Annotated in this window: 108 protein-coding genes and 1 pseudogene (1 of these 109 running past the window's edge); 45 read left to right on the top strand and 64 right to left on the bottom strand. The window is 35.0% G+C overall.

Features of this window, described 5'->3' with window-relative positions; all coding sequences use genetic code 11:
* The 6 genes from QLS31_RS00545 to QLS31_RS00520 form a co-directional block, all read right to left on the bottom strand.
* Positions 1-675: the 5' portion of an enoyl-CoA hydratase-related protein gene (locus QLS31_RS00545; RefSeq protein ID WP_282713248.1), read on the bottom strand. 108 nt of this gene lie to the left of the window's left edge; the window shows 675 of its 783 coding nt (coding positions 1-675); the start codon lies at positions 673-675; the stop codon falls past the left edge of the window.
* A 10-nt stretch (positions 676-685) separates the two neighbouring features.
* The gene (locus tag QLS31_RS00540) at positions 686-2,101 is read right to left on the bottom strand and encodes an ATP-binding protein (RefSeq protein WP_282742149.1); all 1,416 of its coding nucleotides are present in this window, start codon (positions 2,099-2,101) and stop codon (positions 686-688) included.
* A gap of 58 nt (positions 2,102-2,159) precedes the next feature.
* Positions 2,160-2,714 carry a CopD family protein gene (locus tag QLS31_RS00535; RefSeq protein ID WP_282713249.1) on the bottom strand — a complete coding sequence of 185 codons (555 nt, stop codon included), beginning with the start codon at positions 2,712-2,714 and terminating at the stop codon, positions 2,160-2,162.
* Positions 2,701-4,056, bottom strand: coding sequence for an MATE family efflux transporter (locus tag QLS31_RS00530; protein ID WP_099713908.1), 1,356 nt, complete (start codon positions 4,054-4,056; stop codon positions 2,701-2,703). Before QLS31_RS00530 ends, QLS31_RS00535 begins: the two co-directional genes overlap by 14 nt.
* Positions 4,057-5,112: a ferrochelatase gene (hemH, locus tag QLS31_RS00525; RefSeq protein WP_282741746.1), complete on the bottom strand. Its 1,056-nt coding sequence runs from the start codon at positions 5,110-5,112 to the stop codon at positions 4,057-4,059.
* 99 nt (positions 5,113-5,211) lie between these two features.
* Positions 5,212-6,087: an AraC family transcriptional regulator gene (locus tag QLS31_RS00520; RefSeq protein ID WP_282741744.1), complete on the bottom strand. Its 876-nt coding sequence runs from the start codon at positions 6,085-6,087 to the stop codon at positions 5,212-5,214.
* A 228-nt stretch (positions 6,088-6,315) separates the two neighbouring features.
* Here QLS31_RS00520 and hemA point away from each other — a divergent pair, with 228 nt between their 5' ends.
* From hemA to QLS31_RS00460, 12 genes are all read left to right on the top strand, one after another.
* Positions 6,316-7,572: a glutamyl-tRNA reductase gene (gene hemA / locus QLS31_RS00515; RefSeq protein WP_282741742.1), complete on the top strand. Its 1,257-nt coding sequence runs from the start codon at positions 6,316-6,318 to the stop codon at positions 7,570-7,572.
* Entirely contained in the window at positions 7,572-8,489 is a 918-nt protein-coding gene (hemC, locus tag QLS31_RS00510; protein WP_282741740.1) for a hydroxymethylbilane synthase, read from the top strand. Before hemA ends, hemC begins: the two co-directional genes overlap by 1 nt.
* Complete coding sequence (locus tag QLS31_RS00505; RefSeq protein ID WP_131914539.1) at positions 8,489-9,172, top strand: uroporphyrinogen-III synthase; 684 nt, start codon at positions 8,489-8,491, stop codon at positions 9,170-9,172. Before hemC ends, QLS31_RS00505 begins: the two co-directional genes overlap by 1 nt.
* A gap of 22 nt (positions 9,173-9,194) precedes the next feature.
* The gene (gene hemE, locus QLS31_RS00500) at positions 9,195-10,220 is read left to right on the top strand and encodes a uroporphyrinogen decarboxylase (protein ID WP_282741738.1); all 1,026 of its coding nucleotides are present in this window, start codon (positions 9,195-9,197) and stop codon (positions 10,218-10,220) included.
* Between the two features lie 144 nt (positions 10,221-10,364).
* Complete coding sequence (locus QLS31_RS00495) at positions 10,365-12,026, top strand: ATP-binding protein (protein WP_282741736.1); 1,662 nt, start codon at positions 10,365-10,367, stop codon at positions 12,024-12,026.
* 57 nt (positions 12,027-12,083) lie between these two features.
* The gene (gene hemF, locus QLS31_RS00490) at positions 12,084-12,992 is read left to right on the top strand and encodes an oxygen-dependent coproporphyrinogen oxidase (protein ID WP_282741733.1); all 909 of its coding nucleotides are present in this window, start codon (positions 12,084-12,086) and stop codon (positions 12,990-12,992) included.
* A gap of 91 nt (positions 12,993-13,083) precedes the next feature.
* Positions 13,084-14,076: a porphobilinogen synthase gene (hemB, locus tag QLS31_RS00485; protein WP_282741731.1), complete on the top strand. Its 993-nt coding sequence runs from the start codon at positions 13,084-13,086 to the stop codon at positions 14,074-14,076.
* 2 nt (positions 14,077-14,078) lie between these two features.
* A complete protein-coding gene (locus QLS31_RS00480) occupies positions 14,079-14,588 on the top strand; it encodes a DinB family protein (protein ID WP_282741729.1) in 510 nt (169 codons plus the stop codon).
* Between the two features lie 37 nt (positions 14,589-14,625).
* Positions 14,626-15,012, top strand: a complete 387-nt coding sequence (locus tag QLS31_RS00475; protein ID WP_282741704.1) for a c-type cytochrome — start codon at positions 14,626-14,628, stop codon at positions 15,010-15,012.
* A 238-nt stretch (positions 15,013-15,250) separates the two neighbouring features.
* Positions 15,251-15,721, top strand: a complete 471-nt coding sequence (locus QLS31_RS00470; protein WP_282741702.1) for a methylated-DNA--[protein]-cysteine S-methyltransferase — start codon at positions 15,251-15,253, stop codon at positions 15,719-15,721.
* A gap of 164 nt (positions 15,722-15,885) precedes the next feature.
* Positions 15,886-16,599: a 3'-5' exonuclease gene (locus tag QLS31_RS00465; protein WP_099713896.1), complete on the top strand. Its 714-nt coding sequence runs from the start codon at positions 15,886-15,888 to the stop codon at positions 16,597-16,599.
* A gap of 74 nt (positions 16,600-16,673) precedes the next feature.
* Positions 16,674-18,113 (top strand): nucleoside recognition domain-containing protein, encoded by a 1,440-nt coding sequence (locus QLS31_RS00460; RefSeq protein WP_282741700.1) that lies wholly within the window; start codon positions 16,674-16,676, stop codon positions 18,111-18,113.
* Between the two features lie 86 nt (positions 18,114-18,199).
* Here the strand turns inward: QLS31_RS00460 and QLS31_RS00455 are convergent, their stop codons facing one another.
* The 14 genes from QLS31_RS00455 to QLS31_RS00390 form a co-directional block, all read right to left on the bottom strand.
* Positions 18,200-20,242: a M4 family metallopeptidase gene (locus tag QLS31_RS00455; RefSeq protein WP_282741698.1), complete on the bottom strand. Its 2,043-nt coding sequence runs from the start codon at positions 20,240-20,242 to the stop codon at positions 18,200-18,202.
* Between the two features lie 222 nt (positions 20,243-20,464).
* Positions 20,465-21,124 carry a CoA transferase subunit B gene (locus QLS31_RS00450; RefSeq protein ID WP_282741696.1) on the bottom strand — a complete coding sequence of 220 codons (660 nt, stop codon included), beginning with the start codon at positions 21,122-21,124 and terminating at the stop codon, positions 20,465-20,467.
* Between the two features lie 51 nt (positions 21,125-21,175).
* Positions 21,176-21,523 carry a four helix bundle protein gene (locus QLS31_RS00445; protein ID WP_282741694.1) on the bottom strand — a complete coding sequence of 116 codons (348 nt, stop codon included), beginning with the start codon at positions 21,521-21,523 and terminating at the stop codon, positions 21,176-21,178.
* A gap of 38 nt (positions 21,524-21,561) precedes the next feature.
* The gene (locus QLS31_RS00440) at positions 21,562-22,263 is read right to left on the bottom strand and encodes a CoA transferase subunit A (protein ID WP_282741692.1); all 702 of its coding nucleotides are present in this window, start codon (positions 22,261-22,263) and stop codon (positions 21,562-21,564) included.
* A 191-nt stretch (positions 22,264-22,454) separates the two neighbouring features.
* Positions 22,455-24,764: a transglycosylase domain-containing protein gene (locus tag QLS31_RS00435; protein WP_282741690.1), complete on the bottom strand. Its 2,310-nt coding sequence runs from the start codon at positions 24,762-24,764 to the stop codon at positions 22,455-22,457.
* 9 nt (positions 24,765-24,773) lie between these two features.
* Positions 24,774-25,253: a gliding motility lipoprotein GldH gene (locus tag QLS31_RS00430; protein ID WP_282741688.1), complete on the bottom strand. Its 480-nt coding sequence runs from the start codon at positions 25,251-25,253 to the stop codon at positions 24,774-24,776.
* Entirely contained in the window at positions 25,237-26,499 is a 1,263-nt protein-coding gene (gene ricT, locus QLS31_RS00425) for a regulatory iron-sulfur-containing complex subunit RicT (protein ID WP_282741686.1), read from the bottom strand. The genes QLS31_RS00430 and ricT overlap by 17 nt, the downstream gene beginning before the upstream one ends.
* 186 nt (positions 26,500-26,685) lie before the next feature.
* Positions 26,686-28,053: a rhodanese-related sulfurtransferase gene (locus QLS31_RS00420; RefSeq protein ID WP_282741684.1), complete on the bottom strand. Its 1,368-nt coding sequence runs from the start codon at positions 28,051-28,053 to the stop codon at positions 26,686-26,688.
* A gap of 304 nt (positions 28,054-28,357) precedes the next feature.
* Positions 28,358-29,440 carry a DNA adenine methylase gene (locus tag QLS31_RS00415; protein ID WP_282741682.1) on the bottom strand — a complete coding sequence of 361 codons (1,083 nt, stop codon included), beginning with the start codon at positions 29,438-29,440 and terminating at the stop codon, positions 28,358-28,360.
* Complete coding sequence (locus tag QLS31_RS00410) at positions 29,427-30,293, bottom strand: type II restriction endonuclease (RefSeq protein WP_282741680.1); 867 nt, start codon at positions 30,291-30,293, stop codon at positions 29,427-29,429. Before QLS31_RS00410 ends, QLS31_RS00415 begins: the two co-directional genes overlap by 14 nt.
* Positions 30,294-30,614: 321 nt before the next feature.
* Entirely contained in the window at positions 30,615-31,025 is a 411-nt protein-coding gene (locus QLS31_RS00405) for a BrxA/BrxB family bacilliredoxin (RefSeq protein WP_282741677.1), read from the bottom strand.
* 101 nt (positions 31,026-31,126) lie between these two features.
* Positions 31,127-32,293: a lycopene cyclase family protein gene (locus QLS31_RS00400; RefSeq protein ID WP_282741675.1), complete on the bottom strand. Its 1,167-nt coding sequence runs from the start codon at positions 32,291-32,293 to the stop codon at positions 31,127-31,129.
* Between the two features lie 20 nt (positions 32,294-32,313).
* On the bottom strand, positions 32,314-32,676 hold the full coding sequence (locus tag QLS31_RS00395) for a thioredoxin family protein (protein ID WP_282741673.1): 363 nt from the start codon (positions 32,674-32,676) through the stop codon (positions 32,314-32,316).
* 105 nt (positions 32,677-32,781) lie between these two features.
* On the bottom strand, positions 32,782-35,025 hold the full coding sequence (locus tag QLS31_RS00390) for a TonB-dependent receptor (RefSeq protein ID WP_282742147.1): 2,244 nt from the start codon (positions 35,023-35,025) through the stop codon (positions 32,782-32,784).
* A 120-nt stretch (positions 35,026-35,145) separates the two neighbouring features.
* On the opposite strand from QLS31_RS00390, the gene QLS31_RS00385 reads away from it, so the two are divergent.
* The 3 genes from QLS31_RS00385 (at position 35,146) to QLS31_RS00375 (ending at position 38,286) form a co-directional block, all read left to right on the top strand.
* Positions 35,146-37,017, top strand: coding sequence for an Nramp family divalent metal transporter (locus tag QLS31_RS00385; protein WP_282741671.1), 1,872 nt, complete (start codon positions 35,146-35,148; stop codon positions 37,015-37,017).
* 155 nt (positions 37,018-37,172) lie between these two features.
* On the top strand, positions 37,173-37,826 hold the full coding sequence (locus tag QLS31_RS00380) for a metal-dependent transcriptional regulator (protein ID WP_099713885.1): 654 nt from the start codon (positions 37,173-37,175) through the stop codon (positions 37,824-37,826).
* 43 nt (positions 37,827-37,869) lie between these two features.
* A complete protein-coding gene (locus QLS31_RS00375; protein ID WP_282741669.1) occupies positions 37,870-38,286 on the top strand; it encodes a hypothetical protein in 417 nt (138 codons plus the stop codon).
* Between the two features lie 135 nt (positions 38,287-38,421).
* Here the strand turns inward: QLS31_RS00375 and QLS31_RS00370 are convergent, their stop codons facing one another.
* The 7 genes from QLS31_RS00370 to QLS31_RS00340 all read right to left on the bottom strand — a co-directional run bounded on the left by QLS31_RS00370 (position 38,422) and on the right by QLS31_RS00340 (position 48,119).
* Positions 38,422-40,881: a PAS domain S-box protein gene (locus QLS31_RS00370; RefSeq protein ID WP_282741667.1), complete on the bottom strand. Its 2,460-nt coding sequence runs from the start codon at positions 40,879-40,881 to the stop codon at positions 38,422-38,424.
* A gap of 99 nt (positions 40,882-40,980) precedes the next feature.
* Positions 40,981-41,502: a YfiR family protein gene (locus QLS31_RS00365; RefSeq protein ID WP_282741665.1), complete on the bottom strand. Its 522-nt coding sequence runs from the start codon at positions 41,500-41,502 to the stop codon at positions 40,981-40,983.
* 48 nt (positions 41,503-41,550) lie between these two features.
* A complete protein-coding gene (locus tag QLS31_RS00360) occupies positions 41,551-44,235 on the bottom strand; it encodes a TonB-dependent receptor (protein ID WP_282741663.1) in 2,685 nt (894 codons plus the stop codon).
* A gap of 573 nt (positions 44,236-44,808) precedes the next feature.
* Positions 44,809-44,940, bottom strand: coding sequence for a FeoB-associated Cys-rich membrane protein (locus tag QLS31_RS00355; RefSeq protein WP_121343192.1), 132 nt, complete (start codon positions 44,938-44,940; stop codon positions 44,809-44,811).
* Positions 44,941-44,946: 6 nt separating this feature from the next.
* On the bottom strand, positions 44,947-47,046 hold the full coding sequence (feoB, locus tag QLS31_RS00350; protein WP_121343193.1) for a ferrous iron transport protein B: 2,100 nt from the start codon (positions 47,044-47,046) through the stop codon (positions 44,947-44,949).
* On the bottom strand, positions 47,046-47,285 hold the full coding sequence (locus QLS31_RS00345) for a FeoA family protein (RefSeq protein ID WP_121343194.1): 240 nt from the start codon (positions 47,283-47,285) through the stop codon (positions 47,046-47,048). Before QLS31_RS00345 ends, feoB begins: the two co-directional genes overlap by 1 nt.
* A 168-nt stretch (positions 47,286-47,453) precedes the next feature.
* Positions 47,454-48,119 (bottom strand): SCO family protein, encoded by a 666-nt coding sequence (locus tag QLS31_RS00340; protein WP_282741661.1) that lies wholly within the window; start codon positions 48,117-48,119, stop codon positions 47,454-47,456.
* Positions 48,120-48,343: 224 nt separating this feature from the next.
* Between QLS31_RS00340 and QLS31_RS00335 the strand changes: the two genes are divergently transcribed.
* A complete protein-coding gene (locus QLS31_RS00335; RefSeq protein ID WP_282741659.1) occupies positions 48,344-50,407 on the top strand; it encodes a M13 family metallopeptidase in 2,064 nt (687 codons plus the stop codon).
* Positions 50,408-50,520: 113 nt separating this feature from the next.
* Here the strand turns inward: QLS31_RS00335 and QLS31_RS00330 are convergent, their stop codons facing one another.
* The 11 genes from QLS31_RS00330 to QLS31_RS00280 form a co-directional block, all read right to left on the bottom strand.
* Complete coding sequence (locus tag QLS31_RS00330; RefSeq protein ID WP_282741657.1) at positions 50,521-50,952, bottom strand: hypothetical protein; 432 nt, start codon at positions 50,950-50,952, stop codon at positions 50,521-50,523.
* A gap of 9 nt (positions 50,953-50,961) precedes the next feature.
* Positions 50,962-51,180 (bottom strand): hypothetical protein, encoded by a 219-nt coding sequence (locus tag QLS31_RS00325; protein WP_282741655.1) that lies wholly within the window; start codon positions 51,178-51,180, stop codon positions 50,962-50,964.
* Positions 51,181-51,187: 7 nt separating this feature from the next.
* On the bottom strand, positions 51,188-51,673 hold the full coding sequence (locus tag QLS31_RS00320) for a hypothetical protein (RefSeq protein WP_282741653.1): 486 nt from the start codon (positions 51,671-51,673) through the stop codon (positions 51,188-51,190).
* Complete coding sequence (locus QLS31_RS00315; RefSeq protein WP_282741651.1) at positions 51,658-52,317, bottom strand: T6SS effector amidase Tae4 family protein; 660 nt, start codon at positions 52,315-52,317, stop codon at positions 51,658-51,660. Before QLS31_RS00315 ends, QLS31_RS00320 begins: the two co-directional genes overlap by 16 nt.
* Positions 52,283-52,660 carry a hypothetical protein gene (locus QLS31_RS00310; protein WP_282741649.1) on the bottom strand — a complete coding sequence of 126 codons (378 nt, stop codon included), beginning with the start codon at positions 52,658-52,660 and terminating at the stop codon, positions 52,283-52,285. The genes QLS31_RS00315 and QLS31_RS00310 overlap by 35 nt, the downstream gene beginning before the upstream one ends.
* A 12-nt stretch (positions 52,661-52,672) precedes the next feature.
* A complete protein-coding gene (locus QLS31_RS00305; RefSeq protein ID WP_282741647.1) occupies positions 52,673-54,244 on the bottom strand; it encodes a T6SS effector amidase Tae4 family protein in 1,572 nt (523 codons plus the stop codon).
* Positions 54,245-54,441: 197 nt separating this feature from the next.
* Positions 54,442-55,371 (bottom strand): EamA family transporter, encoded by a 930-nt coding sequence (locus tag QLS31_RS00300; RefSeq protein ID WP_282741645.1) that lies wholly within the window; start codon positions 55,369-55,371, stop codon positions 54,442-54,444.
* Position 55,372: 1 nt separating this feature from the next.
* The gene (locus tag QLS31_RS00295; protein ID WP_282741643.1) at positions 55,373-56,176 is read right to left on the bottom strand and encodes an NAD(P)H-binding protein; all 804 of its coding nucleotides are present in this window, start codon (positions 56,174-56,176) and stop codon (positions 55,373-55,375) included.
* Positions 56,177-56,188: 12 nt separating this feature from the next.
* Positions 56,189-58,507 (bottom strand): M28 family peptidase, encoded by a 2,319-nt coding sequence (locus QLS31_RS00290; protein ID WP_282742145.1) that lies wholly within the window; start codon positions 58,505-58,507, stop codon positions 56,189-56,191.
* 103 nt (positions 58,508-58,610) lie between these two features.
* On the bottom strand, positions 58,611-58,958 hold the full coding sequence (locus QLS31_RS00285; protein ID WP_282741641.1) for a hypothetical protein: 348 nt from the start codon (positions 58,956-58,958) through the stop codon (positions 58,611-58,613).
* On the bottom strand, positions 58,955-60,484 hold the full coding sequence (locus QLS31_RS00280) for a bifunctional GNAT family N-acetyltransferase/carbon-nitrogen hydrolase family protein (protein ID WP_282741638.1): 1,530 nt from the start codon (positions 60,482-60,484) through the stop codon (positions 58,955-58,957). Before QLS31_RS00280 ends, QLS31_RS00285 begins: the two co-directional genes overlap by 4 nt.
* Positions 60,485-60,664: 180 nt before the next feature.
* Between QLS31_RS00280 and ssb the strand changes: the two genes are divergently transcribed.
* Positions 60,665-60,997, top strand: coding sequence for a single-stranded DNA-binding protein (gene ssb, locus QLS31_RS00275; RefSeq protein ID WP_099713873.1), 333 nt, complete (start codon positions 60,665-60,667; stop codon positions 60,995-60,997).
* Positions 60,998-61,331: 334 nt separating this feature from the next.
* Here ssb and QLS31_RS00270 read toward each other — a convergent pair whose 3' ends face one another.
* From QLS31_RS00270 to QLS31_RS00235, 8 genes are all read right to left on the bottom strand, one after another.
* A complete protein-coding gene (locus tag QLS31_RS00270; protein WP_282741635.1) occupies positions 61,332-61,838 on the bottom strand; it encodes a ferritin in 507 nt (168 codons plus the stop codon).
* A 130-nt stretch (positions 61,839-61,968) separates the two neighbouring features.
* Positions 61,969-63,360, bottom strand: coding sequence for a hypothetical protein (locus QLS31_RS00265; RefSeq protein WP_282741634.1), 1,392 nt, complete (start codon positions 63,358-63,360; stop codon positions 61,969-61,971).
* Between the two features lie 66 nt (positions 63,361-63,426).
* Positions 63,427-64,062 (bottom strand): chloramphenicol acetyltransferase, encoded by a 636-nt coding sequence (locus QLS31_RS00260; protein WP_282741631.1) that lies wholly within the window; start codon positions 64,060-64,062, stop codon positions 63,427-63,429.
* 211 nt (positions 64,063-64,273) lie between these two features.
* Complete coding sequence (locus QLS31_RS00255; protein WP_282741628.1) at positions 64,274-65,536, bottom strand: OmpA family protein; 1,263 nt, start codon at positions 65,534-65,536, stop codon at positions 64,274-64,276.
* A 233-nt stretch (positions 65,537-65,769) separates the two neighbouring features.
* Entirely contained in the window at positions 65,770-66,459 is a 690-nt protein-coding gene (locus QLS31_RS00250; RefSeq protein ID WP_282741625.1) for an HAD family hydrolase, read from the bottom strand.
* Between the two features lie 62 nt (positions 66,460-66,521).
* Positions 66,522-67,109: a transposase gene (locus QLS31_RS00245; RefSeq protein WP_282741623.1), complete on the bottom strand. Its 588-nt coding sequence runs from the start codon at positions 67,107-67,109 to the stop codon at positions 66,522-66,524.
* 176 nt (positions 67,110-67,285) lie between these two features.
* The gene (gene metG, locus QLS31_RS00240; protein ID WP_282741621.1) at positions 67,286-69,346 is read right to left on the bottom strand and encodes a methionine--tRNA ligase; all 2,061 of its coding nucleotides are present in this window, start codon (positions 69,344-69,346) and stop codon (positions 67,286-67,288) included.
* Between the two features lie 396 nt (positions 69,347-69,742).
* The gene (locus QLS31_RS00235; RefSeq protein ID WP_282741619.1) at positions 69,743-69,970 is read right to left on the bottom strand and encodes a helix-turn-helix transcriptional regulator; all 228 of its coding nucleotides are present in this window, start codon (positions 69,968-69,970) and stop codon (positions 69,743-69,745) included.
* Between the two features lie 248 nt (positions 69,971-70,218).
* Here QLS31_RS00235 and QLS31_RS00230 point away from each other — a divergent pair, with 248 nt between their 5' ends.
* The 5 genes from QLS31_RS00230 to QLS31_RS00210 are packed head-to-tail and all read left to right on the top strand — an operon-like array spanning position 70,219 to position 72,096.
* Entirely contained in the window at positions 70,219-70,389 is a 171-nt protein-coding gene (locus tag QLS31_RS00230; protein WP_282741617.1) for a hypothetical protein, read from the top strand.
* 17 nt (positions 70,390-70,406) lie between these two features.
* Positions 70,407-70,802 (top strand): hypothetical protein, encoded by a 396-nt coding sequence (locus QLS31_RS00225; protein WP_282741615.1) that lies wholly within the window; start codon positions 70,407-70,409, stop codon positions 70,800-70,802.
* A 9-nt stretch (positions 70,803-70,811) separates the two neighbouring features.
* A complete protein-coding gene (locus tag QLS31_RS00220; RefSeq protein WP_282741613.1) occupies positions 70,812-71,222 on the top strand; it encodes a J domain-containing protein in 411 nt (136 codons plus the stop codon).
* Between the two features lie 12 nt (positions 71,223-71,234).
* On the top strand, positions 71,235-71,429 hold the full coding sequence (locus tag QLS31_RS00215; RefSeq protein ID WP_282741611.1) for a hypothetical protein: 195 nt from the start codon (positions 71,235-71,237) through the stop codon (positions 71,427-71,429).
* Complete coding sequence (locus QLS31_RS00210) at positions 71,416-72,096, top strand: hypothetical protein (protein WP_282741609.1); 681 nt, start codon at positions 71,416-71,418, stop codon at positions 72,094-72,096. The genes QLS31_RS00215 and QLS31_RS00210 overlap by 14 nt, the downstream gene beginning before the upstream one ends.
* Before the next feature lie 144 nt (positions 72,097-72,240).
* On the opposite strand, the gene QLS31_RS00205 is transcribed toward QLS31_RS00210, so the two are convergent.
* Together QLS31_RS00205 and QLS31_RS00200 are read right to left on the bottom strand one after the other, a co-directional pair.
* Positions 72,241-72,573 (bottom strand): HepT-like ribonuclease domain-containing protein, encoded by a 333-nt coding sequence (locus QLS31_RS00205; protein ID WP_282741607.1) that lies wholly within the window; start codon positions 72,571-72,573, stop codon positions 72,241-72,243.
* Positions 72,542-72,877 carry a nucleotidyltransferase domain-containing protein gene (locus QLS31_RS00200; RefSeq protein ID WP_282741605.1) on the bottom strand — a complete coding sequence of 112 codons (336 nt, stop codon included), beginning with the start codon at positions 72,875-72,877 and terminating at the stop codon, positions 72,542-72,544. The genes QLS31_RS00205 and QLS31_RS00200 overlap by 32 nt, the downstream gene beginning before the upstream one ends.
* 114 nt (positions 72,878-72,991) lie before the next feature.
* Between QLS31_RS00200 and QLS31_RS00195 the strand changes: the two genes are divergently transcribed.
* The 10 genes from QLS31_RS00195 (at position 72,992) to QLS31_RS00150 (ending at position 81,894) form a co-directional block, all read left to right on the top strand.
* Positions 72,992-73,162 (top strand): hypothetical protein, encoded by a 171-nt coding sequence (locus tag QLS31_RS00195; protein ID WP_282715589.1) that lies wholly within the window; start codon positions 72,992-72,994, stop codon positions 73,160-73,162.
* A 68-nt stretch (positions 73,163-73,230) separates the two neighbouring features.
* Entirely contained in the window at positions 73,231-73,770 is a 540-nt protein-coding gene (locus QLS31_RS00190; RefSeq protein WP_282741602.1) for a hypothetical protein, read from the top strand.
* Between the two features lie 225 nt (positions 73,771-73,995).
* Positions 73,996-75,267, top strand: coding sequence for a serine--tRNA ligase (serS, locus tag QLS31_RS00185; RefSeq protein ID WP_282729705.1), 1,272 nt, complete (start codon positions 73,996-73,998; stop codon positions 75,265-75,267).
* Positions 75,268-75,360: 93 nt separating this feature from the next.
* Positions 75,361-77,136, top strand: coding sequence for a tetratricopeptide repeat protein (locus tag QLS31_RS00180; protein WP_282741600.1), 1,776 nt, complete (start codon positions 75,361-75,363; stop codon positions 77,134-77,136).
* A gap of 67 nt (positions 77,137-77,203) precedes the next feature.
* On the top strand, positions 77,204-77,515 hold the full coding sequence (locus QLS31_RS00175; RefSeq protein WP_099713863.1) for a DUF4286 family protein: 312 nt from the start codon (positions 77,204-77,206) through the stop codon (positions 77,513-77,515).
* Positions 77,516-77,679: 164 nt separating this feature from the next.
* On the top strand, positions 77,680-78,459 hold the full coding sequence (gene rsmA, locus QLS31_RS00170; RefSeq protein WP_282741598.1) for a 16S rRNA (adenine(1518)-N(6)/adenine(1519)-N(6))-dimethyltransferase RsmA: 780 nt from the start codon (positions 77,680-77,682) through the stop codon (positions 78,457-78,459).
* Entirely contained in the window at positions 78,449-79,801 is a 1,353-nt protein-coding gene (gene mgtE / locus QLS31_RS00165) for a magnesium transporter (RefSeq protein ID WP_099713861.1), read from the top strand. The genes rsmA and mgtE overlap by 11 nt, the downstream gene beginning before the upstream one ends.
* A 145-nt stretch (positions 79,802-79,946) precedes the next feature.
* Complete coding sequence (gene proC, locus QLS31_RS00160; protein ID WP_099713860.1) at positions 79,947-80,723, top strand: pyrroline-5-carboxylate reductase; 777 nt, start codon at positions 79,947-79,949, stop codon at positions 80,721-80,723.
* Positions 80,724-80,861: 138 nt separating this feature from the next.
* Positions 80,862-81,242, top strand: a complete 381-nt coding sequence (locus tag QLS31_RS00155; RefSeq protein ID WP_282741596.1) for a Dabb family protein — start codon at positions 80,862-80,864, stop codon at positions 81,240-81,242.
* Positions 81,243-81,297: 55 nt separating this feature from the next.
* Entirely contained in the window at positions 81,298-81,894 is a 597-nt protein-coding gene (locus QLS31_RS00150) for a hypothetical protein (RefSeq protein WP_282741594.1), read from the top strand.
* Between the two features lie 303 nt (positions 81,895-82,197).
* Here the strand turns inward: QLS31_RS00150 and nhaA are convergent, their stop codons facing one another.
* Positions 82,198-83,349 (bottom strand): Na+/H+ antiporter NhaA, encoded by a 1,152-nt coding sequence (nhaA, locus tag QLS31_RS00145; protein WP_282741592.1) that lies wholly within the window; start codon positions 83,347-83,349, stop codon positions 82,198-82,200.
* A 144-nt stretch (positions 83,350-83,493) separates the two neighbouring features.
* Here nhaA and QLS31_RS00140 point away from each other — a divergent pair, with 144 nt between their 5' ends.
* From QLS31_RS00140 to QLS31_RS00130, 3 genes are read left to right on the top strand one after another with little or no spacing between them, the layout of a single operon-like run.
* Positions 83,494-84,843: a D-2-hydroxyacid dehydrogenase family protein gene (locus QLS31_RS00140; RefSeq protein ID WP_349238925.1), complete on the top strand. Its 1,350-nt coding sequence runs from the start codon at positions 83,494-83,496 to the stop codon at positions 84,841-84,843.
* Positions 84,844-84,894: 51 nt separating this feature from the next.
* On the top strand, positions 84,895-85,278 hold the full coding sequence (locus QLS31_RS00135; RefSeq protein WP_282741590.1) for a DUF4234 domain-containing protein: 384 nt from the start codon (positions 84,895-84,897) through the stop codon (positions 85,276-85,278).
* Positions 85,253-85,717, top strand: coding sequence for a DUF2752 domain-containing protein (locus QLS31_RS00130; protein WP_282741588.1), 465 nt, complete (start codon positions 85,253-85,255; stop codon positions 85,715-85,717). Before QLS31_RS00135 ends, QLS31_RS00130 begins: the two co-directional genes overlap by 26 nt.
* Positions 85,718-85,784: 67 nt before the next feature.
* Here QLS31_RS00130 and QLS31_RS00125 read toward each other — a convergent pair whose 3' ends face one another.
* Entirely contained in the window at positions 85,785-87,587 is a 1,803-nt protein-coding gene (locus QLS31_RS00125; RefSeq protein ID WP_282741586.1) for a lysophospholipid acyltransferase family protein, read from the bottom strand.
* A gap of 204 nt (positions 87,588-87,791) precedes the next feature.
* Here QLS31_RS00125 and QLS31_RS00120 point away from each other — a divergent pair, with 204 nt between their 5' ends.
* From QLS31_RS00120 to QLS31_RS00110, 3 genes are all read left to right on the top strand, one after another.
* Positions 87,792-88,553: an exodeoxyribonuclease III gene (locus QLS31_RS00120; RefSeq protein WP_282741583.1), complete on the top strand. Its 762-nt coding sequence runs from the start codon at positions 87,792-87,794 to the stop codon at positions 88,551-88,553.
* Between the two features lie 162 nt (positions 88,554-88,715).
* Positions 88,716-89,657, top strand: coding sequence for an OmpA family protein (locus QLS31_RS00115; RefSeq protein ID WP_282713305.1), 942 nt, complete (start codon positions 88,716-88,718; stop codon positions 89,655-89,657).
* A 367-nt stretch (positions 89,658-90,024) separates the two neighbouring features.
* Positions 90,025-91,062 (top strand): aldo/keto reductase, encoded by a 1,038-nt coding sequence (locus QLS31_RS00110; protein ID WP_282741580.1) that lies wholly within the window; start codon positions 90,025-90,027, stop codon positions 91,060-91,062.
* Positions 91,063-91,110: 48 nt separating this feature from the next.
* Here the strand turns inward: QLS31_RS00110 and QLS31_RS00105 are convergent, their stop codons facing one another.
* The 8 genes from QLS31_RS00105 to panC all read right to left on the bottom strand — a co-directional run bounded on the left by QLS31_RS00105 (position 91,111) and on the right by panC (position 98,851).
* Positions 91,111-93,078 (bottom strand): biosynthetic peptidoglycan transglycosylase, encoded by a 1,968-nt coding sequence (locus QLS31_RS00105; RefSeq protein WP_282741578.1) that lies wholly within the window; start codon positions 93,076-93,078, stop codon positions 91,111-91,113.
* A gap of 199 nt (positions 93,079-93,277) precedes the next feature.
* A complete protein-coding gene (locus QLS31_RS00100; protein ID WP_091172364.1) occupies positions 93,278-93,712 on the bottom strand; it encodes a hypothetical protein in 435 nt (144 codons plus the stop codon).
* Positions 93,713-93,755: 43 nt separating this feature from the next.
* Complete coding sequence (locus tag QLS31_RS00095) at positions 93,756-94,160, bottom strand: hypothetical protein (protein ID WP_282741577.1); 405 nt, start codon at positions 94,158-94,160, stop codon at positions 93,756-93,758.
* Between the two features lie 121 nt (positions 94,161-94,281).
* The gene (locus tag QLS31_RS00090) at positions 94,282-94,806 is read right to left on the bottom strand and encodes a hypothetical protein (protein WP_282741575.1); all 525 of its coding nucleotides are present in this window, start codon (positions 94,804-94,806) and stop codon (positions 94,282-94,284) included.
* Positions 94,807-94,826: 20 nt separating this feature from the next.
* Positions 94,827-96,188 (bottom strand): DNA repair protein RadA, encoded by a 1,362-nt coding sequence (gene radA, locus QLS31_RS00085; protein ID WP_282741573.1) that lies wholly within the window; start codon positions 96,186-96,188, stop codon positions 94,827-94,829.
* Positions 96,188-97,336, bottom strand: a complete 1,149-nt coding sequence (locus tag QLS31_RS00080) for an alpha/beta hydrolase-fold protein (RefSeq protein ID WP_282741572.1) — start codon at positions 97,334-97,336, stop codon at positions 96,188-96,190. The genes radA and QLS31_RS00080 overlap by 1 nt, the downstream gene beginning before the upstream one ends.
* A 301-nt stretch (positions 97,337-97,637) precedes the next feature.
* The gene (panD, locus tag QLS31_RS00075; RefSeq protein ID WP_121343221.1) at positions 97,638-97,988 is read right to left on the bottom strand and encodes an aspartate 1-decarboxylase; all 351 of its coding nucleotides are present in this window, start codon (positions 97,986-97,988) and stop codon (positions 97,638-97,640) included.
* Positions 97,989-98,002: 14 nt separating this feature from the next.
* Complete coding sequence (gene panC / locus QLS31_RS00070) at positions 98,003-98,851, bottom strand: pantoate--beta-alanine ligase (protein WP_282741570.1); 849 nt, start codon at positions 98,849-98,851, stop codon at positions 98,003-98,005.
* A gap of 108 nt (positions 98,852-98,959) precedes the next feature.
* On the opposite strand from panC, the gene QLS31_RS00065 reads away from it, so the two are divergent.
* From QLS31_RS00065 to QLS31_RS00035, 7 genes are all read left to right on the top strand, one after another.
* The gene (locus QLS31_RS00065; RefSeq protein ID WP_121343223.1) at positions 98,960-99,766 is read left to right on the top strand and encodes a glycogen/starch synthase; all 807 of its coding nucleotides are present in this window, start codon (positions 98,960-98,962) and stop codon (positions 99,764-99,766) included.
* A gap of 20 nt (positions 99,767-99,786) precedes the next feature.
* Entirely contained in the window at positions 99,787-101,388 is a 1,602-nt protein-coding gene (locus QLS31_RS00060) for a DUF4270 domain-containing protein (protein ID WP_282741567.1), read from the top strand.
* A gap of 6 nt (positions 101,389-101,394) precedes the next feature.
* The gene (gene glmS / locus QLS31_RS00055; protein ID WP_282741565.1) at positions 101,395-103,242 is read left to right on the top strand and encodes a glutamine--fructose-6-phosphate transaminase (isomerizing); all 1,848 of its coding nucleotides are present in this window, start codon (positions 101,395-101,397) and stop codon (positions 103,240-103,242) included.
* Between the two features lie 390 nt (positions 103,243-103,632).
* Positions 103,633-106,458, top strand: a complete 2,826-nt coding sequence (locus QLS31_RS00050) for a carboxypeptidase-like regulatory domain-containing protein (protein ID WP_282741563.1) — start codon at positions 103,633-103,635, stop codon at positions 106,456-106,458.
* Between the two features lie 33 nt (positions 106,459-106,491).
* Positions 106,492-108,030 carry a G-D-S-L family lipolytic protein gene (locus QLS31_RS00045; protein ID WP_282741561.1) on the top strand — a complete coding sequence of 513 codons (1,539 nt, stop codon included), beginning with the start codon at positions 106,492-106,494 and terminating at the stop codon, positions 108,028-108,030.
* Between the two features lie 255 nt (positions 108,031-108,285).
* Positions 108,286-109,797 (top strand): F0F1 ATP synthase subunit beta, encoded by a 1,512-nt coding sequence (atpD, locus tag QLS31_RS00040; protein ID WP_035668832.1) that lies wholly within the window; start codon positions 108,286-108,288, stop codon positions 109,795-109,797.
* Positions 109,798-109,876: 79 nt separating this feature from the next.
* Entirely contained in the window at positions 109,877-110,158 is a 282-nt protein-coding gene (locus QLS31_RS00035) for a F0F1 ATP synthase subunit epsilon (protein WP_099713839.1), read from the top strand.
* 49 nt (positions 110,159-110,207) lie between these two features.
* Here the strand turns inward: QLS31_RS00035 and QLS31_RS00030 are convergent, their stop codons facing one another.
* From QLS31_RS00030 to QLS31_RS00005, 6 genes and pseudogenes are all read right to left on the bottom strand, one after another.
* Entirely contained in the window at positions 110,208-110,750 is a 543-nt protein-coding gene (locus QLS31_RS00030; RefSeq protein ID WP_282741559.1) for a GNAT family N-acetyltransferase, read from the bottom strand.
* A gap of 93 nt (positions 110,751-110,843) precedes the next feature.
* Complete coding sequence (locus tag QLS31_RS00025) at positions 110,844-111,311, bottom strand: hypothetical protein (protein ID WP_282741557.1); 468 nt, start codon at positions 111,309-111,311, stop codon at positions 110,844-110,846.
* 183 nt (positions 111,312-111,494) lie between these two features.
* Complete coding sequence (locus tag QLS31_RS00020; protein WP_282741555.1) at positions 111,495-113,051, bottom strand: vanadium-dependent haloperoxidase; 1,557 nt, start codon at positions 113,049-113,051, stop codon at positions 111,495-111,497.
* A complete protein-coding gene (locus QLS31_RS00015) occupies positions 113,041-113,964 on the bottom strand; it encodes a hypothetical protein (protein ID WP_282715633.1) in 924 nt (307 codons plus the stop codon). The genes QLS31_RS00020 and QLS31_RS00015 overlap by 11 nt, the downstream gene beginning before the upstream one ends.
* Positions 113,965-114,490: 526 nt before the next feature.
* A complete protein-coding gene (locus QLS31_RS00010) occupies positions 114,491-115,030 on the bottom strand; it encodes a hypothetical protein (RefSeq protein ID WP_282715635.1) in 540 nt (179 codons plus the stop codon).
* 188 nt (positions 115,031-115,218) lie between these two features.
* Positions 115,219-115,343: pseudogene (locus QLS31_RS00005) on the bottom strand (IS1595 family transposase); the annotation flags it as partial.

Genomic DNA, 115,343 nt, shown 5'->3' with positions numbered 1-115,343 from the left:
GCCATTTTTTCCTTCTTTGAAATTAGCATTGACTGCTTTTATGGCTTTGCCAATGGCGTAAGGAGAATTCTTGATTATTTTGTTTGCAAGGTTCACGCAGTAGTCTAAAAGTTCAGCTTCAGGAACAACGTGATTTACTAATCCAGTTCTATACGCATCTTGTGCAGTTACCATTCCTGCGGTCATAATCATTTCCATCGCACGTCCTTTTCCTATTAATTGTGGCAAACGTTGTGTTCCTCCGTAACCCGGAATTACACCTAGTGAAACTTCAGGCAATCCCATTTTTGCATTTTCCGAAGCGATTCTAAAATGACACGCCATCGCCAGTTCTAATCCGCCACCCAATGCAAAACCATTGACAGCTGCAATTACCGGAGTTTTTAAATTCTCTATAAAATCAAATAATTTCTCTTGTCCTTCTGCCGCCAATTGCGTTCCTTCTTCAATCGAAAAATTAGCAAATTCAGAAATATCAGCTCCGGCCACAAACGCTTTTTCACCACTTCCAGTTAGAATAATAGCACGAATTTCATCATTTTTCCCTAATGTTTTGAAGGCTTTGTTCAAATCAGAAATGGTTGCAACATTCAAAGCGTTTAGTTTTGTAGGACGATTAATAGTAATCGTTGCGATGTTGTTTTCAGTTGCAATTAAAATGTTTTCGTAATTCATAATTGTAATTTTAAGAGTTAATTATTGGGAGTGAGACAATAAAAGTAGTTCCTTTTCCAAATTCAGTTTCAAAGGTAATCGTTCCTTTATAATTTTCGATAATGTTTTTTATAATACCGAGACCAAGACCCATTCCGCTGCTTTTGGTGGTGAATTTTGGTTCGAATATACGGTCGATGTCCTTGGGCTGAATGCCAATTCCGTTATCGGCAACGGTAATTAAAACGTTGTTTAGTTCTTTTTTTACCGATACGACAATAGACTTATTTTCCTGCTGTTCCGGAATGGACTGAATGGCATTCTTTGCTAAATTTGTGATGATTCGAATGAGTTGTGTTCGGTCAATTTTCGAAATAATTTCGGGAGAATCACTTTGGAATTCAATGTATTCTTCGTTGAAAATATCCATGGCAAGTTCTACTACTTCCACCACGTTTAAGGTTTCATTTTGCTGTGCCGGCATCGATGCAAAATTCGAAAAAGCCGAAGCCACCGCGCTCATTGTATCAATTTGCTGGATTAAAGTTTCGGAGTAGTCATTCATTTTCTGCTTTACATTGGGATCAGTCGGGTCAAATTTTCGCTGAAAACTCTGCACTGTTAATCGCATTGGCGTAAGCGGATTCTTGATTTCATGCGCCACCTGTTTCGCCATTTCGCGCCAAGCTTCTTCACGTTCGCTTTGCGCTAGTTTGATGGCACTTTTCTCTAGTTCATCCACCATTCCGTTGTACGCTTTTATCAAAAGATTAATCTCTTTGCTGCTGGCTTCCAAAACAATTTTCTCATTTTTTTGATTCAAACTCGTTTCGCTTAACTTATCTGAGATCGTTTTCAACGATTTAGTGATGTACGAAGAAAGGAAATAGGCCAATGCAAATGCGACGATAAGCATAAAGGAATACACTTGTCCCAGGCGAATTAGAAAGCTTTTTAATTCGTTTTCATAGTATCCGTCGTCTTCAACGTATGGAAGATTTAAGATTCCCAACGGTTTGAATTTATCGTCTTTGATTTGACTGAAAGCAGAACGATTCTTTTTGCCATCAATAGTTTTAATGTCCACGTATCTTTTTTCAATCGAAGAGCGAACCAGTTTTAAAATGTATTTGGGAATTGGCGGAGCGACTTTATCTACAGAAAATGATTCTTTGGAGGATTTTAGCAATTTTCCGTCTAAACTGTAAATGTTAATTTCAATACTGTGAATTTGTGCCAGTTCGTGAATTTTATCTTTAAAAATCAAACCTAAATTCTCCGTTGTCAAAGGATATGTAGTAGTCGAAAGCACATAATTTATATGTTCTTTTATTGCATCTTCTTTTCGTTCTAAGCGCTCTTGGTGGTATTCTTTGGCTTCGTTTTTAAACTGAATAATAGAAATAGAAGCTAACAAAACGGACGCCATGATTATCAATACAATCATCGAAAGGAAAATCCTGATTCGTAACGAAAGCATTGATATTTTGAAGCTTTTAAACATATTAAGATTGATTTCTTTCTCTTATTTTTTTATAAAATTTAAACCCAAGCATGATTAAAACAGAAAACAAAATTATTCCTATTACGCCATAAATCCAGTTGAAAGCATTTTTTAAAATAACTAAAAAAACGACTGCAAAAAGGATTATTGTTGCACCTTCGTTCCATAAGCGCATGAAATTAGAGGTGTAGTTGACTTGATTATGTTGCAATTGCTTGAATATTTGATGGCATTTTGCATGGTATAAATACAACACAAATACAAAGCCAAGTTTTACATGCATCCAAGGCATTTTTAACCAAGCTTGTCCTAAATCTGTAAAAAAAAGCATCCAAAAAGCAAAAATACTTGCTAAAATAGCCGAAGGCCAGGTGATAATGTACCACATGCGGTAGGTCATTATTTTAAATTGTTTTTGTAAAATTTCTTTTTCAGGCGAGGGTTTATCTGCCGCTTCTATTTGGTAAACAAATAGTCGAACAATATTAAATAGACCTACAAACCATGTGATTACAAAGATGAGGTGCAGCGATTTAAGGTAATTATAGTATTCCATCGTTAGTTTGAATCAGTTTTGTGTTCATTTCTTTTTTTAGAAAATAGCCAGTTAGTAGCGTTGATAAAATATCAGCAATCGGGAATGCAATCCACACTCCAAAAATACCTAAAAAATTTGGTAGAATCAGCACTAACGGAATCAGGAAAAACCCTTGTTTGCTTAAGGTCAAAAGCAATGCTTTTTTTGCCTTTCCCGCCGCTTGAAAATAAGCCGCACCAATAAGTTGTACCGCTATGATTGGCGAAGCCGCAAAAACCCAGCGCAACGCTTCCGGAGTTTGAGCAATCACGAGTGGATCTGTAGTAAAAATAGCGACTATAGGTTTGGCAAAAATTAGGATAACCACAAAAATAACGGTGGCTAAAAAAGCAGCGTATTTTATTGAAAGCAGCACACTTTCTTTGACTCTTTCATAATTTCCCGCACCGTAATTAAAACCGGCGATGGGCAGAAATCCTTGTGTGATTCCCAGAATTGGAAATAAGGCAAACATCAACATTCGGCTGATAATTCCATAAATAGCAACGGAATGTTCGCCGCCATAAGTATATAATGTATGATTCAGGATTATGGCTAAAATACTCACGACTCCTTGTCTCGAGAAAGTCACAAAACTCAATTCGGTTATTTCCTTTACAATAGGAATATTGAATTTGAAATGTCTGGCTTTTAGTTGTAGTTCACTTTTAAAATAAAAAAACCAAAACACAAATAGAAAGCACGTGAAATAGGATATGGCTGTAGCCAAAGCAGCGCCAAACATTCCTAAATTCAGGTATTTTATAAAAATAATGTCTAGTAAAATGTTTATAAATGCAGGGATTATCATGGCGACCATGGCAAACTTTGCTTTGCCTTCGGCCCGAATCACGTTGTTCCCCATCATGCAAAGTGCCAAGAACGGAACGCTTATAATTATAGGTATAAAAAATTCTTTGGCGGGTTCCATTATGGCTCCTTTCGCGCCAAAAAGCATCAGCATTTCGTCGCTGAAAAAAAGACCAAATAGCACAAAAACAGATGCCAATAAAAAAGTCATCATGATTTGATTGCCAAAGGTATGCAATGCTTTTTCCTTGTGATTGGCTCCTAATGCTCTGGAAAGTACAGAGCCTCCGCCCACACCAATCGCCATTCCCAAAGAAGAAATCAAAAACGTGATAGGCAAAACTACGGTTACCGCCGCAATGGCCAAAGAACCAATCCATTGCCCAACAAATATAGTATCAATTAGAATATTAACCGACATGAATAAAATTCCAATAGAAGACGGAACGGCTTGTTTTATCAAGAGTTTTTTGATGTCCTGAGTTCCTAACTCATCGGCGGTAACAGCCATTTAAGCGTTAATTTTTTCAGAGCCAGCTTTGACGGATGAAGAAGCGTTGGACCAATTTGAAATCCAATTGCTTACTGTTTTGCACCAATCGTCGCTGTCGTTCAAACATGGAATGGCTAAAAATTCTTCACCACCATGAGCTTTGAATTCATGATTGGCTTCCATGGCAATTTCTTCTAAAGTCTCCAAGCAATCGGATACGAACGCAGGTGTTACAACGGCAAGTTTTTTAATTCCTTTTTCGGGCATTTTGTTTACTTCAACATCCGTGTACGGTGTCAACCATTTGTCCCCCGCTAAGCGCGATTGAAAGGTCTGGCTGTATTTTCCTTCTGGGATTCCCAATAATTTTACCACTTGTTTTGTGGTTTCGTAACATTGGTGACGGTAGCAAAATTCATGTGCCGGCGAAGGCGTGTTGCAACAAGAACCGTCTATTTTACAATGTGATTTGGTGATGTCTGTCTTGCGAATGTGACGCTCTGGAATTCCGTGATACGAGAATAATAAATGATCGTAATCAAAACCTTCTAAATGGCCTTTGATAGAATCGGCTAGGTTTTTTATATAATCAGGTTTGTTATAAAATGCAGGAACAATGGTAAATTTCATTTCCGGAAAGTGCTTTTTTCGCAATTCTTCGGCTAGTTCTAATATTGTAGTTGTAGATGCCATTGCATGTTGTGGATACAATGGAAAAAGCAGTACTTCATTCACACCTTTATCATGCAATTCTTGTAAACCAGACAATAAAGATGGATTTCCATAACGCATGGCTAAGGAAACAGGAACATCAACTAATTGCTTTACTTTGGCGTGCATTCTTTTGGAAATAACGACAAGCGGAGAACCTTCGTCCCACCATATTTTTGCGTAAGCAGCAGCCGATTTTTTAGGTCTTGTTTGTAAAATTATCCCACGAACTAATAATGCTCGCAACAAAAACGGAACGTCAATTACGTATTTGTCCATTAAAAATTCATCTAAATATGGTTTTACATCTTTTGGAGTTGGACTTTCCGGAGAACCTAAATTAACTAATAATACACCTTTCATGTTATCTTTTTTTGTTGGCACAAAAGTAAATAAACTTACTTTTTTATAAATTGCGATTAACTATTTTTTATTTATTGTTTAATATAAGAAATCAATTGGTTACTGCATATTTGGGTTGATTGACATTAAATATTTCTTTGGCGTGGTGGCAAATTTCTTTTTGAATGCCGCTATGAAATGACTTCCGGTGCTGTATCCAATTTTCAATCCTACTTCGTTTACATTATAAGAGCCGCTGTCCAGTAATTTTCGGGCAAAATCCATTTTGTAGTCAAATAGAAATCCATAAACCGTATCGCCATAAATTTGTTTGAAACCCATTTTTAGTTTCTTTAAATTCAAGCCTATTTCATCGGCTAATTCCTGTAATCCTGGCGGTTCGGCCATGTTGGCAATGATGATTTCTTTGGCTCTTCTAATCTTCATTACATTGTCCTCATCAATTAAAAACGGACATTGTTCTGCATTTGGATCTTCGGTTCGATTGAAATACAAACTCAATAATTCGTATCCTTTCCCTTTGTAATACAGGTTTTTTATCGAGGGATGTAAGCTGTAATGGAACAATTGCGACAAAACAATTGCCATCGATGGACTGATATTTCCTTCGTTATAATATTTTTTGTCTTTATTATCAGCACTCAAAAAAGTAATATAATCCGCTTCTGTAGAAAACAAAGCATGAAATTTTTTGATGGAAATAATCACGGAAATCACCCAAGAATTTGGTGCTAATTCCAAATTTAAAGGCAACTCTTTTTGTGGATTGTACAAAAGCAATGATTTTTCTTCTTTCAGTTCCAAAGCATAGTTGCCTTGGTTGAAAATGAATTTGGCTTTTCCTTTGATTCCAAAGTGAAACTGAATCAGTCCGCTATCTACTTCGCGTTGTGCATTAAAGGCATCAACACTGTCATTTTGAAAGCGAATGAGCGTAAAATCATCCTCAATTTTTATAATTTCCTGAGAACCCATAGCGATATTTTTTTAATATGAAAATGATATTTATCAGACTCTTTTATTTAGAACAGCTCTAAATAGGATGATTCAAACAACTTGATTTCACTACAAAAATAGAATTTTTTACAATAAAATAAGCAATTGGAACTAAAAAATCACTTAGCGATACAAAAAGAACTTCTAGCGTTACTTTTATAAATACTATAGTGATAATTTTGTTCCACTTTCTGGAAAAGTGCAAATATGGAAAACAATAACACATCAAAGCATCACTATTTTTACGCAGTTGGATTAAGCTATAAAAAAGCAGATGCTGAGATTAGAGGTATGTTTAGTTTAGACGCTGCTGCAAAAACGCGTTTGCTGGAACAAGCTAAGAATGAAGGAATAGAGAGTTTAATAGTCACTTCTACCTGCAACCGTACTGAAATTTACGGTTATGCGGAACATCCGTTTCAATTAATCAAATTAATTTGTGAGAATAGTCAAGGCTCTGTTGAATCATTTCAAAAGGTAGGTTTTGTCTATAAAAATCAAGAAGCGATTAGTCACTTGTTTCGTGTAGGAACAGGTTTAGATAGTCAAATTCTGGGTGATTTTGAAATTATCGCACAAATAAGAAATTCTTTTTCCCAATCAAAATCATTGGGTTTAGCCAATGCTTTTATGGAGCGATTGGTGAATGCCGTTATCCAAGCCAGTAAAAAAATAAAAACCGATACAGAGATTAGCTCAGGCGCTACTTCGGTTTCTTTTGCCGCGGTTCAATATATTTTCAAGAATGTAGAAGACATTGGAAACAAAAATATTCTATTGTTTGGTACTGGAAAAATTGGTAGAAATACCTGTGAAAATTTAGTAAAGCATACCAAAAACGAACATATTACCTTAATCAACAGAACCAAAGAGAAGGCAGAGAAATTAGCCGGAAAATTGAACCTAATCGTAAAAGATTACTCTGAACTGCATTTGGAGCTGCAAAAAGCAGATGTTGTTGTGGTAGCAACCGGCGCGCAAAATCCTACTATTGACAAAGCAATTCTGAATTTGAAAAAACCAATGTTGATTTTGGATTTATCGATTCCGAAAAATGTGCATGAAAATGTGGAAGAAATTGAAGGTGTTACGCTGATTCACATGGATTATTTGTCACAACTTACTGACGAAACTTTAGAAAACAGGAAAAAACACATTCCTGCTGCTGAAGCCATCATCGAAGAAATAAAAGAGGAATTTATTACTTGGACCAAAGGCAGAAAATTTGCACCAACAATCAATGCTTTAAAAGCAAAATTGAATGCGATAAAAACATCTGAATTGGATTTTCAAAGTAAGAAAATTTCAAATTTCAATGAAGAGCAAGCTGAAATAATCAGCAACAGAATTATCCAAAAAATAACGACTCACTTTGCCAATCATTTGAAAGACGACGATACTATGGTAGACGAAAGTATAGAATGGATTGAGAAAGTTTTCAAAATAGGAGCTATTACAAAATAATGAGCAAAACGATACGCATAGGAACCCGCGATAGTGAACTCGCGCTTTGGCAAGCCCACACCGTCGAAAAAAAACTAAATGATTTAGGTCATAAAACCGAAATTATAGCGGTAAAATCACAAGGAGATATCATTCTCGACAAACCACTTTACGAATTAGGAATCACAGGAATTTTTACTAAAACGCTCGATATTGCCATGATTAATGGTCAGGTCGATGTTGCGGTGCATTCCATGAAAGATGTTCCTACAGCTTTGCCAGTAGGAATTGTTCAGGCAGCTGTTCTGGAAAGAGCCAATACGTTGGATATTTTGGTACACAAAGGCAACCTTGATTTTCTTAACGGAGCAGGTACAATTGCCACAGGAAGTTTGCGTCGTCAGGCACAATGGCTCAATAAATATCCCAATCACAACGTAGTTGATTTGCGTGGAAACGTCAATACCAGAATGCAGAAATTGCAGGAAAGCGATTGGAACGGAGCTGTTTTTGCGGCAGCAGGATTAGAAAGAATCAACTTGAAACCTTCCAATTATATTGATTTGGATTGGATGATTCCGGCGCCGGCTCAAGGTGCAATGGTCGTTGTTGCGATGGCTGATGATGAATTCTCCAGACAAGCGCTAAACGAACTTAACGATATTGATACCGAAGTTTGTACCCATATCGAAAGACAGTTTCTAAAAACACTGGAAGGTGGTTGTACGGCACCAATTGGCGCTTTAGCAGTTTTTGTAGAAGATGATATTTTGTTTAAAGGAGTTTTATTTTCAATCGATGGGAAGCAAAAAATCGAAATAGAAAAAACCGTTCCGATGCAAGAATGGAAGAAATTAGGCTTTTATTGTGCCAAAGAAATTTTAGAAAATGGCGGAGCAGAATTGATGACAGCAATTAAAATTAATTTGAAGAAATAATGAGCCAAACAAGCATTTTATCCACTAAAACATTGTCGGCAGAACAGAGGCAAGTATTTCTTGACGCTAATTTTGATCTTTTAGAACAAGATTTCATCGAAATTAAAAATAACCTTTTTGAACTGAAGACCATCAACAACAACTTAATTTTTAGCAGCCAAAATGCTGTTTTAAGTTTGATTGAACAAAACGGTTGGGAAGTTTTAAAGACTAAACCTGTTTTTTGTGTTGGTATTAAAACCAAGGAATTACTCGAATCGCATGGCTTTACAGTAGACGTTTATTTGGATTACGCCTCTGAATTAGCCGAAATAATCACTTTAATTTACAATAAGGAAAGCTATACTTTTTTGAGCGGAAATTTGCGTAAAGAAACGTTGCCTGAAGCATTAAAAAGTGCAGGAATAACTTTTAATGAAATCGAAGTGTATCAAACAACACTTGCGCCTTTTAAAATATCAGACCAAGAAAATTTTGACGGAATTCTATTTTTTAGCCCATCTGGCGTTGAAAGTTATTTGACAAATAATAAAATCAAGAATGAAGTTTGTTTTTGCATAGGCACAACTACAGCATCAGCATTAGAAACGAAGAAAATTAAAAACATAGTAATTGCCGAAACACCAACTATCGAAGAGGTGATTGAGGAAGTTATTGAATATTATAAAACGGAGAGCATCTAGCTATCTGCTAAAATTTAAATACATGATTAAGAACGACCTATTTTTAAGAGCACTAAAAGGAGAAACAGTACAACGTCCACCAGTTTGGATGATGCGTCAAGCCGGAAGATATTTGCCTGAATTCATCGCATTGCGTGATAAATATGATTTTTTCATGCGTTGCCAAACGCCAGAATTGGCTGCTGAAATCACCGTACAACCAATACGAAGAATTGCTCCGGATGCTGCAATTTTGTTTTCGGATATATTAGTAATTCCACAGGCCATGGGAATTGAGGTGTTGATGAAAGAAAATTTTGGTCCGTTTTTACCAAATCCTATTCGTACGATTCAAGATGTAGAAAAAGTAATTGTTCCAGATGTTAATGAAACATTAGGATACGTTTTTGACGCTATCAAATTGACCAAAGAAATGCTGAATGATGAGGTGCCATTAATTGGTTTCGCAGGTTCTCCTTGGACAATTATGTGTTATGCAGTGGAGGGGAAAGGTTCTAAAAGTTTTGATATGGCCAAAGGATTTTGTTTCCAACATCCAGAAGCAGCTCATGTTTTATTGCAAAAAATCACCGATACCACTATTTTATATTTGAAAGAAAAAGTAAAAGCGGGAGTAAACGCCGTGCAAATTTTTGATTCTTGGGGTGGAATGCTTTCTCCGGTTGATTATCAAGAATTCTCTTGGAAATACATCAACCAAATCATTGAAGCATTGGCTGATGATGCTCCGGTAATTGTTTTCGGAAAAGGATGTTGGTTTGCATTAAATGAAATGGGAAAAAGTAGAGCATCAGCATTAGGAGTTGACTGGACGTGTTCTCCAAGAAATGCACGATACTTGTCAGGTGGAAATATTACATTACAAGGGAATTTTGACCCATCAAGATTATTGTCTCCAATTCCGGTGATTAAGAAAATGGTGCACGAAATGATTGATGAATTCGGAAAAGACAAATACATCGTGAATTTAGGTCACGGAATTTTACCAAATATTCCTGTGGATCACGCGAAAGCGTTTATTGATGCTGTGAAGGAATACAATCAGTAGTATTTAGATACTCATTTTTCATTTTGGGAAGAAAAGCTAATTATAATGAAAGAATAATTCAATTATTACTTCACCTTCTTAAAATAACATAGATTTGTTAATGTCTAATCCCCGTTTTAGAAACTTATTGATAAATTATTTAAAATGACAGAAAATGAATTACAGAATTACCTAAAAACTAAATACCCACAAGAAAATGAAAAATGTGAGTGGAAAGAATTTAAGTCTTTAAAAAGTGCTATTTCAGGAAGAGCAGGTGACGATGTCATCTCTTATGTTTCTGCGATTGCAAATATGCAAGGAGGTAATTTGGTAATTGGTATTCAAGACAAAACACATGCTATTGTTGGTATTCAAGAATTTGCGGACTATACTATTGAAAACATTAAATATAGAGTTATTGGAAACTGTTCTAATCTAAATTCGGATCTTTTTCAGGTTGAACAATTTATTTCTTCAGATACAAATAAAGTAGTTTGGATTTTCCATATTCCAAAACATCAGTTCAGGTTACCGGTTTATGCTCATAAAAAAACTTGGCAACGTATTGATGATAATTTGGTCGAAATGACCAAAGCAAGATTGGATGCAATTCTTGAACAGGTTCAAGTTAACGAAGATTGGTCTAAAGGTATTATTCCAGAAGCATCTATAGAAGATTTAGATTCAGAGGCTATGAAAAAAGCTAGAGTTGAATTTAAAAAAAGAAATCCTAAATATTCTGATGAAGTTGACAATTGGAATGATGTAGATTTTTTAAACAAAGCAAAACTTACCATTAAAGGAAAGATAACTAGAACAGCTCTAATTCTTTTAGGAAAAGATGAATCAGAACATTATTTAGGTTCTTCTGTAAAAATTAGGTGGAATCTAAAAACGATTGATAATCAAGATAAAGATTTTGAAATATTTTCTATTCCATTCATATTATCAGTTGATGAAGTTTATAAAAAAATTAGAAATTTAAAATACCGCTATTTACGAGATGGGACGTTATTTCCAGATGAAGTATTGCGATACGAGCCATTTATTATAAGAGAATCTTTAAATAATGCTATTGCGCATCAGGATTATTCTAAAGGGGCAAGAATTAACGTTGTCGAATTTGAAGATGATCATTTAGTGTTTTCTAATTATGGCTCATTTTTACCAAAGTCAGTTGAGGATGTGGTTTTGAATGATACACCCGAAGAAGTTTATAGAAATCCATTTTTGGTTGAAGCAATGAAAAATCTGGATATGATAGAAACACAAGGAGGAGGCATTCGAAAAATATTTAACTTTCAAAAACAACGTTTTTTTCCTTTACCAGATTATAATTTTGAAGATAATAAGGTGAAAGTGACTATAACAGGTAAAATTTTAGATGATAACTTTGCTAAAATTATTATCAAAAACTCAAATTTAGGTTTAGACGAAATCATTTTGTTAGATAAAGTTCAAAAACAAAAAGAAATTTCAGAAAATGAATTTAAACATCTAAAAAAATTAAAGTGTGTTGAAGGTAGAAGACCTAATATTTATTTATCATATAAAATTATTGAATCTACGAATGACGAAGATTTAAAAGTTGAATATCTGGCTAATCGTAGTTTTGATGATTCGCATTTCAAAGGTATGATATTAGAATATCTTAAAAAATGGGGAAAAACAAAACGAGATAAAATTGACAACTTAATTATTCCTAAATTATCAACTGCTCTCTCGAAAGAAAAGAAGAAGAACAAGGTTACTAATTATCTTTCTGCATTAAGAATGGAAGGTAAGATTATCAATACTCCAGGGTATTTTTGGGAAATTGTTTAAATACTTTTTAAACGCTTTTTTAAACACTTTTTAAACACTTTTATATTGTTTTCGAAAATGAAAGAACAATTTTATTCTTACATACAAAACCTTCAAGACCAAATCTGTAAAGGATTAGAGGCAGTTGAAGGTCAAGCTAAATTCCGTGAGGACCTTTGGGAGCGTCCGGAAGGTGGAGGAGGAAGAACCCGCGTAATTGAAAACGGACAAGTTTTCGAAAAAGGCGGAGTTAATATTTCGGCAGTACACGGGAAATTACCCGAAGCCATGCAAAAGATGTTCAATGTAGGTGAAGCTGATTTTTTTGCCTGCGGACTGAGTCTGGTATTGCACCCAAAAAACCCAATGGTGGCAACCGTTCACGCGAACTGGCGTTATTTCGAAATGTACGATGATAACGGAAATGTGATTCAGCAATGGTTTGGTGGCGGACAGGATTTAACCCCATATTATCTGTTTGAAGAAGATGCAATTCATTTTCATCAAACGTGTAAAACCGCTTGCGACAAACATAATCCGGAGTTTTATCCAAAATACAAGAAACAATGCGATGCCTATTTTTGGAACGCTCACAGAAATGAAGCCCGTGGAATTGGCGGATTATTTTTCGATTATTGCAAAGCAACAGATACAATGTCAATGCAAGATTGGTACAACTTTGTAACCGAAGTTGGAAATAGTTTCCTGAAAGCGTATGTTCCCATCGTAGAAAAAAGAAAAGATTTACCGTATACTTCAGAGCAAAGAACGTGGCAGGAAATCCGTCGTGGTCGTTATGTGGAGTTTAATTTGGTGCACGACAAAGGCACTTTATTTGGACTAAAAACCAACGGAAGAATCGAAAGCATTCTGATGAGTTTACCGCCGCATGTGCAATGGGTTTACGATCATCACGCAGAAGCTGGAAGCGAAGAAGAAAAATTAATAAACGTATTAGAGAATCCAAGAAATTGGATTGCAGATTGATGATTAACGATTTTTGATTTCAGATTTTCTGTTATCACCAATTCGTTTTAAATCATAAATCAGCAATCGCTAATCTAAAATCATAAATCATATGTTCCCATTACACAGAGGCAGAAGATTAAGAACGAACGAATCCATTAGAAGTTTAGTTCGTGAGACCAGTTTAAGTCCATCGGATTTTATGTTTCCTATGTTTATTGCTGAAGGTGAAAACTACAAAGTAGAAATTCCTTCCATGCCTGGGATATTTCGTCGTTCGATTGATTTAACGGTAAAAGAAGTCAAAGAAATATTTGCATTAGGGATTCGTGCTGTGAATATTTATGTAAAAGTCAGTGAAAATTTAAAAGACAATACAGGATTGGAAGCGTGGAATCCAAACGGATTGATGCAAAATGCCATTCGTGCAATTAAAACGGCTTGTCCGGAAATGATTGTAATGCCTGATGTGGCTTTGGACCCTTATTCTATTTATGGTCATGACGGAATTATTGCAAACGGTGATGTAGAAAATGATTCGACGAATGCAGCTTTGGTGAAAATGGCTGTTTCTCATGCACAAGCGGGTGCCGATTTTGTAGCGCCATCGGACATGATGGACGGACGTGTGTTACGTTTGCGTGAAGGTCTTGATGCTGCCGGTTTTCATAATGTAGGCATCATGAGTTATTCTGCAAAATACGCTTCTGCATTTTACGGACCGTTCCGTGATGCGTTAGACAGCGCTCCTGTCGATGCAAATGAAATTCCTAAAGACAAGAAAACCTATCAAATGGATTATGCCAATCGAATCGAAGCCGTCAAAGAAGCGTTGTGGGACGTGGAAGAAGGTGCCGATATGGTTATGGTAAAACCCGGTATTGCGTATTTAGACATCGTTCGTGAAGTCAAAAATGCGGTAAATGTTCCGGTAACAGTATACCATGTTTCGGGAGAATATGCGATGATCAAGGCCGCAGCCGAAAGAGGCTGGCTGGATCACGATAAAATTATGATGGAACAATTAATGTGTATCAAACGGGCTGGAGCCAGTTTAATTTCGACTTATTTTGCTAAAGAAGCTGCAATACTTTTAAATAAATAGAAATGAAAAAATATTTAATAATAGCGGTTTTATTGCTTTCCAATAACATTTTTGCACAAGTTGAGGTAGTTTCCACTTTCATCGAGAAATGGGATAATTCCAAAGATTATTTAGTAGCCGTTGCAGAAGCTATGCCGGAGGATAAATATGATTACAAGCCTGCTGAACGTGAAATGTCGTTTAGAGAACAATTATTTCACATACAAGACAACATGAATTGGTTGGGCACAACGCATTTTTCGGGCGAGAAATATGTGAAAAAAAAAGCGGTAAAAGGACTTTCAAAAGCGCAAATGATCCAAGAAATAAAGGCCTCTTTTGATAAAGCAAAGGCATTTGTACAAAAAACCAATGATGCTGAATTATCCCAAAAAGTAGATTTTTTTGCTGGCCCAAAATCAAAATTACAAATACTCAACTTGATGCAAGATCATGTTACCCATCACAGAGCGCAAATTTTAGTATATTTGAACCTGAATGGAATTCAACCACCCAAGTATGTTGGTTGGTAATTTTGCAATTTAGATACTTATAATTAAAGAAATTAACATGAGAAAGACGTTGTTTTTATTTGCCGTTTTAGCCCTTGCTTCTTGTAAAAAAGAAGAAGTCAAAAAAGAACCTTTATACCCAACCACTACCGAAGAAGTTGCGCAAACTCCAGAGGAATTAGGAGAAGAAATTTTCAAAGGAAAAGGAAATTGTGTTGCCTGTCATCAAGTAGACAAGAAAGTGATAGGACCAAGTCTGCAGGATATTGCTAAGATTTATAAAGATAAAAACGCAAGCATCGTAACGTTTTTAAAAGGTGAAGGTGAGCCTATTGTTGACCCAAGCCAGTATGAAGTTATGAAAACAAACTTCGCCGTTACCAAAGCGATGTCTGATGACGAATTGAAAGCCTTAGAAGCTTACGTATATTCAAATTTGAAATAATTTATACTGAACTTGCTTCAGTATTTGGAGCTAATCCCGCTCTACGCTGTATCTTTATGTTTTTAAAAGAAAAACATAAGGGATTTCTCCCGAAGCTTCGGGACTATCGGGGCTAAAATACAAGAACCATTCGTCTTTGCGAATGGTTTTTTTATGCCTAAAACTGTTTGAGCGTATTTATTTCTGAACTTTCTTGCTTCTTTAGAAACAATGTGGTTAATTTTTTTATCTTTAAAATATGGAAACAGCATACATCAAAACGCCTTTAGGAATCGCTACAATCATTGGTGATGAAAATGGAATATCTGTGATTTCAGTTTCGGATGAAGGAGAAATTTCAACTACAATTTCTGCTGTTGTGCAAGAAGCCGTTACGCAACTCAATGATTATTTTGAGGGGAAACGAACTGATTTTGACTTTGCACTGAATCCAAAAGGTACTGAATTCCAACAAAAAGTCTGGAAAGGATTGCTCGAAATTCCATTTGGGAAAACCTGCAGCTATATGGATTTATCCAAAAAACTGGGCGATGTCAAAGCCATTCGAGCTGTGGCTTCTGCTAATGGGAAAAACCCGCTTTGGATTGTCGTTCCGTGTCACAGGGTCATTGGTACAGATGGTTCCTTAACAGGATATGCGGGTGGTTTATGGCGAAAAAAATGGTTGTTGGAACATGAGAATCCAACGACACAACAAAGTTTGTTTTAAAAACAGACTTCTTAGATTTTTAGAAGGTTAGACACATTAGATTTCTTTGATTTTTAGAAATTTAGATTGTCTCAGATTCAAAAAAATCGATCAAGTTTACTAATTTAGGTTTTTGTATTTAATCTAAAAATCTAAGAAGTCAAAAAATCTAACAAATCTAGCTGATGATAGAAAAAATAAATCTCAATAACATTTTGTTCCTCGACATAGAAACCGTTCCGGAAGCCGAAGATTTCAATGCATTAGATGCTGAAATGAAAGACCTTTGGGAGCACAAAACCCAATACCAGCGCAAAGACGAATACACGCCGGAGGATTTTTATGACCGAGCGGGAATTTGGGCCGAGTTTGGTAAAATCGTTTGTATTTCCGTTGGTTATTTTACCATCAAAGGTGATATTCGGAATTTTAGAGTGACTTCTTTTTTTGGAGAAGAAAAGAAAATATTGTTGGATTTTAATAATCTGCTGAACAATCATTTCAATCAGCCACAACATGTTTTGTGTGGGCACAATGCCAAGGAATTCGATATTCCGTTCCTTGCCCGACGCATGATTATCAATCAAATTGCCATTCCTAACAAGTTGAATTTATTTGGAAAAAAACCATGGGAAATTCCGCATTTGGACACTTTGGAATTATGGAAATTTGGCGATTACAAACATTTTACTTCTTTAAAATTGATGTGTAAAGTCCTTGGAATCCCTTCTCCAAAAGGCGACATCGACGGCAGTCAAGTAGGGCATGTGTTTTATGTAGATAAGGATATTGATAGAATCGTAACCTATTGTGAAAAAGATACCATTGCCGTGGCACAGATTTTCCTGAGATTACGCAGGGAAGAATTGTTAATTGAGGACGAGATTATTCATGTGTAAGCATTCTGTCATTGTCATTGCAATTGATATTTGCAATTGATATTGATTTATTACATTTACAAAAATTATAGATTATGGTATTGAGTAGATTTTGGTTGGTCATTTTTATTTCAGCAATTGTATTTGTAGTGTTTAGTTTGTTTTCTGGAGACAGTTATACCATTGACCACGTTTTGAACGGAAAGAAAGATGATCCAATTCTGGTTTCGGAGAAATTCGCAGAGCAACTTCCTACTTTTATTAAAGACAGCATCAAGAAAGCACCTGAACAAACTATGATTATCAATCGTGATACGCTAAATGCGGATACGACTTATGTCTATAAAAATAAAACCGTAAAAATATATAGCGGTGTTCAAAAATCAGATGGTTTATTGCCAACGTGTAAAAGTACTTTACTGGAATTAATCCTTCCGCTGATGGCTTATTTGGCTTTTTTCTGTGGATTGATGGAGCTTTTAATCATTTCCGGAGCCTCTGGAAAATTAGCTAAAGCATTGAGTCCCGTTTTTGTAAAAGTGTTTCCAAGTATACCCAAAAACCATCCTTCCATTTCGTATATGACTTTAAATTTCGCTGCAAATTTCTTAGGATTAGATTCTGCTGCAACTCCTTTTGGTCTAAAAGCCATGGAGAGTTTACAAGAAATAAATCCAGAAAAAGACAAGGCAAGCGATGCGCAAATTATGTTCATGTGTTTGCATGCTTCGGGACTTACTTTGATCGCTACTTCTATTATAGGATATCGTGCTGCTGCAAATGCGAGTAATCCTGCTGATGTGATGTTGCCTTGTATTATTACTTCTTTTATCGGCACGATTGCTGCTTTTTTAATTGTTGGAATCAAACAAAAAATCAATTTCAAAAGTGCTTCTTTGGTGATTGTATTGATGACATTAATAGCTGCCATTGTAGGTTTGTTGATGTATGTAAATCATTTGGATTTAATTGGAAAAAACTATTTCACCTCTAATCTTTCTGCTTTAATATTAATCGGAATAATTGCCTTTACCTTGATCTTTTCGTTTATTCATGAGAAAAAATTTACTGAAGCATCTACTACAGTTTTTGAAAGTTTTGTAGTGGGAGCTAATAATGGTGTGAAAACCGGAGTGACTATTTTTCCTTATGTTTTGGGAATGCTGGTAGCTATTTCTTTATTCAGAAACAGTGGTTTGTTTGAAATTATTAGCGATTGGATTGCTTTCATTTTTTCAAATATGGGAGTAAGTAAGGAAATTACAGACGCTTTACCGGTTGCGTTGCTTCGTCCTTTTAGTTCTGCCGGATCAAGAGGATTTTTGATTGATTCTATGAATACTTTTGGAGCGGATTCTTTAACGGCTAGATTGGCAAGTATTTTTCAATGCAGTGCCGAGAGTACTTTTTATGTGATAGCCGTTTATTTTGGCTCTGTAAACATTAAAAACACACGCTATGCACTAGGAACGATGCTTATAGTAGATGTAATTTGTGTGATTACAGCAATTTTTGTGGCGACTTGGTTTTTTTAAAAAGAAAAATACCCCCAAATAGTGTCTAACTTTTTGGGGGTAGTCTAAAATTGTGAGGCTTTTTTTTTAGACTTAATCTGGTAGGATTACTTCTTGATGAATGTTTTTACGATCGTTTCTTGACCATTATTCAATTCGAAGAAATAAATTCCTTTAGTTAGTGTGCTTACATTAATCTCTCCACCTGATGTTTTTCCGTTTTGAAGTTCAAATCCAAAAGAGTTATAGATTTTATAAGAACCACTTTTGTTTTCTTTGATTGAAATGCTTAAAACGTCAGTTGCCGGATTTGGATACAATACAAACGCTTCATTCGTAGTTTCGGTACTCGTTACTTTAGCAGCGCTGGTTCTCGCAGTTGATCCTGAATAAGCGGTTCCAACACCTACAGCATAAAATGCATTTGTAGTCGCTATCACCTCAGGAGAACCTGCTCCATAAAGGTCAGTTGCAGCTTGTATTCCGAATGTTCGTGCATTTGCATAGGTTGAGTTAGCAGACAAATAAACGCTTTCTAAACGATACGTAATTTTAGCCGCTTTATCAATTCCAATGCCCGTAACGCTATACGAACTTCCTTTGTCGTTTGTTCCGGTTTTACCTTCAGTCAGGATATAAAACCAATGGTTTAAAACTCCGCTGTTTGTATGAACGCCACAATAGTCATTTCTAGAACTTGGTCTACATTTTGTTTGGCTGATCCAATTTGTTCCGCCATAAGTATCCGGTTGCCCTTCACTTTTAGGATTGCTCATAGAACGTAAAGCTAAATGTCCTGATCTTCTTTCGATGTCTTCTCCTATTAACCAAAGTTGTTTATTTGGTGCAGCATAATATTCGATACAAGCTCCCCAAATATCAGAGAAAGCTTCATTCATTGCACCAGATTCTTGTTGGTATGCCAAGTTTGCAGTGTTCGTACAAACAGCATGTCCTATTTCGTGTCCGGCTACATCTATTGAGGTTAAGATGTCAAATCCACCTGTTCCAGAACCGTCACCATACGTCATCACACTTCCGTTCCAATAAGCATTGTTATAATTGCTGCTGTAATGAACATAGCTTTTTATGGCTGCTCCAGCATTATTATAACTGTTTCTTCCGTGAACAGCCGAAAAATAGTCGTAGGTCTTTTCAGCTCCCCAATGTGCGTCTAACGCTCCATTGTCTTTGTTTACATTATTGAATTCAGCTGCCGTCCAGTTATTGTCTACATCTGTAAAATTTACGGCTGCGGTATAGCTAGTTCCTTTTTTCATATTGTAGGTCATAACTCCATTACCACGCGTGGCATCAGCTAATATGTATGATGCTCCGCTCAATGTTGTTTGGATTGATTGGGAACCACTATAGCGAGTGTCAGCATTGGCAATTACAAATGACGTTGCGGCATTGTTTTCAGATTTTTTATTTACGGAATTATGCTTTCCACCATTGCTAAATTCATCCAGATGTTTGATGGTTGCATTGTAAAACAACGTAGTACCAGTTATTGCATCAATATAGACGTCACCGCGGCTTACCGGATTTGTGGCATAAATGTCAAATTTGTAAGCTAAGCGAATTTGTTCTATTTTTTTACCTTTAGAATCTTCATCCAAAAGAGGAAGTAAGACTAATTCGCCAGTAGGTTTTTGATAGTCATTAATCTTTGCTTCTGCTGGAGATTCCCAAAGGTAGGTAGCTGCTCCAATTTGTTTTAAAGCGCTGTTTAAAGCTTGTTGTTTTGATAAAACCGGACGCGTGTTTACGTTTTCTAATTGATAAAACTCACCGCTCATGGATTCTAATTTTCCTGATTTTGAGTGCAAGGTGTACGTAGAGAATTCAACTTTTATTCCTTGGTGAAACAATTGGAATTTTTCATGAGAAAACCCTAGTTTGTCAGTTTCTGATTTAGTTTTTGCGAAACTGGAATTGTCTTTTAATTCTAATTGCTCTCTGAATGCCTTTTCAGAATCGGTGTTTTTGTACGTTGACTTTTCGTTAAAAACAATTAGTGAAGGTTTTCCTCTTTCGTCAGTAAATTTTTCTTTTACATTTTTAGTTGCGTCTTGTGCATTTGTTTCTAAAGCAAAAAAAGAAACGGAGGCAAAAAGCGCAATTTTTCCGAGTAATTTTGTTTTCATTTAATAGGGTGTTTTGGTTAGTTAAATAATGAATCAAATTTAACAAAAAAATAATATAATGTTAGTTTTATGTTAAATTAATTGATTTTTATTTGTTGTGAAATATAAAACCTGTCAAAATAGATGTTTTTATAATGGGGAAGAAAATGTAAAATTAATGTCAAAAAAAAATGCACCCCTTTATAGGATGCATTTTCTATAGTCGATTTTGAACCGAAAATGTTAGTCGATAATCATCTCTGGAATTTCACCTTCAATAATTAAATCAGCTTCAGTAGAAGCGATAATATGTTCTACGGTTACACCCGGTGCGCGCTCCAATAGTTTGAAACCTTGCGATGTTATTTCCATAACGGCTAGCTCTGTAACCACTTTTTTAACACAGCCTACACCCGTTAATGGCAAGGTACATTTTTTAAGTATTTTAGATTCTCCAGCTTTGTTTACGTGCATCATGGCTACAATAATATTCTCGGCAGAAGCCACTAAATCCATTGCACCACCCATTCCTTTGACCATTTTACCTGGGATTTTCCAGTTGGCAATATCACCGTTTTCGGCAACTTCCATAGCGCCAAGGATTGTTAAGTCAACATGCTGTCCACGAATCATTCCAAAACTGAATGCTGAGTCAAAGAAACTTGCTCCGGGCAAAGTAGTGATGGTTTGTTTTCCTGCGTTGATTAAATCAGCATCTTCATCGCCTTCAAAAGGAAATGGACCCATACCTAGAATTCCGTTTTCACTTTGAAATTCAACGTCAATTCCTTCGGGGATATAATTAGCCACTAATGTTGGAATTCCGATTCCCAGATTCACGTAATAGTTGTGTTTTAATTCTTTTGCAATGCGTTTTGCAATTTGATTTTTATCTAAAGCCATTTCTTAATGTATCAATTTATGAATGTAACAATATATCAATTTTGACAATTGTTACTTGTTATTTTTACTGGTGCTTAGGATTTTGTAAACTATTAATCCTAATTCATTAATTTGAATTTTTAGGCTCTCATCAAAAGGATATGAGGATGCTTTCTCACAAAGCAAAAGCCAGTATTTTGTTTCCTCTAGTTCTTTGGCAGCAATTTTAATTTTATGAATAAAATCCGCTTTGCTTTCTGCATTTTGTGCTTCATGAATATTTGCGCCTATACTTGTTCCTGACTTTAATAGTTGATTAGCAATAATAAATTTGCGTTTATTTTCTAATATTTCACAAAAAGCTATAATACCTAATGCAAAATCAATGGATTTAGTAACAACAATATTCTCTTTATCCATTTTTTATTAATTGTTATATTGAAAAATTGCTAAATTGTTTAATTTTTTGCACGGACCGTTCTTTGTTCAATTCTTTTTTCATATTTCCCACCTTGAAAAATTCTATTTACAAGTATACCTGGAATATGAATTTCATTTGGATCTAAACTTCCTGCAGGTACTAATTCTTCTACTTCGGCGATAGTGATTTTTGCCGCTCCAGCCATACAAGGATTAAAGTTTCTTGCGGTTCCTTTGAAAATTAAGTTTCCGGCTTCGTCACCTTTCCATGCTTTTACGATGGCATAATCAGCGTTGAAAGCGTGTTCCATAACATGCATTTTCCCATTGAATTCGCGAACTTCTTTGCCTTCGGCTACTTCAGTTCCATATCCGGCCGGTGTAAAAAAAGCGGGAATTCCTGCTTGTGCCGCACGACAACGCTCTGCTAAAGTTCCTTGAGGAATAAGATCCACTTCAAGTTCTCCGGAAAGCATTTGGCGCTCAAATTCGGCATTTTCACCTACGTAGGAAGAAATCATTTTTTTGATTTGACGCTTTTGCAAAAGCAATCCAAGACCAAAATCATCAACACCTGCATTGTTTGAAATACATGTTAAATCCGTAGTTTCTTTTTTTACTAATTCGGCGATGGAATTTTCTGGAATACCACATAATCCAAAACCGCCAAGCATAATAGTCATCCCGTTTTCAATTCCTTGAAGGGCGTCCTGAACGTTGTTTACTTTTTTGTTAATCATAAAAATGAGTTGCTATTTGTCGAATTTTATTTAATGAAGAAGTAAGTCTGCTTGTAATACTAAGGGCAACAGAATTTCATTTTGAGAACCAAAGCCCTAGCCCAGATAAAAGCGACATCCTTTCTGGTCCTGATTTTTTTTCAGGACCAGAAAGATATAGCGGTTAGCTGGATTAGCTACAGATGAAAATTTTACAATTCAAATTCTTCGGTATCTTGTTCTACGGCCGTCGTGTCTATTACCTTTTTAGGAACGTAACAGTCTACTTTTATAGAAAGATTTGCAGGTCTTTCAAAGCCTTCCTTAGAAACTTTAAGAGCAGGATCAGCATAACAAAGTTTCATGAAATAACCCCAAACCGGCAATGCGGCTGTGGCTCCCTGACCATAAGTGATGCTTTTGAAACGTGCCGAACGATCCTCACAACCTACCCAAACTCCAGTTACAAGATTAGGAACCATTCCCATGAACCAACCATCAGACTGGTTTTGAGTAGTACCTGTTTTTCCAGCAATAGGGTTTTTAAATGAATAAGGATAACCCGTCCAGCGGTTGTCTCCGTTACCACCGCCAGTGGTGCGCAAACGGTCTCCAGAACCACCTTCGGTTACACCTTCCAGTAATTTGATAACTGCATAAGCGATGTCTTTGTTTAAAACATCATGCGATTCAGGTATTGGTTCGTAGATGATAACGCCACTTTTATCTTCAATTTTAGATATAAATTGAGGTTTCATATAAACGCCTTGATTGGCAAAAGTGCTGTAAGCGGCAACCATGTCTTCAACTGTAATTTCAACTGCTCCTAAGGCGATGGAAGGTTGGTTTACAATTTCGGATTTCACCCCTAATTTATGGGTTAAATCGATTACTGCTTCCGGACCAACTTTGTCAATTAATTTTGCGGATATCGTATTTATGGAATTAGCCAAACCTCTTTTTAAGGTAACCATTCCGCGGTATTTGTTGTCAGAATTTCTAGGTTCCCAATCTTCGGTAACATGATGGCGTCCTTTTCTGATTACGAATGGTCCATCAACAATCGAGTCACACGGAGACATGTTCAATTGCTCGATAGCAGTGGCATAAACAAATGGTTTGAAAGTAGAACCTACTTGTCTGGCGCCTTGTCCTACGTGATCGTATTGGAAATATTTGTAGTTGATACCACCAACCCAAGCTTTTATATTACCGGTTTGTGGTTCCATTGCCATCAACCCGGATTGTAAAAAGTGTTTGTAATAACGGATAGAATCCAATGGCGTCATGATCGTATCTTTTTCTCCTTTCCAAGAAAAGACAGTCATTTTTGCTTTTTCGCTGAACGATTTTATAATTTCTTCATCGCTTTTATCCATTGATTTCATCACAGCCCATCGGTTAGATGATTTCATTGCCTGATTCAGAATTCGTTGTGTTTCTACCGAAGAAATGTTAACAAAAGGAGCGTTTTTATCATCCTTGGACTGATTAAAAAACTCTTCTTGAAGGTTTGCCATGTGAGCAGTAACTGCTTCTTCAGCATGCAATTGCATTCTGGAATCAATCGTGGTGTAAATTTTTAGACCGTCTTTATAAATATCATAATCAGAACCATCCGGTTTTTTATTTTCCTCGGCCCATTTTTTCATGTAATCACGCAGGTATTCTCTAAAATAAGTTGCCGTTCCGTCTTTATGTGTTTCTAATTTGAAATTTAATTTGATCGGTAAACTTTGCAGTCTTTCTTTTTCTTCTTTTGAAATGATTTTTCCTTTTTCCATTTGCAAAAGCACCACATTTCTTCGGTTTTTTACCCCTTGCGGGTTTCTGATAGGATTGTATAAACCGGAATTTTTAAACATTCCCACTAATATTGCCGACTCACTGATGGTTAAATCCTTTGGCTCTTTAGAAAAATAGGTTTTTGCCGCTGAACTTACTCCGACAGAATTATTTCCAAAATCATACACATTACAATACATGGCAATGATTTCATTTTTAGTGTATTGTCTTTCTAATCGAATAGCGATAATCCATTCTTTTATTTTTTGTACAATTCTAAAAGGCAGGAATTTAGATCCTTCTCCGTGAAATAATTGTTTGGCTAATTGCTGTGTCAACGTACTTGCACCACCGCTTGTTCCTAAACTGGAAATAGCTCTTAAAGTTCCTCTACCATCAATACCGGAATGCTCATAAAAACGGGCGTCTTCAGTGGCGATTAATGCTTGTACGAGGTTTTTTGGTAAGTCTGAATAGCGTAATTGAGACCTGTTTTTTTCAAAATATTTACCCAAAACCACTCCGTCAGCCGATATGATTTCGGTAGCTAAGTTAGAATCTGGATTTTCTAAATCTTCAAAAGAAGGCATCGAGCCGAAAAGTCCCCATGAAGCAAATAAGAAAAACAAACCGACAGCACCCATTCCATAAAAGAAGATTTTCCAAAATTTCTTTTTGTAGTAAGTGACGTCCTTATCAATGTTTTTTGTCTGATTGTTATTTTTTTTGATAGCCATAATACTATTTTATTCTTTTTTTTCTATTCTAAAACCTACCTCAGTAATTCCGTCTAAAGCCGTTACGCCGGGAACTTTGCCGTTTTCTCTAACAGCTTGTTTGATGTAGACTTTGTATTTTGATTTGAACCGCACATTTTCCTTGTAAAAGAGTTTGCTTTCTTTTATATCAGAAAATCCATCGCCTAAAAGTGTTCCGTCCAGATCCGCCATTTGGTATTCAAGTGTATCTACTTTTGTGAAACCATTTGGTAATTCCAATGCCACAATTAAAAACAAATTGTTGAATTGATAATTGTTATTAGCTCTCAAATTCACAAATAGATTGTATCGTTTTGTAGAATCTAATTCCGGTAAATTGAACGTTACAATGCTGTCTTTGTGCCAAGCACTACCCACAGATTTATAGTCATCAAAAACTCTTTTTTTATCACATGAAGAAAAGAGAATCACCACCAAAAGAAGTAAAGCGCTATTTTTTATCCACATTTTTAGTAATAATTATAGGTTTTCTTGGTTCCGCTGGCTTTTTGTTATTTGGATTCTGACGGTTATTGTTATTGTTTGCAGGCTTATTGTTGTTTGCTACAATTACATTTTCACCAGCTGGTTTGCGTTTTTTATGCTGTTTTTTCTTTGGTTTTGGCTGATCAAAACGAGTCAAACTTTCTTGACCCATTGCATTATTGAAGTTTTTCTCCGGTTCAGCAACAATCTCGATAGCATAATCTTCTAACGAAGAAACTTTGTTTTTTAGTTTGTTTTCGGCAACTATTTCTTTGACTTGCTCAATTTTCAGTACATGCCAATTAGCAAAGTTATTGGTGTAGGCAAACCACATCAATCCTTTGAAAATATCTTGTTTCTGGCAAATGGCATCTCCTTTTTCAGTCACCAATTTTGTTTCGAAATCCGGAAAATCTTTCAATGCATCCATGTAAGTATCTAGCTCATAGTTCAAGCAGCATTTTAATTTTCCGCATTGTCCTGCCAGTTTTTGTGGATTCAAAGACAGTTGTTGGTAACGTGCCGCTGAGGTGTTTACACTTCTAAAATCCGTCAACCAAGTAGAACAACACAATTCTCTTCCGCAAGAACCTATCCCGCCTAAACGAGCGGCTTCCTGACGGAAACCTACTTGTTTCATCTCGATACGCGTACTGAATTCTTTGGCAAAATCTTTTATTAAAGCACGAAAGTCAATACGATCATTTGCGGTGTAATAAAACGTAGCTTTTGATCCGTCTCCTTGAAATTCAATATCCGAAATTTTCATTTCTAGTTTTTGAGCAATCGCCAGTTCCCGTGCGCGAACCTTCATCGGCTCTTCACGATCTCTTGCAGTGGACCAAATATCAATGTCTTTTTGGGAGGCTTTTCTATAAATTTTTGGAATTTCATTACCCAAGTAATTCGCTCCTTTTTTTTTCATTTGGATTTTAACTAATTCACCAGTCAAAGTAACAATTCCTATATCATGACCCGGAGAAGCAACAGTAGCAACAATATCGCCCATGCTTAACGTTAGTTTTTCAATATTGCGGTAAAATTCTTTTCTTCCGTTTTTGAAACGTACTTCAACGCAATCAAAAGGGGCGTCACCATTAGGTAAACTCATATTAGAAAGCCAATCGAAAACCGTTAATTTATTGCAGCTATCGGTGCCGCAAGTCCCATTATTTTTACAACCCTTTGGTGCGCCACCATCAGAAGTTGAACAACTTGTACATGCCATAATCTTATATGTAGTGTTGCGACCAGCACAACTTAAGTTCTTAAAACGTTTAATGTGTAAAGATAGTATTTTTTAATTTTATGGAACAATGCCTATTTGCGCCAATAAATCATAAATTTATACTAAAAAAACCCATTACAAATCAGATTGTAATGGGCTTTTTTCATAGGATTTTATCCTGAATATTTACGCTATAATTTTATATAGTTTATCAGATAATCGGATTCTGAATGGTAGTTTAAACGTGCAAGTATCTCCAGAAACTGCTTTTTCTTGTGGGGAATCGTTCACTAGCATTTCTTCGATTACTACTTTTTGTTCTCCGGTTGTGGAACCTTTGATTAGAATGGTATCACCAATTTTTATTTCATTTTCTTCAATTAAAAACTGACCAATACTTGGTTTTGGAAAAAAATGGGTCCCTTTTCCAATATAAATTTTCTTGATTTTTGGTTCTTTCTTAACAACAGTCCCGACGCTTAGGGATGGCTTATCGGCAACAAAAACACCATGTGTTTCTTCGTTGTTTTTAAAAGTCAAAACGTCTGATTTTCCTTTTTTGAAAATCTTATTTCCGTTTTTAATGCCTCTGCGAATGGCTTTTTGCTCTTCTTCCGGCATGTGAATTACAGTTACACATTCAGTAGAACAGCAACCTTCCATTTTTTCCTTGCATGAGTCACATTGTATAAAAAGTAAATGACAACCTTCGTTCACGCAATTCGTATGTACGTCACAAGGCGCGCCACATTGATGGCATTGAGAAACGATATCGTCCGTAATTCTTTCGCCCAAGCGATGATCAAACACGAAGTTTTTTCCAATGAATTTACTTTCTAAACCTTCAGCTTTTACTTGGCGTGTGTATTCTATAATTCCGCCTTCGAGTTGGTACACGTTTTCAAAACCTTTGTGTTTGAAATATGCGCTGGCTTTCTCACAACGAATTCCTCCGGTGCAATACATCAATAGTTTTTTGTCTTGTTTGTGTTCTGCAAGCTGCTCTTCGATAATGGGTAAACTTTCACGAAAAGTATCCACATCTGGTTTTATAGCTTTGGTAAAATGTCCAATTTCACTTTCGTAATGATTTCGCATATCGACCACAATCGTGTTTGGATCTTCTAGAAGTTCATTGAATTCAGCCGCTTTTAAGTGAATTCCAATATTCGTCACATCAAAAGTTTCATCCACCAAACCGTCAGCCACAATCTTATCACGCACTTTTATAGTCAGTTTCAGGAACGAATGGTCGTCTTGTTCTACGGCAATATTCAATCGGATTCCTTTCATGAAATCATAGATTTCTATCGAATCTTTGAACGCATAGAAATTATCGGCAGGCAATGATAATTGGGCGTTGATTCCCTCACTGGCTACATAAATTCTGCCCAAAACTTCAAGAGAGTTCCACGCCAGAAATAATTCGTTACGAAATTGTGTTGGATTTGAGATTTGCGCATAAGCATAGAAAGACAGCGTAAGACGTTGTTTTCCGGCATCATCAATCATGATGGCTCTTTCCTCTGCGCTTAATGTGTTATACAGTTGCATGCTATAAACAGTTTTAAGTTGAGAAATATATTTTTTGCAAAAGTAAATAATTTAACCGCAAAGTTTACAAAATTCCTTAATGGTTTTATTTTTTAAGGAGCTATTCCAGATGTTCACTATATCTGTTGTGGCGAACCCCGCCACAACAGGATGCCGTTTCCATCTGGGCTAGGGGAGTTGTGGTGAATAGAAGGTTTAGTTTTCAAAATCGTAATTACGGTTTTAAACTACATGAAAGGAATGACTACGTTGAGTTTTATTTCGTGTGGGAGCGTGACAAAAATAATTTTATACAGGAAAAAACTTATTCAGCTATAATTAAAATTTCAGAAGATTTTTTTGTGCTTAAAGCATATTTCATTTCATTACTTTCGTGAATAGTTATTTTTTTACCATTGAGAATTAAAATATCTTTAATTTTTTCAATTGAAGGAATTCCATCTGAACGATAAGATATAACAAGTATACTATCTCTGAATTGTTCAATTAAAGACTCAAAGGCAGATTCAATTTTGTCTTTTTTACTCCAATCAGACTTTTCTAACTTTAATCTTTTATGTTTTGATTTAGGATCAATCATATCTGCCCAATCATCATAATTCATTATTCCTTCTAAAAAATGATAAAAATCTAAATAATCTAACCCAATACCATTTTCTGAAATATATGGACTATCAATGTAAACAAGGTCAAAATTATTTTTTATTGATGAAATGTTTTTATTGATAGAAATGTTTTCTTGACTATTTGAAAAAACTGCATTATTAGCTTCTTGAATGAAATTTTTGAAATGTACTTCAAAAGGTGTATCCCAAGTGACTTTATTTCCAAAGCTTCTTTTAACTTCTTGGAATCGTATGTATAGATTTTTTCTATGGAATAAGTTGTATGGTCTTTTTATAATGCAAGATTGAAATAATGCAAAAAAAGCTATAGCTTTTTTGTATTCATTTGGAATCAATCTTATATTAGTAATAACCATATCTAACCATTTATTTTCGTCGTCGGTAAAATAAACATCATCAAATGTTGTTTCGATAAAATTTGGATAGTCAATGTTTTTGTGTTTTGTTAAAATGAAATCCAAATCTTCACTATCAACCTTTTCATTGTCATTTTCAATTAGTGCTTTACCAATAATATGATTAAAAAATAAAATATCGTTATAAGTAACAATTTTTTCATTTTTTTTCATTTTATATGCCACTGTCGAAGTACCCCCAAAAGCATCTAATACTGTATTGAATTTTAAATCTTTAATACAATTCCATATCCAATCAACATATTTCAATTTACTTCCTTGATACCTTGTTGTTGGAAATTTTGAAACTGTAGGGACAGAAAATAGTTTTGTTTGCAAAGTATTTATACTATTATTCAGTGTCATTATCTTCTTCTTCTAAATCAGTTTCTTCTTCATCGAGTTTATTTATCTCATCTTGATGTTCTTTAAGAATGTCAATTCCTCGTTGTTTGTATTCTAAATAAGTTTTCAAGTTAATATAAGGTCGTTCAATTTCTAATGCTTTGGCCATATCTTTGGTTAGATAATACTTCCAGAAATCACGATAAATATCTTCTCCGAGTTCTGAAAATATCCCCTTTCCATTAATTAATTCATCTATTTTGATTGTTGCTCCAATATTTTTGGTGTTTCCACTTCCTGGAGATGCAGATGCAATCTTATATTTAGGCTGAACAAAGAATTGAAAGTCTTTTATGACGGATTCAATATTTTCAATGTCATCTAATTTATAAATATTTTTTTCGTTTTGCTCTTCTTTGTTTTGTTTGTAAATAACACCTAAAACAAGATGAGCTTCATATGATTCGTATGGATAAGCAATATTTTTTGTACTAGTTGCATTTCTGAAATAACCAGTAAATGCTCCAAGTGTCATACTTTTAATTTTATTGCCAGAATCAATAAAAGTACTTTTAATGTCAACTGCAAATTTTGCCCCAGTTGTTTTACATATAAAAGTTAAATCTGGATAATGATTTTGTTGAGCGGGAAGCTCTAACCTTAAATTATGCTTGTTTGCAAAGTTTTCGAAAGCTGGTATTAATAGTAGTTCAATGACTTTTGAAACCACTTTTGTATCTATTGAAATGGTATAAATATTTTTGTAAATATCAATAAATCCTTTAACAATCCAATCTCCTTTTTTGGTAGCAATTATCTCGTTAAATCCTTTTATTTCCTCTTGAAGTGCCTGTAAAATTTGTTCTTTATTCATAAACACAAATGTAATAATTCGGTTTGTTTTTACATTATAGATTTGAAGAAACATTTAAGTACAAATCTTTTAGGTGTTGTTAATCGAACTGTTGATTTGAGGCTTCCTATAATTATTTCAGTAACATCAAATATACATCTTTTTCTACTCTAAATTCTTTTTAGCCCAGATAGTCCCGAAGTTTCGGGAGAAATCCTTTTTAAAGCTTCCAGCCTTCAAAAGGCTGGAAGCTATAAAAAGATTGAAACGAATAGCTGGAAGTAGCTCCAGATAAAAAAACCACGCCGAAACGTGGTTTTAAATTTTATTCATTGTCAGGTATTAGCAATACTCGTTGAAAGCGTCTTTCAAGTTTTCAGCAATTAATTCCGCTGGGCGACCTTCAATGTGGTGACGCTCAAGCATGTGCACTAATTCTCCGTTTTTGAACAAAGCCATACTTGGCGATGATGGAGGAAAAGGAAACATGTGTTGTCTTGCAGCGTCAACTGCATCTTTATCAACTCCTGCAAAAACAGTGATTAAATGGTCTGGTTTTTTACCACCTTCTAAACTCATTTTTGCTCCTGGGCGTGCATTACGTGCAGCACAACCACAAACCGAATTTACAACTACAAGCGTTGTTCCTTCTAGTTTCATTGCGTTTTCTACTGCTTCGGCACTATGTAAATCTTGAAAACCTGCAGCGGTTAATTCCGCTTGCATTGGTTTTACCATTTCTTCTGGATACATATCTTTTTATTTTAAATCATTATTAATTTTGTCCTGCAAAGTTACAAAGTTTACAAACAAGAATAGGAGTTGAATTATAAAGTTTTGTTATAGTTTGATTGTTATTTTATTGCTTTAAAAGCCACATGAAAAATAGCTTTAATAAATAGCATTTTAGGACATTTTAAAATCACTTGAATGTCTTCAATAAAAGAGGTTTCCTCGTCTAGAAATTTGAAAATAACCACAGGATTTCCTTTCTTAAACATCAAAGAAAAAATGTGGGAACCCAATTCGTTTTTTCGGTGTAAAATGTCAAGTAACAGCAAATCATAAAACCAGAATTTTGTCTTTCTATGAAATTTCGTGAAGTCGGTTTCCCTTTGTAGAAACGCCACCAATTCACTTGATTTTTTGTCCGAATTTTTGAAAGTGTAACCCGTACTGGCTTTTGTCCAACCTCCGGAAGTTCCTATATTGATTGCATTTTTAGTATTCGCTTTCCAAAAAGGATAACACGTCATCGGGATGCTGCCTTGCTCTTTTTCGACGATTTCATAGTTCGTAATCCCCAATTTTTCGATGTATTGGCGGATTTCGTTTTCGTATTCCTCCGTCTTTAAATGGTGGTGCGAAAACAAAGTGTATTCCAGTAAAGCTTCGGTTTTTGAGATAGGCAACACGTACATAAAACGGGTATTTCCTTTTTGTTCTACCGAAAAATCCATGAACGTGGCTTGCTCCATATTGAATACAGCTTGCTCACTTTTGATAAACCAACCTATAAAATGCTGTTGTAAAACAGGATATTTAGTTTGGTTTTCTGCTTTTTGTTTGTTGTAAATGCTGTTGAATAATTTAGAGCACGAAAAGGATTCATTTTCGGTTTGTACCAGAATTATAGTTTCGGATTCTTCGATTTCCGATACTTTGTGGGGAAGGAAAGTGATATTTTCTTGTTTCGAAAGCAAATCAAATACTTGGTTATAAAAATCCAGTCCTTTCACCATATTGTAGTGATACGGTTGCAAGTTTAAATCCCTGCGAAAGTTTTCATTGGCAAACAAAGCCGAGTCCCATTTCTTTGAAATGGATTTTTCCCAAACCGAATTGTTTGTTTTCCAAAAACACCAGGTTCTGTCGTTGGTTTTTTTAGTGTTTTCATCCAATAACAAAATACTTGTATTCTTAAATGTACCGGATTGTACCATTTTATACACGGTCATCAAAGCCGATAATCCTGCGCCAGTAAAAATATAATCGTAGTGTTTCATTTGAGAATTTGACATTTCCCCAAAAATAGACAATTTTATTCTTTTAGTTTGGCTAAAATCAGCTTTAATTCTTTTGGTTTTAAGTACCCGCTGTGCTGAAAAATAATTTCGTTTTCACTGTTCAAAACACACAAAACAGGAAAATTCAGTTGCTTATTTATTGTTCCTAATGCGATGGCCAGTTCGTGCGTTCCAGAGTTGTTTCCTGTGGGTTTGAATTGAAAAGTGGTTTTATTGAAAACTACCGCTCGTTTTTCTTCGGCATTGAAATCAACAAAATAAAAAGTGTTGTTGAGTTCCTTGATGATTTCCTCGTTTTTGAAAGTGGTGTTTTTCATCGCATGGCAAAATTGGCACCAATCGGTTTGAATGAAAACAATCGTTTTTTTTCTTTTCAATACGTTGTAAATTGTCGATTTCTTCGAATGAAACTGAATGCAATTGCGCGAATCCAGCCGGAATTGCACAGCATAAAAGCAACAGTAAATAAAGATTCTTTTTCATTATTTTAAGATATAGCGAAGTCCGAAAAAGCTTCTGATTCCTTGGTTCGGGCCATAGACATAAGTCGTATCAAACGTTAATCCATACGGATTTTCAGGTGTTGCTAACACTTGTCCGTTCGTATCATAAGTTACATTTTTATCAAAAGGATCATTGGTTCTTGCAATTAAAAACGGATTGTTTTGTTTGGGTAAAAAGTTCAATAGGTTTTTAATTCCGGCATAGAATTCAAAGTGTTGCAAACCAGAATACGTGAATTGAATGTTTTGCAAACTGTACCAAGGCGATTCTGGAGCACGAGGATCTAAAGCGCTTAAAAGAGGCAATTGCATCGGGCTATACACATTTCCGGTATAATCTACATTCAAATCGATAGTTTGAATTTTATACGAAACACTCCAAGTTGCAGTAAATTTTTCGGTTAGAAAAGGCGTTTCTTTTCGGCCATTCTCCACGTTTTTATTGTCCAGCAAAGAAGCGCCAGTGATAATTTTTACTCCATTTGGAAAATTGAAATCGATATTCGTACTGATCCCTTGGCTTATCGCATAACCGTTGATGTTGTCATAAATAATTTGATTTGGATCAGTGTCATAATCCGAAACAATTTTATTACTGAATCGTGTATGGAAAAAGGAAGTTTCAATTCCGATAAAAGTTCCGTTATCGAAATTTATTTTCTTGATATAATTCAAATTGGCATTTATGGATTGTTCCGGTTTCAGGTTATTGGCGATTACAATTTCACGGGCGCCGGTTAAAGCAGCGTGATCTTCGGTAAATAAATTCACGACTCTAAAACCCGTTCCCGCATTCAAACGAATGATGTTGTTATCGTCCAATTTCCATTTGTAAGCAATTCTGGGTGTTAAGATACTTCCGTGAAACGGGTTGTAATCGTAACGTATTCCCAGTAACAGCTTGTGTTTTTCAGTAAACGTGATTTCATCTTGAACAAAAATTCCCGGTAACCACGTTTTTTCGGGGTTGTTATTTCCCAGTTTTGAAGTTGCTGGCGTATTATCATCGTAATAATTGTATCGGGTGGCAATTCCGGTAAGCAAATCATTTTTTCCTATTTTTTTATCCCAAGTTAATTGTAGAAAACCAATTTTTTGGTTGGCAATATAACTCGTTGTGCCATAGCGACTATCTTGAAAATGTACATTTCCTGAAAAGGAAAGCATCAGTTTTTCCTGAAACGGCAGTTGGTAACTTCCAATCAATTCTGCTCGTTTGGTATAAATGCTTTCCCCGTAAATTTCGTCACCGCCACGATTTTTTTTCTCCCAACGCACATCGCCACCAAAACGGTCTTCATAAACGCCACGCGCCGCAATGGTGAACAATCGATTTTCTTTCCTGTCGAAAGTCCATTTTTGAAAAAGGGAAATTCGGTCAGAAAGGGTGACATCAGTAAATCCGTCGTTATCGTTATCTATTTTTTGATTGTAGCTGAAATAATTTAAACCTAAAAGTGCGGTTGCTTTCTTACCAACATTGAGTTTTACTCCTAAATCAACATTGGTTTCCAACCAAGAAGTAGAAAACACATCAGCGGAAAATAGGGGAGCGTTTGTTGGATTTTTGGTAATTATATTGATTAAACCGCCCACGGCTTCACTGCCATATAATGAGGAAGCGGGACCTTTTACGATTTCAATTCGTTCTACCAATGAATTCGGAATTCCGGATAATCCATACACTGTGGATAAACTACTCACGATGGGCATTCCGTCTATTAGAACCAAAGTATACGGACCTTCCAGTCCGTTGATGTGGATGTCGCCTGTATTACAAACACCACAATTAAGTTGCGGTCGTACGCCATTTACATTCTGTAAGGCTTCATAAATACTGGCTGTTGGGTTTTTTTTGAAAAATATTGGAGAATAAACCTCGACAGGAACAGCACTTTCTAATCTTTTTACTGCTTTTAAAGTTCCCGAAACAACGACTTCATTGAGTTGGTTTTCGGTACTTGAAAGATCAAAATCCAAAATGTTGTTCTCATTAATTTTGACCGTTATATTCTTTTTTAAAGTTTGAAAACCGCTTGCCGTAATCTGAATTCTATAATTTCCTTCAGCAATATTTTCGATGCTGTAGTTTCCTAAACTATCCGTTTGGGTGGCGTATTTTGTTCCAATTAAAAAAATACGGGCATCCGAAACCCCTTTTTTCTCTGACGAAACAAATCCCGAAAGGCTTTTTTTTTCTTGGCTGTAGCCAAAGTTAAACATCAGAATAATGGACAATATATATAAATTTTTCACTGTGCTTAAATTAAATTTAGGCAAAGCTAAAAATTATATTTTGCAAAACAAATTTTTTAATTACATTTGTATCAATAACTTAATATCATGGCTAAATCTTTAGAAGAAGTAAACCAATCGGTTTCCACACAAAATAAGAAATCAGTATTCCGAAAAATCCTTGCTTTTTTTGGTCCGGCTTATTTAATTAGTGTTGGTTATATGGATCCGGGAAACTGGGCGACAGATATTGCGGGCGGTAGCCAGTTTGGATATGCCTTACTTTGGGTTTTATTGATGAGTAATATTATGGCTTTGTTGTTGCAAAGCTTGAGTGCCCGACTAGGGATTGTTACCCAACGTGATTTGGCGCAAGCCTCCAGAGAAACCTATTCGCCATTTATCAATTATATATTGTACTTCCTTGCCGAAATAGCTATTGCTGCCTGTGATCTCGCCGAGGTTTTGGGAATGGCAATCGGTATCAATTTATTGTTTGACATTCCGTTGATTGAAGGGGTGTTAATCACAGTTTTAGACACCTTTTTGTTGTTGTTCTTAATCAATAAAGGCATCCGTAAAATGGAAGCTTTTATCATTGTATTGGTGGCTATCATTGGGTTTTCCTTTATTTTTGAAATGATATTTGCCCAGCCGGAACTGGATAAAGTATTGTTCGGGTTAATTCCTTCGATGCCTAATGAAGCGGCATTGTATATTGCTATCGGTATTATTGGAGCTACGGTTATGCCACACAATTTATACTTGCATTCCTCATTGGTGCAAACCAGAAAATTCGAAAGAACAACTGCAGGAATTAAGCAGGCTTTGAAATATAATTTCATCGATTCTACCATTGCATTAAACTTGGCTTTTTTAGTGAATGCCGCAATTTTGATATTGGCAGCAGCCACATTTTATAAAAACGGAATGTTTGAAGTGGCTGAAATTCAAGATGCCCATCGTTTTCTGGAGCCGCTTTTAGGAAGCAAGTTTGCGCCTATATTATTTGCGGTAGCCTTGATTGCTGCCGGACAAAGTTCCACAATTACGGGAACTCTTGCCGGACAAATTGTAATGGAAGGCTATCTTAATTTACGCATTCAGCCGTGGGTTAGAAGAATCATCACACGATTAATCGCCATTGTTCCGGCGGTTATTGTAATTACGATTTATGGCGAAAGTGTGACGGGAAAATTACTGATTCTGAGTCAGGTTATCCTGAGTTTACAACTGGGTTTTGCTATTATTCCGTTGATTCATTTTGTAAGTGATAAATCAAAAATGAAAGGATTCCATATTGGAAAAGTAACCCAAATCGCTTCTTGGATTATTGCAACTATCATTGTTTCATTAAACGCTAAATTGGTTTTTGACGAAATTACGGGATGGCTAGAAACTTCCGAAAATCCACTTTTGTTATGGTTAACGGTTGTTCCCTTAGCCATAAGTTTCTTGATTTTGTTACTTTATATTGTGTTCAAGCCTTTTATCGCCAAAGCCAAAATAGATATTCAAAATCATTCGCCACACAGTTTAAAACTGCGATTTTCTAAATCAGGAAGTTATACTAAAAAGAATATTGCGGTCTCCGTAGATTTTTCCAGTGCCGATGAAGTGGCTTTAAATAACGCTTTTGAATTAGGAGGAATAGAAGCAAAATACACTTTGATTCACGTGGTAGAAACCGTTGGAGCCATGATTTATGGCGAAAACACAGATGATCATGAAACCTTAATCGACGAGAAATTATTAGAAGAATACAAAGTAATGCTTACCGAAAAAGGATTTCAAGTAGCCACACAATTAGGCTTTGGGAAACCGAATAAAGTGATTCCGGAGATTGTCAACAAAGGAGCATTTGATATTTTGGTTATGGGAACGCACGGTCATACGGGATTCAAGGATTTAGTCTTTGGAACTACGGTTGATAAATTACGCCACAAAATTTCTATTCCGTTACTAATTGTTAAAAATTAAATTCTTGTGCTGAATTTGTTTCAGTATCAGAAGCTATTCCCGCTATCCGTTGTAAATGAAATTCACTGAACAACAATGCAAATAAAAGGATTCCCACTGTTATCGGGACTAGGGAATCTGAAATCAAAAATCGTTAATCTGCAATCAAAAATCAAATGACATTTTCAGAAGAGAATTATCTTAAAACCATATACCACCTTACCATTATTTCAGATTCAGAAATAAGCACCAATGCTATTGCCGAAAAAATGGAAACCAAAGCTTCGTCAGTGACTGATATGCTCAAGAAATTAGCCGAAAAAGACTTGGTTAATTATAAAAAATACCAAGGTGTTTCTTTGACAGAACACGGAAAAATAGCCGCAAAAATGATCGTGAGAAAACACCGTCTTTGGGAGGTTTTTTTAGTAGACAAACTAGATTTTTCCTGGGATGAGGTTCATGATATTGCGGAACAATTGGAACACATTAAATCAGAAAAACTCATCAACAAACTGGATGACTTTCTGGGTAATCCTACCGAAGATCCACATGGCGATCCTATTCCTGATGCAAATGGTCAAATTGTTAAAATAGAAAAACAATTGCTCTCTGAATTGCACGAAAACCAAGCAGGAATTTGCGTTGGTGTTAAAGATACCTCCTCAGAATTTCTAAAATATTTGGACAAACAAGGAATCGCATTGGGTTCTAAAATTGAAATCATAGGAAAGGAAACTTTCGATTTGTCTTTGAAAATAAAAGTGGACAACAAGGATTTAACCATTTCCAATAAAATTGCCAGTAACCTTTTCGTGAAATTAACGTAGCTATTTGGCGTTATCTTTGGATAAACTATTTAAAATAAAGAACATGAAAAATTCCTTGTTGTTGTTTCTTTTGATGATTGGCACGATAACTTTCGCACAAAACACCAAAACAGAAAATGTTCAATCCTTAAAGATAACCCAGAAAAAGTGTCTTAAGAAAAAGGGATTCAATTTGGTTTTGAAAGAACTCGTTTCTGATTCCCGCTGCCCGGAAGGCGTGACTTGTATCTGGGCGGGAGAAGCTTCGGTTGTAGTTTCGGTTTACAAAGATTCAAAATTAGTGGAGGATCACACGATGGTTTTTTCGATGAAAAACGAAGAAGAAAATAAACAGTGGTTTTCTAAATATTTGCCTGAAAAGCAAAAAAATGTAAAAAGCTTTAGTGTTTTTCCTTATCCAAAAGAAGGAGTTCAAGTCAATCCGAAAAACTATTATGTAAAAATTGGGTATTTGAAATAAGTCTATTGGCAATAGCTAATAATTGCCTTTTTCTTAAATGAACTTAAATTCCTTATATGGTTTATATTTTCACCATATAAGGAATTTAAGTTTAAAAAAGAGTTCAGTATTCTATGTTTAATTGCTAGTATAGCTCTATTTTTTATCGCTTTTGAATCCTATTAATTTTCGATATTTCTGTTCGCTTTCTTCCAGAGCGACTTCAAGTTCTTTGTAAGAGGTGATGTCTTTTATATTTGCAACAGCAGCAATTACATAATTGTTTTCATCGATTATCGGTCTTCCGCTGATGATAACCCGTTTTCTGGTTTTCGTTTCTGAATCTTCTATTATTATCTCAACATCATCTGTTGATTCGCCTTTTAAAGCTTTTTCTAATGGAAGGTTTTGAGCCGGAAAAACCGTTTGTTCGTCAGGATAATACAAGTCATATTTAGTGGACCAATCCAGTGTGGTTGGCATTGTAGAGTCTTGTTTTATACCTATGATTTCTTCGGCCATATGATTCGACAAAACGATTCTTTTCTGGCTGTCAGTTACAATAATTCCCTCACCGATATTCTCCAGAATTAATTTCAATTTGAGTTCATTAAGTTGCATTAATTTATCAGCTTCTTTTTTCTCATTTTCCATTTTTTTTCTGAGTGATATGTCTTTGATAAAAGCAATGAAAATATATTTGCCAAGAATGGTAGCGGGAGATACGGTTAATTCAATATCAAATTCAACATTTTGTTTGTTAAGTGCTGTGGTTTCAAATGTTTTATTAAGAATAGGTCCTTCGCCAGTATCTATAAAGTGTTGAAGTCCTTTTAAATGATTCTCTCTATGTTGTTCAGGCATAATTAGTTCATGCATTCGTTTGCCTAAGGCTTCTATAATGGTCCAGCCAAAGATTTTTTCGGCTTGCGGATTCCATCTCATGATGATTCCTTCATCATTTATTACAATTAAAGCATCCGGAGCCTCATTAAATATAGTTTGCAATTGACCTTCACTTTCTTTTAATTTTTGTTCGGCTGCTTTTCGCTCCGTAATGTCTCTCATAATCGATTTGTGTCCGGTAATCCTATTTCCTTCTCTTAACTGCATTACCGTTTGTTCTACCCATTTTTGTTCTCTGTTTTTGGTAATAATGGGAAATGAGAATAATGTTTCGTCTATTTTATGTTTAAATTGATTCAAGTAGAACTCTGCCACACGGTCTCTCCACTCTGGAGCCACTAGTTCTGAAAATTGTTTTCCTATAATTTCATTTTGGGTGTAGCCCGTTAGTTTTTTACAAGCAGGATTGATGTAAGTAAAATATCCTTTGTAGTCTGATGTATGGACAACATCGCTTATGTTTTCCACAATTTCACGGTATTTTTCCTCGCTTTTGCGAAGTGTTTCTATCGCTTCTGCCAATTGTGCTGTGCGTTCCGTTACTTTTTGTTCTAGTTCTTCGTTTAGTTTTTTAATCTCGGTTTCTGTATTTTTTCGTTCCGTGATATCATGGAAAACCGCCACCGCACCAGTGATTTTCCCTGCCGAATCTTTTAATGGTCTGGCAGATATCACGACAAAATTACCTTCAGTTTTTTTGTAATTTTGTACAAATATTTCCATATCATCCACTTCTTCGCCATGTAATGCCTTAACGATAGGCAGGTCATCAGTAGCCAAAACAGCTTTAGTATCCGGCCACAATATGCCATAAGTATCAGCCCATTTTTCTTCGGGTATATCAAGAAGGCCAATTCCAATTATTTTTTCAGAAGCGGGATTCCAAATGATAAATTTCCCATTTTCATCAGCAACGACTAATCCATCACCCATGTTTTGAATCACGGATTGTAAAAGTGTATTTTGCTCATTTAACTGCTCTTTGGATTGAGCCACTTCATTGTCTCTTTTTTCGATTGTTGAAAGCATGTCATTAAGACCTATGGAAAGAATGCTGATTTCGTCTTTTCCTTCAACGGTCATTCGGGTGGTATAATCACTGGTGTCCTTTATCTGCTGAATTACGGTTACCAAGTTCAATAAGGGTTTTGAGATGTATTTTTTAATAATCATTGCAATCAAGAATGCCAGCCCAATTCCTACGACCAATAGTACAACTCCCAGACGGAGCACATCCATTTTTATTTTATTCAATTCTGATAATTCAAATCGGATACAAACCAATCCAATTGTTTTATTGTCTTTCTTGATTTTGCTATAAACAAAAAGATTTTCATTGGTAAAGTGAGAACTTTTTTCATTCATGGCCGGAACAGAAAATCGATAGTTAGGATCAGAGCCCGGTTTTGTATAGGAGGCAAAAACGTTGCCTTTTTTGTCCAATATGTTTGCATTCAAAATGTCGTTTTGCACGTTTAGTTCCGATAGAATTTTATTGGCGGCAGCATTATCCAAAAACTCAAGGGCAGAAACATTATTGAAACCGACCACTTGTGCAATAGCTATTGAACTAATCACTTTTCGGTCTTTAAATCCTTGAATATCTATCAGTACAAAGGCAGTAATACAAAGTCCCAATACAAATGCTGAGGTGAAAACCTGCATGAGCACCAGCTTATTTTTAATTGATATGTTGCGTAGATTCATCATGTATGTATTGTTTTTTCAATATTTATAGCACCACTTCACACATTAAACGTTTTGTATTTTAAAGATTTTCAAATCACTCAAAGCTGTATTTTGATATTATTATTGCACAATAATGGCATGTTGCAATAAGAACGAACTGATTCCTATTCCGGCTTTGTTTATTGCTTTTAGATTTACTTCAAATTTTAATTTGTTTTCAACAAAGACAAAATTCATATGTGCCCCTTTTTTCCCATAACCGATTTGTTCTGTTACAATCAAAACGGGTTTGCCGGAAAATTTAGCAAGAATTGTTTCAATAGGAATGGTACAATTGTAAGGCACAAACAGAATGTTACAAAAACGTAAGTCATTCAGATTTTTATATTCTTTTACTTCAATTTTTTTGTCCTTACTAATGTCAAGCAGTGAATTGGTAATAGGACTTTCTTCCAGAATAGCAATCTTAAAAGTTTGTTTTTTAGAGTAATTTTTCCAGTAAACATAGTCTACAAAACGGTAAAGAAAATCTGCTTTTAAAGCATATTCCTTCCCGCCGGAATTCTCTTGGGCTGAAATCGTATTTCCCCCCATTAGCATGATAATTACGCTTAAAATAAATAGGTGATTTCTAGTTTTCATCATTCTGTTTTTAACGAAGTTCTACCCTGATTTGAAAAAATTCTAATTTTAAAATTTATAGATTAATGATAAACTAAATAAGGTTCCTAATTGGCTGAAATGATATCCTTCATAGGTCATTTGCGAGTAACGACCATTGAATGTAATCAGGTTAAATTGTGATTTCACTTGAGTCGGGTTGTTCAGAATCGCTGTTCCGGCGGTATTCTCGGCTTTAAATTTCCATTCGGGTACTACATTTAACACATTATTCGCGTTAAGCGTTACGGTTAATTTATTTGTTGCAGCGTAGTTAATTCCTAAATCAGTGACTATTTTAGGGATAAACTCCGTTCTTAAATTGGAATCTAAACCTTCTTGTTTGAAAGTTGTTTTTCCAAAATACGTGTTGCTAAGTGAGAAATCAAATTTTCTGATTCTGTAATTTGCTCCCAAAATCCATTTGGTTTCGGGTCTGGACGTAAACATTAAAGCATCAAGTGTTGCACCAAAATTATTACTTGCAACAGGTGAAATTCTTTTGTTTTCAAGCGTTATATTTCCGGACAAATTGAATCCAATAACTCCGCCCCCTAATGGTAAAGTTCCGTAATTCATGACCACATCTATGCCTGAAGTTCTCGAATCGAATGAGTTTTCAAACCAGACAACGCTGCCAAACTGTGTGTCCACTTTATCCCCTAAAATGATTCGGTCTTTTACTTTAATGTTGTAATAATCTACAGTGAAATTTAAATTTCTCAAAGGATTGGAACCTATTCCTATAGTTATATTGGTTGATTTTTCGGCATCTAATTTTGGAATACCCAAAATACGTGCCTGTGCAGAAATATTATTAATTAAACCGTTGATTTGAATTCCCTGACCCGCTACGAAAGAATATTGTGATTTTTGAGAGTAGATTTGGTGCAATGTCGGTGCTCTAAATCCAGAGGAAATAGAACCTCTTACCGTAATTTTATCTTTATAAAATTTATATCTGGAACTTAATTTCCAAACCGTTGCTGCCCCAAAATCACTGTAATCTTCATAACGAACGGTACCATTCACTGAAAAATCTTTTGTAAAGTCATACGCCAGATCGAAGTATCCTCCTAAATTGTAACGATTCCATTTTCCAGAATTCTCGGGTCGATTCCCCGCAAATGAGTCAGCGCCAAATCCATCCCAAGAAGCTTTGTCACCTTCATTGATCAGGAACGTTTCGGTTCTCACTTCGGAGCCAAAACCAATGCTTATTTTATCTGACAGCACTTTAGAAATATCTAAATTACCCACAACATGATTGAATGATGCGCCTCCCGGTTTGAAAAAAATGGGACTGTTCTCACGATATAAATTCACTCCATTTGCATCCTGAATATCGGATCTGTTATGAGAGTTTTCTATAGCGTAAGTTTGTTTGTTTCCACCTACTGTTATGCTGGCATCAGTATTCCATCCGTTTTTTATGGATTTGTAGCCTAAAGTGGCGTTGTAATCGTTTAATTCGCCTATAAATGTTGGGATATGACCTTTGTATGAAGCGATAGTTCCGTCTCCAAAGAAGTTTAATAAATAGAGAAGGTCGTTTAAAGTAATTCCTCCTCCGTAGCCCCAGTATGGCGTTCTGTAATTGGCATAAGAATTCACTTTTTTATAGACATAAGCGGCGTTGTAATACATTTGTGTTTCATCAGATAGATTAAATCCACCGTTTATCAAAAATTTTGCAGCAGCAGTTTCTGGAGCTCCATTTATATTTTTGGCATCCGGATATTTTGTTAGAAAAGCGTTAATGTCTGCTGAGGTGTTAATGCCTGAAATAGAACCTCCAAAATCAGTAAATTCTCCATCTGCATCTACTTTTCCGGGTCTGTTTGCCAATTTTACTTTCGAAAAATCTAATGTATAATTTACAAAACCATTATTGCCCACAGAAGAGCCATTGTTCAAGCTCACGCCCAGCATTTCGCCGTCACCTTCACCCGTCACGCCTGTTTTAATAGTTACGGAACCATCATCAGTTCTCTTTTTTAAAATAATATTGAGTACTCCGGCAATGGCATCAGAACCGTATTGTGCCGATGCGCCATCACGAAGAATTTCCACCCGTTCTATGGCATCAATTGGTATTCCGGAAATATCAGCTCCTGTTTCCCCTTGACCGGGCGATGTTTGAACATACAGTAAAGCGCTTAAATTTTTTCGCTTTCCGTTGATGAGTATTAAAGTTCTGCTGGGTCCCATATTTCTAATTTCGTATGGGTCAAGTAAGGAAGTAGCATCATTTACGGGAGTTTGAGCCGTATTAAAAGAGGGGATTTTGTACTGTAATGCTTTGTCAAATGTTGTTTGTCCTGTTGAAGTCAGTTCTTCATAGGACACAATATCAATGGGAAGTGTTGTTGTAGTATTGCTTCTGGGCGTAGCTCTGGTTCCGGTAACGACAACTGCGTTAAGATTTTGTCCGCTTCCTTCAGATAAAACAACATTCAAAATAGATTCGGTTGTGTCATATTCTTGTTTGGAGAAACCAAAGTAACTAAAGACCAAAATAGCCCCTTCTTTGACGGTAATCTTGTATGCTCCGTTGAGATCAGTGGAAACGCTGTTACTTGTTCCTTTTTCGGTGACATTTACGCCTGACATGGCAACACCAGCATTATCTATCACAAAACCGGAGATTTCTTTTTGTGCAAAAAGAAAGGTGATGTTCAGCATAAATAATACGATGGTGACAAACTTTTTCATGATTAGTTGATATTGGTCCATTTTGGTTTGAAATCAATGGCAACGTAATAATTGTAAGAAGTTTTCAGGGAACTACTTCTTGTGTTTTTGAGAAAAAGTAATCCGTGAAAAAGATGAGTATGAAATCAAAAAGTAGTTTTGTTCAAGTTATTAAAAAGAAGTTTATTCAAAAACGAATACTACTTTAGGTCTATAACAGAATCAGAAATATTTTTTGGGATTAAAAATATTTATAACTTACGAATGAGATTTTTACTAAAAATTATGATGGTCTATTCCTATGCGAATTCCCCATTCATAATAGTTCTATAATTTCAATTCTTTGTAGGGATAGAGTTGAAATTATGTCCAAAAGGCAACTTAGATTCAGGTTGAATTTAAAAGCCACTTTTTTTAATCTAAAAAATGGAAAGAACTGATTTTGAATCTAAAAGCTCGTTTTTTCTATAGTAAATTTAATCAAAAAAAGGCATTTTCTTAAATAATAGAAAGCTTTTTTTGTTTTTTTAAGTAAAGTTTAACCCAGTTGAGTTTTAAAGTAGTTCAGATTAAAAAACAGAAAAGAGGAAAATTTTAATTGCAACCACAATCATCACCGCTGCCGCAATTTTTATCTGATTTTTTCTTTTTGAAAAAGAATTTTTTGATTAAAAAAGCAAGGGCAATTCCCAAGGCAATAAAAGCAATTATTTCTTGAATATCCATAATCGGTTATTTTAGAATTTGATAGGCAAGTAAAGCCACCACATAAGCAAATCCAGACATGAAGATCAATTGTCCAGCCGGCCATTTCCATGAATTGGTTTCTTTTTTAGTAACTGCAAGCGTACTGGCACATTGCATGGCAAAAGCATAAAACAAGAGCAACGATATTCCGGAGGCAAAGTTGAAAATCTTTTCTCCGGTTACCGGATTGATTTCGGCAGCCATTTTATTTTTAATTGTAGTCTCATTATCACTGCCACCTACGCTGTAAATGGTTGCCAATGTTCCTACGAATACTTCTCTGGCTGCAAAGGAACTGATGATTGCAATTCCTATTTTCCAGTCGTAACCAAGTGGTGAAATCGCCGGTTCAATAGTTTTTCCCATTAATCCAATATAGGAATTTTCCAGTTTTTGTGAAGCTACAGCATTCTCAAAATCTGTTTCTGACAACGGATTTTGCTTGGTGTTTTCAGTAACAATTGTTTCTGCATTATTGAATTTTTCGCCTGGACCGTAAGAGGCTAAAAACCACAATACAATAGAAATCGCTAGAATGATTTTTCCGGCGCCAAAAATAAAAGCTTTCGTTTTTTCGATTACATTGATTCCCACGTTCTTGAAAAGTGGTAATTTGTAATTTGGCATTTCTACCACAAAGTATGTTTTTCCTTTTATTTTAAGGATTTTATTCAAAATGTAAGCGGAGAAAATAGCCATTCCAAAACCCAAAAGGTACAACAACATTAATGTCATTCCCTGCATGTTCAGAAAACCAAAAACACGATTGTCCGGAATTACTAGCGCAATAATAATGGCATAAACGGGTAATCTGGCAGAACAGGTTGTAAAAGGAGTTACCAGAATGGTGATTAATCTTTCTTTCCAGTTTTCGATATTTCGGGTAGCCATAATTGCAGGAATAGCACAGGCGGTACCTGAAATAAGCGGCACCACACTTTTACCTGATAAACCAAATTTTCGCATGATTTTATCCATCAGGAAAACTACTCGGCTCATATAACCACTTTCTTCAAGAATCGAAATAAACATAAACAGGAAGGCAATTTGTGGAATAAATATCAAAATTCCTCCTATTCCGGGAATGATTCCCTGCGAAATTAAATTGGTCAAAACTCCTGCCGGTAATTCTTCGGCAGCAAGTGTACTCAATGAAGCAAAAGAAGCATCGATAAAATCCATTGGAATTTTAGACCATTCGAAAATAGATTGGAAAATAACAAACAAAATCAGGAAGAAAATTACATATCCCCAGACTTTGTGTGTCAGAACGCGATCCAGTTTACTGCGGAAATCTTTAGCAATAGTGGTGTCAATTTTTAATCCTTCTTTCAAAACATCATTGATGAATTGATAGCGTTTTATGGTTTCTTTTTGTTGCAAACGCTTTAAATCTGAATGCGATTTAGTAAACGAACTTCTAATTTCATTTCGATCTAAATTCAGGAAGTTTACGTCTTGCGTGATGACCAACCATAATTTATACAACAGCTGGTTAGGAAATGTTTTGCGAAGCGTATTGAAATATTCAGGATCTATACTTGACGCATTCAGGCATGGTTCGCTGGAAATGGTTTTGTAACTGACAATCAATTTTTTCAATTCATCAATCCCAAAACCTTTTCTGGAACTAATCAGTGCAATTTTTGTTTTTAAATGTTCCTCAAGATACGGAATGTCTAGTGTGATTCCCTTAAATTTCATTCTATCCGCCATGTTGATGACTAATATTGTGGGGATTTCAAGGTCTTTTATTTGGGTAAAAAGCAGTAAATTTCGTTTCAGATTTTCAACATCAGTAACGACAAGCGCTACGTCCGGATATAACTTGTCGTTTTTATTCAGTAATAATTCAATGACTACATTTTCATCAATTGAACTTGCATTTAAGCTGTATGTTCCGGGTAAATCCAGAATATTTGCTTTGGCATTATTGGGTAATTTACAAAAACCAATCTTTTTTTCAACTGTAATTCCAGGGTAGTTTCCCACTTGTTGATTAAGTCCTGTCAACTGATTAAAAACGGAAGTTTTCCCCGTATTAGGATTCCCGATTAAAGCAACATTGATATTTTGATTGGTCATTATAAGTTGTTTTTTAGTATTTCAACTTCAATCTCACGGGCTGTCTCCACGCGGATAGCAACGTGTGAACCATTAATGTTAAGGTATAAAGGATCGCCAAAAGGAGCAATTTGAAGCAGTTCAACCATATTCCCCGGCAGACAACCCATTTCTAGTAATTTCAACGGAACAATGTCAATATCAAAATCTTTGATAATGGCTTTTTCACCTTTTTTTAGAGAATGTATCGTTGTTTGCAAGTCTTATTTAGATTGAATTAAGATTGCAAAAGTACATATTATAAAACTAAAAAAAATGATAATTGTCAATTTTGTAGTTTTTTTGGATAAATTTTAAGAATAGGGAATAGTTTGTTTTACTGGGTTTTTCAATCAGATTATAAGTGACTTATCTTCTGTTTAAAGTCTTTATTCGTTACTCAAAAAAGTAATATCTTCGATTAATCGCTTGATGTCTTCTTTATTGGTGCCGTCATAAAAGCCACGAACTCTTTTTTTGGCATCCACCAAAACAAAATTTTCGGTGTGAACCATATCATATAATTCACTTGGTTTACCCAGTTTCACGGCCAAATAGGATTTTCTGGCCATGGTGTAAATTTCTTTTTTATCTCCGGTGACTAAATTCCATTTGGCATCATCAACATGATATTTTTTGGCGTAAGCCTTTAAAACAGGAACGCTGTCAGTCTCCGGGAAAACTGTAAATGATAATAATTTCACCTTTGGATTATTAGCGAAAGCTTTTTGAATATCGGATAAATTGGTGGTCATCTTTGGACAAATAGAGCCGCAAGTGGTAAAGAAAAAATCAGCAACGTATATTTTGCCTTCGTAATCTTTTTGGGTGATGGTTTTTCCGTTTTGGTTAACAAATGAAAAATCAGCAATAGTATGGTACTTGCTTTTGTATTGAATGGTGCTGTCCACTAATTCAGGATTTACATCCGCAGGATTATAAATGGGGAGTGTTTTTTTTGGCTTTAAAGCCGAATAAAATAAAGATAAAATGATTGCCGAAAGAACAATGAAGACCCCGAAAAAGAGTCGGTATTTTTTGAAAAATTCTAACATAACGCTATTTTGATGCAAAAATACGAAAACGAGATTTGTTTTTAATTCAAATTAACACAATCTTATTTTAGATGAATTCCTTTGAAATAAAGGATGTAAAATTAATGCCTTTCAGGATTAAACCTTTTAGAAATTTTGAAGTCAAATAAAGATGTATTTGATTTTAACTAAAAATCAAATTATTTATTAATAGCTTTGTTAAGATAACTAAAAACCAAAAAAAAATGAAAAAAACCAGCAATAAGCAATTGCTTTTTGTGATTCCCGCAATCATGGGTTTTGCGGTGAGTCAAGCACAGAATGCTCCGGCAGCTAAAGAACCGGGGATCAATGTTAATTACATGGATAAGGCTGTAAAGCCTAGCAACGATTTCTTTCGTTATGTAAACGGAACTTGGTTGGATAATACGGAGATTCCAGCTGATAGAACCCGTTGGGGTAGTTTTGATGAATTGCGTCAAAAAACAGATGCTGATGCATTAGCAATTCTAAAAGAAGCGACAACAAATCCAAGCTACAAATCGAATACAGATCAAGGGAAAGCGATTAACTTATACAAATCTATTCTTGATACTGTAGGAAGAAATAAGTTAGGTATAGCTCCTTTGAAACCGTATTTAAAGAAAATTGATGCAGTTAAAAATGCCAAAGATTTAGAGGCATTATTGATCGAAATGGAACCTATTGGCGGGATTGGATTTATGGGTGCCGGCGTAGGAACTGATGCAAAGAACAGCAGTAGAAACGTGATTAATTTAGGTCCGGGCGGTGTAGGCTTGCCAGACAGAGATTATTATGTTTCTGAAGATGCCGATTCCAAAGAGAAACGTGCGAAATATCTTTTACACGTTGCCAAAATGTTGCAATACCTTGGTGATAAACCAGCAGTTGCAAAAATGAATGCTGAAAAAATCCTGGCTCTTGAAATTGCCATGTCTAAACCAAGATTAGACAGAGTAGAACGCAGAGATCGTAGAAAGTCATACAATCCGATGACATTGGCTGATTTGAGTAAATTAACTCCATCAATCAACTGGAATAATTATTTTACAAAAATAGGATTGGCAAAAGTAGATACTGTTATTGTATCGCAACCAAAATACATGACTGCGCTAGAAACTATTTTTAAAGAAAATAAAGTAGAAGACTGGAAAGCATACATGCGTTGGAGTTTGTTGAATAGAGCTTCAAGCCAATTATCAACTGAAATTGAAAATGCAAACTGGGAGTTTTACGGAAGAACGTTAACGGGAGCTGTAAGTCAAAGACCACGTGACGAAAGAGCACTTCAGACCATCAATGGAGCGGTTGGAGAAGCGTTAGGAAAATTATATGTTCAGAAAAAATTTCCGGCTGAAGCCAAAGCCAAAGCGGAGAAAATGATCAAAAATATATTTTCAGCTTTCGAAAACAGAATCAATAATTTGTCTTGGATGTCTGCAGAAACAAAGGTGAGCGCGCTTGCTAAACTGCATAAATCAAGAATTAAAATTGGTTATCCTGACAAATGGAAAGATTATTCAGCCTTGACGATTAAAAGTCCAGAAGAAGGAGGAACGTATTTTGAAAACGCTAAAAGCATGGCGCAATGGCGTTTCAATGAGAATATAGCTGAGTTGAATAAACCTGTTGATAAAGACAGATGGGGAATGTCTCCACAAACGGTAAATGCGTATTACAATCCTTCAAATAACGAGATTGTATTCCCTGCAGCAATTTTACAACCGCCTTTTTACAATTACCAAGCGGATGAAGCAGTAAATTATGGTGGAATTGGAGGCGTTATTGGTCATGAAATTTCACATGGTTTTGATGATTCAGGTTCCCGTTACAATGCTGACGGAAACTTAGTAGACTGGTGGACCGCAGAAGATTTGAAACAATTTTCTGCCTTAACAGGAGCACTTGCTGCTCAATACAGCGCTTTGCAACCTATTCCTGGAACTTTTGTAGATGGTAAATTTACTTTAGGAGAAAATATTGGAGATTTAGGTGGAGTAAATGCTGCTTATGACGGTTTACAATTGTACTTGAAAGAAAACGGAAATCCAGGATTAATCGATGGTTACACACCTGAGCAACGTTTCTTTATTTCTTGGTCAACCATCTGGCGTTCAAAAATGCGTGATGAAGCCTTGAAAAACCAAGTAAAAACAGACCCGCATTCTCCAGGAATGTACCGTGCTTATGTTCCTTTGCAAAATATAGATACGTTCTATAAAGCATTCGATATTCAAGCAACTGACGGAATGTACATTGCACCTGAAAAGAGAGTTAGAATCTGGTAATAAGCTAAATAGTATAATGTAGAAAATCCCAAGTGAAAGCTTGGGATTTTTTTGTTTTATTAATCAAGTATTTTTATTTATCATTTTTCTTAAAAAGAATAACTACTTGTTATTTATTTTTTAAAAAGAATTTTTTCTTTTCCGTTTGTATATTCGACAGTCAAAATGGGCTCGAATAATCCTTGCTTATTTTGCTTTTTGACATATTTTATGGAGTCTGATGCAAAATCAACTCTCTTAACTATTGTTTTTACCACACATGTGATTAGACCTTTTTCTTTATCAACTATCATATGGCCTAAACTCAATATGCTATCATCCTTATAATAAATGCAGGCACATATAGATTGTTCTGCGTTTCCTTTTTTGTAAAAAAGTGAATATCCTCTTTCATTTACTTCGTAATGATTAAAATTTTTATAGTAGGTTTCATACTTAAACTTTCCAATTTTAATTTTTTCCACCTTTTCAGTCTCCTGACAATAAAGGAAAGGAGTACATAAAATAGCTATGAATAGAATTTTTCTTTTTGTTAATGTCATCATGAGTTATATTTAATTTAAAATCCAAATTCTTATTGATTTCACTCCACCTTTGGGAGATGTATTTGCACCTCCAATTACATATCCGTTCTTAATTAAATCTGCATGTCCAGTATACCCAGCAGTAGTTCCATCATTATTGACTATAACATAAATGCCATTTTTCCCTTTTAATAATGCCGCTATTTTTGTTTTATCATTAGCGTCAGCCCAGGCAAATCTAGATTGCAAATCCTCGCTATCGGGTTTGTTTTATTTGACCTTTTGTATGTTCTTTGTATGCTCTCTTTGCAACAGAATCGAGTTCTCTGCTCGCAAAATAGCATAAACACGTTTCTGAAATATGTTTTTTGTTTTTGGAGAGCTCATCATCATAATATTCAGCAGCTGGTAAGCCTTGTATTATTTTTTTACTATCAGATTTAATCTTAGGCCACAATGTCATGGGAATATTATCTGTATTAATGAAAGAGTCTTCTTTATGAATTAATTTGAAAATAGAATCATTTTTATAGCCTTGAAATAAACAGTCAAAAAATGCATTTTGTTTGTACTCTATTACCCAACCGTTTTTAGGATTCGGTTTATTTTTTGAATATCCAGGATAAAAAAAGGCGTCTCCATAATAAATATTGAGGTCCTTACTACCTTTAATGGCTGAACAGGAAAATATGGTTAAAATAACCCCCGTTGCTAATGCTGTTTTTACTAGTCTAATATCCATATATCTATTCTTTGTATTGGTAAATTGAAAAAGCAGTAAAATGGACAATCACCGAAACCCTTACTGTTTGTGAATAAAAGATCTGAATGACCTGATGCGCCAGTTTTATCATATTCTTCGGTAGTAATCATCGAATATATGCCTTGCATATTTTTAAGTTTATTTGGAAATTCTGCACCGTTTACTCCCCCATCAGTTGCGTCGTATGAAAAATGTTTTGCATTTATGGGTGTGTTTTCTATTCCTGTTTTTGTGCCAAAAGTTTTTCGCATCCAAGCGTTTAATTCTTTTGCGTTTAAAAAAAAGAACTTTCCAGCAAAATCACCACCCCCTTCAATTGTGAGACTTGGCAAATCTGGAATGATAATACCGGACCTTACTAGAGCTATAGAAACTTTTAGAGCGCAAGTATTTTCTGTATCTTGTGGGTGGTTAATTCTAGCTTGGTGAACTGCTCCACCTACTAAAGCATAGACATTATCTGCTCCTTTCATAAGGGTGCCATCTTGAAAACGAGCCATTTTTTTTACATAATTATTATAACTTGGCAAATTTTGCTGGGGAAAAGTTAAATTTGGATCGTCCCAAAAGTCGGCATCATATTCACCATCATTTCCTTTCTTTCGTATAAGAATTATTAGCAATAATATCCAGCTCTTTGCTAGTATATATGTTTAAAATCATACTAACAATTGGCTTTCCTTCAAAATAACTTGATGAAGATAAAATTGCTTGAGAGTATTTGTTACTTAAACTGTCGATTTCTTTTAGAGTTTTAGAACTTGCTCCTAATATTTCAAATTGTATTGTTCCAGAATTATCTTTATTTAAATCAATTCCTGTTTTTCTTAATGTTTGAACCACTATATAATTTTTGTAAGCGGTCACCCATTCTTTTTTAGTATATACATGTAAATCATTCTTTAATGATTTACAAGATGTTAAAATTGATAAAATTAGAATCGATAAAATGATTGTTTTTTTCATTTCAAGTTTTTTTTAATTTAGTATCCAAATATCTATATAGTCAATTGGTGCAGGTGGCGTATCGTAAAAATGACAACCAAACACACAATTGCTGTTGTTAATTAAGTCAGCATGACCAGAGGCCCATTGGGAGTCATTTGAAACCATTGAATAGATACCTTTTATTCCAGCAGTCAGTTTAGGATAATTTTGCCCATTCGACCCTCCTTGTGAGGCTGTAATTCTAATATGATTAGGATTTTGAGGGTTAACACCAAAAGTTTTTCTCATCCAAGCATTTAGTGCTTTTGCATTAAGGAAATAGTATTTGCCATCGCCTCCTAAAACTGTCCCAGGTTTATTAGGTGAAGTTTGTATGTTTGGGATATTTACACCCGAATGATTTAATCCTCTTGAAACCTTTAAAGCGCAAAATCCTCTTACGTCATCAGGATTATTGATATAGGCTTGTTCAACATTTCCTCCAATTAATTGTATTAATGATGCTCCATCAACTCTTGGGTATGCATTGTCAAATGATTGAAATGTAGGTAGTTGTTGTTGAGGAAAAGTTAAGTTTGGATTTTCCCAATATAAAGCATCATAGTCCCCATCATTACCCTCACGAGAGGTCAAGTACCAATTTTCGAACTGTTCCCAAGTTGTTTCAGTATTTTCTTGAAAGAATTCAATTGCCCAAAGACAATATTCACGGGATGCAATTGTCCAATTTTGTTCTATTTGGTAGTTAATAAGCTTAGCATAAATGTCTTTGGTTGTGTCGTTGCTGTTTACCCAAATTCTTCTGGCATCCCCTAAGGCATCCCAGAAATAATTTGTTTTTAGTTTATTTATGTAGTTTATGTCATCAAATACGGGGTAATCAGGATTAAAGGTACTGCCATCTGGATTTAAGCTGCCTCCACCATATCCAGTATCGCCACTTGTAGGATCAGCGCCACCGCCACCGGACAGTTCGCAGGGTACAATGGTTGTTTCTGTGTTTACACTAAAACCAGTATCACAAGTGCATTGAGGATCACCTAATCTATGATTTGCACAATTACATAACCATATAGGATTAGTTTGATAACAAATAGCAAGTTCTCCTTGACTAGTACTTTTTGACGTTCCCTTGCTTAAATTATAGTTAGAAACAGCTATCATTTTGCCTTCAAAAGGACGCTTTATCCCTTTTTTATAATTTACTTCCCAAGTAATTGTAGGCACAAATTTGATAAGTAGCTGTTGCATTTTACCATTTTTTTCAAAATAGAGTAGATTGTAATTTCGGATCGTGTCTTCTATAAAGTTAGGTGATACAACCATAGAATATACTACTCTTTCTCGGGTCAATTTTTTAATGCTGGTGGTATCAATGGTAAAAGAATAACTTTTGTTGCTATTTTTATTAGTACTAATAACAACTTTTTTTTCTAAACTTGGCTGCCCTATTTGCTGTTTGAGCATTTCAAATGTTATTTTTCCATCTTGAGATTTGGAATCTACAACACCGTAGGTATCCTTAGAGCAAGATTGCAGAATAGACATTGTTACTAAAAAGAATAAAAACAGGAAAATCCTAGCATTTGTGTGTGTGTGCATAAGTTATTTCGTTTAAAATTAATATTTAATAAATGTAAGAAATTATTTTAATTGAAAAATACCCACTTTTAGTGATATTTTGTCAAAGCATTACTATTTATATACTACAACTAAATATAATTGTTGTATTTGGTTACTGCGCAAGACAATGTATAGCTTTAAACAGCGAAGACTTTGATTTTTTAAATAGAAGTTTGCTATACTATTTTCCGATTTTTCCTCATCGAATAATTCACCATATACAATCCAAACAATGTAACGCTTCCGCCTATTGCAATGGCTGCATTAAGCACTTCTCCGAAAATCACAGCACCCAGAATCACAGCAATAATGGGATTAATATAGGAATAAACACTACTAATTTCAGCAGGAAGATTTTGAAGCGCATAGATAAAGGCAATGAAAGTAAGTACCGAACCAAAAACAACTAAATAAGCAATAGACCACCACGAAATTGCTGGAATAGCACTCAAACTAACCGATGTTCCTGTTGCACCATTGTAAGCAAAAATTAAAATACTGGATATAAACATTTGCAGTCCCAAACTAAAATAAGGATTAAAACTAGCTGCTTTTTTCTTTGTATACAACGAGCCAAATGCCCAAGTTAACGTGGCTATCAATGACAGTATAATCCCAAATCTAAAATCAGGAATCATAAAATCACTTAAATGATCGTAAAAGATAACGCAAACGCCAGCAAAACTGATAATTAAACCAATAACAGTAAGTCTTGCCAATCGTTCTCCCTTAAAAAAAGTAATAATTACAATCCATAAAGGAACAATAGCGCCAATGATTGCTCCCAGTCCGCTACTGATGTATTTCACGCCCCAAGTGCTTAATCCGTTACTCAAAACAAAATTAAGGATGCTTAAAATGACAATGGTTTTCCATTGTTTTCCTTTTGGCCAAGGTGTTTTTTTGAACAGGAAAAAAGAAATATACAGTAATCCGCCAATGAATTGTCTAATGGCAGCAAGTTGTAAAGCCGGCATGTGTTTTACGCCTTCTTTTGAAGCAATCCAAGTAGTTCCCCAAAAAAAACTGACCCAGCACAAAGCCAAAATAGGTAATCCAATGGCATTAACTTTAGACGAAACAGCATTTTTAATTTTAGTTCTCACGTTATAAATTTGGTTTTGTAAAAGTATAATTTAAAACGGTTTCTATTTTAGTACTCAAAATTGTTTTTCCAATAGATGGATTTTTATGATTAAACTTTGGTAAAACCAAATTCAAATCCACTGCTTTTTGTGTATAGTACCTTTCTCGTGAAGGATGAGATGGAGCGACCGCATTGAAGGTTTCATTCCACACATCATTTTCAATGATTTTTAGAATAATACCCACAGAATCTTCCTGATGAATCAAATTAATCGGTGCATCAGGATTATCCAAATTTTCACGGCCAGCCAGGAATTTTATTGGATTACGGTCTTCGCCAATTAAGCCGCCAAAACGCAATACCGTTGTTTTAAAGTTTAAATTGCTTTGCAAAAGCTGTTCGGTTTCCAGTAATTGTTTGCCGCCTTCAGTATCCGGTTTTGCAATTGTTTCTTCAGTAACAAAAGCATCATCATCATTATAAACGGATGTCGAACTGATGAAAAGCACTTTTTCGACTGATGATTTTTCTATAAACGGAATTACATTTCTAATCTTCGAAACAAAATTTTCTGTTCCTGAACCACGAAGCTTTGGCGGAACATCGATGATTAAAGTTTTAGTATTCTTCAGAAAATCGGTTACGTTTCCAGTGGTTTTATTTTCTGAAAGTGTAATTAAAAAAGGTTCAATTCCTGCATTTTCCAATACGGCTAATTTCTCTGTCGAAGTTGTCGAACCGTTTACTGAAAAGCCTTTTGAAAGTAAGGCTTTCGCCAAAGGAAAACCCAACCAGCCACAACCCAGAATACTAATTTTTGTCATTTTGTGTTTAAATTATTTGACTTTCAAACTGTCGTTTACAACTGTTAAACTATCCTTAGTCACAGGATTGATAGCTGTATCCAAAGCATTTGCAACCACAACTAGTGTCGGTTTTATTTTTTGTTTGATTACTACCGCATCATTCAAAACAAAAGGTGTTGGCATCATCCAATTTTCTCTTTTGGCTATTCCAAATAAAGGATTAGTCATTAAATCAAAAGAACTTTCCATCAATTCCATATCGAAAACCGTTGAGGAATTTACACTGAACTGCATTTCTAAAGGTGCATTTCCAACGACATAATAACTCAATATTTTCTTTCCTTTTCGTTGGTAAAGTGAATTTTTTTGGCCTAATGTGGTCACGCCATTCGCTTTGAAATTATGAATCACCATTTTTTCATTGGCAAAAATATCATAGCGGTTGACGTTTCGATTCGGGGAAATTTTTATTTTCAAATACCTTTGATTGCCTACAATTCTGTCTTCCAGAAACACTATACTTGGTTTTAGATTGTCTTTTTTAGGAGCTTCGGCAGCATACGTAAAACCGGAATTGTACTTGCTAAACAATGGTGTTTCGTTCAAAATGGCTGCGTCTTTTGGGTTTTCACCCAAATAGCTTTTGGTCCAGGAATCAAGATTGGTGTCATACGTCACCCAATTGGCTTTGTCCGTATCGGCATCATAGACATACAGTAAGCTGTTTGATTTGGCTTTCCCATATTCGTAACCAGATTCAGAATGCGCTTTCGCAAAAAAGCCAATGGCAAGCATAAAAAACACTAAAGACCAAATTCCTTTTTTGGCGAAAGTCCCAAAAACAGGCAACAATAATGTGAATGTCAAAACGGTAAGAATTGCACTTCCAAACAACACTTTTAATCCCAAACCTACAGGAAACATCTGGATGAAAGGCGCTATGATTATCAAGGCCGGAATGCTAAAAATAAGACTTAGTATTTTACGGGATTTTTGGGTAATGATAAATGCAGCGAATAAAAATAATCCAAAATAGACAGGAATAATCAAAAATCCAGCTCCTTGTAAACTAAAAGCTAGCCCTCCATTAATGACAATCCAAATAAATAATGGCGCTACATAATGATTCATAGTCACTTTCTTCGCAGAAAAACGGTTGTAAAACACTAGGCTTATCGCCAAAGCCAGAAGTACAAATGCTGCAATGTAAGCGTGTCCGTTATATGTAAATCCGTTGAGTAAATCATTGTATTGCGGGTAAACGGCTAATAATCCTTTCCATCCAAAAAAAGTAATTAATCCAGTAACAATCAATGAACCTAAAAACGGAATAAATCCTCTTCCAATTTCGCGAAATGATAAAATACGCTTGGCTATTCCTAAAAATAATAGGAAAACAAATAGCACCAATGCGATTACCACCATTGGTAAAACCCAGCTAAAAGGATAACTTATAAATGTATACGGAATGGTGAAATAGACGTAATCTTCGCTGGCTTGTGTTGTATTTAAATCGGCATTTGAGAAATAGTTCAGCAATGGCATTAAATAAGTGCCTTGATGCGCTAACGTGTTTTTGTTCAAATGATTGATGTCGTCCTGAGCGGTATGATAATTAAAATGGTCATCAATAAAAGCAAAATTATACCCTTGAATATTGCCTTGTTCTCTGAAAACAGTCAAATCAGTATCGTTTGGTAACATTTTATAAATGCTGTACATCAAGGAATTTGAAACGGGAAAAGTCGCTTTTGCAGCAGCAAACTCTTTTACTAACCCTGCATTTCCCTTGTTGGTTTCCATCAACATATAGCTGGGTCCGGATGAACCACGCGCTTCAAAATTAAGCACCAAACCTATTTCTTTTGCCCAACGGTGTTTGGTTACAAATAATGCTGCGCCATTTAATCCTAATTCTTCCGCATCTGAAAACAGAATGATAATGTCATTTTTATGAGGAGTTTTAGAATATAAAAAAGCACGAACACTCTCTAGAATCGTCGCTACGCCGGAACCTGCGTCACTTGCCCCTTTAGAGTAGGAATGTGGCGCGCTGTCATAATGGGAAAGCAATAACAAAGCTTTAGAACTAGAAGTTCCTTTTATGCGAGCCAATATGTTTTTTGATTGTACCAAATTTCCCCAATCGCTCAAGGTGTATCCTTCTTGAACAGAAGTTTCCAGTCCTAACTTGTTCAGCTCTTTTACGAGATAATTTGCAACCATTTCATGTTCTTTGGAACCTACATAATGAGGTTGTTTTGAAATGGCTTCCACTTGGTTCAAAGCTCTTTTGGTCGAAAATTCAGAAAGAGAACCTTCTTCATCTGAAGTCCAATGTGGCATCATGGTGAAATAAATCAATCCTAGAATTACTAAGATAAATAAACCGGCAAAAATTGAGGAATAATCTTTTTTCATTTTTGGTTAAATAGGTTTGGGGTTGTGGTATTTATATGTCTTTTTTGACTAGCATGTAAAAATCATTGTCTAAAAGCATATAGCCTTGATCATATAGGAAGTAGTAGGTGTTTCCAGTTTTGGTTTGTAAAATATTAGTAAAAAACTCAAAATCGAAACCTTTGCTCAGGAGTTTTGCCCGAGTGGTTTTTGATTTCCCTTCAACATTAAGCTCTGACAAAATACGGTAATTCTTGCGTAACTTATTGTTGATGTTGCGCATAAAGTTAGTACTGTCTTTGTTTATTTTATTGTTGTAGGTATTACGGCAACCGTCACTACAGAATTTCTTATCCTCGCGACCTACAATTTTCTCTCCACATTCTAGGCAGGTTTTCATGGATTTATTTTTTTAATTTCGTACAAATCTGTTCTACGATCTTTAAGAATTCGAACACTTCCATGCTCGTGAAGTTCCTTTAATAAATTCAAATCAACATCTACAATTAGGGTCATTTCAGTATTCGGAGTAGCTTCGGCTTTTATTCCGTTACTTGGAAAGGCAAAATCCGATGGTGTAAACACCGCAGATTGGGCATATTGAATGTCCATGTTGTTCACCTTTGGAAGATTTCCAACACAGCCGGCTATAGCCACGTAACATTCGTTTTCAATTGCTCTGGCCTGTGCACAATGTTTGACTCTTGTGTAGGCATTTTGAGTATCAGTCAAGAATGGTACAAATAAGATGTTCATTCCTTCATCAGCCATTAATCGGGAAAGTTCAGGAAACTCTACATCATAACAAATCACGATACCTATTTTTCCGCAATCGGTTTCAAAAGTCTTTATTTGTGATCCTCCGGTCATTCCCCAATGTTGCACTTCGTTTGGAGTGACGTGAATTTTAGCATACATTTCTGAAGTTCCGTCTCTTTTACAAAGAAAACCAACATTGTATAACGTGCCGTTTTCTAAATACGGCATACTTCCTGTAATGATGTTTATGTTATAAGAAATGGCTAATTCTTGAAAGCGTTTGTGAATGGGTTCAGAATGTTTGGCTAATTCCCGTATGGCTTCGGCTTCAGATAAATGGTTGTAATCCGCCATCAACGGCGCTGTAAACAGTTCCGGAAATAAAGCAAAATCACTTCCATAGCCAGAAACAACATCGACAAAAAATTCGCATTGTTCGAACAAAGCTTCCAGATTATTCAATTGACGCATCTGCCATTGTACCAATCCCAGTCGGATAACGCTTTTTTCGAGGTTTATTAATTTTGGACTTTCGTCGTAATAGATATTATTCCATTCCAGTAAAACGGCAAATTCTTTGGAATCAGAGTCACCTTCCAAGTAGTTTTTCATTACTCGGATCACGTGAAAATCATTACTCAACTGAAAAGAAAGTACGGGATCGTGAAGTTCTTTTCTTTTTACTTTTTCGATATAATTTTTTGGAGTAAGTTTTTTTGCATGTTGTCCATAATTAGGAATTCTTCCTGCAAAAACAATTGCTTTTAAATTCAATTGTTCACATAATTCTTTTCGAGCATCATATAGGCGTCTGCCTAAGCGTAATCCTCTATAATTTGGATGAATAAAGACATCTATTCCGTATAAAACATCTCCTTTCGGGTTGTGGGTAGAGAACGTATATTTTCCTGTTATATCAGAATAATTATGATTTTTGTCGACCAGACTTTCGTCAACAATAAGCGATAATGCTGAGCCAACCACTTTGCCATCAACTAAAATTACCAATTGACCTTCAGGGAAAAGGCTTAATAATTTTTCAATATGATGTTCTCTCCAGTAAGAACCAACCATTTCCGGATACGATTCTACCATGGAGTTTTTTAACTCTTTGTAGTCGTTAAATTCTAGATTTCGTAATTCTACTTTGTTTATTTTGGCTTGCATAAGAAGTTGATTTCCATCAAATATAACTAAATTTTTCCATTTACAAACGTTTACAAATAGTTACAACCGAAAGTAAATAGTTAGTAACCGAATACTTTTTGGAAGTCTCCGCATCTTTGCAATGTTGATTTGAAAGAACGATTCAACAAAATATACACTAACATTTAAATTTTACACGCCATGAGCACATTAAGAAACAAAGTACAGTTAATTGGACACGTAGGAAATGATCCGGAAATCAAAACTTTTGACGGAGGAAAAAAATTAGCCAATTTCACATTAGCAACCAACGAGAGCTACAAAAACGACAAAGGAGAAAAAGTAGAAGAAACCCAATGGCACAAGCTTGTAGCTTGGGGAAAAACAGCTGAAATTATTGAAAAATATGTTACTAAAGGCAAAGAAATTGCCATTGAAGGAAAATTAACTCATAGAAGTTATGATGATAAAAACGGGGAGAAACGCTATGTTACCGAAGTAGTGGTAAATGACGTCCTCCTTTTAGGGAAGTAATATTCAGTCTATAAGTATTGTAATGTTGTAAATTACAACTGAACCCAAACAAAAAACCCATCGATAATTATCGATGGTTTTTTTTTGGATTATTGAACGGTAAACTATAACTGATATTGTTTATTTGTCTTTTTTGCGTAAATCAAATTTTGGACAGTTTTTGCAACGTTTATGTTCTCCTTTTTTATATTTTTCGCAACACTCAGACTTGAGGTTTTCTTTAGCAGATCCATTTTTAAGGAACTTTTTTTTATCCTTTTTCGTATCCTTATTTTTCTTCTTTTTACTCAATTTCTAAAAATTAAAATCAAGTTATTTGCTAAACAATATTTGATTATTTAGGTGTACTGTTTAAAGTTAGTTGTTGCATATCTCTGTCAAATAAATACAAACCACCTTTATCGTCACCAATCAGGTTTATTTTATCCAAAATAAGTTTTGCCTGAGCTTCTTCTTCAATTTGTTCAGCTACATACCACTGTAAAAAGTTGTGTGTGGCATAATCCTTTTCAGAAAAGGAAATATCAACCAGTTTGTTAATCGAATCAGAAACAAAAACTTCATGTTTATACAATTCTTCAAACATTTCCTTAAATGTTCCGTAGCTGATCTTTGGTGTCTTTAATTCGCTAACCTTAGCATGACCACCTCGTTCATTTATGTAGCGGACTAGTTTAAGCATGTGTACCCTCTCTTCTTCAGATTGAGCATACATAAATTTTGAAATTCCTTCCAAACCATGAGTTTCTGCCCATGAAGCCATAGAAAGATAGGTTTGGGATGATTCAGCTTCTATTCGAATCTGATTGTTCAGCGCGTGTTCTATATTTTTTGATAACATGGCAGTAAGTTTTAAGTAAAGTTACAAAAAATAATTCATTTCCTTTTTTTTGAAACCGAGAAAACATAATGCATTTGGAATAAATTTAAGCATTCTCGCTAAAAAATATTTTAATTAAGTTGATTTATATTCAATTATATCCATCTTCAAATTTACGCATAACATATTTTTTTGTGGCACTGTCGTAGTAACCCAAAATAAAATAATCTTTAAATTTTATTGTTTTTTCTAAAGTCACTTCTTTATGCTGCCTTAAAAAATAGGAAATATTATCAATAGCAAGTGGTGGTGATTCCTGATTGTTGAACTCAAAATTTTTGTCCCAGCTACTTTCAAAAAAAACAGTTTCTGTATGAATGTTTGGTGAAAAATTATTTTGCGGTAACATTTGCTCAAATTCATCGTCGGATTGCCCAAAACTGACATTATTCCTTGAATATTGATCTACAAAATCATTTTTTGGAGTTCCTCCAAATGTAATTAAAGTGCGTTTTTTGTTTTTAAAAACTGATACGCCAATATCTAAATTAGACAAATACTGCAGGAATTTTTTCGTTTTGTTTAATTCTTTTGGCCTTCCATTCTCTCTTTGTATTAATAATGGGGAGTTTTTGAAGCGAATTGTATCATTTTTAGAAACAGTAATGTTTTTTATAGTCAAACCAGAATCATAGTCTTTTACATCAAATAAAAGCCCATCTACATTGGCATTAACCTGAAATATTCTGTTTTTATAAAAAAAAGAGTTTGATGATCGCGCTACTTTTTTTGGAATTGGTTGAGCGAAGTTTTTTTCGGTTATAGAATTATTTTTGAAATTAAGATCAAAGACTTGTGTTTTTTTGGGATTATGATCTAATGTTAGGATAATGCGCTCATCGAGCATATAAACTTTGCTTTTCTGCGTGCTTTTGAATAACGGATTGTAATCGTCAACTTCCATTTTTTCAATAGGAAAAGCTTCAATAACTTTATTAAAAGGTATTCTTTGCGTGTTTTTATTTTGAAAAATAAAGTCTGAAAAATCAAATGTTTTTTCTTCAGCTCTTTCGTTTTTAAAAGCATAAAGAGTTAAAGTTTGTTCTGTTAGATTTTTAGAAAGGATATAGAATAAATTATCCTTCTGAAAAGATGTTATAACATAATGATTTGAAGAAGGAAATCTAAATTTCAAAGCCTTAAAAGTTTTGTTTTCTAAATAATATTTGATCACTATAATTTCATTAAAATCCATTGAAGACCAATAAAGAGTTGGATTTCCATCTTCGCTAAAACTATATCCAATTATTGATTTGTTTTCTAAATTTAAGAACGAACCAGTATATTGATTGGTCAAGAATAAAGCGCTATTGTATTTTAAAATAGTAATATTTTGCGTGTTTGCTATAAAGGAAAAAACATCATGTGTTACTGTGTTTTCAGCATTTAAAATCTGATTGTTTTCTTCATGTTTTTTTAAATCTAAAGGATAAGAAGTCAATACTGTTTGACTAAACAATGCTGATTTGTAGATCAGGAGCAAGAAGAGTAAGGATTTTTTCATATAGCTTTACCTACAAAAATCATTCCTAAATTTCAACAAATAATTTTATAGCGAACGATTCATCAATTCCTGAAAACAATCTACAAATTGTCCTAAATGTAAGCCATCAACTAATCCATGATGCACATGTATAGACATTGGCATGGTTCTTTTTCCGTTTTCAGCAATTTTCATTTTTCCAAAGGAAATTTTCGGACAACTATCTGGAAAAGTATAGCTCCGCGCATGCGATAATGAAGTGAAATCCAGCCATGGAATCGCCGAAAAATGGATTACATTATCATCCGTAAATGTTCGGGTAAAAAGACCGGTCGTGTTTTGTATTCTTTCAATTTCAGTCAAAGCATTTGTAGTAAAAATTTCAAAATCTGCGTTGTATTCGATTAAAGAAAATCCGAAACTACCGTCTTTACGACCAATTGTTGCAGAAGCATTAATTTGGTCACAAACATATATTTGGTCATCCGTAATCCTGTAGCGAAATGATTCGGTAGTATTGACTGCAACCAATGTTTTGTGTAAATAATAGATAAAAAAAGAAGTGTTCAATGATTTTGCTGTTGCGTAGGCTTTGGTGCAGTCGATTTCTACGGTTGCGCCAAAGAAGGGTTCTTCAAATTGTCTAAAAAAATGGAAATGTTCTTTTCTGGACCAGTTCTCTATATCTAAAAGTGTTTTCAAGATTTTGTAATTTTTATTTAGGATTCAAAAGTACAGCTATTCTTTGAAATCTGGAATTCATTTCATCCAACTTTTGTTGCGAACAAATTATAAAATGGATGTTTCGAATGCTGTAATGTTGATTTTTTTTGTGATAAAAACCAAAAATAACTACCATAAAAAAAGCCCTAAAAGAAATTTCTTTTAGGGCTTTTTGATATAAAAAAGTAGCTTATTTTACTCTGAAAGTAACTCTTCTTACTAATCTTCTTGCATTTTCTGAATCGATATCTACTGAAGTATCTTCACCAGCAGCAATTACATTCAATCTTGATGCATCAACATTAGCTTTCACTAAAGTGTTTTTCACATTGTTTGCTCTTGCATTAGATAATTTATCATTGTATGCAGATCTTCCAACTTCGTCAGCATGACCTATAATATCAATTGTAGCAGTAGGATTGTTTCTTAAGTATGTTAAGATAAAATCAGTCCCTTCTGTAGAAACATTAGTTGGAGTTGATTTATTGAAGTCAAAATAAACTGCAACATAACCACCGTTAATTAAACTAGTAATCAACTCGTTGTTAGTTAAAAGAGGAGAGTTGTTAGTAGTACTACCATAATTTTTTATGATAAAAGCTTCTGTTTCATCAGGAACATTATTGTTGTTTTTGTCAATTGATCTTCCTTTAGTATCAACCATTGCTCCTGCAGGCGTACTTAACTCTTCGTCTAAATAATCAGCTACACCATCTTTATCAGAATCTAGCATTTTATTTTCAATAGCCATAAATCTTGCGTCAATTGCGTCAAATTTACCTTCATGGTCTATAACCCAGTCAGCATGTTTTTCGTTTTTACCTAAGTAAACAGTTAAACCTACTGTACCATTGAAAAGAATTCCTCCAAAACCTCTTGTGCCAGAATTGCTTACAGCATCAAAAGCACGATCTTGAGTAGCATTAAGGATAGTTGTGAAATCTCCTGTCAAAGCAATTCTGTTTGATAGTTTGATTTGACCTGTTACACCAGCCATAAAGTTACCCATTCTATCTTTCCAAGCAGAATTTTGGTCTTCTAATTGTGCTAAACCAAAACCAGCATGTCCTAATAAACCAAGTGTATTTGTCCAAGTTTCAAAATTCATGATTCTTCCAAGGTTAGCAACACCTTGTAAGTCTACTCTGTAATATTTAGTGTCAAAATCAGCTGAATTGTTTTTTCCTTCAAAGCTGTTGTATCCAAAATCAGCTTTTAGACCAAATTTGTTGTTAAACATATATCTAACTCCAAGATCAACAACATAAGGACTAGGTGTTGAAGTAAAGTAGCCAGAGCTCATAGGTCTTTGAGGTTTGTTTACACCACCAGCTAATTCAACAGACCATTTGTTAAATTCAGTTCCAGTACTTGCGCTTTCTACATTTTCTGTTTGAGCGCTCAAAGTTGTCATTGCAGAAGCAAAAACTAACGTAAGTATGATTTTTTTCATAATTTTATTGTTTAATAATTTTATGCAAAAATACGACTTATTGTTAAATATGAAATTTTAAACAGTTAATTATGTAAGAATTAGTTTTAATTCTATAAACTAAGTCAGCAACTGCATTTTTAGCAATATTTTGTACTTTTTTTATAGATTACACAAAGATATTAACTTTAAATTCAAGTGTTTTTTAGCTGAAAACACTTTTATTAATGATTAAAGAGATTTAAAACAGGTTTTTAATATTCCAGTCTTTTTAGTACTTCTGTTATTTTTTCGAAAGAACTAAAATTTTCATGCTCCACTTTATGGTCGATTTTTTCATGTGCCCAAGTCGTGTGAAACGGAATATGAACGGCGTGTCCGCCAATGGCTAAAACTGGTAAAACATCTGATTTTAAGGAATTTCCAATCATGAGAAATTCAGAAGGTTGTATTTCCAAACGTTTGATTAAATCAGAATAATCAATTTCTTGCTTGTCCGACATCACTTCGATATGATGAAAATAATGCCCCAAACCAGAATTGTGTAATTTTCGGCGTTGGTCTAATAAATCACCTTTGGTGGCAACTACTAATTTGTATTTTCCGTGTAAAGCATCTAAAGTTTCTTCGACACCATCCAATAGAACAATCGGTTTTTCCAGTAATTCTTTTCCATATTGAATGATTTTTTCGATAATTTCTACAGGAAGTGTATTATTCGAAATAGTCATCGCGGCCTCAATCATCGACAGAATATAGCCTTTGATTCCGTAACCGTATAATCTTAAATTATCGATTTCTACCTTAAAAAGTTCTTTGGAAATTCCTTGATGCGATAAATAATCTTCCATCAAACCACAGAATTTCTTCTCCGTTTCATCAAAATAGGTTTCGTTGATCCATAAGGTATCATCGGCGTCGAAAGCAATTACTTTTAGGTTCATATTATGTTGTGTTTTTGGGTATAATTACAAAAGCTATTTCTGAATATAATCTTACAACTAGTCTAGTTGTAAAATTTGTCTTCTTTCCACAGTTCAGGATTGGTTTCTATATAGTTTTGTATTCTCTCAAATGATTCGGAATCACGAATAATATGGTCATGAAAACGTGTTTGCCATTCAAAATCAGCATGGATAAAATGTGCGTTTTTGGTTAATACCGATTTGTATGAACGAATAATGGTTGAAATTGTACCCGATTTAGGTGAAATCTCGGCCATCAGTTCCTTTTTATTGATGGTTTCTTTCGCATTCACAGTAGAGACGTTGCATTGCAACGTCTCTACAATGTTATCAACGATATTCGTTTTATTAATTATCAATATTCCATGAATGTGATTCGGCATAATGACATAATTTTCCAATTCAACAAATGGGAAATGGTTTGGTATTTCAGCCCAAAATCGCTCAGCTAATTTTCCGATTTCATTTAACTCCATTTTGTTCTCGTCTGCAACAGAAATAATTTCACCAAAAAAATGTTCCCTATTTTGAGTACAAATCGTTATAAAATAGGTACCGTTATTTCCATAATCCCAATTTTTCAATCGGGTAGAGGGTATGCGGTATTTATTTTGGAATTTGTTATTCATATTATTTTCGTTCGGATTTATCGGGTAGAGACGTTGCATTGCAACGTCTCCTGTCTCTTGTATGTTGATAATAACGAATATAATAAATTTTTATATTATTTCTGAATGGTTCTTGGTTAAAACAAATAGAGACGTTGCATTGCAACGTCTCTACGTAATCGTGGATATATGAATATTTAATTTATTGTCTCCCCATTCGCAACACCATCCGTATCCGGATTTACAAAAACTAATTTTCCTTCAGCATTGGTGGTCATCAAAATCATTCCTTGACTTTCTACACCACGAAGGTTTCTTGGCGCTAGATTGACTAGAACCGTTACACGTTTACCAACAATATCTTCGGGTTTGAAACTCTCGGCAATTCCTGAAACAATGGTGCGAACATCAATTCCGGTATCTACTTTCAAAATTAAAAGCTTGTTGGCCTTCGGCATTTTTTCGGCTTCCAAAATCGTTCCTGTACGGATATCCATTTTGGCAAAATCCTCAAATTGAATTAACTCTTTTTGCGGTTCTGCTTTTTTGTTTTCGGCAGTATTAGCAGTTTTAGTCGCTTCCAGTTTGTCGATTTGTTTTTGAATTTCCTCGTCTTCAATTTTAGCAAAAAGCAATTCCGCTTCGCCAATTTGGTGTCCAGCCGGAATCAAATCTGAATTTTGAGCAATAGTATTCCAGTTCAACGGACTTTCTATTTTTAGAATTCTGGATAATTTTTTTGCTGTAAATGGTAAGAATGGTTCGCAAAGTGAGCTCAATGCAGCTGCAATTTGCAACGCCACATACATTTGTGTTTGCACACGCTCCGGATCGTCTTTGATAACTTTCCAAGGCTCTTCGTCTGCCAAATATTTATTTCCTAAACGAGCCACATTCATCAATTCGCTCAACGCTTCACGAAATCTATAACGCTCCAGAGAACTTGAAATAACAGCTGGATACGCTTTCAATTCGGTTAAAGTTGCTTCGTCCACTTCCGAAAGTTCGTTTGGTTGCGGAACAATTCCGTTGTAATATTTATTAGTTAAAACCACGACACGATTAATGAAATTCCCGTAAATCGCTACTAATTCATTATTATTTCTCGCCTGAAAATCTTTCCAGGTAAAATCATTATCCTTTGTTTCCGGCGCATTTGATGTCAAAGCATAACGCAAAACATCTTGCTGATTTGGGAATTCTTCCAAATATTCGTGCAACCAAACCGCCCAGTTTTTAGAAGTAGATAACTTGTTTCCTTCCAAGTTCAAGAACTCGTTTGCAGGCACATTATCCGGCAAAATATAACTTCCTTCCGCTTTCAACATCGCTGGGAAAATGATGCAATGGAAAACAATATTGTCTTTCCCAATAAAGTGAACCAGTTTTGTATCCTGATCTTTCCAGTACGGTTCCCAATCTTTTCCTTCGCGTAAAGCCCATTCTTTGGTGGAAGAAATGTAGCCAATTGGCGCATCAAACCACACATATAATTTTTTTCCTTCGGCACCTTCAACAGGAACGTCAATTCCCCAATCCAAGTCACGAGTTACCGCACGAGGTTCTAATCCACCATCAATCCACGATTTTACTTGTCCGTAAACATTCGGTTTCCAGTCATTTTTATGTCCAACGAGAATCCATTCTTTCAAGAAATCTTCGTAACGGTCTAAAGGCAAAAACCAGTGCTTTGTTGATTTCATAATCGGAGTTTCTCCAGTAATGGTAGATTTTGGGTTGATCAAATCCGTAGCGTTTAAGGTAGAACCGCATTTTTCGCATTGATCACCGTAGGCTTCTTCGTTGCCACATTTTGGGCAAGTTCCCACCACAAAACGATCTGCCAAGAATTGATCTGCTTTTGCATCATACAATTGCTCGGTCACTTCCTCAATAAAATCCCCTTGTTCATACAGTTTTCTAAAAAATTCCGAAGCGGTATCATGATGGATTTTAGCCGAAGTTCTAGAATAATTATCAAACGAAATTCCAAAATCAGAGAACGATTTACGAATGATTCCATCATATTTATCGATTACTTCCTGTGGCGTAATGCCTTCTTTTTTGGCTTTCATCGAAATGGCCACGCCGTGCTCGTCACTTCCGCAAACAAACAAAACGTCTCTTCCCTGCAATCTTAAATATCTGGAATATATGTCCGAAGGCACGTAAACACCCGCCAAATGGCCAATGTGAATCGGTCCGTTCGTATAAGGCAATGCCGCTGTAATGGTATATCTTTTTGGATTCTGTATCATGATTCAATTTTATTGAGTGCAAAAATAAGATTTTTTATGGTAGGGACAAGTCGCGACTTGTCCGTACTGGCGTAAATAAATTGAATTTTTTGTTTTATTTGGAGCTATTTCCCGCTATCCGTTGCAATCTTATAGGCCGAACCCCGGCCATAAGGATTTCCACTGCTATCAGGGCTAGGGGATCCTGCATTTCAAGAATATTTTATCCAATAAATTAGTATGTATCGTTCCTATGGAGCTTTCACTCACCTAAAAGAGCCGTAGGCTTGGCACATATTGTAGGGATGGATTTTAATCCGACCACATTTGATGATACATTCATAAAGTGCCGTAGGTACGGACGATATTTACAATCAAATTTGTAGGGAAATAACAGAATAAGGAGCAACGTAAAAATTATTTTATTTGAAAATTGAGCAACTCTTTTGGCTCGATTTCCAGAGCGTTGGCAATTTTTACTAAAGTTCTAATGGTGGTGTTTATTTCTGCTCTTTCGATTCTGCCTATAGTGGTTTTAGGTAAATCGCTTATATCCGCTAGACTTTGTTGAGATAGATTTTTTCTTTCTCTTATTTGCCTAACAAATACGCCAAGATTTATAATAAAACTCTCCTCTGAAACCATATTCAAAGGTCAAAACAAAAATATTTTTGACGGACGCTTAAAAGCGTCCTAATTTTATTATATTTGAAAATAATTAAAAAATATCGTTGCAATGAGGTTTCCCGTAAGGGAATGAATTTTATTAGGTATAAATTTGAGGCAAAATAATAGAAATAGGCTTTAAAAATAATAGAAATGGAATTTTTTAAAAAACAATAGTACATGAGAGTTAATAGCAAGATTGTCGAAAAGAATAACTAAAATAAAGTATGCAGAAAATTGACGAACCAGAAAGTTTTGAAACGGATAATTCAAAATATTTAAAATGGATAATTTACATAATTATCTTTATTGCAATAATAATTTTTAAAGCTGCCGCAAAAAAAGAAATTAGAGATAATGCGAATGAAGAGATTGAAAGAAGTTATAATGGAAGATAAATTTAAAAATAGATAGTATGTGGCATAAAATTATGGTTATCGCTGATTGGTTTGGCGAAGTTGGGGAACGTTATAAATTGATAAGAGATTTTAATCGAGCAGGAAAAAAATCATACATAGCTGGTCATGCACCTACACTTTTAGAAGCTAAAATAACATCAGGTGAAAGTGCGTACAGACATGCTTTTTCAAAATGGATGAGTGGAGGATTTAGAATTAAAGCACTTTCAGGAAGAGCATTAAGCAAAAGTGAATTAATTGAAGTTGGCAAAGTAGTTTTAGATAATGATGAGTTGGTAAGAAAACTAATTTCTTTAGGTTGGGACACTTTAGAAGTTCACGACAATGCAGGTTTCAATGGTTGTAAATGGAAATTGATGGATTTTTCAAATTTAGGTGGAATTTTAACATAAATAAAAATTATGATCACATTATTAAGCGTTGGTGAAAAAATTGTCTCAGTTGAAAAAATTTCAATTTTTAATTCAATTTGGTTTTGGTTAACTCTAATTGAGTTGTTAATTATTATTTTTTTAGTTTATAAACTGAATTCAAAAAAGAAAGTTTTTGAATTATCTGATTTAGAAACAAAACAAATAAAAGATTCAAAAAAAAACAATATAGATATGACCAATCTTATGAATAGTATTCATAACGCAAGACCATTATATAAAGAATTGAGTAAAAAATGTCATCCTGATAGATTTATAAACGAACCAAGACAAAAAATTGCGGAAGAAATATTTCAGAAAATTTCAGAAAACGAACGAAATTTTAAGGAATTAACATTACTCAAATCAAGAGCCGTAAATGAATTGAATATAAATTTTTAAAAAAATAAAATTATGGAAGGTGGAGTATTTTTAATACTATTCGTTTTAAGAATAGTTGGAGCATTTGTTTGCTCTAGTAAAGCAAAAGAATTAAATAGAAATTCGGGAGGTTGGGGCTTTTTTGGTTTTGTTTCTCCAATTATTGCAATGATTTGGATAAATTGCTTAAAACCAATTACAATTTGGGATAAAAATGAAACAAATTAAAAAAATAGAAATAAAAAAATCAATATTTTTATTTATGCTTTGTTGTATTAACGGAATAATTATTGCACAAATTCCACAACAAAACAAAGTATTGCTCAAAGATTGGAAAAGAATAAATTTAGAGAATTTAGGAAATATTGATTTGCCTCCAAATATGGAAATTCAAGGAGGAAATTATAAAAAAATGATGGAAAAAGGAAAAGCTGAATATGGTATCTCTGCATCAAAAGTAATTTTTCAACAAAAGGAATTAAACAAATTAAATAAAAATAGCCTAAATACTTGTGCAAGAGTATTTATAAGAACAGAACAAGGTTCAGTTGGTGATTATGAAAAACTCAAAACCGGCAAAATAACCGTATCTGATTTAGAAAGTTTGAATAGTTCATATAAAAATGAAATTCAACAATCTGCGATAAATGCAAATACAGAAATATTAGAATGGTATACCGCAAAGAAAACAATAATCAACGGAATGAATTGTATGACTTTAGGTTACAAAAGACGATTAGGTCAAAACAAACCTGTGAAGGGTACTATGTATTTATTTCAGAATAATGATAGAATGCATATTTTGACTTTTGAACATAGAATTTCAGATAGTGAAGAATGGGAACCAACATTTGCAAACATATTAAAATCATATCGAATAACAAATATTAAATAACAGTCAGCCGCGAAGCTAACAGAGGACTCCACTAAAAGCTACGGAGTCCTCTGTATGTGAAGTCTTTTAGCTCTCAAAATGATCATTAAAACACAAGGTGCTATGTGTTTTTCCGACTTTGTACCCCTTCCCAATATGACAACTTTATTTTCCTAAACCCTCAATCTCCACTTTCAATTTTTCTAAGTGACGATTTATAATTGCCCAAACTATTGAATTATCAATGCTATCATAGGCATGAACCAAACGATTGCGAAAGCCAATAATTTGTTTGTCATTTTCAATTACAAATTCATTTTCTATCAGTCTTAATTTATTCAGAGCCTCTCCAATAATTACCAATTGTCTTTCGACGGCACTTTGAGTTTTTCTGTCTTTATCATACGTATTGAAATCAGTAATGTCAATAGTAAATTCGCGAATTAAAGTTATCGCCATTAAGACATCAGAAACATACTTTTTGCTCTTTTCCGTCATAAAGTAAAATTTTTGTAGTGTCTATATTTTTTCTGAGAATTGGATTTTTAATGGATGAATTAGTTAATAAATCAACTTTTCTTTGAAAAAAATCTTCTAGTTTATCCCAAATATCCATCAAATTTTCACCACGTTCTATTGGGTCTTCGGTGTCAATTTCGATTAGTAAATCAATATCGCTGGATTCATCATTGAAATTTTCAGTCACGGCAGAACCAAAAGCATATATATTTTTAACATTATGACTTTTGCATAATGTTAAAAATTCAGCTAATTTCATTTGTATAGACTCTTTCATTTTCATAAGGCTAAGATAGTTTATTTTTTTAAAAGATATTTTCTGTTTTACAGATAACACGTCCCGAAAGAGTGGTCTCTTTTATATCTTTACAACCATAATTAAACAAGATTATAAATCATGGCAAAAGGACCCGAAAAAAACACTAAAAATAAGGCTTTACATAGCAAATTGCTCAATCGGAAAAAGGCTAAACTTCAAGAAGAAAAAAAAGAAAAAGCGTTGCGTTTGAAAGCTTTAGTTTCAAAAATGAATCAGAAAAAGAGTAGTGACGAATCTGATGTCATATAAATCGCATTGTATTTCATTTCTGTTTTTATTTACCCGAAATTTGCAGCACATATTCAAACACAAAACCTATGGAATTCGGTAGAATAATTATTTCAGAAACAGCAATGAACAGTGAAAATCTCCAAGATGTAATTCACTCTAATATTTCAGTAATCAACTTAATGCGTGAGGAAGGTGTGAACGATGATTTGATTCACGAAGATGCCATAATGAGTTATTATTTAGATTATTATACCTCACAATATACCGAAGGAAATTTTGCTCAGTTTGTATACAATTCCGGTTGGGATAAAGAATTAAACGAATTAATCGAAGAAGGTTTGGCATTAATTGGTGCCGAAAAGCATTTGGAATTGTTCCAACAGCAATCCAAAAAAGTAAAACTGATGAGCAGTGTGAAGCTGAATAAATTCCTAAAAGGGAAATTGGAAGGCGTAAATCCTATCCGAGATTTGCTTAACAACGACATTTTTTTTGAAATAGAAGAAAATCTAGTTACTTTGAATGCTGCTTTCTTAAAAACCCACCCAGATTTTGAAGTGCTTTCTGTAGACGACATGTTTGCAACCTTAGAAGAATTTGTGGGGCACGAGATTAAAAGAGACTAAAGTAAGTCAAAAGTTCAATGTCATAAAGTTTTTAAAGTCCTGTTTTTATTTATTTTTTTGAAGTTCTGTTGTCAATGTAAATTAAACATTAGGGCATTTGAATCATACATTAGTATTGGACTTTATGACTTTCGATTTTTGACTAATTTTTTGTCCCATTTCTATCAAACATTTCCTTAAATTTGCTTCCATTATTATAAAAGTTAGCGTTAAAAAAATCAAGCTATGTTACAAATCGCATTTATTAGAGAGAATCAAGAAAAAGTAATCAAGGCTTTGGCAAAGAGAAACATCGATGCTACAAGTGTTGTTGAAGAAGTGGTACAACTGGATGAAAAACGTCGCGCTACGCAAGTGGAGCTAGACAACATTTTATCCGAATCTAATAAATTATCCAAAGATATTGGCGAATTGATGAAAGGCGGAGAGAAAGCGAAAGCCGCAATTCTAAAAGAAAAAACCGTTTTAAACAAAGAGAAAAGCAAAGCTTTAGCTGAAACGGCTGATGCGCTTGCCGCTGAACTTTTAGAAAAATTATATACGTTACCCAATCTTCCTGCTGATATTGTTCCTGTTGGAAAAACACCGGAGGAAAACCTAAACGTTTTTGAAGAAGGGGAAATTCCAGTTTTGCATGAAGGAGCGCAACCGCATTGGGAATTAGTAAAAAAATATGATATCATTGATTTTGAATTGGGTGTGAAAATCACAGGCGCAGGATTTCCTGTTTATAAAGGAAAAGGAGCACGATTACAACGCGCCTTGATCAATTATTTCTTGGATAAAAATACGGCTGCAGGATATAATGAAGTTCAGGTGCCACACATGGTCAACGAAGCATCCGCTTATGGAACGGGACAATTGCCGGATAAAGAAGGGCAAATGTATCACGATAAAACTGATGATTTATACTTGATTCCAACGGCTGAGGTTCCGGTAACGAATTTGTTTAGAGATGTAATCTTAAACGAAAATGAATTACCGGTTTTAACTACGGCTTACACGCCATGTTTCCGTCGTGAAGCAGGTTCTTATGGTGCGCATGTACGTGGATTGAACCGTTTGCATCAATTTGACAAAGTGGAAATTGTACGTGTAGAACATCCTGATAAATCGTACGAAGCTTTGGACGGAATGGTAGAACACGTGAAAAATATATTACAGGAATTGAAATTACCATACCGAATATTGCGTCTTTGTGGTGGCGATATGGGATTCACTTCGGCTTTGACGTATGATTTCGAAGTTTTTTCTACGGCGCAAGATCGTTGGTTAGAAATCAGTTCCGTTTCTAACTTTGAGACTTTTCAAGCGAATCGTTTGAAATTGCGTTTTAAAGATAAAGACGGAAAAAACCAATTGGCACACACTTTAAACGGAAGCGCATTGGCTTTGCCAAGAGTTTTAGCTGGAATTTTAGAAAATTACCAAACTCCGGAAGGAATTGTAATTCCTGAGGTTTTACGTCCGTATTGCGGGTTTGATATTATAGATTAATTAGTGTTCAGTCCTCAGTGATCGGTGTTCAGTTAGCTTTTTGGACAATGCACCGTTTGGCAAACTGAACACTGAATACTGAACACTTTTAAGATGAAAAATATTTTTCTACATATTACCCTGTTTTTTTCATTGCTTTGTTTTTCTCAAAACGAACAATTAGCGCAGTATTATTATGACAAAGGCGATTTTGAAAAAGCAAAAATCAGCTATGAAGAGTTGCTGCAAGAGATTCCATTAAATTCCCAGTATTTCTTAAGAATAATAGATTGTTCTCAGCAATTGCAGCAGTTTGAAAGTGCCGAAAAAGCCATTCAAGAACGATTTAACAAGTACAATCAAGGGAATCTTCTGGTAGAATTAGGGTATAATTTTCAGTTGCAAAAAAATGATGCCAAGGCTAAGATGTACTACGATCAAGCATTAGACCGAATCAGAAAAAATCCAAATGAAGTCTACGGAATATCAAACGCTTTTGAGAAAAAAGTGTTGCTCGAATATGCCCTGAAATCCTACCAAACCGCCACAGAATTAGAGCCTAATTTTAATTTTAATTATCAAATAGGATTGCTTTACGGTCAATTGTCTAATATGGAAATGATGATTTCCACTTTTCTGGACGAGGCGTTTGCGAATCCTCAAAATTCCATTAGAATCCAAAATCAATTGGTTCGTTTTATGGCTGACGAAGGTGATGCAAACTTTAATGAAATATTACGCAAAGCATTAATTCTAAGGACTCAGAAAAATCAAGATCTCTTTTGGAACCATTATTTGAGTTGGTTTTATGTACAGCAAAAAGAATTCGAAAAAGCATTTATTCAGGAAAAAGCCATTTACAAACGCAATCCGGAATCGCTTGCCAATATTGTGAATTTAGGGCAACTGGCCATTGAAGAAGACAATCAGGAAGCAGCTAAAGAAATTTTGGGATTTGTCTTGGAAAACACACAAGATTTAGAATTGCTGATCCAGGCGAATTCGTATTTGGTAACCATGAAAATTGAAAAAGCATCCGAAAATGACTTTGCAACCATCAGCACAGAATTAGACGGTTTGTTGAAACAATTTGAAATAAGTCCTTTTACCTTATCTTTGCAGCTGATTCAGGCACATTTCACAGCATTTAATTTGAAAAAACCAGAGGAAGGAAAGGCAATTGTTAAGAGAGCATTGGAATTGAAATTGAATGATTATGAAGTGGCTAATGCCAAAATGGAACTGGCAGATATTTTACTTTACGAAGAAAAATTCAATCAGGCTTTGATTTATTATTCGCAGATTGAATTGGATTTGAAGAATGATGTAATGGCACATGAAGCCAGTTTGAAAGCCGCAAAAACCAGTTATTTCAAAACCGATTTTGCTTGGGCATTGAAACAATTTAAGGAATTGAAATCAGCGAATACGCAGTTGATTGCCAATGATGCTTTGGAATATTTTCTATTAATCAACGACAATACTGTTGCCGATTCGACACAAACGGCTTTGAAGCAATTTGCAAAAGGAGATTATCTGTTGTATCAAAACAGGAATCAGGAAGCGGTAACGCAGTTTCAGATGATTTTGAAAAACTATAAAGGACAAGAAATAGAGGCTGTGACCTTGTTGCGATTAGGGAAAGTATATGAAAAGAAAGGTGATTTTGCTTTGGCTTTAAGCCAATACCAAACGATTATTGACCAACATAGCGACGGAATTTACATAGATGAAGCGTTGTATTTTTCGGCAGAAATTTATAACAAGCAATCGTTACCCGAAAAAGCGAAACCATTATATGAAAAGGTATTGTTCAATCATCAGGACAGTATTTATTTTGTGGAAGCCAGAAAGAAATTCAGACAATTGCGAGGAGATACTAATTTGTAAAAAAGTTTAACTGTTTAATTGTTGAGTCGATTAACCAGTTAAACAATTAACCAGTTAAACAAAAAAAATGATACTATACAACGTTACCACAAACATACATGAAAGCGTTCACGATCAATGGATGATTTGGATGCAATACAAACACATTCCTGAAATTTTGGCTACTGGAAAATTCTCTTCGGCTAGAATGGTACGGGTTTTAATTGAAGAAGAAATGGGCGGAGTAACGTATTCTGTTCAATACGCAACAGACAGCAAAGAAACTTTGGAGAAATATTATCAGGAGGATGCGCCGGCTTTTCGCGAAGAAGGTGCGAAGTTGTTTGGAGACAAAATGCTTGCTTTTAGAACAGAATTAGAATTGATTGCAGATTTTTAGAGTCATTGCAAGGAACGAAGCAATCACATTCAGATTGTCGTTTTGAACCACAATCTTGAAGTCGCAATCTGCGATCTCCAATTTGAAATAAAATACACTTTGTGCCTTAGTGCCAAAATAAACTTAAAATAAAGCGAGATTGCTTCGTGCCTCGCAATGACAACATGGAAAAAGTAACAGCCAAAAAACACCTCGGACAGCACTTTCTTAAAGACGAAAGCATTGCAAAAGACATTGCTGACACGTTGAACTTAGAAGGATATGATGATGTGTTAGAGATAGGTCCGGGAATGGGAGTTTTGACAAAATATTTGTTGGATAAACCGGTGAATACGTACGTTATTGAAATCGATACGGAATCAGTGACGTATTTGGACCAAAATTATCCAAAATTAAAAGACAGAATCATTTCTAAAGATTTCCTGAAATACAATGTAAACGATGTTTTTAAAGGGAAACAATTCGCTATTATTGGGAATTTCCCGTATAATATTTCGACACAAATTGTTTTCAGAACTTTGGAATACCGTGATCAGATTCCGGAATTTGCAGGGATGTTCCAGAAAGAAGTGGCGCAACGTATTTGTGAAAAAAAGGGAACAAAAGCGTATGGAATTCTATCGGTTCTGGTTCAGGCTTTTTATGATGCCGAGTATTTATTTACAGTTGACGAAAATGTTTTTATTCCACCACCAAAGGTGAAATCGGGAGTTTTACGTTTGCGCAGAAAGAAAGATTACAGCTTGCCATGTGGTGAGAAATTGTTTTTCACGGTAGTGAAAACGGCCTTTCAACAACGACGCAAAACGTTACGAAATAGTTTAAAAACCTTAAATTTGTCGGATAGTTTGAGAGAAGATAAAATTTTTGACCTTCGTCCAGAACAATTAAATGTAGAACAGTTCATAGAACTCACCCAAAAAATAGAAGCCGATGGAGTTTAAAATCAGCAAAGAATTAATTCAGGAATTAGAGCAACTCATTCAAAATAAAAACGACCAGCAACTGGAAGTGTTATTGAATGATATGCACCATGCTGATATTGCTGAAATTCTCGATGAGCTTGATTTTAATGAAGCGACCTATATTTTTAAAGTTTTAGACAGTGAAAAAACCGCCGAAATTCTTCTGGAACTAGAAGATGATTTGCGGGAAAATATATTAAGCAGGCTTTCGCCAAAAGAGATTGCGGAAGAATTAGATGAGCTGGAAACAAATGATGCAGCCGATATTATTGCGGAGCTTTCGAAAGATTTGAAAGCCGAAGTAATATCAGAACTTCAGGATGTTGAGCACGCCAAAGATATTGTTGACTTATTGCGTTATGATGAGGATACCGCAGGTGGAATCATGCACAAGGAATTGGTTAAAGTCAATGAAAATTGGAATGTCCTCACGTGTGTAAAAGAAATGCGCATTCAGGCCGAAAACATCTCCAGAGTCCATTCGATTTATGTCGTGGATGATGAAGATAGATTGAAAGGGCGTTTGTCACTCAAGGATTTATTGACCACTTCTTCCAGAACACCGGTAAGTGATGTTTACATCCGAAAATTAAACTCCGTAAAAGTAGATACCGAAGATGTTGAGGTAGCTCGAATCATGCAAAAATACGATTTAGAAGCCATTCCTGTCGTAGATGAAATGGGACGATTAGTGGGAAGAATCACCATCGATGATATTGTGGACGTAATCAAGGATGAAGCCGATGAGGATTACCAGTTGGCAGCAGGTATCTCGCAAGACGTTGAAGCGGATGACAGCATTTTTGAACATACAAAAGCACGATTGCCTTGGTTGGTTTTGGCTCTTTTGGGTGGTTTTATCTCCGTAAAAGTGCTCGGCTTGTTTGAAGGAGCGATGTTTGAGCATGGGAATTTGTTCTTTTTCACACCACTTATTGCCGCAATGGCAGGAAATGTAGGCGTACAATCATCAGCTATTATAGTTCAGGGATTGGCTAACAATACGTTGAGCGGATCCTTGTTTAATAGATTGGTCAAAGAAGTGTCACTAAGTTTATTAAACGGACTGATTTTGGCAACGATATTGTTTTTAGGAAGTCATTTTCTGTTGAATGTCGAATTGATCATTGGCGTTATTGTTACTATAGCATTGATGTCGGTAATTATTATTGCATCGTTAATAGGAACTTTTGTTCCGTTGTTACTCGATAAATTTGGCATTGACCCCGCATTGGCAACCGGACCGTTTATCACTACCAGTAATGATATTTGCGGAATTCTGATTTATTTTTCGATAGCAAAAATGATTCTGGGATTTTAAGAAAGAATTGAACTAAGAGAATAGAGAGAAATTAAAAAATAACTAATACAACTATAACTACACAACCAACACTTTTCCCTAACGGCTTACTTTTCTTTGGAGAGTCCTGAAGCTTCGGGAGGGGAAAGGAAAAACCACAACCAGCATGAAAGTACACATTATTGGCGGCGGAAACTTAGGTGTTTCTATCGCATTAGGACTATCAAAATTTTCACCAGAAAACCAAGTTACCGTAACCAGAAGAAACACATCAAGCATTCTGTATCTTGAAAAATTAGGTGCTACGGTTTCTACGAATAATATCCATCAGATTCAGGAGGCCGATGTCATTATCTTGACTATAAAACCGTACCAAGTGGATACCGTTTTAGCCGAAATCCTTCCAGTAATTTCGAATAAAATTATTGCGTCGGCAGTGAGTGGATTGTCCATAGAAAATTTACAAAACAAAATCGGTGCTGCTAATAGTGCCATCCGAATCATGCCTAATATTGCGGCACAGTTTGGTGCATCAGCAACTTGTATTGCGTTTCACGAAAAAGACAAAGAGAAAGCGCAAGATGTAGTTTCTCTTTTTCAGAGTTTGGGAACCGCTCCTATTATTGACGAAAAATTAATGGATGCAGCAACTGTTCTTGCGGCCAGCGGAACTGCTTTTGCGTTGCGATACATTCGCGCATCGATGCAAGCCGGAATCGAAATAGGATTTGACTGGCAAACCGCATTAGCCATTTCGGCACAAACCGTAAAAGGTGCTGCCGAAATGCTGCTGGAAGAAAAAGTACACCCGGAACAATTAATTGACCGCGTAACTACACCACAAGGCTGTACCATAGCCGGATTGAACGAAATGGAAATGCACGGATTTAGTTCGTCCTTGATACGCGGAATCAAAACGTCCTTGAAACAAATCAAAGGATAAGTCTCTAGTTCCGTAAAATCTTGATTATATAAGCTGCGCAAATGTCTCTGACTTTGCGCAATTTTTTTACTTAAGCTTCGCAAATATTGATATTTGTTTACACAATCAAATAAATACTATATTTGAAAAAAAACTACCATGAAAAAACTACTTCTTTTAACCCTTATTTTAATTTCAAGTTATACTGTAAATGCACAACAAAATAAACAAAAACAAGTGCTTAGGCATGTGGTGATGTTTGGTTGGAAACCCGGTACAGATGCGGCGGCAATTGATAAAGTGGTAACTGCTTTTGGGAATTTGGAACATAAAATCAAATTGATAAAAGCGTATGAATGGGGAATCAATAACAGTCCTGAAAACTTGAATAATGGTTTGACGCATTGTTTTACCTTAACATTCAACAGTGAAGCCGATAGGGATGCGTATTTAATTCATCCGGATCACAAAGCTTTTGTGGCTGTTTTGAGTCCCGCGCCAGATAAAGTTACCGTAGTTGATTATTGGACTAATAAGTAAACAGAAATCTGCAAAAAAGGTTTGAATCATAAATAATAAACAACAAGTATAATAAATGAAGAAAGTAATAACAGTACTGGTTTTAGTATTCAATCTAAATGCAAACGCTCAAGAAGTACCCGTTGAAAAATCAATTTTTGGAATACAAACCGGATTTGGAGTACACACCGGAATTTGGTTTAACAATGAAAGCAAATTGTCAAGTAGCATCGCATTACGAAGTGAAATTGGTCTTGAAAAGGATTTTACGGTTGGAGATCATTACGATGGCGTCGGTTTTATTTTGCAACCGGTACTAACAGTAGAACCAAGATTTTATTACAATCTGGAAAAAAGGAATGCAAAAGGTAAAAAAACAGCCAATAATAGTGGCAATTATGTTTCAATCAGGACAAGTTATCACCCGGACTGGTTTGTGATTAATTTAGCGGATAACGTAACCAAAACGGCTGATTTAGCTATTGTTCCCACTTGGGGTTTAAAACGCCAAATAGGAAATCATTTCACTTACGAGACTGCTTTAGGGTTTGGGTATCGTGTGGTGTATTTGAAAGAGAATTCAGTTAATGGTAATGTGCAGAATATAGATGGAACGTATAATAGAAATCAATACATTCCTTATTTGCACATAGGAATAGGATATACCTTTTAGGAAAATAGAAAGCGATCTGAGATTTAGATTATTTTACATATACAAATTAAAAGGCTGTTTTTGGACAGCCTTTTTTGATTTTATATTGTATGATTAAGAATTTTTTTCTAAATATTTTATAATTTTTTTATACAGTTTAATTGCAAAATAGAGAATTACAACTAAAAAACATACTGTAAATACTTGCCATAAAAGTAGACCAAAGCTAAAATCGTTAATTGTTTTTTCCATTTTCAAAAATAAGTAAAAAATCACATAAAGAAAAAGGCTAGATTGATTTTAATTTATCTAATTAGGTTGTGTTTATTTTACTTTAGCAGGTTTCAAATTAAATTTTAACCATAAAAAACCAACTGCTCCCGCAATAAAGGAAGCAATCAAAATCGCAATTTTTGAATAGGTAATGACTTCTTCTCCGTCGTTTTTGAAAGCAAGAAGGGTAATAAAAATAGACATCGTAAAACCTATTCCGCCCAGCATTCCTGCACCTAGAATACTGCTCCACTTTAGGTCTTTTGGCAGCGTACAAATTCCTAAACTGACAGCTAGGAATGAAAATAACCAGATCCCCAATGGTTTCCCTACCACGAGACCCAGCATAATTCCAATTGTGTTGGGATGATTCAATCCCTCATGCCAATCTGAATTTATGGCAATGCAGGTATTTGCTATAGCAAATAACGGAAGGATGAAAAACGCCACTGGTTTATGTAAAAAATGCTGTAAGCGATACGAAGAAGTTTTTTTACCTCCATCACCAAACGGAATTACAAAAGCCAATAACACTCCGGTTATCGTTGCGTGTACACCAGAATTTAACATAAAATACCACATCGCAGCACCACCAATCAAATAAGGAACGAGGCTGTGTACTTTTCTTCGGTTAAGGATAAATAAACCACCCATAATGGCAAAAGCGATAAACAAATTCAAAAAAGCAATAGTGTCCGTGTAAAATATGGCAATTACCATAATAGCACCTAAATCATCAATTACGGCAAGCGCAGTCAGAAATACTTTCAAAGATGTAGGGACACGATTTCCTAAAAGTGACAGGATTCCAATAGCAAAAGCAATATCAGTAGCCATAGGGATTCCGGCTCCGTTTTGTGTGATGGTTCCAAAATTTAACAGTAAAAAGATTCCGGCCGGGACAACCATTCCGCCTAATGCGCCAAAAATAGGTAAAGCGGCATTTTTAATACTGGATAATTCCCCTTGGTACATTTCGCGTTCTAATTCTAAACCAATCAAAAGAAAAAAGATAGCCATTAAGCCGTCATTAATCCAATGTGTTATGGAATGACTTCCAATATTGGTTTCCCATAAAGCTATGTATTCAGTTTGAATGGATGAATTGGCTAATAAAAGAGAGAGTATTGTTGCAAAAAGTAATAAGAGTCCACCGGCTTTTTCGCTTTCAAAAAAAGCGTTGAATGTTTTCGTTAATTTCATTTTTGTTTTTTCATTTATTATAAGCATGAGATTTATAATAAAAATTGAGAAAGCTAATTTACGATTTTATAAGCTAATTTCCTTCGATAAAACAATAAACCGTAATTTTTTTGTTAATTTGAAGTATCAAAAAATACTACTTTTATGGATATCAAAGTCCTTCATATCGATAGCAATAATTCCTTGCTTTGGGATCAATTGCAACAGTCTGGATTTATAAATCACAGCGATTTTACGTCGTCAAAAGAAGAAATTGAATCTAAAATTCAAGATTATCAGGGAATTGTCATTCGAAGCAGATTCAAAATTGACAAGGTTTTCTTGGACAAAGCCACAAATTTGCAATTCATTGCACGCGTTGGAGCCGGATTAGAAAGCATCGATTGCGATTATGCAGCATCCAAAAACATTACGCTTATCGCTGCTCCCGAAGGAAATCGAAATGCCGTTGCCGAACATACATTAGGGATGATATTGTCGCTTTTTAATAAACTAAATGAAGCGGACAGAGAGATACGATCCGGACATTGGAACCGTGAAAGCAATCGTGGCCATGAACTTGACGGAAAAACAGTGGGGATTATTGGTTACGGAAATATGGGAAAATCATTAGCCAAGAAACTCCGTGGTTTTGATGTCGAAGTGTTGTGTTATGACATTCAGGAAAATGTAGGTGATGTAAATGCAAAGCAGGTTTCATTGGAAGAATTCCAGCAAAAAGTAGATGTAGTGAGTTTGCATATTCCGTGGACTCCCGAAACAGATAAAATGGTTGATGTGGATTTTATCAATGGATTCGCCAAACCTTTTTGGATTATAAATACGTCTCGTGGCAAGAATATTGTCACTGCCGATTTGGTTTCGGCCATGCAATCCGGAAAAATTCTAGGAGCTGGTTTAGATGTTTTGGAATACGAGAAGTTGTCATTCGAAACGCTGTTTCAAGATAAAAATACTCCCGAAGCTTTTCAATATTTGTTGAAAGCTAAGAATGTGATTCTGAGTCCACATATTGCTGGTTGGACATTCGAAAGCCATGAACGATTAGCGCAAGTAATCGTTGATAAAATAAAAGCAAAGTATTTTGGTCAAGCCAAAGATGCGGAGCCGGAGAAACGCGTCACGGGAATTGGAGGTTTCTTTTTTAAATCAAAAAATCCTAAAGAACTGGTAGCTTGGTACGGAAAACACCTGGGTTTAAAAACGGATCAATATGGTTCCACTTTTTGGTGGAAAGATAAAGATGGGAATGATTGTTCTACCCAATGGTCGCCATTTGCAGATGATACCAATTATTTTGCACCAAGCGAGAAACAGTTCATGCAAAACTTTAGAGTGGATGATTTAGAAAAATTATTACAAAAATTGTCAGAGGAGGGTGTAACAATTGTGGGTGATATGGAGTCTTATGAGTATGGAAAATTTGGATGGATTCTGGATGTCGAAGGGAATAAGATAGAACTTTGGGAGCCAATCGATACAGCATTTCAATAAAATTTTTAATTTCAATATTTACTAACTTAAATTTAACCAAACCAAACCAAAATGGAAGAAATCGCACAAGAAACTTGGAACACTCCAAGGAAACCCATTCCAGTATTTAAAGTAGATCCAGTATTAGTATTAATTTTTGGGTTTTTAACCTGTGGATTGTATTTAATCTATTGGAATATTAAAATTGCAGAAGTTTTTAATGCTGTTTCTGAGAGAGAAGTTATTTCACAACCCATTGCCATATTTGCGGGCTGTTGTTATCCTGTAAATATTTATTTCTTTTATTTAGCTGGCAGAGACGGACTTCCTGATGTATATCATAGATCTGGTTCAGCTCAAAAAGACGATACGGTTTTGCTGCTTATTTTAGGGCTTTTCTTTCCAATGATTGCCGCAATGATAGTTCAAAATGACATCAATAAATTATACAATTAATAGTAAAGATAAACGTAAAATTTACGGAATTATAGGCGCTGTTTTCACACTCATGGTTCCGTTTTTTTTAATGTTTTTTAATGATGATAATCATCTTGAGACCGATCAGTCTTTGTGTCCTTTCAAAATGATTACAGGCTTTCCATGCCCGGGTTGTGGAATTACAAAATCATTGGTTTATTTTTATCAGGGAGATTTTTGCAAGAGCATAAGCTATCATATATTAGGTCCTTTTGTGATTGCGTTTAGTATTGTCAGCATTGTTATACTGTCTATGGAATTAATTACTAAAAAAGAGTATTTTAATACTGTTATGTACAATAAAAGACTAGCCTATAGTTTGGGTATTTTTCTAGTTGGATATCATATCATAAGATTGATTTTCTTTATAAATAACAATTCTTTAGATTCTATTTTGAAAGAATCCATCTGGAGATAAACTAGAAATAAAAAATCCCGTCTTGTCTTTTTAGGACGAGACGGGATTTTTATATATCTAATTGATATTAATCTTCTTTGTCATTTAATTTTCGTTCCAGTTCAGCCTGAAATTCTTCCATTACGGGCTTCATGGTGCTTTCCGGAATATCTGCAATTCTGATGTACATTAATCCGTCAACAGCATTGTTAAACAGCGGGTCCACATTGAAAGCAACCACTTTTGCATTCTGTTTGATGTATTTTTTAATCAAAACCGGCAAACGCAAACTTCCTGGCTCCAATTCATCAATGATTTTATCAAACTTGTTCAAATCAGATTCGGCTTCGTCAAATATGAAATCCTTATCGGCATCTTTCAGTTTTACTTTGTAAGCTTTCTTAGGGTGAACGTATTGTGCAATATAAGGATCGTAATAATTGGACTTCATGAATTCAATCATCAATGATTTTGAGAAATCAGAAAATTGATTGCTGATACTCACGCCACCAAGCAAATATTTATGTTCTGGAAAACGCAAAGTAGTGTGCATAATTCCTTTCCAAAGCAAGAAAAGAGGCATTGGTTTTTGTTGGTATTCTTTGATGATGAAAGCTCTGCCCATTTCGATAGACTTGTGCATCATATCATTTAATTCCGGTTCAAATCGGAATAAGTCGTTGAGGTAGAAACCATTTATTCCGTATTTCGGATAAATTTCAGAACCTAAACCCATTCGATACGCACCAGCAATTTTATGGGCTTCATTATCCCATAAAAAAAGATGATGGTAATATTGGTCGTGCTTGTCTAAATCAATGGATTCGTTTGTTCCTTCTCCAACTTCGCGGAAAGTGATTTCTCGAAGACGGCCAATTTCGTGCAGAATATTTGGAATTTTAGCAGCTTCAGTAAAGAAAACTTCGTAGTTTTTGCTTTGTAAAAGACGACAATCCGTGCTTCTTAAAGCATCTACTTCGGCAATCATTTTCTCACTATTGGCAGGAGTAACAATTTTCTTCGGACTTTTAGCAAGTTTCAAGTTTGGAGGCGTCAGCAATTTACTTTCTTTCTCGAAAGGATTGGCGAGCATATAGGTTTTCTTTCTCAAAAACTCGGAATATTCCTCAATCGTTGCGTGTTCGTTTTGTTCACTTACCGAAATAGGTTTGCCAATACGTACTTTTATCACACGATGTTTTTGACTAAACACTTCCGAAGGCAGTTTTGCCGTTCTAAAAGTGCCACTTATTTTAGAAAGTAAATAAAATAATCGACTGTTTTTAGCGTGAAAATAAATGGGAACAACAGGAACTTGGGCTTTTCTAATTACTTTAATAGCACCTTCTTCCCAAGGTTTATCCACCATTAATTTTCCGTCTTTATACGTAGAAACTTCTCCCGCAGGAAACATTCCTAACGGCTTTCCATCGCTTAAATGACGTAAGGTTTCTTTGATTCCCACCACGCTTGACTTAGCATCCCTGTGATTTTCAAAGGGATTCACAGGCATGATGTATTTTTTGAGAGGGGCAATGCGATGCAAAAGAAAATTGGCGATGATTTTGAAATTAGGTTCTCTTTCAAGCATTAATTTCAATAATAAAACACCGTCAATTCCTCCTAATGGATGATTTGAAATGGTGATATAAGCACCGTCTTTTGGTAAGCGTTTTAAATCCTCTTCCGGAATTTCGAATTTTATTTGTAGATCATCTAATACCCCATTTAAAAACGCAACGTCTTTTAAATGTTTATTTCTGTCGTATACTTTGTTTAAGGTAGAGATTTTTAGCACCTTCATTAGCATCCAGCCAGAAAAAGTCCCCAGAACTCCGTACTTGTCTGCATTTATTGCTTTTGCAACTTCTTTCGCGGTTACTAAACCCATGTATTTTTTTGTTTTTTTAGAGCAAGAAACAAAGATAGCAAAAAACTCCATTTTCTCTATTTTTCTGAATCAAACTTCTAGTTTTTTGTTACATTTGAAACCCACATCTAAACAATATAATTTTTTCCGAGAAAATAAAAAGTGGGTTCCTGACAACCGCAGGCAAAAAATAGTTTTTCGGAAGAAATTCAAAATTTTTTTTTAATGAGAATTATTTCATACAACGTAAACGGAATCAGAGCCGCCATTTCAAAAGGATTTATTGACTGGTTGCAACACGCAAATCCGGACATTATTTGTCTTCAGGAAATTAAGGCTACCGAAGACCAAATCCCAGTCGAAGATATTGCAAAAGTGGGTTATCCGTACCAATATTACTATTCAGCAACCAAAAAAGGATATAGTGGCGTAGCTATACTTTCTAAAATCAAGCCTAATAATGTCGTTCACGGAACCGGAATTCACCACATGGATTTCGAAGGAAGAAACCTTCGCGCTGATTTTGATGGATTTTCAGTGATGAGTTTGTACTTGCCATCAGGGACAAATATCGATCGATTGGACCATAAATTCATGTTCATGGATGATTTTCAAACCTACATCAACGAACTTAAAAAAGAAACGCCAAACTTAATTATCTGCGGGGATTATAACATTTGTCACGAGGCAATTGACATTCACGATCCAATCCGAAACAAAAATGTTTCCGGGTTTTTGCCGCAAGAAAGAGCTTGGCTCGATGGATTTATGAAGTCTGGATTTGTGGATAGTTTTCGTCATTTCAACAGTGAACCGCATCAATATTCGTGGTGGAGTTACCGCGCCGGAGCCAGAGGAAACAACAAAGGTTGGCGTATCGATTACAATTTAGTCAGCGATTCTTTAAAACATAAATTAAAAAGAGCCGTTATTTTATCAGATGCCGTGCATTCGGATCATTGCCCTATTCTGGTAGAAATCGAGTAATCTGGAGCTATTTCCCGTCTCGTCCTAAAGACGAGATTGCAATCTTGTTGTTTTTAAAGAAAAAACAACAAGGATTTTCACTTTTATCGCGGCTAGGGCATTCGATACAATTTAAAATTTTGCTTTCAAAACAACATTAGAAACAACATAAATACAAACAAAATGATTAAAAGAGTTTCCATCGGATTATTAGTATTGGCGCTTTCAACTTCTTGTGTGTCCAAGAAAATATACAACGACTTAGAAAGTAAGTTCACCGATTTAAAAAAAGAAAACAGAAGTTTAGCAGATGAAAATGCCGATTTGCTAAAAGCTAAAAACCAATTAGAATTAGACCGTGACGGCTTAAAAACTGATTTGAGTAAATCCAAAGCAGAACTGGATAAATTGAAAGCAGATTACGCAGCGGCTCAAAATAAATTCAAAGTCTTGCAGGATTCATACGCCGCTTTAGAAAAAAATAGCGGTGATGCTTTGCAAAGCAACATGAAGAAAAACCGTGATTTACTGGATCAATTAGACGAGAAAGGAAAAGCATTGGCATTAGAACAAGAGCGATTGAGCAAAAGCGCACAACGTTTGCAAGAATTAGAAGATTTGATTGCTGCCAAAGAAGCGAGCATGAAAAAACTAAAAGAAACCTTGTCTAAAGCCTTGAACAGTTTCGAAGGAAAAGGCTTGACAGTAGAACAAAAAAACGGAAAAGTGTACGTTTCTATGGAGAACAAACTACTTTTCAATTCGGGAAGTTGGGCTGTAGGTTCCGAAGGGAAAAAAGCAGTAATTGAAGTTGGAAAAGTTTTGGGTGACAACCCGGATATCTCAGTACTCATCGAAGGTCATACGGATGATGATGCTTTTACGGCTTCAGGACCAATTGCGGATAACTGGGATTTATCGACCAAAAGAGCGACAGCAATAGTTGCTATTTTAAGCGAAAACAAGAAAATCAATAAACAAAATTTAACGGCTGCCGGAAGAGGAGAATTCTCTCCATTAGCAAGCAATTCAACTGCAGATGGGAAAGCTAAAAACCGTAGAATCGAAATAATTTTAACGCCAAGATTAGACGAAATCGCCGAAATGTTGAATGAGATAAATTAAGGTTCAAAGTGTTAAAGACAGAAAGGTTCAGAGTTTTTTATTTTGAGCCTTTTTTGTTTTCTACGAGACGTATTGTAAATCGTCTAGTGTTTTTTAAGTTTCACCATTAAGAAATTAAGAAAATTAAGTTTTGATTCTTAATGAAACTTAATTTCTTAATGGTTAAAAAAAGAACCTTTTCTTAATCGCAAATCTGCTAATTTCATCTTTCGATGGAAGGTTTCGATTGGCGAATTAGCGGTTTTATTTTTTTAAATATCCCGTTTAGTTATAAATAAACGTTTCTCAATTTTCTGTTAACTGTAAATTTAAACCACAAACTAATTTTATCTTTGTTTTCGAAAAATAAAATAAAATTTCCTTAAAAATGAAATATACTACTTTACCCAATACTGATATAAAAGTCAGCAAAATTTGTCTTGGAACCATGACTTTTGGACAACAAAACACAGAAGCTGATGGTCATGCCCAAATGGATTATGCTTTAGAAAACGGAGTCAATTTCTTTGACACTGCCGAAATGTATTCGGTTCCAGCGCGTCAGGAAACTTATGGAAGTACAGAAAAAATTATTGGAACTTGGTTCAAAAAATCAGGAAAAAGAGAAGAAATAGTCTTGGCTTCTAAAATTGCCGGACCCAGTCCAAATTTTGGCTACATGAGAGAGAAATTAGATTTCTCACCAGCCAGTATCAAGTTTGCATTGGATAATAGTTTACAACGCTTACAAACGGATTATATTGATGTGTATCAATTACATTGGCCGGAACGCAAAACCAATTATTTTGGACAACGCGGTTTCAAAGTTCAGGATGATGCTTGGGAAGATAACATTCACAATGTTCTCGAAACATTGGACGGTTTTATCAAAGAAGGAAAAATCAAACACATCGGACTTTCAAATGAAAATCCTTGGGGAATCATGCGTTTTCTGGAGGAAAGCAAATACAACAATTTACCAAGAGTAAAAACGATTCAAAATCCATATTCGTTATTGAACAGACTTTTTGAAAACGGTTCGGCCGAAGTTTGCCTGAGAGAAAATGTGGGTTTATTGGCGTATTCGCCAATGGCTTTTGGGGTTTTGTCCGGTAAATTTCTAACAGGTGAAGATCATCCAAATGCCAGAATCAAGTTGTTTCCGCAGTATTCCAGATACAACAGCGCACAATGTACTGAAGCTACAAGATTGTATCAGGAAATCGCCAAGAAAAACGGACTGACTTTAACGGAATTGTCTTTGGCATTTATAGAACAACAGCCGTTTGTAACCAGCACGATTATTGGTGCGACAACATTGGAACAATTAAAAGAAAATATTGATACGATTCAAGTGTCGCTTTCGGATGAAATTCTAAAAGCAATTGATGAAGTGCAAGCCGTGATTCCTGATCCGGCACCGTAAAGTAATAAACCCTATCAGAGTTCAAAACTCTGATAGGGTTGTTTTTAATTAAAGATCAAATTCCTCGTCAACGGATAACGAATCCACTTTTATTTGCGTTGAATCTTGTACTTTGAATTTGATAAAAGATCGTGCAGGTCCTGAAATTAGTATGGGTAAGGATTTGTAAATAGTGTCTTCTGGAGTCAAAAGTCCTCTTCGAAACATAATATTCGTTAGAAAAAATTCTTGTTTTACTGCAAAATCTTTCAACATCCCTTGATCGTTGAACTGGTACATGAATTTCTTGGGACTTGGAATAATTCGGGCGAGATATAAGCATTCGTTCAGCGATAATTCCGAAGGTGTTTTTTGAAAATAAAACTGACTTGCTTCACCAATTCCATATACATTTGGACCCCATTCGATAATATTAAAATACACTTCGAGCATGCGTTCCTTGCTCACAATTCGGTTATTTTCCAGAATGTAAACCAATAAAATTTCCTCCAGTTTGCGGGATACGGTTTTCTCTCGACTCAGAAAAGCATTCTTTACTAATTGCATGCTGATAGTGCTGGCGCCACGGGAGAACTTTTTGGTCCTTATGTTTTTGACGATGGATTGTTTGAAAGCCTCGCTGATAAAACCACGATGCGAAAAGAAAGAAGGATCTTCTGTAGTTAAAACGGATTTTCTTAAATACGGTGAAATTTGGTCTAAAGGCGTATAATTTGGATTGGCAGAACCAACTAAAATAGGACGTTGCAACACATTTTTTATAAGTGCGCGATAGACAAATTCGCCATTAAGTTTGTTGAGATTGGCTTCGCCGTATTTTGTGATTTTCAGATTTTCTTTCTTCAATTTACTGTCAAAAACCAGTTGATTCGGTTTGTTTTGGTTGAAGGCAAAATCCAATTTGTAATCAAAAGTACCGCTCGCTTCCATTCCTTGAAAGTGGGTGAATAAACCGTCAGGTAGCGAGGTGATAAAGTCCTGCGCTTTCATTTTTGGGATAGTAACCTTGAGTTTGTAAATCGTATCTTTCTCCGTTTCGTAAGCTACGTAAGGATGAAATTTTATCTTGTTCAACTGAACTGTTGAGCTGCTGTCAATCGAAATAAAATCAGAACCCAATAAGAATCGATAATCAAATTTGGCATTCTTAAGAATAACATCTTTGCTGGCAATTTTCGGGTGGTTGAGTTTTAAATTGGCAATAGCCATAAAGCCATCAATATGCAATTCGTCGCCATCTCTATCTATGTTTTGAATATTCAATCGAATAGAGTCAAAGCTTGATTTCAGGTTGAAACGTTCGTCTAAATACGGCATTTGGATGGCACCAGTATCAATATTGACGAAACGGATATCGGCTTTTTTATTTCTTGGATCGGCAAATCCTTTGATTCTCCATCGTTGTGAAATGGTATTGGTCTGAACTTGAATGGATGTTTCTAGTTGTTTATTGACCAATCGCAGTTTTTGGAAATTAATGGTTGCTTTTTTTCCGTTATCATTGAGTCGAAAAGAAAGATTGTCCAGGATCATATCCGTCGGGACTAAATTCAGTGCTTTTGAGATGATTCTATAGGCAAACTGGGCGTAATCTCTTTTCTCGTCGCGTATTTCAGTTTGATTGTCTTTTTTTAGAAAAGCATCAAAATTCCTCACTTTTCCTTTTTTTACTAACTGGACAAAACCGTTCTGGACTTCTAAAGTTCCAAGCTGAACATCGCCCGTTATGAGATGCCATAAATTGACGCTGGTTTTTAGTTTTTGGATTTTAAAAAGCGTGTCTCTGTTTTTTGGAACCAGTATTATTTCGGTAAGATTCAAACCCGATAATCTGTCAAAAGAAGCTTTTTTTATCGTAAAAGAGCTGTTGTAATCCACTTCCATTTCATTGGAAACTTTTGCTATTGTTTGTTGCAAAACGGCATCTCGAAAGATATAAAAAGCAATAATTAAAGTGACAAACAATACAAAAAGTATTTTTGCTGCTAGAATTAATTTTTGTTTTCCGGTTTTCATAAACAGTTTAATAAGTAATACAATCTAAAATACAATGCGTTTGGAATCTCGGCCATAAAGAAAAGGAAAATAATACTAAGGGAAAGATTTTTATGGTTTTCTTTAGAATATTGATTGGGGAAAATGATTTTTTAAATAAAAAAACTACAACCATAAAGCGTTGTAGTTTTTAAATTATTGTGTAGCAGCTAAATTTGCTTTAGGGTTTTGGTTCTTTATATTCAAAAGGGTTATAAAAGCGTCTTACTTTTTCCACAATCTGGTTTAAGGTCATTTTATCTGCTGTTTCTACGGCTTTTAGTTTTCCGGGTTCAATTAAATGATCCGTCATTAATTTTTGTTCCAGTTTAGTTTTGGTTTGTGCGGGACCAAAAACAATAAGTTCATCCGATTTTTTGACATAAGACAGCACTGATTTTATAAAATAATCCAGCTCTTGTTTTTTTCGGTCGTCAAATTTTTTGTCGCTATTGCCATGATGAACTCCTGAGAAAGTTCCTTTATTACCTTCGTCATTATGATGTACGCTGTTTTCAACCTCAGAATCTATTTCGGTAATTTTTTCTGTATCACCATCAAGAGCAACAATTATTGCTTTTGAGGAGTCTATCCAAATGCCAGTTTGTCTTTTCATGTCTTTGATATTTTAAATTAAAATAGATTGTTTTTTGCTGTTTTTATTGCAACAGAATCGCGCTTAGTTGACTTATTAGAACGTGTTCTGATTTATTTTTTCCTGAAAATGAAGAAGCTATAGCGTTGGCAGTTTTTAGAATTAAGGCATTAATTTCCGGAGTGAATAAGTGTGGGTGTTCTGCTCTGAAAATTTTAAAGTCGGGAAACACTTGTTCTAATTCCCATTCATTGGCGACAAGCCAGTCAAAAACAATTTCGATTTCATAAGCGGTATCATCCCCAAATTCATTAAAACTGTTTTCCAGCGGAAGCCATTCGGTCTTTATTATTTGTTTCAGTTTGTTGATTTCTTCTGTACGAATGGTTTTGTCTATGGCCGCAATTGAGTAGAACACTTTGCCTAAGTGTTCGTATAAATGAGTCATATTTTGGTGTGAAGATTTCATTTTTATTTTCGTAAAGTATTGTTAAACATAAAGTTACAAAAAATAATGAATTCCTTTCCTGATTTATTATTTTTATTTAAAATAAGAAATAAATAAGGAAATCATGGAAACAGGAAAGGTGCTATTTTGTTTTTGGATTTAGAAAAGACATCAGATTGTCAGTTTCCAGTTTTTGATTGGCATATTTTAATTGAAGTTCAGAACCTTCGCCCATTCTATTGTAGTATTCCAATGCTTTTTTTGCAAAGAAGCGTTTGTGAAAATCAGAAAGCTCAGGAATTTGAGGAAATTTTTCATGAAAAAGCATTTCGTAATACGCTTGCCATTCCCTTTCGTTTTTGTCTTCAATCACGTTTGCCTTTGTTTTTTGACTCACGTGAATCATTTCATGCGCCAAAAGATTGAGCATTAATTCCAATGGATATTCGAATGTATTTTCAGGAATTCGGATGATTTGTGGTTCGCCAAGAGCGCCTTCGGTAGTCATTAGGATAAACTCTGGCTTTGCTTTTTCTCTTAATTCGAAACCTTTGAAATTGGGGTTTTCTAAACCGTATTCTTCAATTAAAAACTGGGCGGCAGTAATGGTTTCACCAAGTTCATGAAAGGTATTTACGATTTGTAAGTGTTCTGGAAACGATTTCATTTTACATTGTTTTTTTAAAATCAACCAAACAACTCACTCGCCACATCTTCAATTTTGGCTACCAATCGTATTTTGATTCCGGTATTTTTCAACGCAATTTTGTTGTATTTGGATACAAAAATGGTCGAAAACCCTAGTTTTTCGGCTTCTTGAATGCGTTGGTCCACACGGTTTACAGGACGTATTTCGCCTGAAAGTCCCACTTCGCCGGCAAAGCAAAAATCTTTATTCACCGCAATATCTTCATTCGAGGATAAAATGGCGGCTACAACAGCCAAATCTATCGCCGGATCATCTACTGAAATTCCTCCCGTCACGTTCAGGAAAACATCTTTGGCGCCAAGCCTGAAACCGGCTCTTTTTTCTAAAACGGCCAGAATCATATTGAGCCTTTTCGCATTATAACCCGTCGTGCTGCGTTGCGGTGTTCCGTAAACTGCGGTGCTTACCAAGGCTTGGATCTCAATCATCAACGGGCGCATGCCTTCTAATGTTGACGCAATTGCAGTTCCGGATAATTCTTCATCTTTGTGTGAAATCAATATTTCCGAAGGATTAGAAACTTCTCGCAAACCATTGCCTAACATTTCATAAATACCAATTTCGGCAGTGGAACCAAAACGGTTTTTTAACGAACGTAAGATTCGGTATACGTGATTTCTATCGCCTTCAAACTGTAAAACGGTGTCGACCATGTGTTCCAGGATTTTTGGTCCTGCAATGTTTCCGTCTTTGGTAATATGACCAATCAGAATCACGGGAATATTGGTTTCTTTGGCAAACTTGATCAGTTCAGCGGTGGTTTCTCTAATTTGAGAAATACTGCCGGGAGTGGATTCAATATAATCCGTATGCAAGGTTTGAATGGAATCGATAATCACGATTTCCGGTTCTATGGCTTCAATTTGCTTGAAGATATTTTGTGTTTTGGTTTCGGTAAGAATATAGCAATTGTCGCCGCTTGGTGTGATTCTTTCGGCACGCATTTTTATTTGTTTCTGGCTTTCTTCGCCGGAAACATATAAAGTTTTATAAGGTAATTTCAAGGAAATTTGAAGTAAAAGCGTACTTTTTCCAATGCCGGGTTCACCACCCAAAAGAATCAAGGAACCAGGAACGATTCCGCCACCCAATACGCGATTAAGTTCGGCGTCTGTAGTGTCCATTCGGATTTCCTGAGCCGAATCAATTTCTTTTATTCGTAGCGGTTTCGGTGCTTTACTGGTTGAAGTAGTTTCACTTTTCCAAGCTGTTTTTTCCTGTTTTTGAATGATTTCTTCCGCAATGGTATTCCATTCTTTACAAGAGTTGCATTGTCCTTGCCATTTTGCATATTGTGCGCCACAGTTTTGGCAAAAAAAAGTTGTTTTTACTTTCGACATTATTTTTTTGGTGTTTGGCTTGTCATGTCATCGTATTTTTCCATCATCATGTTTTTTGTAAGGTCGCCAATTTCCTCTAATTGAGAAGCACTTTGATAGCGTTTTGCCGCTTTTTTAGGGTCGCCCATTTTTTCATACATTAAACCCAATTCATAATCGGCAAGCATTGACTTTGGGTAATTTTTATTGGCAATTTCAGCTAATTTATCTAAATCAGGATACGCTTTGTTTTTTAGAATTGCCGCTTCAATGGCTTTGAAATCGTTTACACGAATAGGTATTTTTAAACCTAAACTTTTGGACAAAGCAGCATATTTATTGGTCAAATAATCTACGTAACCGGATTGCAACACAGCAATTTTTTCGCTGTATTCAGTAGATGAAATGGGTTTGTAAGCATCAAAAAATTGGTATAAGGCATTTGGAATCGAGTATAGTACAAGCGAATAGTGTGATGCGCCTTTAAAATTATCGAACTTGTAATTTAATTCAGGATTAGTAACCTGTTTTATGTTTTCGTCTAGTTTTTTTATAGATTCCTGAATTTTTTTTATGTCGCCATCTCCATTGGATTGATAATAAAAAATAGGTTGTTTTATATTTGAAAGTTTTTCTGGAATGATATTTTCCATTTCAGGAGCCAGTTCCGGGCTTAATGAAATATATCCATTGAATATAGGATTGTCTTTGTACAGAAAAAAGTTTAAAAATCCCGCCGTAGTGTCGTGTCCTGCAATGATTCGGAATGGTGCAACTGGGTATTTTTTTTCGATATAAGGAAGTAACTCGGCACCAATAAACTCAAAGAATTTTGCGCCTTTTCCGGAAGGAACTCCATCTGCCTCGTCATAAGTGCTGTCGTCAAAGCGTTCGTTATTTTTGTTTTGGCTTATGCCAACGACAATCATTTCTGGTAAATCATCCCAATAAGCACCGTAATTCAAAGCGCCATAAAATGGGTCAAATAAGTAATCGCCATCGAGTAAAATAAGTATCGGATACTTTTTATTTGGGTTTTTTTCGAAAGAAGGCGGAAGTCCAATTGTAATTTCACGGCTTTCGCCCAAAGCGTTTGAATCGAATGGGATGATGGTTTTTTGTGAAAATGCTGTAATAGAGAAGAATAAGAATAGTAGTAGTTGTTTCATAATGTGGAGCGTTTAGAAATTAAAGTACACCTAAATAAGACAGCAATATAATACTTTATTTACTTTTATTTTAAAAACAAGAAAAGTTAAGGCGCCAGAATTGCACTTGCTTTTAGAAAAATAAATAGGATTTAGGGAGCTGAAAAATGCGATAAACAAAAAACAACTGAATATCTGATTTTGAGTTAAGTAAATCAGATATTCAGTGTCTTGTGGAGTTAAATACTTTTACTTTGAGTGATAAAATAAGTAATTTATCTTTTTCAAAAAGTATATCAGTACGTATTTGTTCTTTGAAGAATTAGGTCAAAGAATTGTCATTTTCGTTAGGGAAAATAATCCACGGTTTGAAGGCTTTTGCTTCTTCAAATTCTAGTATTGCATACGAAATAATGATAATAATATCATCTCTTTGTACTTTTCTGGCTGCTGGACCATTTAAGGTTATGATGCCTGAGTTTTTTTCGCCTTTGATGGCGTAGGTGTCAAAGCGTTCGCCATTGTTGATGTTTACGATGAATACTCTTTCTCCTTCAATGATATTGGAGGCTTCCAGTAAAGCTTCATCTATGGTAATGCTACCGATATAATTTAAATCAGCGCCAGTTACTTTTACTCGGTGTATTTTTGATTTTACGACTTGAATTTGCATGCTACAAAAGTAAATTAATTTAATGAAATGGTGTCAATCAATCGAATATTATTGACAAGTACCGCAATGAACGCACGGTATTTTTTATTTTTATTTTTTCGGGTACAAGGTAAAAGTGTTGCTTCATCGGCAATTACGAAATATTCCAATGTGAAGCGCGTGTTCTTGTTGAATGATTTTTGAACCCATTCTGAAATAGCGGTGGTGCTATTAGTCGCAAATTTTTCTTTTACAGCGGTTAGTGTTTTATAGATAATAGCCGCTTCGTCTCTTTCTTGTGCTGATAAACGTTCGTTTCTGGAGCTCATCGCAAGATTATTGGATTCTCTGTATATAGGACAGCCAATTACGTTTACTTGTAAGTGGTTTTTGGCGACCATTTTTTTGACAATTTGTAATTGTTGAAAATCTTTTTCGCCAAAATACGCGTTTGTTGGTTCTATTATTTCAAACAGACGTTTTACAATGGTACCTACTCCATTAAAATGACCAGGTCTGAATTTGCCTTCCATTTGATTTTCAAGACCATCAAAATCGAAAGATTGAGAAAGAGGTTTCCCATCATAAATGTCTTCAACAGATGGTGCGTATAGAATTATATTTGGATTTAAACCCGTAAGTTTTTTTACGTCTTCTTCCAATGTTCGGGGGTATTTTGCTAAATCTTCGGGATTGTTAAATTGTGTTGGATTTACAAAAATACTTACGACAGTATTTTCATTCTCGAGCAATGATTTTTGCATTAATGCCAAATGACCTTGATGTAAAGCGCCCATGGTAGGAACAAATCCAATAGTGGATTGGACGGTTTTTATTGATTTCAAATAGTCGATTAAAGATGCTTTTCCGTAGAAAATATGCATGGCAGTATTATTAAAATTAAATGCAAACTTACTATTTTAGTTAATAACTGCATAAAATTTTGTAATTTTGCGTGGTTTTTATTGCCAATAAATTAAGTAAATTACAATATGAAAGATAAGAGGATATTATATGTATCATCTGAAGTGGTGCCTTATCTCGCTGAAAATGAGGTCTCTTTAATGTCTTACGACGTGCCGAAAATGATTAATGATCAAGGTGGACAGATAAGAATTTTTATGCCAAGGTATGGAAATATTAACGAGAGAAGACATCAATTGCACGAAGTAATTAGACTTTCGGGGATGAATTTGGTAGTGAACGACTTGGATATGCCTTTGATTATAAAAGTGGCTTCCATACCAAAAGAAAGAATACAAGTTTACTTTATTGATAATGATGAGTATTTCAAAAGGAAAGCCACATTTGCTGATGAAGAAGGTGTGATGTATCCTGATAATGATGAACGTGCCATTTTCTTTGCAAAAGGTGTAGTTGAAACGGTAAAAAAACTGAATTGGGTTCCTGATATTATTCACGTTCATGGATGGATGGCTGCTATGTTACCCATTTATATGAAGCATTTTTACAAAAATGAAGCCTTGTTTTCTGAGACAAAGATTGTTACTTCGGTTTACAGTCAGTCTTTTGATGGGACTTTAGATGTTGAAATGATTAATAAAGTGAAATTTGACGGTGTTCCTGATGATGCGATTTCAGATTTGGAAGTTCCAGACTATGAAAACATCATTAAGGCTACTATTAAGCATTCCGATGCTGTGATTATTGCATCAGAAAACCTGTCTCCAAGTTTAACAAAATATATAGAATCTTCAGGAAAACCTTTTTTACCTTTCGCACCGAAAGATGCATTCGCGGAAGCGTATACTAATTTCTATAGAAACGAGGTTCTTTAAATTAAACTTTTTTATTAAATATGTACAATAATTCTTTTTTTAAGAAAATTCTGGTAGTTGCGAGTGTTGTTTTTTTATATTCCTGTGATAAAGATTATAATGAAATTGGAGGTGATTTAATTGGTGAAAACAATTTTGATCTCAAAAAAGAAACGTACAATGTTTTAGCTTACAATCAAAAAACAGGTCCTATACAATCAAATGATCTTGTGGTAAATCCTTTGGGAATTTATAACAATCCAAATTTTGGTGAAACAACTGCCAATTTTGGTACGCAATTGACTTTGCCAGCAACCATAACAACGATTAGTACAAGACCGTATATTGAAAGTGTAGTTTTAACAATCCCATATTATTATGATGCGACCAAAACAGTTACAAAAACTGATGGCAGTCATGAATATGTGCTAGATTCTATATATGGACCTGATAAGGCTGAGATGAAACTAAGTGTTTATGAGTCTGGTTATTATATGAGAGATGCAGATCCTATTGGTGGGTTTTTGCAGCCTCAAAAATATTTCACAAATCAAAATGCTGAATTTGATAATGTTAAAAAACCAAATCGTTTAAATGATGATTCCAGTTTAGCTCAAAACGATGAGTTTTTCTTTGATCCAGCGGAACATGTTGTGATTACAACAGATTCAATTACCAAAGTAGTTACAACTACAAGAACTCCTCCGGGAATGCAATTGAATTTGAATAAAGCTTTTTTCAAAACAAAAATAATTGATGCTGTTGCAGCTGGAAAATTGGCAACAAATGATGTTTTCAAAGAGTACTTCAGAGGACTTTATTTTAAAATGGAAAAATCAGGAAGTAGTGCCGGAAATTTAGCAATGTTGAACTTTAAGGCGGGAAAAATTACTTTAAAATACAATGAAGATTTGTCAACAACAACTGCTGGTGTGACTACAATTACACGAGTTAAAAAAACCATAGTTCTTGATATGACCGGGAATTCAGTGAGTTTGTTGAATACAGATTTTGCAGGTAGTGGACTTGCTTATAATGCTTTGCCAAATACTGGAAATACAACCGAAGGGGATGATAAACTGTATCTAAAAGGTGGTGAAGGGTCTGTAGCGGTAATAAGTCTTTTTAATACTCCAGGTGAATTAGAAGCTATCAGGAATAGTGGGTGGTTGATTAATGAAGCTAATTTGGTTTTTCATATTGACGCTGCTACCATGGCTAATAATTATGAGCCACAAAGAATCTATCTATATGATTTTAATAATAACCGACCTATTGTTGATTATTATGCAGATGCAACAACAAATAGTGTTGATGTTAAAAAATCAAAAGCCATTTTTGATGGTAATATAAATAGAAATACTACTAGTAAAAGAGGAGTTACGTATAAAATTAGGGTTACAAATCAAATAAGGAATCTTGTTAAATATAAAGATTCAACTAATGTTAAATTGGGATTGGTAGTTACAGAAGATATTGGTACAATAGCTTCTCATAAGTTGAGAACTCCAAATGCTTTTATTTCTGGAGCGCCAAAAGCATCTGTAATGAATCCTTTAGGAACTATTTTATTTGGAGGTAAATCCACGGTTCCTGATGATAAGAGATTGAAGCTTGAAATTTATTATACAAAACCTAATTAAAAAATTATGTGTGGAATCGTTGGTTATATCGGTTATAGAGAAGCTTATCCTATTGTAATAAAAGGATTAAAGAGGCTTGAATATAGAGGTTATGATAGTGCCGGTGTGATGTTATATGATGGTGAAGAGCTAAAACTTTGTAAAACAAAAGGGAAGGTTTCAGATCTTGAGGAAAAGGCTGCTACGGCAATTACTACAAACGGGACTATAGGGATAGGGCATACGCGTTGGGCAACTCATGGTGTTCCAAACGATGTGAATTCTCATCCTCATCTTTCTAATTCAGGTGATTTGGCAATAATTCACAATGGAATTATTGAAAATTATGCACCTTTAAAAGAAGAATTAATAAAACGTGGGTATGTTTTTCATTCGGATACTGATACTGAGGTATTGATAAATCTTATTGAAGAGGTACAAACTAAAGAGAATTTAAAACTGGGGAAAGCAGTCCAGGTGGCATTGAATCAAGTAGTGGGAGCGTATGCAATTGCTGTTTTTGACAAAAAGACTCCGGACGAAATTGTTGCTGCCAGATTAGGAAGCCCATTGGCAATTGGAGTAGGAGAAGGAGAATATTTTATTGCTTCGGATGCTTCGCCTTTTATAGAATATACTTCTAACGCAATCTATCTTGAAGATGGCGAAATGGCAAATATTAGATTGCATAAAGCCATGAAAATTAGAAAAATTAAAGATGATTCTTTAGTTGATCCATATATTCAGGAGCTTCAAATGAACTTAGAGCAAATTGAAAAAGGTGGTTACGATCATTTTATGCTTAAAGAGATTTATGAGCAACCAAGTGTTATAAAAGATACCTATCGCGGAAGACTACATGCTAATGAGGGTATTATTCAAATGGCTGGAGTTGAGGATAATTTAGAGAAATTCCTTAATGCTGATAGAATTATTATTGTGGCTTGCGGAACTTCATGGCATGCAGGTTTAGTTGCAGAGTATGTTTTTGAAGAGTTTGCACGTATTCCAGTAGAAGTAGAGTATGCTTCGGAGTTTAGATATAGAAACCCAATAATAAATAGTAAAGACGTAGTTATTGCTATCTCACAATCAGGTGAAACAGCAGATACTATGGCTGCTATAAAACTAGCCAAAGAGCATGGAGCATTTGTGTTTGGTGTTTGTAATGTAGTGGGTTCTTCTATTTCTAGGGAAACGCACGCAGGAGCTTATACACATGCCGGACCTGAAATAGGTGTCGCATCGACTAAAGCTTTTACCACGCAAATTACAGTATTGACAATGATTGCTTTGCGTTTAGCAAAAGCCAAAGGGACTTTGTCGAATAGCGATTTTCATACCTATTTGCAAGAATTACAAATTATTCCTGAAAAAGTGAAAGAGGCTTTAGAGACAAATGAAAAGGCAAAAGAAATTGCTTCTGCTTTTAAAGATGCTCCTAACTGTCTTTATTTAGGAAGAGGATATAACTTTCCTGTAGCTCTTGAAGGCGCCTTGAAACTTAAAGAGATATCTTATATTCATGCTGAAGGATATCCTGCAGCTGAAATGAAACACGGACCTATTGCATTAATTGATGAACACATGCCAGTGGTTGTTATTGCGCCAAAGCAAGGGCACTATGACAAGATTGTAAGTAACATTCAGGAGATTAAATCCAGAAGCGGAAAAATTATTGCTGTTGTAACTAAGGGCGATACGCAAGTGCGTGAATTAGCTGATTATGTTATTGAAATCCCTGAAACATCAGATGCTTTGTCACCATTGATCACGACAATTCCATTACAGCTTTTGTCTTATCATATTGCGGTTATGCGTGGTTGTAATGTTGATCAACCTCGTAATTTAGCAAAATCAGTAACTGTAGAATAAGTTTTATACAAAACAGATTTACATTACAATATTTAAAAAAAGCCTTGGAAGATTTCTTTCGAGGCTTTTTTATAGAATAAGTTTTTTTGGATTGTGACTTCTTTAAATGCTTGAAAAGCGTAAAGAAAACGTTAAATTTCCTCAGCTTTATCACTTTTATCAAATATCTAAAAATTAATAATTTTTTTGTGATAAATGTATTTTTTATATGCATGCATAATGATATTCTGTTATTATTACATAATTTTTAACATATAATAATAAAAAATAAATGTAGAATAAGTGCGAATGAGGTAAAATAACTGATAAATATGAAATTTTTTAGGCGCTTTTTTATTAATATCAAAAATATTTGTACTTTGGCGTCATAAACCAACAAATTTTAACCCAATGAGAGTGTATTTACTTTTTTTGTCATTGTTTTTTTGTAGCCTAACTTTTGCTCAAAATTCAATTTCAGGTATTGTTACAGACAGTAACAACCAACCTATTCCTGGAGCCAACATTAAAATTGTTGGAGACACTTCAGGTGCGATTACCGATTTCGATGGTTCTTTTATTTTAAAATCGTCCAGAAAGCCGCCTTTTACAATTGAGGTGACGAGTGTAGGATATGTATCTAAAAAAATTAATGTTTCGTCTGATAATCAGAAGTTAGTTGTAAAGCTTGAAGATGAAGAGACTAAACTAAACGAGATAGTGGTCTCTGCATCAAGAACCCCAGAAAGAGTGATTGAGTCACCGGTTACTATTGAGCGAATGGGTATTCAACAAATTAAAAGTACTACAGCACCTACATTTTATGATGGTTTAGAAAACCTTAAAGAGGTGCATTTTAATACAAGTAGTATCTCATTTAAGTCTATCAATACAAGAGGTTTCTCAACGGTAGCAAATACTCGTTTCATGCAATTAGTAGATGGAATGGATAATTCTTCTCCTGCGTTGAACTTTGTATTAGGAAACTTAATAGGTCTTTCGGATATTGATGTGGCTAATGTTGAGTTGCTTCCGGGAGCATCTTCGGCTCTTTATGGAGCAAATGCTTTCAATGGTATTTTGTTTATGAATAGTAAAAATCCTTTTACAAATCAAGGGATTAGTACTTACGTAAAATATGGTCAAACAAGTCAAGATGTTGCAGGAACGAATGATTATTTTGATTTTGGTTTAAGAGCTGCAACAGCTTTTAGTAAACATTTTGCTGCAAAAGCAAACTTCAATTTTATGAGAGCGACCGAATGGATTGCTTCCGATCAGAGAAGTGTGACAGGGGGTTCAATTGGTCATGCAAACAATCAAAATTATGACGGATTAAATCTTTATGGTGATGAGGTAACTACATTTATTACAAACGTGGGGCAAGTAAGCAGAACAGGATATCGTGAGCAAGATTTAAATGATAATAAAGTGAAAAGTGTAAAAGCTGATTTTTCTTTGCATTTTAAACCATGGAAAGGTGAAACAGAAATTATATTGCAACACAAAATAGGGTTGGGAAGTACTATTTATCAAGGAGCAAATAGATATGCATTGGGAGATTTTTTCATGCAACAATCTAAATTGGAGGTAAAAGGGAAAAATTTCTTTGTAAGAGGATATATCACAGATGAAGACGCTGGAAATTCATACGACATGCGTTTTGCTGCTTGGAATGTGAATAGTGCAGCAAAATCTAATACGGAATGGTTTACAAACTACGCGACAGCTTATCAGTTGTCGGGTGCGATTTTGGGTACTAATGCTCAACAATCAGCTGCAAATGCAAGAAATTATGCTGATTATAACGTCAAGCCAGCTGGTTTAGCTTTTTTACCTACTCCAACAGGGAGTGCTAGATTTGAGCCGGGTTCTGTTCAATTCAAAAATGCTTTAGCTGCTGCTATTTCTGAGCCAGACCTTACTAAAGGAGCTAAGTTTATTGATCAATCAAAGATTTATCATTCAGATGTGAATTATAATTTTAAAGATTTAGTGAAATTTGCTGAAATTCAATTAGGAGGTTCATTCAGACAATACGAAATGAATTCTCAAGGAACAATCTTCACTGATTTTGACGGTCCTTTAAGATATAATGAATACGGTGCTTATACTCAAATTGCAAAAAAATTCATGGATGACCGATTGAAATTTACGGGTTCTGTTCGTTATGATAAAAGTCAAAATTTCAACGGAAATATTTCTCCAAGAGTATCATTTGTATATTCTGCAGGAGCAACTAAAAGACATAATTTCAGAGTTTCTTATCAAACTGGATTTAGAAATCCAACAACACAAGATCAGTATATTGGTTTAGATTTAGGACCGTTTGCCTTAATTGGTTCTGCTCCGGAGAATTTAGATCGTTTTACAGAAATTAGAAACGTGAGTGCCGCGGGTCAGGCATTAGGAGTTCCGGCAACCTTAACATTAACGGGTCAGAATGCGTATAATAATTCTTATACTTTACCGTCAGTTCAGGCTTTTAGTGCGGCTATTGCGGCTAACCCAACCAATGTTCCTGCGGCAGCAGCATTACTAAAAGCGGCTAATGTAGGTTTGGTAAAGCCAGAAGAGGTTAAGGCATTTGAAGTGGGATACCGTTCGGTTATAAACAATGATTTGTCAATTGATATAAATGGGTATTATAATTTATACAATGATTTCATGAATACATCTAGAGTTATCAGTCCTTATTATGGGAATGTTAATACAACTTTTGATTTTGGTAATCCTGCAACTTTGGCAACACTTTCAGCTTTAAGCAATGGAGACAGAAGAGTATATCAAGTATATACAAATACTATAGCAAAAATTACATCTTTAGGTTTTGGTGTTGGTTTGTCTAAAAAAGTGTACAAGGATTTTGAATTGGGTGTAAATTATAATTATGCTGAATTTAATTTCAATCAAGAAGAAGATCCAAGTTTTGTTGCTGGTTTTAATACTCCGAAACATAGAGTTAAAGCGTCTATTGGTAATACTAAATTGTTTAAAAACTTTGGTTTCAATGTTAATGCAAGATACAATACAGAGTATTTATGGCAATCTTCTTTTGCTGACGGAATAGTACCTGAGAACACGATTTTGGATGCTCAAATCAATTATGGTTTCCCTAAATTGAAATCAGTGCTTAAAGTTGGTGCTACTAATATTGGTGGAAAAGATTACATTCAAGTAATAGGAGCAGGTGCAATAGGACAACAATGGTTCGCTTCTTGGACAATCAACCCATAATTTAATAAGGTCAATAATTTTAAAAAATATATTATGATAAAAAATTTCAAATGGCTGTTGTTGATTTCGCTAACCTTCGCAGCATGTAATAACGATGATGAAAATGCTGCACCCGTTGAGGTTCCTATAACATCTGGGACCGCAAGTTTTGCTAAATATGTTGCCTTAGGGGATTCATTTGCTGCCGGATATAGTGACGGGGCTCTTTTCAAAAAAGGTCAAGAGGGTTCGTATGTGAATATATTATCACAACAATTTACTCTAGCTGGTGGTGGTGCTTTTACTACTCCATTGATGGTTGATAATACAGGAGGGTTTTCCTCAGGAGGATTTCAAATCCCGAAATTTCCAACTAGACTTTATTTTAATGGTGTGGGACCTGTAAATGTACCAGGTGTTTCAGGAACGGCAATTACAGCTCGTTTGACTGGTTCTTTTAATAACATGGGTGTTCCCGGAGCGAAAAGTTACCATTTAATTGCTCCAGGATATGGAGATCTTGCTGGGGTTTTTGCTACTCCTGCAACCGCTAGCCCATATTTTTCTCGTTTTTCCGCTGCGCCAGGAACCACTATTGTGAAGGATGCTACAGATCAAAACCCGACGTTCTTTTCTTTATGGATAGGAGGAAATGATGTTTTAGGTTATGCAACATCAGGTGGAGACGGAACAGATCCGATAACTCCAACGGCAACATTCGATTTTGCTTACAACAAAATTGTAACTGAAATGACCGCTAAAGGTGCTAAAGGTGTGGTTGCTAATTTGCCTTACGTGAATTCGCTTCCTCATTTTACAACGGTACCTTATAATCCTTTGACTTCAAAAGTTCTTGGCGGAGGGAACGTTGCAGTTGGAGAAGCAACAATAAATGCGCTTAATGCTCAATTATATGGTCCGTTAAAAGCTGCTTTAACTGCTTTTAGTGCTGGTGGAAGGATTAATTTATTGTCAACAACTGGTTCAAATCCATTGTTGATTAAAGATGAATCTTTACCAAATTTATCAGCGCAATTAACGGCTGCATTTACTCCATCACTTGGGGCGGCTACAGCTTCTTTTTATGGAAATGTTTTTGGGCAAGCTAGACAAGCAACAAAAACAGATTTAGTTATTCTGCTTACGCAATCTGCAATCGGAGTTGCTCCTACTGCTACTGATTCAGGTATTGGAATTGCTCCGCCATCGCCTTTAAATAAGTTTGGAATTACATTTCCGTTACAAGATAAGCATGTTTTAATTCCAACTGAAATAGCAGATATTAAAGTGGCTACGGATGCCTATAATGTGACGATTAAGGCTATTGCTGATGCAAAAGGATTAGCGTTTGTAGATACAAAAGCGATTATGACTCAACTTTCTTCAGGAGGTATTCGTTTTGGGAATTATCATATAACAGCGGCTTATGTTACTGGAGGTGCTTTTTCGCTGGATGGAATTCATCCAAGTCCTAGAGGATATGCGTTAATCGCAAATCTTTTTTCAGACGCGATTAATGCTAAGTTTGCAGCAACATTAAGACCGGTTGATTTAGGTTTATATGGGATTCAATATCCAGCAACGATACAATAATCAGAATTTACTTTTTTATAAAAAACCATCCGTTTTTTGACGTGATGGTTTTTTATTTTTGAGGATATTGCTATCTTTTGTCTGTTTCTAAGTCATTTCTCCATTATCTACTAAAAATATCCTTTTTTTATAAAAAAATAATTGATTTTATATTTTAAAAAATTATCTTTGCGCTCTGAAAAAAGCATTTAATCGATACGTTTCGGTTGGTACTAATTCATAAACCTAAATAGCTATTTAATAAATACATAAGTAATGTCAAAAGTAATAGGAAAAGTTGCCCAGATCATTGGACCAGTAGTTGATGTAGTTTTCAACGGTAAGGATGTTGAACTTCCAAAAATTTATGATTCGTTAGAAATCACAAAAAAAGATGGTACTTTATTAGTACTTGAAGTACAATCTCACATTGGTGAAAACACAGTACGTACCATTTCGATGGACTCAACAGATGGTTTGAGTAGAGGCTATGAAGTAGTTGGAACAGGAAATCCTATTCAAATGCCAATCGGTGCCGATGTTTACGGTCGTTTATTCAACGTAATTGGAGATGCAATTGACGGTTTAGGTAATTTACCAAAAACAGGAGAAAACGGTATGTCTATTCACAGACAAGCACCAAAATTCGAAGATTTATCTACTTCTTCTGAAGTTTTATTCACAGGTATTAAAGTAATCGATTTAATTGAGCCTTACTCAAAAGGGGGTAAAATTGGATTGTTCGGAGGTGCTGGAGTTGGTAAAACAGTATTGATTCAGGAGTTGATTAACAATATTGCAAAAGGTCACGGTGGACTTTCAGTATTCGCAGGAGTAGGAGAAAGAACACGTGAAGGAAATGACTTACTTCGTGAGATGTTAGAGTCAGGAATTATAAAATACGGTGATGAATTCATGCACTCTATGGAAAATGGAGGATGGGATTTATCTAAAGTTGATATGCCAGGAATGAGAGAGTCTAAAGCTACTTTCGTTTTCGGACAAATGAATGAGCCTCCAGGAGCTCGTGCTCGTGTAGCACTTTCTGGATTATCTATTGCAGAATATTTCCGTGATGGAGCAGGAACTGATCAAGGTAAAGATGTATTGTTCTTTGTGGATAATATCTTCCGTTTTACACAAGCTGGTTCTGAGGTTTCGGCACTTTTAGGTCGTATGCCATCTGCGGTAGGGTACCAACCAACATTGGCTACTGAAATGGGTGCGATGCAAGAGCGTATTACATCAACAAACAAAGGTTCTATTACATCTGTACAAGCGGTTTACGTTCCTGCGGATGATTTAACTGACCCGGCTCCGGCTACAACTTTTGCTCACCTTGATGCTACTACTGTATTATCTCGTAAAATTGCTGAGTTAGGTATTTATCCTGCGGTTGATCCATTGGATTCAACTTCAAGAATTCTTACTCCTCAAATTTTAGGTGATGAGCACTATGACTGTGCGCAAAGAGTAAAAGAAATTTTACAAAAATACAAACAATTACAAGATATCATTGCGATCCTTGGTATGGAAGAATTATCAGAAGATGATAAATTAGCCGTTTCAAGAGCACGTCGTGTACAACGTTTCTTATCTCAACCTTTCCACGTTGCTGAGCAATTTACAGGATTAAAAGGAGTTTTAGTTGATATCAAAGATACTATCAAAGGATTTAATATGATTATTGACGGTGAATTAGATCACTTGCCAGAATCAGCTTTCAACCTTAAAGGTACTATTGAAGAAGCTATCGAAGCTGGAGAAAAAATGTTAGCGGAAGCTTAAAATTAGTTTAAAAGTTTAAAGTTTAAAGTTCACTCGTAACTTTAAACTTTAAACTTTTAAATTTTCAAACTACAAAAATATGTTATTAGAAATAGTATCACCAGAAGCAAAATTATTTTCAGCAGAAGTAACTTCGGTTACATTGCCAGGAGTTGATGGAAGCTTTCAGATTTTGAATAACCACGCACCAATCGTTTCTATTTTAGGAAAAGGTGTCGTGAAAATTACAGCTTCTGATTTTGCTTTTGCAAAAGAAGTAGCAGGTAAATTCACGAAGTTAGATGCTCAAAATTATACACTGGCTATCAATTCAGGTACAATTGAAATGAAAGACAATAAAGTTATTATTTTAGCTGACTAAAGTAATCTTGATCATAAAAAATGAAAACCTAACAATTTGTTAGGTTTTTTTATGTCCAATCCCAAAGTATAATATTCCAAACAATCCCATCTTCGTTATAAGTATCAATTATTTTGAATCCAATGGCTTCGTGTGCTTGCATAGAGCGAAGATTTATAGCGGCAACTTCAGTGATTAAGTAATCAAATTGATGTTGCAGTTCCTCTCTGTAAAAATGATAAAGTCCTCTGAATATTCCTTGTTTGCGATGGTTTTTATCTACACAAATTTGCCCCATTACAACGTAGGTTTTATCCTTGGATACTAATTCATCAATTCTTTCAAACATGGGAATAAGAGCCTTGATTTCGTTCCTAAAGCCAGAAAGCATTACAAGTGCAAAACCTACTACTGCGTCATTGTCTTTGGCAATAATATGTGCGCAAGCAGAATTCATTTGTTCTAGCAAAGCGACGGAATGTTGCACAGTAACAAATCCTTCTTGAAGTTTTTCTTCAGAACTTATATTCTTAGAGCTATTTTGTAATTGGAGTGTTCTAATTTGTTCCAATTCGTCTAGAGTTGACGCTCTTTTATAAAGTATAGGTTTCATTTGATTTTATTGATTACGGATTGATGATTGGTATTTACTATCTGTAATTATAAAATTAGAAAATCTTTGATTACACGAAATGGATTTAGATTTTTATTTTTCGCTTAATTTCAAATTCATTTCTGCATAATATTTTTCATTGTATTTTCCTGCAACCACAAGGGCTCCAGAAATTAAAATAAGATTTTTGATTATGTATTGTCCCGCCAAAGTAGGGCAATAAGGAAACGCATCAAAACAAATAGTTTTTAGAATAAAAACAGGAAAAAATGTAGCCGCCATATGCATTAATAATAGCGGAATAGTATAAGGAATAAGCCGTTTTATGAGTAAACCAAGACCTATAAGAACTTCGCAAATACCAAGAATTGGAATAAATATTTCGGGTTTAAACCAATAAACGGTTTGTTCTACTAATTCGCCGGCAGGACTCATTCCGAAAATTTTTAAAGCACCAAACCAAACGTATATTAATGCCAATGAAATTCGCATCATATTGATGCTGTGTTTTTCCATTTTTTTGCTTAAAATAAAATAAAAAGTATTGAATGTTTTTTTCATTAGTAAGGGTGTTTAATGGGTTGTTCTGGCTTTTTTTATAATCGATGCATTGTTCTGTTTCAAATTAGACCCATGAAAAATAAAAAAAGCCTAACAGGTTTCCAACGTCTGTTAGGCTGTAGTTGGGAAGATGAAATATTAAAACAAACCATTAAAACAAATTACCAACTTAATTATTTTAAGTTATTCGGCGCCATCAGTAAGTGCTCTTGCAACAGCAAAACCGCCTACTTTTTCGCCTAATTCAAGTCCTTTTTCACAATCGCTTCTGTAATGGATGCATCCAAACATTCTAGAATCCGAAGCTTCTTTTGCCATAGCCACAAAACTTTGTTTTTTTGCAGGAATTATGTGGGATAAAACTACGCAGGCTGCACCGCTAAACGTGGAGTGTCCTGATACATAGGAAGGGAAATTAGGAGTACCTGTTAATGTCTTTATAGAGGGGTCAACTTGAGAAGGTCTCGGGTTGAAGTAAGTGTATTTTGCATCCCAACAGCTGATTGCTGCATCCATCATTGCAATATTTAATAATGCAAGATTTCTTGCCCATCGTACTTCACTATAATTTAGCTCTACAAATGACTCTGATGCAATTGCATTCCAGTGTCCTGGAGGTGTATAAGTTCCTACACCATCAGCCCAAAAAGTCACGATTTGCATGTTCTTTCTTGTGGCATTTTTTCCGTAGTTTTTTACTTCAGCTAATTCCTTTGCAAATTGTTCTGATTTTGTAGAAGGCGGAGGAATCGGACGGCTGGCAACAACCATTTCTGGAGTCATTAAGAATGATTTTACTTTTCCAAACAATGGTAACATTGGAGGTCTTGCAGGTACATCTAATGATTTCCAAGGAGTTTCTCCAGTGGCAGCAGTTTGAGTTTCCAGTTGTGTCCAAAGCGCTTGATTACCAATAGCTGCTCCAGTTCCATCAGAAGCCGCTCTGGCGATAAATTTGCCTGCAATTTTTCTGCCTAAAATAATTCCTGCATCAACATCACTTCGAACATTGGCACCACTAATAATGCGATATAATTTTTGTTCCTCTGCTTTTTCTTGTATGTAAGCGATTTCTGTTGGGAACAATAATTTTAATAATTCAACCGTAACTCCAGCTAAAACAGCATCTTCAGATGGATATGAAGGTAAGGCGCTTTTTGGGATTAAAACCGGTAAAGTTGCATCAACCGTAAAAGGTGCAGCTCTATTATACAGTTTTTTATAATGCCAAGTAGCAATCATTGCATCGTATTGCGCGGCACTCACGTAAGCATAGGCTCTTGCTGCGTATGGAGGATTTGAAAAAGGAAATTCAGGATTTGCAAATGGATTTGCTCCAGATGGTGCAGGATACGTTCCGTCTTCATTTTGATATGGTGGACGATTGTGTCTTGCAACTAAAGTTCGCATGATTTCATTCCAACGTAAAACACCTCCGGCACTCCAGTATTTTATTATTTTTTTCTGTTCTGGCGTTATGCTTGCCTGGTAACTTTTTATTTCATTGATTTCCCTTGTAAATGCGGCTGCGGTACTTGCGATTGGTGCATCCAAAGAGAATTCATCCGGTGTAGTCAATAGGAATGTTTTCCAAGTTCCTGCTAATTCGTCTGTATTAGCCGGATTTAATTGAGGGAATTGTTCGTTGCGTTCTGTTAACTCATCACTACAAGAATAGTTCATCGTAAGAAACAAAACCAAAAGACTGTTATAGGCTATTTTTTGTATTTTATTTTTCATTTTCTTGAGTTGTTTTTTTTAAATTAAGGATATAAAATAAACCGCCATAAAAGGTATTCGATTGTCCAACATTTCTGCCTTCTGTAACAAAATTGCATCCTCCAATAATAGATAATGCCGGTATTTTCTTGAGTGTATATTTAGTATTCACGCCTACTTTTAATGCATTCATAGTATTGCTTGGAAAAGGCATATTGTTTGTTGTAATGTCAAATCCTCCAGATTGTGTAACCCAGTTGTCTACCACTGCCTCGGCTATTAATCTGTTTGAGCGATAGCCTATTCTGAAGTTTACAGAAATTGCGTCGGGCATATCAACTTCATTGGTGTAATGTATTTCGTTTGTGTAATAGGAATTTCTGTCAATGGTTATGTTGGCTCTTTTTACATACGCTCCAGAAACAGTGCTAAAAAAGTGACCTCTTTGATAATCACCCATCAATCGTAAAGAAGCAGTTTTGCTTCTTAGTCCAAGACTTAATGGCAAATAATCAGCTGAATAATTAGAAACTGGAGCCGAAAGCCCTCCTAAAGCATATAAAGAGTAGGTTGCTTTTCCAATTGTTTTTTCAAAAGGCATGTATTTTATGGTTAACGATAGGTCCTGCAGCCCTTTTTGACCTTCCATTGTTCCAGCAGAAGCCTTTGTCTCTACGTACGGAAGGCTGAAAATAATATTCAATTTGTCAGAAACGCCATAGTTTCCCATTAAGGCAACTGATTTTGTAGAAACGGTACCAAGATTAAGATTTTCTCTTTTAAAGGTTCCTTCCCAATACTGGTCCCAGCTGCTATATTGGTATACAGCTCCAAAACAAAAGTTGTTTTTGCTCATCATAATACCGTCAATCTCTGTTTGAGCATTCATAAATAAAGGTGCCAACAGCAGGCAACTCAGATAAAATTTTTTCATTAAAAAATGGTTTTGGTTAGTAGTTTAATATTTAAAATAATTGATTTTTTAAAATGGTTAATGATATAAAACAGGCCAACAACGGCTTCTTTCTAAAAAGAAGTTTGGTATTAAAAACAGATAAGTTAGTGGATAGGTAGTGTCACTGTAAGTAAGATTTACTTTGGCTTTGGCCAAAAAATCTCATTGAATTTACAAGGCAAAAAGAATAGATTGAAGGTTGCATTTGAAATAAAGAACTCTTTTAAAAATCCATTTTTTGAATTTGTAAATTAATTTAAATCATGATTCTGAAAGCTAGTTGTACAAAACATACCAGAATAGAAATACAAAATAGGCCTTTGAATTCATTCGCAAAAAGCGAATTCGGGAAAATACAAAAGATTATTTTGTATTTATAACAGGCATAATTTCTAATAAAAGGGTGTAATAAATGTACAGATTTAGCTAAAAAAGCAATCGTGAATTATCTTGACTTTACAAATGCCAGATAAAAGCGAATGATTCCACTAAAATGAAAGAAGATTTAAACGAAATCGGGTGGTGAATACGATACGAAAATGTATCCGGAATCTAAGGCCTGGTTTGGCATAATGATAGGTTCACTTGAAAGTACGGCTGTTTTTGGAGAAAAATCTACGCAAACAGCAGTATTTGCTACATAATCTTTTAGGAAAGATTTTAGTAGTTTTTTTACTGGAGACTCTTTTGATGAGGATCCGTTGAATAATTGATTGTCAACAATGTCTTTTAAATCCTGACTTATTGCATCTTGATGTGAATTGCGTAGGTAATAAAGACTTAGTATGTTGTTTTGAATTCTTTTCTTGAAAATATGATAACTTTTATTGTTGATAACCACATCTTCATTTACATACTCAAAATCAGTGTCTTCGATAAAGGAGTATAAAGTGGCGTTCAATTTGATTACTTGAAACTCTGAATCATGTTTTTTCTCCATAGAAGACACCCACGCTTGCTCCTCTTGATAAGCAAACATCAGATAGTATCCCATCACGTTGTAGAACAACGTTACTATTAGAAAAAGTGATGCAATTCGTTTCATATTTGCCGAAAGTAGAAAACTATTTCATAGGTTAACATCTTCGATATTAATTTTAAGTTTTTTTTAACATAATTTTATGAAAGTTATAAACCGAAACCGTTTTCGAAAAAATTTATGTATTTTTTTTTCATTGCTATTTTTCAATTGTTAATTTTTAACGAATTATATTATTGATTGTCCGTTTTTAGTCATAATCCTGTAATACTTGCTATTACTAGCCTATCGAATAATTTTTCCTCAAAATACCGTCTGTTAAGCTTGTAAACGAACTCGTTTAGGTATAATTGGAGATATTTCCCTTTAATTTTGTGGA

It is taken from the genome of Flavobacterium sp. XS2P24, from assembly GCF_030010285.1.
In the GTDB taxonomy this organism is placed as follows: Bacteria; Bacteroidota; Bacteroidia; order Flavobacteriales; family Flavobacteriaceae; genus Flavobacterium; species Flavobacterium algoritolerans.
The sequence above is the reverse complement of the archived record's forward strand: the minus strand, read 5'-3'. Positions and strand labels throughout refer to the sequence as shown.

Excerpts from the sequence above, each read along its gene's own strand:
- QLS31_RS00540 (WP_282742149.1), bottom strand. The coding sequence starts at position 2,101 with ATGATTGTATTGATAATCATGGCGTCCGTTTTGTTAGCTTCTATTTCT.
- QLS31_RS00535 (WP_282713249.1), bottom strand. The coding sequence starts at position 2,714 with ATGGAATACTATAATTACCTTAAATCGCTGCACCTCATCTTTGTAATC.
- QLS31_RS00530 (WP_099713908.1), bottom strand. The coding sequence starts at position 4,056 with ATGGCTGTTACCGCCGATGAGTTAGGAACTCAGGACATCAAAAAACTC.
- hemH (WP_282741746.1), bottom strand. The coding sequence starts at position 5,112 with ATGAAAGGTGTATTATTAGTTAATTTAGGTTCTCCGGAAAGTCCAACT.
- QLS31_RS00520 (WP_282741744.1), bottom strand. The coding sequence starts at position 6,087 with ATGGGTTCTCAGGAAATTATAAAAATTGAGGATGATTTTACGCTCATT.
- hemA (WP_282741742.1), top strand. The coding sequence starts at position 6,316 with ATGGAAAACAATAACACATCAAAGCATCACTATTTTTACGCAGTTGGA.
- hemC (WP_282741740.1), top strand. The coding sequence starts at position 7,572 with ATGAGCAAAACGATACGCATAGGAACCCGCGATAGTGAACTCGCGCTT.
- QLS31_RS00505 (WP_131914539.1), top strand. The coding sequence starts at position 8,489 with ATGAGCCAAACAAGCATTTTATCCACTAAAACATTGTCGGCAGAACAG.
- hemE (WP_282741738.1), top strand. The coding sequence starts at position 9,195 with ATGATTAAGAACGACCTATTTTTAAGAGCACTAAAAGGAGAAACAGTA.
- QLS31_RS00495 (WP_282741736.1), top strand. The coding sequence starts at position 10,365 with ATGACAGAAAATGAATTACAGAATTACCTAAAAACTAAATACCCACAA.
- hemF (WP_282741733.1), top strand. The coding sequence starts at position 12,084 with ATGAAAGAACAATTTTATTCTTACATACAAAACCTTCAAGACCAAATC.
- hemB (WP_282741731.1), top strand. The coding sequence starts at position 13,084 with ATGTTCCCATTACACAGAGGCAGAAGATTAAGAACGAACGAATCCATT.
- QLS31_RS00480 (WP_282741729.1), top strand. The coding sequence starts at position 14,079 with ATGAAAAAATATTTAATAATAGCGGTTTTATTGCTTTCCAATAACATT.
- QLS31_RS00475 (WP_282741704.1), top strand. The coding sequence starts at position 14,626 with ATGAGAAAGACGTTGTTTTTATTTGCCGTTTTAGCCCTTGCTTCTTGT.
- QLS31_RS00470 (WP_282741702.1), top strand. The coding sequence starts at position 15,251 with ATGGAAACAGCATACATCAAAACGCCTTTAGGAATCGCTACAATCATT.
- QLS31_RS00465 (WP_099713896.1), top strand. The coding sequence starts at position 15,886 with ATGATAGAAAAAATAAATCTCAATAACATTTTGTTCCTCGACATAGAA.
- QLS31_RS00460 (WP_282741700.1), top strand. The coding sequence starts at position 16,674 with ATGGTATTGAGTAGATTTTGGTTGGTCATTTTTATTTCAGCAATTGTA.
- QLS31_RS00455 (WP_282741698.1), bottom strand. The coding sequence starts at position 20,242 with ATGAAAACAAAATTACTCGGAAAAATTGCGCTTTTTGCCTCCGTTTCT.
- QLS31_RS00450 (WP_282741696.1), bottom strand. The coding sequence starts at position 21,124 with ATGGCTTTAGATAAAAATCAAATTGCAAAACGCATTGCAAAAGAATTA.
- QLS31_RS00445 (WP_282741694.1), bottom strand. The coding sequence starts at position 21,523 with ATGGATAAAGAGAATATTGTTGTTACTAAATCCATTGATTTTGCATTA.
- QLS31_RS00440 (WP_282741692.1), bottom strand. The coding sequence starts at position 22,263 with ATGATTAACAAAAAAGTAAACAACGTTCAGGACGCCCTTCAAGGAATT.
- QLS31_RS00435 (WP_282741690.1), bottom strand. The coding sequence starts at position 24,764 with ATGGCTATCAAAAAAAATAACAATCAGACAAAAAACATTGATAAGGAC.
- QLS31_RS00430 (WP_282741688.1), bottom strand. The coding sequence starts at position 25,253 with ATGTGGATAAAAAATAGCGCTTTACTTCTTTTGGTGGTGATTCTCTTT.
- ricT (WP_282741686.1), bottom strand. The coding sequence starts at position 26,499 with ATGGCATGTACAAGTTGTTCAACTTCTGATGGTGGCGCACCAAAGGGT.
- QLS31_RS00420 (WP_282741684.1), bottom strand. The coding sequence starts at position 28,053 with ATGCAACTGTATAACACATTAAGCGCAGAGGAAAGAGCCATCATGATT.
- QLS31_RS00415 (WP_282741682.1), bottom strand. The coding sequence starts at position 29,440 with ATGACACTGAATAATAGTATAAATACTTTGCAAACAAAACTATTTTCT.
- QLS31_RS00410 (WP_282741680.1), bottom strand. The coding sequence starts at position 30,293 with ATGAATAAAGAACAAATTTTACAGGCACTTCAAGAGGAAATAAAAGGA.
- QLS31_RS00405 (WP_282741677.1), bottom strand. The coding sequence starts at position 31,025 with ATGTATCCAGAAGAAATGGTAAAACCAATGCAAGCGGAATTAACCGCT.
- QLS31_RS00400 (WP_282741675.1), bottom strand. The coding sequence starts at position 32,293 with ATGTCAAATTCTCAAATGAAACACTACGATTATATTTTTACTGGCGCA.
- QLS31_RS00390 (WP_282742147.1), bottom strand. The coding sequence starts at position 35,025 with ATGTTTAACTTTGGCTACAGCCAAGAAAAAAAAAGCCTTTCGGGATTT.
- QLS31_RS00385 (WP_282741671.1), top strand. The coding sequence starts at position 35,146 with ATGGCTAAATCTTTAGAAGAAGTAAACCAATCGGTTTCCACACAAAAT.
- QLS31_RS00380 (WP_099713885.1), top strand. The coding sequence starts at position 37,173 with ATGACATTTTCAGAAGAGAATTATCTTAAAACCATATACCACCTTACC.
- QLS31_RS00375 (WP_282741669.1), top strand. The coding sequence starts at position 37,870 with ATGAAAAATTCCTTGTTGTTGTTTCTTTTGATGATTGGCACGATAACT.
- QLS31_RS00370 (WP_282741667.1), bottom strand. The coding sequence starts at position 40,881 with ATGATGAATCTACGCAACATATCAATTAAAAATAAGCTGGTGCTCATG.
- QLS31_RS00365 (WP_282741665.1), bottom strand. The coding sequence starts at position 41,502 with ATGAAAACTAGAAATCACCTATTTATTTTAAGCGTAATTATCATGCTA.
- QLS31_RS00360 (WP_282741663.1), bottom strand. The coding sequence starts at position 44,235 with ATGAAAAAGTTTGTCACCATCGTATTATTTATGCTGAACATCACCTTT.
- QLS31_RS00355 (WP_121343192.1), bottom strand. The coding sequence starts at position 44,940 with ATGGATATTCAAGAAATAATTGCTTTTATTGCCTTGGGAATTGCCCTT.
- feoB (WP_121343193.1), bottom strand. The coding sequence starts at position 47,046 with ATGACCAATCAAAATATCAATGTTGCTTTAATCGGGAATCCTAATACG.
- QLS31_RS00340 (WP_282741661.1), bottom strand. The coding sequence starts at position 48,119 with ATGTTAGAATTTTTCAAAAAATACCGACTCTTTTTCGGGGTCTTCATT.
- QLS31_RS00335 (WP_282741659.1), top strand. The coding sequence starts at position 48,344 with ATGAAAAAAACCAGCAATAAGCAATTGCTTTTTGTGATTCCCGCAATC.
- QLS31_RS00330 (WP_282741657.1), bottom strand. The coding sequence starts at position 50,952 with ATGATGACATTAACAAAAAGAAAAATTCTATTCATAGCTATTTTATGT.
- QLS31_RS00320 (WP_282741653.1), bottom strand. The coding sequence starts at position 51,673 with ATGGATATTAGACTAGTAAAAACAGCATTAGCAACGGGGGTTATTTTA.
- QLS31_RS00310 (WP_282741649.1), bottom strand. The coding sequence starts at position 52,660 with ATGAAAAAAACAATCATTTTATCGATTCTAATTTTATCAATTTTAACA.
- QLS31_RS00305 (WP_282741647.1), bottom strand. The coding sequence starts at position 54,244 with ATGCACACACACACAAATGCTAGGATTTTCCTGTTTTTATTCTTTTTA.
- QLS31_RS00295 (WP_282741643.1), bottom strand. The coding sequence starts at position 56,176 with ATGACAAAAATTAGTATTCTGGGTTGTGGCTGGTTGGGTTTTCCTTTG.
- QLS31_RS00290 (WP_282742145.1), bottom strand. The coding sequence starts at position 58,507 with ATGATGCCACATTGGACTTCAGATGAAGAAGGTTCTCTTTCTGAATTT.
- QLS31_RS00285 (WP_282741641.1), bottom strand. The coding sequence starts at position 58,958 with ATGAAAACCTGCCTAGAATGTGGAGAGAAAATTGTAGGTCGCGAGGAT.
- QLS31_RS00280 (WP_282741638.1), bottom strand. The coding sequence starts at position 60,484 with ATGCAAGCCAAAATAAACAAAGTAGAATTACGAAATCTAGAATTTAAC.
- ssb (WP_099713873.1), top strand. The coding sequence starts at position 60,665 with ATGAGCACATTAAGAAACAAAGTACAGTTAATTGGACACGTAGGAAAT.
- QLS31_RS00270 (WP_282741635.1), bottom strand. The coding sequence starts at position 61,838 with ATGTTATCAAAAAATATAGAACACGCGCTGAACAATCAGATTCGAATA.
- QLS31_RS00255 (WP_282741628.1), bottom strand. The coding sequence starts at position 65,536 with ATGAAAAAAATCATACTTACGTTAGTTTTTGCTTCTGCAATGACAACT.
- QLS31_RS00250 (WP_282741625.1), bottom strand. The coding sequence starts at position 66,459 with ATGAACCTAAAAGTAATTGCTTTCGACGCCGATGATACCTTATGGATC.
- QLS31_RS00245 (WP_282741623.1), bottom strand. The coding sequence starts at position 67,109 with ATGAATAACAAATTCCAAAATAAATACCGCATACCCTCTACCCGATTG.
- metG (WP_282741621.1), bottom strand. The coding sequence starts at position 69,346 with ATGATACAGAATCCAAAAAGATATACCATTACAGCGGCATTGCCTTAT.
- QLS31_RS00235 (WP_282741619.1), bottom strand. The coding sequence starts at position 69,970 with ATGGTTTCAGAGGAGAGTTTTATTATAAATCTTGGCGTATTTGTTAGG.
- QLS31_RS00230 (WP_282741617.1), top strand. The coding sequence starts at position 70,219 with ATGCAGAAAATTGACGAACCAGAAAGTTTTGAAACGGATAATTCAAAA.
- QLS31_RS00225 (WP_282741615.1), top strand. The coding sequence starts at position 70,407 with ATGTGGCATAAAATTATGGTTATCGCTGATTGGTTTGGCGAAGTTGGG.
- QLS31_RS00220 (WP_282741613.1), top strand. The coding sequence starts at position 70,812 with ATGATCACATTATTAAGCGTTGGTGAAAAAATTGTCTCAGTTGAAAAA.
- QLS31_RS00215 (WP_282741611.1), top strand. The coding sequence starts at position 71,235 with ATGGAAGGTGGAGTATTTTTAATACTATTCGTTTTAAGAATAGTTGGA.
- QLS31_RS00210 (WP_282741609.1), top strand. The coding sequence starts at position 71,416 with ATGAAACAAATTAAAAAAATAGAAATAAAAAAATCAATATTTTTATTT.
- QLS31_RS00205 (WP_282741607.1), bottom strand. The coding sequence starts at position 72,573 with ATGACGGAAAAGAGCAAAAAGTATGTTTCTGATGTCTTAATGGCGATA.
- QLS31_RS00200 (WP_282741605.1), bottom strand. The coding sequence starts at position 72,877 with ATGAAAATGAAAGAGTCTATACAAATGAAATTAGCTGAATTTTTAACA.
- QLS31_RS00195 (WP_282715589.1), top strand. The coding sequence starts at position 72,992 with ATGGCAAAAGGACCCGAAAAAAACACTAAAAATAAGGCTTTACATAGC.
- QLS31_RS00190 (WP_282741602.1), top strand. The coding sequence starts at position 73,231 with ATGGAATTCGGTAGAATAATTATTTCAGAAACAGCAATGAACAGTGAA.
- serS (WP_282729705.1), top strand. The coding sequence starts at position 73,996 with ATGTTACAAATCGCATTTATTAGAGAGAATCAAGAAAAAGTAATCAAG.
- QLS31_RS00180 (WP_282741600.1), top strand. The coding sequence starts at position 75,361 with ATGAAAAATATTTTTCTACATATTACCCTGTTTTTTTCATTGCTTTGT.
- QLS31_RS00175 (WP_099713863.1), top strand. The coding sequence starts at position 77,204 with ATGATACTATACAACGTTACCACAAACATACATGAAAGCGTTCACGAT.
- rsmA (WP_282741598.1), top strand. The coding sequence starts at position 77,680 with ATGGAAAAAGTAACAGCCAAAAAACACCTCGGACAGCACTTTCTTAAA.
- mgtE (WP_099713861.1), top strand. The coding sequence starts at position 78,449 with ATGGAGTTTAAAATCAGCAAAGAATTAATTCAGGAATTAGAGCAACTC.
- proC (WP_099713860.1), top strand. The coding sequence starts at position 79,947 with ATGAAAGTACACATTATTGGCGGCGGAAACTTAGGTGTTTCTATCGCA.
- QLS31_RS00155 (WP_282741596.1), top strand. The coding sequence starts at position 80,862 with ATGAAAAAACTACTTCTTTTAACCCTTATTTTAATTTCAAGTTATACT.
- QLS31_RS00150 (WP_282741594.1), top strand. The coding sequence starts at position 81,298 with ATGAAGAAAGTAATAACAGTACTGGTTTTAGTATTCAATCTAAATGCA.
- nhaA (WP_282741592.1), bottom strand. The coding sequence starts at position 83,349 with ATGAAATTAACGAAAACATTCAACGCTTTTTTTGAAAGCGAAAAAGCC.
- QLS31_RS00140 (WP_349238925.1), top strand. The coding sequence starts at position 83,494 with ATGGATATCAAAGTCCTTCATATCGATAGCAATAATTCCTTGCTTTGG.
- QLS31_RS00135 (WP_282741590.1), top strand. The coding sequence starts at position 84,895 with ATGGAAGAAATCGCACAAGAAACTTGGAACACTCCAAGGAAACCCATT.
- QLS31_RS00130 (WP_282741588.1), top strand. The coding sequence starts at position 85,253 with ATGACATCAATAAATTATACAATTAATAGTAAAGATAAACGTAAAATT.
- QLS31_RS00125 (WP_282741586.1), bottom strand. The coding sequence starts at position 87,587 with ATGGGTTTAGTAACCGCGAAAGAAGTTGCAAAAGCAATAAATGCAGAC.
- QLS31_RS00120 (WP_282741583.1), top strand. The coding sequence starts at position 87,792 with ATGAGAATTATTTCATACAACGTAAACGGAATCAGAGCCGCCATTTCA.
- QLS31_RS00115 (WP_282713305.1), top strand. The coding sequence starts at position 88,716 with ATGATTAAAAGAGTTTCCATCGGATTATTAGTATTGGCGCTTTCAACT.
- QLS31_RS00110 (WP_282741580.1), top strand. The coding sequence starts at position 90,025 with ATGAAATATACTACTTTACCCAATACTGATATAAAAGTCAGCAAAATT.
- QLS31_RS00105 (WP_282741578.1), bottom strand. The coding sequence starts at position 93,078 with ATGAAAACCGGAAAACAAAAATTAATTCTAGCAGCAAAAATACTTTTT.
- QLS31_RS00100 (WP_091172364.1), bottom strand. The coding sequence starts at position 93,712 with ATGAAAAGACAAACTGGCATTTGGATAGACTCCTCAAAAGCAATAATT.
- QLS31_RS00095 (WP_282741577.1), bottom strand. The coding sequence starts at position 94,160 with ATGAAATCTTCACACCAAAATATGACTCATTTATACGAACACTTAGGC.
- QLS31_RS00090 (WP_282741575.1), bottom strand. The coding sequence starts at position 94,806 with ATGAAATCGTTTCCAGAACACTTACAAATCGTAAATACCTTTCATGAA.
- radA (WP_282741573.1), bottom strand. The coding sequence starts at position 96,188 with ATGTCGAAAGTAAAAACAACTTTTTTTTGCCAAAACTGTGGCGCACAA.
- QLS31_RS00080 (WP_282741572.1), bottom strand. The coding sequence starts at position 97,336 with ATGAAACAACTACTACTATTCTTATTCTTCTCTATTACAGCATTTTCA.
- panD (WP_121343221.1), bottom strand. The coding sequence starts at position 97,988 with ATGCAAATTCAAGTCGTAAAATCAAAAATACACCGAGTAAAAGTAACT.
- panC (WP_282741570.1), bottom strand. The coding sequence starts at position 98,851 with ATGCATATTTTCTACGGAAAAGCATCTTTAATCGACTATTTGAAATCA.
- QLS31_RS00065 (WP_121343223.1), top strand. The coding sequence starts at position 98,960 with ATGAAAGATAAGAGGATATTATATGTATCATCTGAAGTGGTGCCTTAT.
- QLS31_RS00060 (WP_282741567.1), top strand. The coding sequence starts at position 99,787 with ATGTACAATAATTCTTTTTTTAAGAAAATTCTGGTAGTTGCGAGTGTT.
- glmS (WP_282741565.1), top strand. The coding sequence starts at position 101,395 with ATGTGTGGAATCGTTGGTTATATCGGTTATAGAGAAGCTTATCCTATT.
- QLS31_RS00050 (WP_282741563.1), top strand. The coding sequence starts at position 103,633 with ATGAGAGTGTATTTACTTTTTTTGTCATTGTTTTTTTGTAGCCTAACT.
- QLS31_RS00045 (WP_282741561.1), top strand. The coding sequence starts at position 106,492 with ATGATAAAAAATTTCAAATGGCTGTTGTTGATTTCGCTAACCTTCGCA.
- atpD (WP_035668832.1), top strand. The coding sequence starts at position 108,286 with ATGTCAAAAGTAATAGGAAAAGTTGCCCAGATCATTGGACCAGTAGTT.
- QLS31_RS00035 (WP_099713839.1), top strand. The coding sequence starts at position 109,877 with ATGTTATTAGAAATAGTATCACCAGAAGCAAAATTATTTTCAGCAGAA.
- QLS31_RS00030 (WP_282741559.1), bottom strand. The coding sequence starts at position 110,750 with ATGAAACCTATACTTTATAAAAGAGCGTCAACTCTAGACGAATTGGAA.
- QLS31_RS00025 (WP_282741557.1), bottom strand. The coding sequence starts at position 111,311 with ATGAAAAAAACATTCAATACTTTTTATTTTATTTTAAGCAAAAAAATG.
- QLS31_RS00020 (WP_282741555.1), bottom strand. The coding sequence starts at position 113,051 with ATGAAAAATAAAATACAAAAAATAGCCTATAACAGTCTTTTGGTTTTG.
- QLS31_RS00015 (WP_282715633.1), bottom strand. The coding sequence starts at position 113,964 with ATGAAAAAATTTTATCTGAGTTGCCTGCTGTTGGCACCTTTATTTATG.
- QLS31_RS00010 (WP_282715635.1), bottom strand. The coding sequence starts at position 115,030 with ATGAAACGAATTGCATCACTTTTTCTAATAGTAACGTTGTTCTACAAC.